Origin of the sequence: Binatus sp. (SeqCode) (assembly GCF_035272065.1) — a bacterium.
Classification (GTDB): Bacteria; Desulfobacterota; Binatia; order Binatales; family Binataceae; genus Binatus.
In genome coordinates, this window is record NZ_DATEQZ010000052.1 from 1 (window position 1) to 112,809 (window position 112,809).

107 protein-coding genes, 3 tRNA genes and 1 pseudogene (1 of these 111 only partly in view) are annotated in these 112,809 nt (G+C 62.1%); 54 read left to right on the top strand and 57 right to left on the bottom strand.

Annotated elements, in window-relative coordinates; all coding sequences use genetic code 11:
• The first annotated feature begins 240 nt into the window (after positions 1-240).
• Both VJX68_RS09595 and VJX68_RS09600 read left to right on the top strand, forming a co-directional pair.
• A complete protein-coding gene (locus VJX68_RS09595) occupies positions 241-702 on the top strand; it encodes a phosphatidylglycerophosphatase A family protein (protein WP_324095461.1) in 462 nt (153 codons plus the stop codon).
• A gap of 26 nt (positions 703-728) precedes the next feature.
• Positions 729-2,012, top strand: a complete 1,284-nt coding sequence (locus VJX68_RS09600) for a competence/damage-inducible protein A (RefSeq protein ID WP_324095462.1) — start codon at positions 729-731, stop codon at positions 2,010-2,012.
• A gap of 36 nt (positions 2,013-2,048) precedes the next feature.
• Here the strand turns inward: VJX68_RS09600 and VJX68_RS09605 are convergent, their stop codons facing one another.
• Genes VJX68_RS09605 through VJX68_RS09620 form a run of 4 tightly spaced genes read right to left on the bottom strand, consistent with a single transcriptional unit; the run spans position 2,049 to position 6,284 of the window.
• Positions 2,049-2,789 carry a PspA/IM30 family protein gene (locus VJX68_RS09605; protein WP_324095463.1) on the bottom strand — a complete coding sequence of 247 codons (741 nt, stop codon included), beginning with the start codon at positions 2,787-2,789 and terminating at the stop codon, positions 2,049-2,051.
• A 60-nt stretch (positions 2,790-2,849) separates the two neighbouring features.
• The gene (locus VJX68_RS09610; protein WP_324095464.1) at positions 2,850-3,332 is read right to left on the bottom strand and encodes a methyltransferase family protein; all 483 of its coding nucleotides are present in this window, start codon (positions 3,330-3,332) and stop codon (positions 2,850-2,852) included.
• 28 nt (positions 3,333-3,360) lie between these two features.
• A complete protein-coding gene (locus VJX68_RS09615; RefSeq protein ID WP_324095465.1) occupies positions 3,361-4,815 on the bottom strand; it encodes a sigma-54-dependent transcriptional regulator in 1,455 nt (484 codons plus the stop codon).
• Entirely contained in the window at positions 4,812-6,284 is a 1,473-nt protein-coding gene (locus VJX68_RS09620; protein WP_324095466.1) for a HAMP domain-containing sensor histidine kinase, read from the bottom strand. Before VJX68_RS09620 ends, VJX68_RS09615 begins: the two co-directional genes overlap by 4 nt.
• 386 nt (positions 6,285-6,670) lie before the next feature.
• On the opposite strand from VJX68_RS09620, the gene pyrF reads away from it, so the two are divergent.
• The 6 genes from pyrF (at position 6,671) to VJX68_RS09650 (ending at position 11,786) form a co-directional block, all read left to right on the top strand.
• Positions 6,671-7,450: an orotidine-5'-phosphate decarboxylase gene (gene pyrF / locus VJX68_RS09625; RefSeq protein ID WP_324095467.1), complete on the top strand. Its 780-nt coding sequence runs from the start codon at positions 6,671-6,673 to the stop codon at positions 7,448-7,450.
• 85 nt (positions 7,451-7,535) lie between these two features.
• Positions 7,536-8,363 (top strand): sulfite exporter TauE/SafE family protein, encoded by an 828-nt coding sequence (locus VJX68_RS09630; RefSeq protein ID WP_324095468.1) that lies wholly within the window; start codon positions 7,536-7,538, stop codon positions 8,361-8,363.
• Between the two features lie 3 nt (positions 8,364-8,366).
• On the top strand, positions 8,367-8,756 hold the full coding sequence (locus VJX68_RS09635) for a DUF1634 domain-containing protein (RefSeq protein WP_324095470.1): 390 nt from the start codon (positions 8,367-8,369) through the stop codon (positions 8,754-8,756).
• Between the two features lie 33 nt (positions 8,757-8,789).
• Complete coding sequence (locus tag VJX68_RS09640) at positions 8,790-9,563, top strand: SDR family NAD(P)-dependent oxidoreductase (protein WP_324095471.1); 774 nt, start codon at positions 8,790-8,792, stop codon at positions 9,561-9,563.
• Positions 9,564-9,636: 73 nt separating this feature from the next.
• Positions 9,637-10,866: an MFS transporter gene (locus VJX68_RS09645; RefSeq protein WP_324095472.1), complete on the top strand. Its 1,230-nt coding sequence runs from the start codon at positions 9,637-9,639 to the stop codon at positions 10,864-10,866.
• A gap of 8 nt (positions 10,867-10,874) precedes the next feature.
• Complete coding sequence (locus VJX68_RS09650) at positions 10,875-11,786, top strand: alpha-1,2-fucosyltransferase (protein WP_324095473.1); 912 nt, start codon at positions 10,875-10,877, stop codon at positions 11,784-11,786.
• Positions 11,787-11,802: 16 nt separating this feature from the next.
• On the opposite strand, the gene VJX68_RS09655 is transcribed toward VJX68_RS09650, so the two are convergent.
• A complete protein-coding gene (locus tag VJX68_RS09655) occupies positions 11,803-13,146 on the bottom strand; it encodes a beta/alpha barrel domain-containing protein (protein WP_324095474.1) in 1,344 nt (447 codons plus the stop codon).
• 287 nt (positions 13,147-13,433) lie between these two features.
• On the opposite strand from VJX68_RS09655, the gene VJX68_RS09660 reads away from it, so the two are divergent.
• The 9 genes from VJX68_RS09660 (at position 13,434) to VJX68_RS09700 (ending at position 20,595) form a co-directional block, all read left to right on the top strand.
• Positions 13,434-14,546, top strand: coding sequence for an LLM class flavin-dependent oxidoreductase (locus VJX68_RS09660; protein WP_324095475.1), 1,113 nt, complete (start codon positions 13,434-13,436; stop codon positions 14,544-14,546).
• Positions 14,546-15,301 (top strand): acetoacetate decarboxylase family protein, encoded by a 756-nt coding sequence (locus VJX68_RS09665; protein ID WP_324095476.1) that lies wholly within the window; start codon positions 14,546-14,548, stop codon positions 15,299-15,301. Before VJX68_RS09660 ends, VJX68_RS09665 begins: the two co-directional genes overlap by 1 nt.
• Before the next feature lie 88 nt (positions 15,302-15,389).
• On the top strand, positions 15,390-16,283 hold the full coding sequence (locus VJX68_RS09670) for an alpha/beta fold hydrolase (RefSeq protein WP_324095477.1): 894 nt from the start codon (positions 15,390-15,392) through the stop codon (positions 16,281-16,283).
• A gap of 163 nt (positions 16,284-16,446) precedes the next feature.
• Positions 16,447-16,800, top strand: coding sequence for an RNA recognition motif domain-containing protein (locus VJX68_RS09675; RefSeq protein ID WP_324095478.1), 354 nt, complete (start codon positions 16,447-16,449; stop codon positions 16,798-16,800).
• Between the two features lie 203 nt (positions 16,801-17,003).
• Positions 17,004-17,858: a hypothetical protein gene (locus tag VJX68_RS09680; RefSeq protein WP_324095479.1), complete on the top strand. Its 855-nt coding sequence runs from the start codon at positions 17,004-17,006 to the stop codon at positions 17,856-17,858.
• 134 nt (positions 17,859-17,992) lie between these two features.
• Positions 17,993-18,068: transfer RNA gene (locus tag VJX68_RS09685), tRNA-Asn, on the top strand.
• A gap of 124 nt (positions 18,069-18,192) precedes the next feature.
• Complete coding sequence (locus VJX68_RS09690) at positions 18,193-18,504, top strand: YMGG-like glycine zipper-containing protein (RefSeq protein WP_324095480.1); 312 nt, start codon at positions 18,193-18,195, stop codon at positions 18,502-18,504.
• 119 nt (positions 18,505-18,623) lie between these two features.
• Positions 18,624-18,896, top strand: a complete 273-nt coding sequence (locus VJX68_RS09695; RefSeq protein WP_324095481.1) for a hypothetical protein — start codon at positions 18,624-18,626, stop codon at positions 18,894-18,896.
• A 256-nt stretch (positions 18,897-19,152) separates the two neighbouring features.
• Positions 19,153-20,595, top strand: a complete 1,443-nt coding sequence (locus VJX68_RS09700; protein WP_324095482.1) for a sigma-54-dependent transcriptional regulator — start codon at positions 19,153-19,155, stop codon at positions 20,593-20,595.
• 186 nt (positions 20,596-20,781) lie between these two features.
• Here the strand turns inward: VJX68_RS09700 and VJX68_RS09705 are convergent, their stop codons facing one another.
• From VJX68_RS09705 to VJX68_RS09745, 9 genes are all read right to left on the bottom strand, one after another.
• Positions 20,782-21,225 (bottom strand): type II secretion system F family protein, encoded by a 444-nt coding sequence (locus VJX68_RS09705; RefSeq protein WP_324095483.1) that lies wholly within the window; start codon positions 21,223-21,225, stop codon positions 20,782-20,784.
• 500 nt (positions 21,226-21,725) lie between these two features.
• On the bottom strand, positions 21,726-22,661 hold the full coding sequence (locus VJX68_RS09710; protein WP_324095484.1) for a type II secretion system F family protein: 936 nt from the start codon (positions 22,659-22,661) through the stop codon (positions 21,726-21,728).
• An 18-nt stretch (positions 22,662-22,679) separates the two neighbouring features.
• Positions 22,680-24,056: a TadA family conjugal transfer-associated ATPase gene (locus tag VJX68_RS09715; RefSeq protein WP_324095485.1), complete on the bottom strand. Its 1,377-nt coding sequence runs from the start codon at positions 24,054-24,056 to the stop codon at positions 22,680-22,682.
• A gap of 9 nt (positions 24,057-24,065) precedes the next feature.
• Positions 24,066-25,235 (bottom strand): CpaE/TadZ family protein, encoded by a 1,170-nt coding sequence (locus VJX68_RS09720; RefSeq protein WP_324095486.1) that lies wholly within the window; start codon positions 25,233-25,235, stop codon positions 24,066-24,068.
• 131 nt (positions 25,236-25,366) lie between these two features.
• Positions 25,367-27,019, bottom strand: a complete 1,653-nt coding sequence (locus VJX68_RS09725) for a type II and III secretion system protein family protein (RefSeq protein WP_324095487.1) — start codon at positions 27,017-27,019, stop codon at positions 25,367-25,369.
• Between the two features lie 263 nt (positions 27,020-27,282).
• Positions 27,283-28,377 (bottom strand): Flp pilus assembly protein CpaB, encoded by a 1,095-nt coding sequence (cpaB, locus tag VJX68_RS09730; RefSeq protein WP_324095488.1) that lies wholly within the window; start codon positions 28,375-28,377, stop codon positions 27,283-27,285.
• 522 nt (positions 28,378-28,899) lie between these two features.
• Complete coding sequence (locus tag VJX68_RS09735) at positions 28,900-29,028, bottom strand: hypothetical protein (RefSeq protein ID WP_324095489.1); 129 nt, start codon at positions 29,026-29,028, stop codon at positions 28,900-28,902.
• Positions 29,029-29,175: 147 nt separating this feature from the next.
• The gene (locus VJX68_RS09740) at positions 29,176-29,346 is read right to left on the bottom strand and encodes a Flp family type IVb pilin (protein ID WP_324095490.1); all 171 of its coding nucleotides are present in this window, start codon (positions 29,344-29,346) and stop codon (positions 29,176-29,178) included.
• A 419-nt stretch (positions 29,347-29,765) separates the two neighbouring features.
• Positions 29,766-30,164, bottom strand: a complete 399-nt coding sequence (locus tag VJX68_RS09745; RefSeq protein ID WP_324095491.1) for a DUF192 domain-containing protein — start codon at positions 30,162-30,164, stop codon at positions 29,766-29,768.
• Between the two features lie 33 nt (positions 30,165-30,197).
• Here VJX68_RS09745 and VJX68_RS09750 point away from each other — a divergent pair, with 33 nt between their 5' ends.
• The 5 genes from VJX68_RS09750 to cobA all read left to right on the top strand — a co-directional run bounded on the left by VJX68_RS09750 (position 30,198) and on the right by cobA (position 35,626).
• Positions 30,198-30,875 (top strand): precorrin-2 dehydrogenase/sirohydrochlorin ferrochelatase family protein, encoded by a 678-nt coding sequence (locus VJX68_RS09750; protein ID WP_324095492.1) that lies wholly within the window; start codon positions 30,198-30,200, stop codon positions 30,873-30,875.
• 8 nt (positions 30,876-30,883) lie between these two features.
• Positions 30,884-31,711, top strand: a complete 828-nt coding sequence (ccsB, locus tag VJX68_RS09755) for a c-type cytochrome biogenesis protein CcsB (protein WP_324095493.1) — start codon at positions 30,884-30,886, stop codon at positions 31,709-31,711.
• 1 nt (position 31,712) lies between these two features.
• On the top strand, positions 31,713-33,056 hold the full coding sequence (hemA, locus tag VJX68_RS09760) for a glutamyl-tRNA reductase (RefSeq protein ID WP_324095494.1): 1,344 nt from the start codon (positions 31,713-31,715) through the stop codon (positions 33,054-33,056).
• 71 nt (positions 33,057-33,127) lie between these two features.
• Positions 33,128-34,066 carry a hydroxymethylbilane synthase gene (gene hemC / locus VJX68_RS09765; RefSeq protein ID WP_324095495.1) on the top strand — a complete coding sequence of 313 codons (939 nt, stop codon included), beginning with the start codon at positions 33,128-33,130 and terminating at the stop codon, positions 34,064-34,066.
• Positions 34,067-35,626 carry a uroporphyrinogen-III C-methyltransferase gene (gene cobA, locus VJX68_RS09770; RefSeq protein ID WP_324095496.1) on the top strand — a complete coding sequence of 520 codons (1,560 nt, stop codon included), beginning with the start codon at positions 34,067-34,069 and terminating at the stop codon, positions 35,624-35,626. It begins immediately after the preceding gene.
• An 88-nt stretch (positions 35,627-35,714) separates the two neighbouring features.
• On the opposite strand, the gene hemB is transcribed toward cobA, so the two are convergent.
• The 6 genes from hemB to VJX68_RS09800 all read right to left on the bottom strand — a co-directional run bounded on the left by hemB (position 35,715) and on the right by VJX68_RS09800 (position 42,708).
• A complete protein-coding gene (gene hemB, locus VJX68_RS09775; RefSeq protein ID WP_324095497.1) occupies positions 35,715-36,689 on the bottom strand; it encodes a porphobilinogen synthase in 975 nt (324 codons plus the stop codon).
• Between the two features lie 73 nt (positions 36,690-36,762).
• Complete coding sequence (locus VJX68_RS09780; protein ID WP_324095498.1) at positions 36,763-37,674, bottom strand: ABC transporter permease; 912 nt, start codon at positions 37,672-37,674, stop codon at positions 36,763-36,765.
• Entirely contained in the window at positions 37,667-38,746 is a 1,080-nt protein-coding gene (locus VJX68_RS09785; protein ID WP_324095499.1) for an ABC transporter permease, read from the bottom strand. The genes VJX68_RS09780 and VJX68_RS09785 overlap by 8 nt, the downstream gene beginning before the upstream one ends.
• On the bottom strand, positions 38,746-40,206 hold the full coding sequence (locus VJX68_RS09790; RefSeq protein ID WP_324095500.1) for an ABC transporter ATP-binding protein: 1,461 nt from the start codon (positions 40,204-40,206) through the stop codon (positions 38,746-38,748). The genes VJX68_RS09785 and VJX68_RS09790 overlap by 1 nt, the downstream gene beginning before the upstream one ends.
• Positions 40,207-41,532 (bottom strand): CCA tRNA nucleotidyltransferase, encoded by a 1,326-nt coding sequence (locus VJX68_RS09795; RefSeq protein WP_324095501.1) that lies wholly within the window; start codon positions 41,530-41,532, stop codon positions 40,207-40,209. It abuts the gene before it with no gap.
• A 102-nt stretch (positions 41,533-41,634) separates the two neighbouring features.
• Positions 41,635-42,708, bottom strand: coding sequence for an AI-2E family transporter (locus VJX68_RS09800; protein WP_324095502.1), 1,074 nt, complete (start codon positions 42,706-42,708; stop codon positions 41,635-41,637).
• A gap of 189 nt (positions 42,709-42,897) precedes the next feature.
• On the opposite strand from VJX68_RS09800, the gene VJX68_RS09805 reads away from it, so the two are divergent.
• From VJX68_RS09805 to VJX68_RS09845, 9 genes are all read left to right on the top strand, one after another.
• Positions 42,898-42,972 (top strand) — tRNA-Val (locus VJX68_RS09805).
• A 69-nt stretch (positions 42,973-43,041) separates the two neighbouring features.
• Positions 43,042-44,982, top strand: coding sequence for a threonine--tRNA ligase (thrS, locus tag VJX68_RS09810; RefSeq protein ID WP_324095503.1), 1,941 nt, complete (start codon positions 43,042-43,044; stop codon positions 44,980-44,982).
• A gap of 79 nt (positions 44,983-45,061) precedes the next feature.
• A complete protein-coding gene (gene infC / locus VJX68_RS09815; protein WP_324095603.1) occupies positions 45,062-45,553 on the top strand; it encodes a translation initiation factor IF-3 in 492 nt (163 codons plus the stop codon).
• A 42-nt stretch (positions 45,554-45,595) separates the two neighbouring features.
• Entirely contained in the window at positions 45,596-45,793 is a 198-nt protein-coding gene (gene rpmI / locus VJX68_RS09820) for a 50S ribosomal protein L35 (RefSeq protein ID WP_324095504.1), read from the top strand.
• Between the two features lie 58 nt (positions 45,794-45,851).
• Positions 45,852-46,217: a 50S ribosomal protein L20 gene (gene rplT, locus VJX68_RS09825; protein WP_324095505.1), complete on the top strand. Its 366-nt coding sequence runs from the start codon at positions 45,852-45,854 to the stop codon at positions 46,215-46,217.
• A 124-nt stretch (positions 46,218-46,341) separates the two neighbouring features.
• Entirely contained in the window at positions 46,342-47,388 is a 1,047-nt protein-coding gene (locus VJX68_RS09830) for a phenylalanine--tRNA ligase subunit alpha (RefSeq protein ID WP_324095506.1), read from the top strand.
• On the top strand, positions 47,385-49,805 hold the full coding sequence (pheT, locus tag VJX68_RS09835) for a phenylalanine--tRNA ligase subunit beta (RefSeq protein WP_324095507.1): 2,421 nt from the start codon (positions 47,385-47,387) through the stop codon (positions 49,803-49,805). Before VJX68_RS09830 ends, pheT begins: the two co-directional genes overlap by 4 nt.
• A gap of 44 nt (positions 49,806-49,849) precedes the next feature.
• The gene (locus tag VJX68_RS09840; protein WP_349255905.1) at positions 49,850-50,143 is read left to right on the top strand and encodes an integration host factor subunit alpha; all 294 of its coding nucleotides are present in this window, start codon (positions 49,850-49,852) and stop codon (positions 50,141-50,143) included.
• Positions 50,140-50,610 (top strand): MerR family transcriptional regulator, encoded by a 471-nt coding sequence (locus VJX68_RS09845; protein ID WP_324095509.1) that lies wholly within the window; start codon positions 50,140-50,142, stop codon positions 50,608-50,610. Before VJX68_RS09840 ends, VJX68_RS09845 begins: the two co-directional genes overlap by 4 nt.
• Before the next feature lie 285 nt (positions 50,611-50,895).
• Here VJX68_RS09845 and VJX68_RS09850 read toward each other — a convergent pair whose 3' ends face one another.
• Positions 50,896-53,400, bottom strand: a complete 2,505-nt coding sequence (locus tag VJX68_RS09850) for a glycosyltransferase family 2 protein (protein ID WP_324095510.1) — start codon at positions 53,398-53,400, stop codon at positions 50,896-50,898.
• Positions 53,401-53,726: 326 nt separating this feature from the next.
• Here VJX68_RS09850 and VJX68_RS09855 point away from each other — a divergent pair, with 326 nt between their 5' ends.
• From VJX68_RS09855 to tatA, 3 genes are all read left to right on the top strand, one after another.
• On the top strand, positions 53,727-55,406 hold the full coding sequence (locus VJX68_RS09855; RefSeq protein ID WP_324095511.1) for a two-component system sensor histidine kinase NtrB: 1,680 nt from the start codon (positions 53,727-53,729) through the stop codon (positions 55,404-55,406).
• Positions 55,407-55,416: 10 nt separating this feature from the next.
• Entirely contained in the window at positions 55,417-56,841 is a 1,425-nt protein-coding gene (locus VJX68_RS09860) for a sigma-54-dependent transcriptional regulator (protein ID WP_324095512.1), read from the top strand.
• An 86-nt stretch (positions 56,842-56,927) separates the two neighbouring features.
• On the top strand, positions 56,928-57,143 hold the full coding sequence (tatA, locus tag VJX68_RS09865; protein ID WP_324095513.1) for a twin-arginine translocase TatA/TatE family subunit: 216 nt from the start codon (positions 56,928-56,930) through the stop codon (positions 57,141-57,143).
• A 112-nt stretch (positions 57,144-57,255) separates the two neighbouring features.
• On the opposite strand, the gene VJX68_RS09870 is transcribed toward tatA, so the two are convergent.
• Positions 57,256-57,837 (bottom strand): hypothetical protein, encoded by a 582-nt coding sequence (locus VJX68_RS09870; RefSeq protein WP_324095514.1) that lies wholly within the window; start codon positions 57,835-57,837, stop codon positions 57,256-57,258.
• A gap of 113 nt (positions 57,838-57,950) precedes the next feature.
• Between VJX68_RS09870 and VJX68_RS09875 the strand changes: the two genes are divergently transcribed.
• Entirely contained in the window at positions 57,951-58,493 is a 543-nt protein-coding gene (locus tag VJX68_RS09875) for an AAA family ATPase (RefSeq protein WP_324095515.1), read from the top strand.
• Here VJX68_RS09875 and VJX68_RS09880 read toward each other — a convergent pair whose 3' ends face one another.
• On the bottom strand, positions 58,494-59,105 hold the full coding sequence (locus VJX68_RS09880) for a hypothetical protein (RefSeq protein ID WP_324095516.1): 612 nt from the start codon (positions 59,103-59,105) through the stop codon (positions 58,494-58,496).
• Positions 59,106-59,526: 421 nt separating this feature from the next.
• On the opposite strand from VJX68_RS09880, the gene VJX68_RS09885 reads away from it, so the two are divergent.
• Complete coding sequence (locus VJX68_RS09885; RefSeq protein WP_324095517.1) at positions 59,527-60,357, top strand: sensor histidine kinase; 831 nt, start codon at positions 59,527-59,529, stop codon at positions 60,355-60,357.
• A gap of 148 nt (positions 60,358-60,505) precedes the next feature.
• On the opposite strand, the gene lexA is transcribed toward VJX68_RS09885, so the two are convergent.
• The gene (gene lexA / locus VJX68_RS09890) at positions 60,506-61,114 is read right to left on the bottom strand and encodes a transcriptional repressor LexA (protein WP_324095518.1); all 609 of its coding nucleotides are present in this window, start codon (positions 61,112-61,114) and stop codon (positions 60,506-60,508) included.
• Between the two features lie 139 nt (positions 61,115-61,253).
• On the opposite strand from lexA, the gene VJX68_RS09895 reads away from it, so the two are divergent.
• Complete coding sequence (locus VJX68_RS09895) at positions 61,254-61,628, top strand: 2Fe-2S iron-sulfur cluster-binding protein (protein ID WP_324095519.1); 375 nt, start codon at positions 61,254-61,256, stop codon at positions 61,626-61,628.
• Complete coding sequence (locus VJX68_RS09900; RefSeq protein ID WP_324095520.1) at positions 61,625-62,356, top strand: ferredoxin--NADP reductase; 732 nt, start codon at positions 61,625-61,627, stop codon at positions 62,354-62,356. The genes VJX68_RS09895 and VJX68_RS09900 overlap by 4 nt, the downstream gene beginning before the upstream one ends.
• A gap of 8 nt (positions 62,357-62,364) precedes the next feature.
• Here the strand turns inward: VJX68_RS09900 and VJX68_RS09905 are convergent, their stop codons facing one another.
• The 11 genes from VJX68_RS09905 to VJX68_RS09955 form a co-directional block, all read right to left on the bottom strand.
• The gene (locus VJX68_RS09905; protein WP_324095521.1) at positions 62,365-63,297 is read right to left on the bottom strand and encodes an alpha/beta hydrolase; all 933 of its coding nucleotides are present in this window, start codon (positions 63,295-63,297) and stop codon (positions 62,365-62,367) included.
• 93 nt (positions 63,298-63,390) lie between these two features.
• Positions 63,391-64,236 carry an AlkZ-related protein gene (locus tag VJX68_RS09910; RefSeq protein ID WP_324095522.1) on the bottom strand — a complete coding sequence of 282 codons (846 nt, stop codon included), beginning with the start codon at positions 64,234-64,236 and terminating at the stop codon, positions 63,391-63,393.
• Positions 64,233-65,555, bottom strand: a complete 1,323-nt coding sequence (locus VJX68_RS09915) for an ABC1 kinase family protein (protein ID WP_324095523.1) — start codon at positions 65,553-65,555, stop codon at positions 64,233-64,235. The genes VJX68_RS09910 and VJX68_RS09915 overlap by 4 nt, the downstream gene beginning before the upstream one ends.
• On the bottom strand, positions 65,555-66,325 hold the full coding sequence (gene larB, locus VJX68_RS09920; protein ID WP_324095524.1) for a nickel pincer cofactor biosynthesis protein LarB: 771 nt from the start codon (positions 66,323-66,325) through the stop codon (positions 65,555-65,557). The genes VJX68_RS09915 and larB overlap by 1 nt, the downstream gene beginning before the upstream one ends.
• The gene (locus VJX68_RS09925; RefSeq protein WP_324095525.1) at positions 66,322-67,608 is read right to left on the bottom strand and encodes a hemolysin family protein; all 1,287 of its coding nucleotides are present in this window, start codon (positions 67,606-67,608) and stop codon (positions 66,322-66,324) included. The genes larB and VJX68_RS09925 overlap by 4 nt, the downstream gene beginning before the upstream one ends.
• Positions 67,605-68,822, bottom strand: coding sequence for a hemolysin family protein (locus tag VJX68_RS09930; protein ID WP_324095526.1), 1,218 nt, complete (start codon positions 68,820-68,822; stop codon positions 67,605-67,607). Before VJX68_RS09930 ends, VJX68_RS09925 begins: the two co-directional genes overlap by 4 nt.
• A gap of 6 nt (positions 68,823-68,828) precedes the next feature.
• Positions 68,829-69,833 carry a thiamine-phosphate kinase gene (gene thiL / locus VJX68_RS09935; RefSeq protein WP_324095527.1) on the bottom strand — a complete coding sequence of 335 codons (1,005 nt, stop codon included), beginning with the start codon at positions 69,831-69,833 and terminating at the stop codon, positions 68,829-68,831.
• Entirely contained in the window at positions 69,830-71,140 is a 1,311-nt protein-coding gene (locus VJX68_RS09940) for a sensor histidine kinase (RefSeq protein WP_324095528.1), read from the bottom strand. Before VJX68_RS09940 ends, thiL begins: the two co-directional genes overlap by 4 nt.
• Positions 71,141-71,194: 54 nt before the next feature.
• The gene (locus VJX68_RS09945) at positions 71,195-72,394 is read right to left on the bottom strand and encodes an aspartate aminotransferase family protein (RefSeq protein WP_324095529.1); all 1,200 of its coding nucleotides are present in this window, start codon (positions 72,392-72,394) and stop codon (positions 71,195-71,197) included.
• Positions 72,391-73,593, bottom strand: a complete 1,203-nt coding sequence (locus tag VJX68_RS09950) for an acyl-CoA reductase (RefSeq protein WP_324095530.1) — start codon at positions 73,591-73,593, stop codon at positions 72,391-72,393. Before VJX68_RS09950 ends, VJX68_RS09945 begins: the two co-directional genes overlap by 4 nt.
• Entirely contained in the window at positions 73,590-74,696 is a 1,107-nt protein-coding gene (locus VJX68_RS09955) for a LuxE/PaaK family acyltransferase (RefSeq protein WP_324095531.1), read from the bottom strand. The genes VJX68_RS09950 and VJX68_RS09955 overlap by 4 nt, the downstream gene beginning before the upstream one ends.
• Positions 74,697-75,019: 323 nt before the next feature.
• Between VJX68_RS09955 and VJX68_RS09960 the strand changes: the two genes are divergently transcribed.
• From VJX68_RS09960 to VJX68_RS09975, 4 genes are all read left to right on the top strand, one after another.
• Positions 75,020-75,433: a hypothetical protein gene (locus tag VJX68_RS09960; protein ID WP_324095532.1), complete on the top strand. Its 414-nt coding sequence runs from the start codon at positions 75,020-75,022 to the stop codon at positions 75,431-75,433.
• 117 nt (positions 75,434-75,550) lie between these two features.
• Positions 75,551-76,459 (top strand): S1C family serine protease, encoded by a 909-nt coding sequence (locus VJX68_RS09965; RefSeq protein ID WP_324095533.1) that lies wholly within the window; start codon positions 75,551-75,553, stop codon positions 76,457-76,459.
• 19 nt (positions 76,460-76,478) lie between these two features.
• Complete coding sequence (locus VJX68_RS09970) at positions 76,479-77,321, top strand: isocitrate lyase/PEP mutase family protein (protein WP_324095534.1); 843 nt, start codon at positions 76,479-76,481, stop codon at positions 77,319-77,321.
• Between the two features lie 18 nt (positions 77,322-77,339).
• Positions 77,340-77,804: a GNAT family N-acetyltransferase gene (locus VJX68_RS09975; protein ID WP_324095535.1), complete on the top strand. Its 465-nt coding sequence runs from the start codon at positions 77,340-77,342 to the stop codon at positions 77,802-77,804.
• Here the strand turns inward: VJX68_RS09975 and ppdK are convergent.
• The 3 genes from ppdK to VJX68_RS09990 form a co-directional block, all read right to left on the bottom strand.
• Positions 77,791-80,538 (bottom strand): pyruvate, phosphate dikinase, encoded by a 2,748-nt coding sequence (ppdK, locus tag VJX68_RS09980; RefSeq protein ID WP_324095536.1) that lies wholly within the window; start codon positions 80,536-80,538, stop codon positions 77,791-77,793. The genes VJX68_RS09975 and ppdK overlap by 14 nt on opposite strands.
• Positions 80,539-80,581: 43 nt before the next feature.
• Positions 80,582-81,880 (bottom strand): glycine--tRNA ligase, encoded by a 1,299-nt coding sequence (locus VJX68_RS09985; RefSeq protein ID WP_349255906.1) that lies wholly within the window; start codon positions 81,878-81,880, stop codon positions 80,582-80,584.
• A 77-nt stretch (positions 81,881-81,957) separates the two neighbouring features.
• The gene (locus VJX68_RS09990; RefSeq protein WP_324095538.1) at positions 81,958-82,494 is read right to left on the bottom strand and encodes a metallophosphoesterase family protein; all 537 of its coding nucleotides are present in this window, start codon (positions 82,492-82,494) and stop codon (positions 81,958-81,960) included.
• Positions 82,495-82,700: 206 nt separating this feature from the next.
• Between VJX68_RS09990 and VJX68_RS09995 the strand changes: the two genes are divergently transcribed.
• Positions 82,701-83,033, top strand: coding sequence for a hypothetical protein (locus VJX68_RS09995; RefSeq protein ID WP_324095539.1), 333 nt, complete (start codon positions 82,701-82,703; stop codon positions 83,031-83,033).
• Positions 83,034-83,080: 47 nt separating this feature from the next.
• Positions 83,081-83,938, top strand: coding sequence for a GNAT family N-acetyltransferase (locus VJX68_RS10000; RefSeq protein WP_324095540.1), 858 nt, complete (start codon positions 83,081-83,083; stop codon positions 83,936-83,938).
• Positions 83,939-84,256: 318 nt separating this feature from the next.
• Here VJX68_RS10000 and VJX68_RS10005 read toward each other — a convergent pair whose 3' ends face one another.
• The 4 genes and pseudogenes from VJX68_RS10005 to VJX68_RS10025 form a co-directional block, all read right to left on the bottom strand.
• Entirely contained in the window at positions 84,257-85,510 is a 1,254-nt protein-coding gene (locus VJX68_RS10005) for a CaiB/BaiF CoA transferase family protein (protein WP_324095541.1), read from the bottom strand.
• A pseudogene (locus tag VJX68_RS19335) lies at positions 85,507-86,708 on the bottom strand (CaiB/BaiF CoA transferase family protein). The gene VJX68_RS10005 and the pseudogene VJX68_RS19335 overlap by 4 nt, the downstream one beginning before the upstream one ends.
• Before the next feature lie 2 nt (positions 86,709-86,710).
• A complete protein-coding gene (locus VJX68_RS10020; protein WP_324095544.1) occupies positions 86,711-87,220 on the bottom strand; it encodes a VOC family protein in 510 nt (169 codons plus the stop codon).
• A gap of 171 nt (positions 87,221-87,391) precedes the next feature.
• Positions 87,392-87,592 (bottom strand): aldo/keto reductase, encoded by a 201-nt coding sequence (locus tag VJX68_RS10025; protein ID WP_324095545.1) that lies wholly within the window; start codon positions 87,590-87,592, stop codon positions 87,392-87,394.
• Between the two features lie 257 nt (positions 87,593-87,849).
• Between VJX68_RS10025 and VJX68_RS10030 the strand changes: the two genes are divergently transcribed.
• The gene (locus tag VJX68_RS10030) at positions 87,850-89,073 is read left to right on the top strand and encodes an acyl-CoA dehydrogenase family protein (RefSeq protein WP_324095546.1); all 1,224 of its coding nucleotides are present in this window, start codon (positions 87,850-87,852) and stop codon (positions 89,071-89,073) included.
• Positions 89,074-89,176: 103 nt separating this feature from the next.
• Here VJX68_RS10030 and VJX68_RS10035 read toward each other — a convergent pair whose 3' ends face one another.
• The 11 genes from VJX68_RS10035 to priA form a co-directional block, all read right to left on the bottom strand.
• Positions 89,177-89,515 (bottom strand): P-II family nitrogen regulator, encoded by a 339-nt coding sequence (locus VJX68_RS10035; protein ID WP_324095547.1) that lies wholly within the window; start codon positions 89,513-89,515, stop codon positions 89,177-89,179.
• A 142-nt stretch (positions 89,516-89,657) separates the two neighbouring features.
• Entirely contained in the window at positions 89,658-90,056 is a 399-nt protein-coding gene (locus tag VJX68_RS10040; RefSeq protein ID WP_324095548.1) for a nuclear transport factor 2 family protein, read from the bottom strand.
• Between the two features lie 201 nt (positions 90,057-90,257).
• Positions 90,258-90,869, bottom strand: coding sequence for a glycerol-3-phosphate 1-O-acyltransferase PlsY (gene plsY / locus VJX68_RS10045; RefSeq protein WP_324095549.1), 612 nt, complete (start codon positions 90,867-90,869; stop codon positions 90,258-90,260).
• 72 nt (positions 90,870-90,941) lie between these two features.
• Positions 90,942-91,016 (bottom strand) — tRNA-Pro (locus VJX68_RS10050).
• A 487-nt stretch (positions 91,017-91,503) separates the two neighbouring features.
• A complete protein-coding gene (gene rpe / locus VJX68_RS10055) occupies positions 91,504-92,202 on the bottom strand; it encodes a ribulose-phosphate 3-epimerase (protein WP_324095550.1) in 699 nt (232 codons plus the stop codon).
• 76 nt (positions 92,203-92,278) lie between these two features.
• Positions 92,279-92,893, bottom strand: coding sequence for a septal ring lytic transglycosylase RlpA family protein (locus VJX68_RS10060; protein ID WP_324095551.1), 615 nt, complete (start codon positions 92,891-92,893; stop codon positions 92,279-92,281).
• Positions 92,894-92,915: 22 nt separating this feature from the next.
• Positions 92,916-94,292 carry a 16S rRNA (cytosine(967)-C(5))-methyltransferase RsmB gene (gene rsmB, locus VJX68_RS10065; protein ID WP_324095552.1) on the bottom strand — a complete coding sequence of 459 codons (1,377 nt, stop codon included), beginning with the start codon at positions 94,290-94,292 and terminating at the stop codon, positions 92,916-92,918.
• Positions 94,289-95,239: a methionyl-tRNA formyltransferase gene (gene fmt, locus VJX68_RS10070; RefSeq protein WP_324095604.1), complete on the bottom strand. Its 951-nt coding sequence runs from the start codon at positions 95,237-95,239 to the stop codon at positions 94,289-94,291. The genes rsmB and fmt overlap by 4 nt, the downstream gene beginning before the upstream one ends.
• A 1-nt stretch (position 95,240) precedes the next feature.
• The gene (gene def, locus VJX68_RS10075; RefSeq protein WP_324095553.1) at positions 95,241-95,783 is read right to left on the bottom strand and encodes a peptide deformylase; all 543 of its coding nucleotides are present in this window, start codon (positions 95,781-95,783) and stop codon (positions 95,241-95,243) included.
• Between the two features lie 24 nt (positions 95,784-95,807).
• Positions 95,808-96,752 (bottom strand): alpha/beta fold hydrolase, encoded by a 945-nt coding sequence (locus VJX68_RS10080; protein ID WP_324095554.1) that lies wholly within the window; start codon positions 96,750-96,752, stop codon positions 95,808-95,810.
• A gap of 4 nt (positions 96,753-96,756) precedes the next feature.
• A complete protein-coding gene (gene priA / locus VJX68_RS10085; protein ID WP_324095555.1) occupies positions 96,757-99,234 on the bottom strand; it encodes a replication restart helicase PriA in 2,478 nt (825 codons plus the stop codon).
• Positions 99,235-99,351: 117 nt separating this feature from the next.
• On the opposite strand from priA, the gene aroC reads away from it, so the two are divergent.
• From aroC to VJX68_RS10105, 4 genes are all read left to right on the top strand, one after another.
• Entirely contained in the window at positions 99,352-100,521 is a 1,170-nt protein-coding gene (gene aroC / locus VJX68_RS10090) for a chorismate synthase (RefSeq protein ID WP_324095556.1), read from the top strand.
• 44 nt (positions 100,522-100,565) lie between these two features.
• Positions 100,566-101,138: a shikimate kinase gene (locus tag VJX68_RS10095; RefSeq protein WP_324095557.1), complete on the top strand. Its 573-nt coding sequence runs from the start codon at positions 100,566-100,568 to the stop codon at positions 101,136-101,138.
• A 2-nt stretch (positions 101,139-101,140) separates the two neighbouring features.
• Positions 101,141-102,220, top strand: coding sequence for a 3-dehydroquinate synthase (gene aroB / locus VJX68_RS10100; RefSeq protein ID WP_324095558.1), 1,080 nt, complete (start codon positions 101,141-101,143; stop codon positions 102,218-102,220).
• A gap of 199 nt (positions 102,221-102,419) precedes the next feature.
• Positions 102,420-102,638, top strand: a complete 219-nt coding sequence (locus tag VJX68_RS10105; protein WP_324095559.1) for a helix-turn-helix domain-containing protein — start codon at positions 102,420-102,422, stop codon at positions 102,636-102,638.
• A gap of 51 nt (positions 102,639-102,689) precedes the next feature.
• Here VJX68_RS10105 and VJX68_RS10110 read toward each other — a convergent pair whose 3' ends face one another.
• The 3 genes from VJX68_RS10110 to ileS are packed head-to-tail and all read right to left on the bottom strand — an operon-like array spanning position 102,690 to position 107,233.
• Positions 102,690-103,697 carry a phosphotriesterase family protein gene (locus VJX68_RS10110; RefSeq protein ID WP_324095560.1) on the bottom strand — a complete coding sequence of 336 codons (1,008 nt, stop codon included), beginning with the start codon at positions 103,695-103,697 and terminating at the stop codon, positions 102,690-102,692.
• A 56-nt stretch (positions 103,698-103,753) separates the two neighbouring features.
• The gene (lspA, locus tag VJX68_RS10115) at positions 103,754-104,335 is read right to left on the bottom strand and encodes a signal peptidase II (RefSeq protein ID WP_324095561.1); all 582 of its coding nucleotides are present in this window, start codon (positions 104,333-104,335) and stop codon (positions 103,754-103,756) included.
• Positions 104,336-104,338: 3 nt separating this feature from the next.
• Positions 104,339-107,233 (bottom strand): isoleucine--tRNA ligase, encoded by a 2,895-nt coding sequence (gene ileS, locus VJX68_RS10120; RefSeq protein WP_324095562.1) that lies wholly within the window; start codon positions 107,231-107,233, stop codon positions 104,339-104,341.
• A 183-nt stretch (positions 107,234-107,416) separates the two neighbouring features.
• Between ileS and VJX68_RS10125 the strand changes: the two genes are divergently transcribed.
• From VJX68_RS10125 to VJX68_RS10140, 4 genes are all read left to right on the top strand, one after another.
• Entirely contained in the window at positions 107,417-107,971 is a 555-nt protein-coding gene (locus VJX68_RS10125; protein ID WP_414643475.1) for a cupin domain-containing protein, read from the top strand.
• A gap of 92 nt (positions 107,972-108,063) precedes the next feature.
• Positions 108,064-108,366, top strand: a complete 303-nt coding sequence (locus VJX68_RS10130) for a hypothetical protein (RefSeq protein WP_324095564.1) — start codon at positions 108,064-108,066, stop codon at positions 108,364-108,366.
• A complete protein-coding gene (locus tag VJX68_RS10135) occupies positions 108,363-109,574 on the top strand; it encodes a CaiB/BaiF CoA transferase family protein (RefSeq protein ID WP_324095565.1) in 1,212 nt (403 codons plus the stop codon). The genes VJX68_RS10130 and VJX68_RS10135 overlap by 4 nt, the downstream gene beginning before the upstream one ends.
• 2 nt (positions 109,575-109,576) lie before the next feature.
• Positions 109,577-110,779 carry a CaiB/BaiF CoA transferase family protein gene (locus tag VJX68_RS10140; protein ID WP_324095566.1) on the top strand — a complete coding sequence of 401 codons (1,203 nt, stop codon included), beginning with the start codon at positions 109,577-109,579 and terminating at the stop codon, positions 110,777-110,779.
• A 218-nt stretch (positions 110,780-110,997) separates the two neighbouring features.
• Here the strand turns inward: VJX68_RS10140 and VJX68_RS10145 are convergent, their stop codons facing one another.
• Positions 110,998-111,948: a fatty acid desaturase family protein gene (locus VJX68_RS10145; protein WP_324095567.1), complete on the bottom strand. Its 951-nt coding sequence runs from the start codon at positions 111,946-111,948 to the stop codon at positions 110,998-111,000.
• 81 nt (positions 111,949-112,029) lie between these two features.
• Here VJX68_RS10145 and VJX68_RS10150 point away from each other — a divergent pair, with 81 nt between their 5' ends.
• Positions 112,030-112,809, top strand: the 5' portion of a protein-coding gene (locus VJX68_RS10150; RefSeq protein ID WP_324095568.1) for a hypothetical protein. It continues 48 nt past the right edge of the window; 780 of the gene's 828 nt are visible here — the first part of the coding sequence; the start codon lies at positions 112,030-112,032; the stop codon falls past the right edge of the window.

Sequence of the window (112,809 nt, forward strand, 5' to 3'; positions counted from 1 at the left end):
CGGGATGCGTGCGCGTGAGCGGCCCCGGACTGGTGCCGCCGTGGGACGATCTCGTGATCGGAGTCGCGCAAACGATCGAAGGCGTCGCATCGGTCGAGGTCGGCGCCGAAGAAGACCCGGTAACCTTGGCCACCAGATAGCCGCTGGCCGCGGGTGCCCCTGCATTTGCGGCCCGCGCACTCGAACGCACTTACCCCGCTGCGGCCTGCCATGCTATCTTCGCGCAATCCGTTTTAGCCGATGCGCTCGCTCATCATCTTCTTCGCCACTGGAATCTATTCGGGTTACTCCCCGATTGCGCCGGGAACCGCGGGCTCGGTGGTCGGACTGGCGGCGGTATGGCTGGGGTTCGGCCCGCTCTGGAGGCATTCGCCCGCGCTGTGTTTAATCGTCTTCGCGATCGCGTTTGCGATCTCGTGCTGGATTTCCGATCGCGCCGAGAAAATATTCGATCAGCACGACGATTCACGCATCGTGATCGATGAAGTGCTCGGCATGGCCGCCACGATGTTCGGCAATCCGCTCACGGCCGGCTCGCTGATGCTGGGATTCATTCTGTTTCGAGCGGCCGACGTGATTAAACCGTGGCCGGCGAACCTGATCGATCGCCGCATGCGCAACGGCGCAGGCGTCATGCTGGATGATTTGGCCGCGGCGATTTATGCGAATATTGCGCTGCAGCTGATCGTGCGCGTGCTCTGAACGCACGCGGCCGCGAGGAGCTCCCGATGATTCAAAGCGCTGTGATTCTTTCAACCGGCGACGAAATCACCAGCGGCAAGGTCGTCGATACCAACGCCAACTACCTTTGCGACAAGCTCTCGGAAATTGGAATCGATCTGGTCGCGGTGATTACGGTCGGCGACGTTCCCGACCGTCTGGAATGGGCATGGCGCACCGCCATCGGGATGGGCGACGTCGTCATCTCGACCGGCGGCATCGGACCGACCGCCGACGACCTGACCACCGAAACCGTCGCGCGCGTCGCGGGCGCGAAATTGTTGCGCGACGAGGCCGCCGTCGAACACATGCGGCGCTTGTTTGCGGCGATTGGCCGCCCGATGCCCGACAACAACCTCAAGCAGGCGCTCTTTCCCGGCGGTGCGACGGTCATCCAGAATCCGCTCGGCACGGCGCCCGGCTTCAGGATGCCGGTGACGCTCGGCGGCCATACCGCGCATCTGATCGTCCTGCCCGGCGTGCCCCGTGAAATGAAACCGATGATGGAAAATACGGTGATACCGTGGATCTCCGCCAATCGCGGCACCGACAAAGTTTACGCGGTTCGCGTCTTCCAGACCTTCGGGATGAGCGAGTCGGCGCTCGACGAAGCGGTGGCGGGATTGATCAAACCGGATGAGGCCAAGGTCTCGTTCCGCGCGAGCTTTCCGCAGATTTCGCTGAAGATCAGAGTCGAGGGACAACCGGGCGAAGTCGATCGCAGGGTCGAAGAGCTGTCGCGGCGGGTGCGCGAGAAAATCTCGCAGTTCGTTTACGCCGAAGGCGACACCACGATGGAGGAAGTCGTCGGCCGCCTGTTCATCGAAAAGAAATTTACCCTGGCGGTCGCCGAATCATGCACCGGCGGGCTGATCGGGCATCGCATCACCAACGTTCCCGGCTGCTCGCAATACTTTAGAGGCGACCTCGTCACCTATTCCAACGGCGTGAAGTCCGGCGTGCTCGGCGTTTCGGAGGAGACGCTGAAAACGCACGGCGCCGTGAGCGAGGAATGCGTACGCGAGATGGCGGCCGGCGTTCGCAAACGCACGGGCGCGAGCGTGTCGGTCGCGACCTCGGGCATCGCAGGCCCCGACGGCGGCACACCGGACAAGCCGGTCGGCACGGTCTGCATCGCGCTGTCCGCCGACGATCAGAGCTTCACGCGCCGATACCAGTTCCGCGGCACTCGCGACTGGGTGAAACTGATCACCTCGCAGGTCGCGCTCGACTGGTTGCGGCGCTACGCGCTGGGTCTGCCGATCGCGGACTCGACGCTGTTCCGCCGCTAACCCGCCCCGTCTCGATGGCGCGCTAGCGTCTCCATTTCAGCTCGCGTGCTTGACGTCGCCGTTGGCGGCCGCGTCGGCTGCGGCCGTGAAAATATCCATCGGCGCCAGCGGCGGCCGGCGCTTGCGCTTCAAATCCGCAAGCTCGATCTCGGCCTTGGTCTCGGCGTTGCGCTGACGGATCGCCTCGAGCTTGTCGCCGAGTTCGGAGCCGGCGATTTCGTGATTGACGCCCGCCTGCGCGAGCATCCGCTGAATCGACTCGCGCACTTCTTCGAGCGCGCGGACGTCGTCGTCGTAGGAAATCTCCTCGAGCGCACGCTGGATTCGCACTCGCGCCTGCGCGTTCTTCAGCCGCGCGATCATTCGCACCTTTTCGACCTTGAGCTTCTCGATCTCGCCCTTGAACGCGATCAAGTTCTTCTTCGCGTCCTCGGCTTCCGAAGTCAGTTCGCCGAGCTCTTCGCGCAGCCGCGTGCAATCGCCATCGAGGACGTGCTTGCGCTGAATCAGAATCAGCGCGCATTGATCCTCGTTCATATCGGCGGCCTGCCCCGCTTCTTCATCGACTTCCTTCATCTCGGCGAGCTTTTCACGCAGCTCGCGCTCGAGCTTGTTGCGCATGTAGATGACGCCGGCCGCCGCGGTCTTGAGCTGGTGATAGCGCCGCACCCGATCCGAGATGGCAGACTCGTACACCGCCTCGGGGTCGCGCGCCTCGCGCGCTTTAATCCAGCGGCTGAACTTGCCTCCGATCAATTTGAATAATCTTGATAACACTTCCGTTCTCCTTTCGGCCCCGAGCGCGATTCGCTCGCGTAGCCGCGTGTCGCTAAAGTTTCAGATCCAGCGTCTGACGCGATTCTTGTAATCGGCGTAATCGTTGCCGAAGAGCCGCTCCAGCGTTTCCTCCTCGCGGGGAATTACCATCCGATCGATCACCGCAAAGAACACCGCCGGCGCCAGCAGCATCGCGATCGAACTGAAGAAAATCGCCAGGCCGAACAACGCGGTCGCGAGGCCCAGGTACATGGGGTTGCGCGTCCGGGTGTAGGGCGCCTGCACGACGAACGTGGTCGGCTCGCCCCACGGTTTCCTGGTCGTCTCGCGGGCCTGAAAAATCGCGGCCGCGAAACACGACAGCCCCGCGCCGAACGCAACGACCAGCAGGCCGATCACCTGATACCATCCCACCGTTCGCTCTTCGGGCAGGATGAAGTGCAGCGCCAGCGTGGCCAGCAGCAGCGCGGCCGCCAGCAGGGGAGGATGTATCTTCGTCGTCGAGAGGCCAGTGCTCGTGGACTGAGGTTCGGTGGAGTTCATCGCCTATCGTCTCCGTGTCTGCGCGAAATCAATTCCCGTCACCCTTGGGCGCGAGCCCAATATCCGCGAGTGCGATCCCGAGTTCGCGCATTTTTTGTTGAAAGCTTTGCCGGTACATCCCGGTTCGTTCCGCGGCGCGCGAGATATTGCCGCCGGTCGCGCGCAGCGCGCGGACGAAAAACTCGCGTTCCCAATCGCCGACGAATTTTTCTTTCGCCTCGCGAAACGTCAGCGCCGAGCCGCTGCCCTCGCCGGCCGCAGCCGTGTGATTCGACGCGCCTTGCGCGGGCGAACTCGGGTGGTCGCCATCCGGTTCCGAGCCGGCGAAAAGATCTTCCGCGGTGATCTCGGCGCCCGGCGACAGGATCACCGCCTGCTCGATCGCCGCCTTGAGCGAACGCGCGTTGCCTTTCCACGGCGCCTCGACACACGCGCGCATCGCCTCTGGCGTGAGCTGTTTTTCCGGCGCGGAAAACCGATTGCACGCCTCCGCGATGAAGTGCTGCACCATCAGCGGAACGTCTTCGCGCCGCTCGCGAACCGGGGGCACGCGAATCTCGACCACCTTCAGGCGGTAGTAGAGATCCTCGCGAAACTTGCCCTGTTCGATCATCGCTTCGAGGTCCTGATTGGTCGCGGCGATTATCCGCACGTCCACGCTCAGCGGCTGATTGCCGCCGATACGCTCGAACACCTGCTCCTGCAGCACGCGCAGCAATTTGGCCTGCGTCTCGAGCGCCATGTCGCCGATCTCGTCGAGGAACAGCGTGCCGCCGTTGGCGGCTTCGAATTTGCCTTCGCGGCGCGCGACGGCGCCGGTAAACGCGCCCTTCTCGTGGCCGAACAGCTCGCTCTCGACCAGCTCGCGCGAGAACGCCGCACAATTGACCGCGATGAACGGCTTGCGCGCGCGTGGACTTCGAAAATGGATCGCGCGCGCGACCAGCTCTTTGCCGGTGCCCGATTCGCCGCGGATCAAAACCGTGACGTCGGTCGGCGCGACCTTGTCGATCGTCTCGAACACGCGCATCATCGCGCGCGACCGCCCGACCATGTTCTCGAAGACTCCGGTCTCCAGGCGCACCTGCTCGAGCAGCTGGCTGTGCTCGCGCTTGAGCAGTTGCGTCTCCATCACCTTGCGCACTTTCAGTCGCAACTCGTCGTTGTCGAAGGGCTTGGGCAGGTAGTCCTCGGCGCCGGCCTTCATCGCTTCGACTGCGATTCGCTGCGTGCCGAACGCGGTGATCATCAGCACGGCGCACGCGGGATCGAGCTCGCGCACGTGCTTGAGCAATTCGAGTCCGCTCATTCCCTTCATGCTGAGATCGGTGATGATCACGTGGAACAGGCCGGCCTTGACCTTCTCGAGCGCTTCTTCGCCCGACTCGGCGGTTTCGACTTCGTAGCCCTCCTTGGTGAAGAGCCCCTTGAGCGCGATGACGATTCCGCGCTCGTCGTCAACTACCAGCAATCGGCCTTTCAATTGCGTAGCCTCGAGGTCTGACCGGATGGCGCGTCGGCCGCCAGCGGGATGATCGGCGAAGTAGTCGCACCGCCACCATTGTTTTGCGCGTTGTTTTGCGGACCGGGTTCCTCGGCCCCTTCGACCAGGACGTCCGGCAATTCGGCCGACGATTGGACTACGTCAGCGTTGTCGCGCACCGCGTCGCTGAGCGGAATCGCGAGCACGAACTCGGTGCCCTGGCCCACCTTGCTTTGGACTTCGATTGTTCCGCGATGCGCGTCGATCACTTTTTTCGCGACGCCCAGGCCAAGCCCGGTGCCGTTGGTCTTCGACGTGTAGAAGGGATTGAAAATCTTCGCGATCTTGTCGTCGGCGATTCCGCAGCCGTTGTCGCGAATTCTGACCGCCGCCATGCCGGCGCCGTTGTTCTGTATCGCGAACTCGAGCCGGCGCTCGCCGGTCGTCGATTCCATCGCGTCGATCGCGTTGTCGATGATGTTCGAGAACACCTGGCGCAGCTTGTCGGCGTCGGCGCGCACGGTCGGACCGCTCAAGTATGCGCGCGAGACCATCACCGAGTTCGCCTCCAGCTTGCTGCGCATCTGCGTCAGCGCGCCATCGACCACCCACGCGAGGTTCACGTTCTCGAACTCGTAGTCTTCCTCCTTCGCGTATTTCAGCAGATGCGACACGCTGCGCTCAACGCGTGCAAGCTCGTCGAGCGCAACCTTGGCGTACTCGACGTTCTCGTGCGAGGTGGGATCCTCGCCCATCTGCTGGACCAGGCTTTTCGCGGCCGCAATCGGATTGCGGATTTCATGGGCGAAGGTCGCCGTCAGCTCGTCGAGCGACGCCTGCTTCTCGGTCCGCAGCTGCTCCTTCTCCTGCAGAACTTCGCGCTGAACTTCGCGTGCGATCGTGGGCTGGAAAACCCGCTGGTGAACCCATCGCCAACCGTACACCGCCGCGAAATGGCTTGCGATGCCAAATCCCCATCCGATCGCAGGCCAGATGAACCAAGGATATCCGCCGAACCCGCCCGTCATCAGATTGATGATGAACAGGAAGCCGATGATGATGCCGTACCACATCAGATGGATGAAGAATCCCGCCTCGGCCTGGGCGCGTTTGCGCGCGCGCTCGTAGGTCTGGCGCTCGGCGTCGTTCTTGAACTGCGGGGGAGGCGGCAAATCCTGCGCGGGATCCGCGCTGACGCCACTGTATTTCTGCGTCTGCTTGTCGAAGCGCTGCTTGAGCTTGCGCTCGAAGCGCTCGGCCTTGGCCTCGAACTTGCGCGCCATCTTGGAATCGAAGTCGCGCTTTATCTTGGCGTGAAGATCGTTGGCAAAGCGCTCAGCGGATGCCGTCGTGGAAGCCTTCGCATCCGCCGTCCACTTCGACCAGTCGCGCGACCACTTCGAGCAGTTGCCGTACTGCGACCAGTCATGCTTCGACCAGTCGTACTTGGACCCGTCGCCGTATTTCATCCAGCGCAGGCGCTTCCGCTTTCGATGTTGCACGACCGCGTAAATGATTAGTGCTATTAAAAAGATGCCGAACATCCTGCCTCACCTGGGGCCGGAAATGCCGGTCCATGTAATTGACCTATCGATTCGCCAGAGCTAAAACAATCGCCGTTCATTTCGGGGTCCTAACCTCTATTTGCAAAGCGGATGCCGACGCCCAACTGGGGAAAAAGTCCAGCGTTCGCGTAGATTTCAGGGATAATGCGCGCGCACGCGACGGTCGAGTGCAGTCGCGGCATTGCAGCCCCCGCACTGCATCGAGTTTGAGCCAGGCGCTTCCTTGACTTCGACCGCGATCGGCATATTTTCATGAATCGATGACGCAGTACTGGCCATTTTCGGGGCTGATGCGACAGAACGCACTGCGCGAGCGGCTGATAGTCTCGCTCGACCTGCGCGACCGGGGTGACGCGCTCAGGCTGGTGGACCACCTGGCACGAGTGGTCGGGATGTTCAAAGTCGGGCGCGCGCTGTTCGTCGGCGGCGGCCCCGATTTCATTCGCGAGATTCGCCGGCGCGGCGCCGAAGTTTTTCTCGATCTCAAATTTCACGATAGCCCGCAAAAGGTGCTGCGCGCCGCCGTCGAGGCGACGCGGCTCGGCGTCAAGATGTTCGACCTCCACCCGTACGGTTCGAACTGCGGCTCGACCGAGATGATGACGCGGACGCGCGCCGAGGTCGCGCGCATTTGCAGGAGCGAGGGGCTTCGGCGGCCGAGTATCCTGGCGATCGCGACGCTCGCCGAGATGAAGTCGGCTAACTCCAGCCCGCGCGCTCCCGGCTCGCCCGACCGCGTCACCGAGATCGCGCGCTTCGCGGCCGACGCCTCGCTCGACGGTGTCGTGACCTGGCCGCATGAAGTTCCGCGCGTGCGCAACACCTGCGGACGCCGATTCATTATCGTGACGTCGGGTGTGCGGCTGCGCGAAAGCGCCAGCCCGGCCTCGGACGCGATCACCGCCGCCGATGCGATCCGCGCGGGTGCTGACTACGTCGTCGTCGGCAGTCCCATCTGGCGCGCGGCCGAGCCTCTTCGCGCGGTGCGCGAGATCACCGACGACATCGAGCGCGGACTGCGCAACAATCCACGGCGCACGTTTGAAATTCTCAACCCCCGTCCCGTGTAGTCCGTCTTCGACCTCCGCGCGCATCTGTCTTTCTCATTCGAACCAAACTACGATCGCGCGCAATGCCTGCATCCGGAGCCTGTGCTTGCTCGAAATCCTGATCAACCTGTTCGCGCTTTCAATCGGCGCCGGATTCATCGGCGCGATCTCGGGCCTCGGCGGCGGGGTCTTCATCGTACCCGCGCTGATCATATTCGCGCACATGCCGATGAAGGTCGCGGTCGGCGCAAGCTTGATCTCCGTCGTCGCAACCAGTGCCGGAGCCAGCGTCGCATTCGTGCGCGACGGATGGACCAACCTGAAAGTCGCGATGGTGCTCGAGTGCGCGACCGTCACCGGCGCCGTGATCGGCGCCTATCTCGCCGGCGTCGTGCCGACGGTCGTGCTCGAATTGCTCTTCGCGGCGATGATGCTCCAGTCGGCATATTTCACGGTCACCAAACGCGGCGACGACATCCTGACCAGGGGCGATCCGCTCGCCGAGCGGCTCGAACTTTCTGGCGACGTGCCCGATCTAAGCGGCACCCCGGTCCACTATGAAGTCGTGAAAGTCCCGCAGGGCGGCGCACTCATGGTCGTCGCGGGATTGATGTCGGGTCTGCTCGGGATCGGGTCAGGCGCACTCAAAGTGATGGCGATGGACTACATCATGCACCTGCCGCTGAAGGTTTCGAGCGCAACCAGTAACTTCATGATTGGTGTCACTGCCGGCGCCGGCGCACTGGTGTTCCTCGCGCGCGGCGACGTCGCGACCACCATCGCGGCCCCGGTGGCGATCGGCGTCACGGCGGGAGCGCTCACCGGCAGCCGCGTCCTGCCCCATATCAGGGTCGAGTATCTCAGGACCGTTTTCGTGATAATTCTTCTGCTAATCGCGGCCGAGATGGGATGGCGCGCATTGTCAGGAATCTAACCGATGCCGAAACAGGAAGAAGATCGAATACTCAGGGAGTGGACGCCGATTCTGCTGCGGTCGATTCTGATCGCCGCGATGATTTTGCTCGTCGCCGGACTCGTTATGACTTACACTTTTGCGCCTGACTATTTCGTCCAGCGCTACCACGAGGCGCGGCAGGGTCACCTGATCGGCAGGGAAAGGTTTGCCACGTTGCCAGACAGAATTCGGGCCGGCAATCCACACGCGGTTCTGACGATCGGGCTGTTCGTGCTGACGCTCGTCCCGCTCGCGCGCGTCGCGTTCTGCTTCATCCTATTCATCAGGGAACGCGACTACACTTATGTCGCCCTTACGGCCTACGTGCTCGCGGGGCTGATCGTTGGCGTGCTTGTCGGGAGTGTCGGTTAGTGCTCGATTGGTATTCGAACGGAGGATCGCGCAATGGAAATCAAAGGAAAAGTCGGCGTCATCACCGGCGGCTCATCGGGCATCGGGCGTGCGACGTCGGAGCGGCTGGCGAAAGAAGGCGCCGCGATCGTCGTCGCTGACCTCGACGAAGCCGGCGGCGCCGAAACCGTCAAGCGCATCGAGAGCGCGGGCGGCCGCGCGGTTTTTGTGAAGACGGACGTTGCAAAGCTCGACGACGCGCGCCGGATGCTAGACACCGCGGTCTCGAAATTCGGCCGTCTCGACATCCTGCACAACAACGCCGGTATCGGCGTCGGCGCGCCCGGCTTTCCGGACGCACCGCCCGAGCGATGGCATCTGGTGATCGAGATCGATCTGCAGGCGGTAATCCTCGGCACCGGCCTCGCGGCTCCGTTGATGCAAAAGAACGGCGGCGGCGTCATCATCAACACCGCCTCGATGGCCGGCCTGTATCCGCATCGCCAGGATGCGGTTTACGGCGCGGCCAAGGGCGGAGTCGTTAACTTCACGCATTCGCTGGCGTTCTGGGAAGCGGACCGGAAGATCCGCGTCAACTGCATTTGCCCGGGAGTCGTCGATACTCCGTTGGTGCGCAGGGGACTCGAGCAGGCGGCGAAATTCGGCATCAAGAGCTGGATGCCGTCGAAGATAATCCAGCCCGAAGAAATCGCCGACGCGGTAGTGAGCCTGGTGAGCGACGATTCGCTCTTCGGCTGCGCCCTGGAAATCCGCCCAACCGGCCGCCAGATAGTGGATCCCCGCCCAGTCCCCGGCTCGCGGAGATAGATCGGCTCGGCGAAAAGCGCGGAAATTCGGACTCCTTTCGCCGCCGCGCCAGTTCGATTAGTCATCACACGCGATGGATTCTCGCGCCGCCGCCCTCGAGCCCGTACGCGCGATCACTTCCGCCGAGGCCGCGCACACGTTGCTCGCGAGCTTCCTCGGCTGGGCGCTCGACGCTTTCGACTTCTTCATTCTCATCTTCGTGATGCCGGCCGTCGCGCGCGAGTTCCATCGCCCCATCTCGCACATCGCGTTCACGATTACCGCGACGCTCGCGCTTCGTCCCGTCGGCGCACTCATCTTTGGCTGGGTTGCCGACCGCTACGGCCGCCGCATCCCGTTGATGGTCGATGTGATCTTCTATTCCATCGTCGAAGTGCTGAGCGGCCTCGCGCCGAGTTACGGATGGTTCCTATTTACGCGCGCGCTATACGGAATCGGAATGGGCGGCGAATGGGGCGTGGGCGCGTCGCTCGCGATGGAAGCGGTCGCGCCGCGATGGCGCGGATTTTTCTCCGGCCTGCTCCAGGAGGGTTACGCCGTCGGCTACCTGCTCGCGGCGGCCGCGTTCTTCTTCGTCTTCCCGCATTACGGATGGCGCGCGATGTTCTTCCTGGGCGGCGCGCCCGCGCTGCTGACAATCTACATCCGGACCAAGGTTCCGGAGTCAGAGGCATGGCAACGTGCGCGTCCCGACCGAGCGCACATCAGCGCCGCGATTCGCGCCAACTGGAAATTGTTCCTCTACCTATGCGTGCTGATGACGGCGATGAACTTCGTTTCGCACGGCACCCAGGACATGTACCCGACCTTTCTCGAAAAGACGCGCGGCTTCGACACCCGCACCGTCGCGAGGATCGCGCTCATATATAATGTAGGCGCGCTCCTCGGCGGTCTGACCTTCGGCTACCTTTCAGATCGATGGGGGCGCCGCCGCACGATGGCGACCGCGGTGATTTGCGCCGGTCTCGTCATCCCGCTGTGGATTTATCCCTCGACGCTAGCAGTGCTGACCCTCGGCGCATTCCTTATGCAGTTCATGGTGCAGGGCGCATGGGGCGTCATCCCGGCACATCTGACCGAGCTCTCGCCGCCGGAAGTTCGGGGCCTGTTCTCGGGCCTCGCATATCAAACCGGAGTCCTGCTGGCTTCGGGAGCCGCCGTCAGCCAGGCCCTGCTCGCGGAACGATTCGGTTACGCGGCGACGCTCGCGAGCGTCGCCGCAATCGTCATGCTCTCCGCCGCCGTCGTCATCCTACTAGGTCGCGAGCGCATGGGCCGCGACCTCCACTCCTCTGATGCGTGATTCGCCGAATGAACGCCGCGCAATCTGAAATCACTACCACCCCCGCCTTGAGGCGATTCATCGCGGAGATCGCGAAGCTCCGTGTCGTCGCGCCCCTGGCGCGAAGGCTGCGCTCGCGCTTCAGCGACACCAAATTCGTCACGTTCCCGGTGGGCGAGCTTGGACGATTCGGCAACCAGCTCTTCCAGGTCGCCGCGAGCATCGGCATCGCGCGCCGCAACGGCTGTTCCTTCGTCTTCCCAACGTGGCAGTACTCGCGACATTTCGAATTCCCTGTTCCGCAGGCTCATTCGATTCGGCACATGCAGCGCCGCATGCCGCGCAGTTTCGGGTACGAAGAAATCGTAATCGATCGCGCCACCGAACTCTGGGGCTTCTTCCAGTCGGAGCGATACTTTGCGCACTGCGAAGACGAGGTGCGCCACTACTTCACGCCCCATCACGCACTCTCTCAACTTCTTGAACGAGGTTTCGCCGACTTGCTAGCCAGAGAGACCTGCTCGGTTCACGTGCGTAGAACCGACTACCTCGGCGATCCATCCCACCCCGAGCTGGCGGCCGGTGATTACTATGAGAGCGCGATGTCGCACCTCGATTCCAACACCACCTTCGTAATTTTCTCCGATGACATCGCCTGGTGCATGGAGCGGTTCCGCGACCGCTCGACCTTCTTTGTCGAAGCGCTAAGCGAGGTCGAAGATATTTTTCTGATGTCCCGATGCCGCGGTCACATCATCGCGAATTCCACATTCTCATGGTGGGGCGCATGGCTCGACCCCAACCCAGACAAAAAAGTGATCGCGCCGTTGCAATGGTTTGCTGGAAGGCACGCCAACCCGGCCATCCCGTACCGTCCCGGCAGTTTCGATGGATACTACGACCCGAGCGATCTAGTCCCGCCCGCCTGGATCAGAATTTGATCGAATGCCGGTTCTGCTATCCGGCTAGCCGAGCGCTCTCGAAGAGGCCCGGCATGTGCCGGCGCACTTGTAGCTCCATTTCCTGATCGGAAATCGAGGTGGTGCGGCCGTCGTCATACTGCGCATCGACCCACTTCGCGATCTCGAGCACCTCCGGCGAGCGCTTTTCCACCTGCGCGCCGCGCGCGAGAGCGAAGTACGAATTGATCCACCACGCGATTCCGGCGACGCCCGAAGTTTTATCAACCGCGACGCGCGGCGGCCTACCAAGAATCTTCGCCGTGTCGAAGACGTTGTAGATTTCCTCGTCCTTCAGCAGACCGTCGGCATGAATCCCTGCGCGCGTCACGTTGAAGTCGCGCCCGACGAATGGATAGTTGGCGGGAATCTTGTACCCCGCCTCGCGCTCGAAGTACTCCGCGATTTCCGTGATAACCGACAGGTCCATCCCGTTCGTATTGCCCTTGAGCGACACGTAGTCCATGACGAGGCCCTCCAGCGGAGGGTTTCCGGTGCGCTCGCCGTAGCCGAGGATCGTGCCGTTCGCATACATGCATCCGTAGAGCCACGCCGAGGTCGCGTTGGCGAGCACCTTGTGAAAGTCATTGTGCCCGTGCCATTCGAGCTGCTCCGGCTTCACGCCGCATTCCCGGCGCAGTCCCAGAATTAGCTTCGGCACGCTGCGTGGCAGCGCGATTCCCGCGTAGGGCACGCCGAATCCGAGCGTGTCGCAGACGCGAATCTTGACGGGAAGGCCGGCCGCTTCGCCAAGTTCCATCAGCTTCGACACGAACGGCACGACGAAGCCGTAGAAGTCGGCGCGCGTCGCGTCCTCGAGATGGCAGCGGATTCTGAGCCCCGCATCGAGCGCCGCGTTCACGATTTCCAGGTAGTCGTCCATCGCCACGCGCCGCGTTTTCTTGAGCTTGTTGAAAATATGGTAGTCGGACGCCGACGTCAGAATCCCGGTCTCGCGCAGCCCCATCTCCTTGACGATCTTGAAGTCCGCTTTGACCGCGCGAATCCATCCGGTGACTTCGGGAAACTCGTAACCGCGCGCCAGGCATCGATTCACCGCTTCGCGATCGACCTTCGAGTACAGGAAAAACTCGGTCTGCCGGATTACGCCGTTGGGACCGCCGAGCTGATGCAGCATGTCGAACATCGCGACGATTTGGCCGGCGGTGTAAGGCGGACGCGCCTGCTGCCCATCGCGGAAGGTGGTGTCCGTGATGAAAAAATCGGGTGCCGGGTCGGGTTGCTCGAACTCGCCGTCGAATATGATTCGCGGCACCGCGTCGTAGGGAAATTGCTCGCGGATAAGATTCGGCTCGGCCACGTCAGTGAGTTCGTGTTTCATGTGGAAGTCCTCGGCTTCGATCTAAACCGCACCAATCAACATATGTCAAGTGATATACAGGAGCATTTATGCTGCATCGAAACCTAACCCCTAACCCCTTCCCGCACGGGAAGGGGGACCGGATTGTTGGGACCGTTCTTAGTACTGGGTGCAGGGGTCACCCCTACCGAAGGAAGCGGGAAATCCAACGCGGGTTTCACATTCGATAAAGTGATTTACCCTTCCCCTCCCGCGGGACTTTCGATCTCGGCGCGATTGCGCTAAACGAACGGTACGGAGGTAATGCCATGAAATTCGGCCTCTTCTATGAAATCTCGGTACCGCGACCATGGGGGCGCGAAACCGAAAAAAACGTCTACGACAACTGCCTCGAACAGGTCGCGCTGGCCGATTCTCTCGGCTTCGATTCCGTGTGGGCCGTCGAGCATCACTTCCTCGAAGAATATTCGCATTGCCCCGCGCCTGAACTTTTTCTGACCGCGTGCGCGATGAAGACCAGGAAAATGCGCGTCGGCCACGGCATCATCGTGTGCGTGCCCGAGTTCAATCATCCGATCAAAATCGCCGAACGCACCGCCGTCCTCGACATTCTTTCCGGCGGCCGTCTCGACGTTGGCACTGGCCGCTCCGCAACCTGGACCGAACTGGCCGGCTTTCGCGCCAGCCCCGACGAGACCAAGAAAACCTGGGACGAGTTCGTCCATTGCCTGCCGAAAATGTGGACGCAAGAGCGCTTCTCCTATCAGGGTCGGTCGTGGTCGATGCCCCAGCGCACGATCGTGCCGAAGCCGTACCAGAAGCCGCATCCGCCGTTGTGGGTCGCCGTCACCAGTCCCGGCACCGAGATCGACGCGGCCGAACGCGGCATGGGCAGTCTCGGTCTGACCTTCGGCGGATTCGCCGAGCAGGACGAGAAGGTCAAGCGCTATCGCAAGATCATCCGCAACTGCACTCCGGTCGGCGAGGTCGTCAACGAATCCGTCTCGACCGTGAACTTTTTGTATTGTCATGAGGACGACGCCGAGGGCGTCAAGGTCGGCCGCCGCCTCACCGGCACCTTCAACTATCTCGCCGCGCAGTTGCTCGCCGCGCGCGAGGCGTATCCGAGCAAATCGTATCCGTCGCTCGGCCTGCTGCCGTCGCTGCGTCAGGATGCGGCCGGGCCGGGCGATGCGTCTGGCGCGCCCGAAGGTATTGCGATCGGAAATCCTGCACGCATTACGCGCGAGTTGAAGAAATGGGAAGCGGTCGGCGTCGATCGCGTCAACTTCCTGCTCAACGCGCTCGAGACCGTGCCTCAGCAGAAAGTGCTCGACAGCATCCGCCTGTTCGCCAAGGAAGTGATGCCTCATTTTCAGGGCGCGAGCGATTCCGCTTCCGCCGCCGCAGGAGGTCGTTGATGCCGCCGCGTTTTGGAAAGCTCGATCTTGCTGCATGGGCCAAGTCGGTGCCCACGATCAACGGCTACAAGACTGAGCCGTGGATTTTGAAGGGCGCAAAGATTCTCACCATCAACATGGAAATCGACGACGACCCCGCAGACAACCTGATCCCGGCCACGATGCATCCGTCGATTCCGGAGTACGCAATCTTCTGCGTGACAACGTATCCCGACAGCCCCGTCGGCCCGTTCTCGATTGCCGAGGTCCGCGTCTCCGGCCGCACCGGTGTTCGTCCACGCGGCTTCGTGCTGCGCAGTTACTGCGACAATGACGACGCGCGCCGCGAGCTGGCCGCGCGATGGGGCTATCCGACGGTTGCGGGCGACGTGAAGCTCGACATCCGCCACGACCGCGTCGTTGCCCGCGCCAGCGCGGGCGGCAAGCCGGTGCTCGAATGCGAGCTGCTCGATCGCGACATGATTTCCGGCGGCGACATCCAGTACATCGCGAGCATGCACCTCGCCCGCAACAAGGACGACGGCAAGCTGGTGCTCGTGCAGGTCGATCCGGAGTTCACGTTCTCGAAGGCGGAGCGCGGCAAGCCGCGGATCGTGCTGCTCGACAACGACGCATTCGGCGCCGGCGCGAACCTACGCCTCGACAACCCGATCTCGGCGACCTTCACGACCGCAGACGTAACGCTCCCGAGGATTCGTTACATCTGCAACCCCGAGTTGCCCGCGATGCAAGGTACAACCAAAGTCGCCGCGTAAATTCTTTCTCCTGCGATTGTCCCCCTTCCCGCGCGCGAAGGGGTTAGGGTTAGGTTGTCGCGACTCCGCACTCGCATTCATCAACCTCATGCCCGATCCCTGGCACTTCGAAAAAATCAAACTCAAAAGCGGGCTCACTCTCCGCGTCGCGCGGGCGGGCTCGGGACCGCCGATCATCATGCTGCACGGCTTCCCCGAATGCTGGTACTCATGGCGCCATCAAGTGCGCGCGCTGTCTGACCGCTTCGATTGCGTCGCACCCGAGATGCGCGGGTACGGCGAATCCGACGCACCTGTCGGCGTCGGCAACTACACGCTCGACAAGCTGGTCGGCGACGTCGCCGACCTGATCGAGGCGCTCGGCCACAAGCGCGCGACCGTAGTCGGCCACGATTGGGGCGGCGCCGTGGCGTGGGCGACCGCCATGATGCGTCCCGACGTCGTCGAGCGGCTCATCGTCATGAACTGTCCTCATCTCGAGCGGATGAGCCGCGCGCTGCGCCACAATCCGCGACAGATGCTGCGCAGTTGGTACATGCTGTTCTTCCAGATCCCGCGTATCCCGGAGTGGGCGTTTCGACGGCGCAACTACGAGGCGCTCGTCAACGCGCTGCGCAACGGCACGATTCACAAGAACGTCTTCACCGACGATGACCTCGACTACTTCCGCGCGGCGTTCCGCAATCCATATTCGCTGACAGCCTCGATTAACTACTATCGCGCGAACTTCCGCACCGGCTTCATGGCGCGGCCCGGCAGCAACTCGTGGATCGATCGCAAAATCTCGGCGCCGACGCTTCTGATCTGGGGCGAGCAGGATTTCGCCCTCGGCAAGGAACTGACTTACGGCATGGACGGCCTCTTCACCGGTCCATTCGAGATAAAGTACATTCCGGACTCCGGCCATTGGGTGCAGCAGGAAAAGCCCGACCTGGTGAATCAATACCTCCGCGACTTCCTCGATCGTCATCCGCCCGCATAGTCGCGCCGCGCATTCCCGGCTCAGACTTTACTCCGCGTTGCCTCGCGCTTATCTTTATTTCAGGAACTAAACGCCTCGAACGCCGCCTTTCTCACTGATCCCGGTCAATCCCCGCAGGGTCGTCTGTATAGGAGCTTCCTGGCAAAAAGTAAGGAGGGCTTTTATGCCCACTAAGTTGTATGTAGGCAACCTCGCCTACGCCGTTACGCAAGAAGATCTCGCAGAGCTCTTTGCGCAGGCAGGGAAAGTCGAGAGCGCGGTGGTGGTCTCCGACAAATTCTCGGGGCAGTCGCGCGGCTTTGGTTTCGTCGAGATGGCGGATGCGGCCGAGGCGGCCAACGCAATCCAGACGCTCAATGACACCGACTTGAAGGGACGGCGAATCAAGATTGACGAGGCTCGCGCCAGCACCGGCGGCCCGCGCGGCGGTGGCGGCGGCGGAGATCGCCGGCGTGGCGGCGGCGGTGGTGGCGGCAGAGAGGGCGGTGGCGGCGGCGGAAATCGCAACCGCTGGTAGCAATCTCGCGTCAAGAATCGCGTTTGACTAATGCCAGTTGATTGGCGGCGTGGTAGGAGCGGATAGCTCCTGCCGCGCCGTTCCGTTTTCACTCACGCATCGAAACGGCCGCGAGCCCCTTCCACTCGGGCGCTCTTCTGCTATCGTTATGCGCCGAAACGGAACCCGGCCGACCCGCAAACCCTTTGGATGAATCCTAGAGAATGAGAAAAGCCACACTCTCGATTGCGGCGGCCGCCGTCGTGCTCGCGTCCGTCCTCGCCATCGCACCGACCGCGGTGCGCGCCGACGACTCTGGCACCGTCCCTACAGGAACCCTGCGCAACGTCGCCGGCATCGTGACCCATAGCAGCGGGCGCGTCGTGCAAGTCGGCACTGCATTTTTCGTCGCCGTACCAAGCTCAGTGTTCCCCGGCCGCTCTTTCGTTTACCTGGTGACCGCGCATCACAATCTGCTCGGCGACGACGGCAATCCGCGCGCCGGACTGCTGCTCACCCTCGAGGACTCCAAGACCGGCGCGATGCGCGAGGAGCCGCTGCCGCCTGAAAATAAATGGGTGCTCGATCCGAATGAAGAAAAGGCCGACATCGCCGCGATTCCGCTGACCCCGCAGGGCGCGAGCATCGCGCCAATAGCGCTCGCCTCGCTGCTCGGCAATGACGATCCGCTGACCCGTCCCGAAACCGGCGCGCAGGTGTACTACCTGACCGCAGCAACTGTGGGTGTCAATCAGCATCGCTTCGAGGCGCTGGCCCGTTTCGGGCACGTCTCGGTTCCGGCGCCCGCCGACACCGAAGTCATCGGCGCGGGCTTGCAGACGCTCAGCTATCTCGACGGCGGCAGCGCGCCGGGATTTTCCAGCGGCGCGCCGGTCTTCGTCAGCGCGGGGCTTCGCTTCGCGCTATGGGGAATTCTCGAGGCCAACACTTCCCTCAACACCGATCCGGTTTTTTCCGGGCTGGCGGGCGTTCTCCCGGCCAAGTACGTTGCCGAGACGGTAAAGGCGATGGGCGCGGTGCAGGACAAAACGCTGCAAGGCGCCAAAATCCCCGAGTAACAGGGCTGGCGCAGGATTCGGATTGATTCATGCGGCCCGAGTCCAGCTATAATGTTGCTCCACTTGATTTCACATCGATGCGCGTATATCGAAAGTAGTTCCGACTCGGTGCAAGACCGAATCCACTAAAACACTCCCCGGTAGCTCAGTCGGTAGAGCGGACGGCTGTTAACCGTCATGTCGCTGGTTCGAATCCGGCCCGGGGAGCCATTCCTTATTCCCTTGCGAAAGCTGCGTTTCCTCGCGTCGCGCAAGATGACGAAACGGTAAGGTTATGCAACCAGCCGATCGCGTGATTCGTATTCCATGGTGAATACATCGTGGAGATTTGAAGATGAATTCAAAGCATACGGCTCACGAGAGCGCCGGAAAAACTCTGCGAACCACGATCATCACTCTTGTCGGCGCATTGGCGCTAACGACTATGACCGGTTGCTTTGCAAGTCCTCGCGCGAACGACACGCTTGCCGGCGCTGCACTCGGTGCCGGCGGCGGAGCCCTGATAGGCGGCTCCGAAGGTTCGCCGGGCGCTGGCGCGCTTATCGGCGGTCTTGGCGGCGGCGCAGTCGGCTATATAGTCGGCACCGAGATGGAGCATCGCGGATATTACGGACCCTATGAGGGCCCATACTACGGCGGATTCTGATCGGCACCGATTGCCAGCATTGCGGATGCAGCCGGCATGACTATCCGCGGCTTTTTTCGGCAAATGCGTCCGCGTCGTATCGACCCGATGAAATAATCTGCTAGGTTATCTCGGGAACCATGATCGACAACACGATCAAACGACTCTTGGCCATCACGGTACTGGCAGCAGCCACCGGGCTGTTCGGTTGTGCCTCATCCGACCCCAATCAAACGGCCACCGCAGCGACCACATGCCAGGGACAGGACCAAACGGATTGCGAAGCCCGCGACAACGCCCGCCAGATTCGCGACGAGGCCGATTACCAGACCGAGCCTGCGCTGGGATACCTGAATTCGCCACCGGGGCTATTGCCGATACCGCTGACCTCACGGAATACTTCCGCGAATTAGCGTCGCATTCCTGCCCATCCTCCGTTTTTGCGGTTGTGGCGACATCGCACGGATTATTTCCGGTTGAATCGAGGCAGCTTACCTTGTCGACTATAGTCTGCAGCGCGCCTGGCGGTGACGTTTCAGTTTTACTACGCTGAATCAATAAAAATCTCGGGAAACTTCAGTAGTTTTAGGCCATATTGACAGCCTCGGGAGTGAGGGCAAGAATGCTACATTAAGCCGTGTTTGCCCCTATTCAGAAACACGGTCTTTAATGAGCGTGCAAAAGCGCAACGCACAAAACAAGGCGCGCGTTTTGATCCTCGATGATGAGTTTCACGTTGCACGCAGTGCCGCAATGGTCCTTTCACAGGCGGGTTACGAATGCGAAACGTGTCCCACGGTCGAGGCCGCGTTGAAGGTTCTCGAACATAAGGGTGCAGACGTAATCGTCGCAGACATGAGGATGCCGGGGATGGATGGGATGGATTTACTGAAGAAGGTGCAGAGCAAAGATCCAGACATGGCGGTCGTGCTGAGTGTGCCGCTGCCAGCCGCCGAGTCGGCGAAGGAAGCACTGCGTGGCGGCGCGTTCGACTGCGTGACGAAGCCGTTCGACAACGATGAGCTGAACGCCGTTGTCACCCGCGCGGTCGAGATGAGTGCGCTGCAACGAGAGAATCGGAAGCTGCGCGAGCAGCTCGACGTCGCGAGCATCGCCGCCGCGTTCATCGCCGAAGCGCCACAGAGCCGCCAGCTCGTCGCGATGATTCGACGGGTCGCTCCGTCGCGCACGACCACGCTGGTCGAAGGCGAGACCGGCACCGGCAAGGAGCTGGTCGCGCGGATGCTTCACTACTGGAGCAATCGCGCAGACGGGCCGTTCCTCGCCATCAACTGCAAGGCGCTGGCCGATGGGGTGGTCGAGAGCGAGCTGTTCGGCCATGAGAAAGGATCGTTCACCGGGGCCATCCGCGACCGCGCGGGATGCTTCGAGCGAGCGTCAGGGGGCACGCTGTTTCTCGATGAGATTGGAGAGGCGGGGCCCGACTTCCAGGCCAAGCTGCTGCGCGTGCTGGAGGACGGCGAGGTGCTGCGCGTCGGCGGGTCGAAGCCGCGCAAGGTGGATGTCCGGATAATCGCGGCGACCAACCGCAAGCTGCGGAGCGAAGTCGCGGCCGGCCGCTTCCGCGCCGACTTGTATTTTCGGCTCAGCGTGATTCCGCTCAGGATCGCGCCGCTGCGCGAGCGCCGCGAAGACATCCTGCCGTTGGCGCATCATTTTCTCGCCTTTCATTCCACCGAAGCCGGTCGGCCGCTGATGCTCTCGCCGGAGGCTGCGGAAGCGCTGCTCGGTTACTCGTGGCCGGGCAACGTGCGCGAGCTTGAAAACGTTATCGAGCGCGCGGTCGTGATGAGCGGGCAGGAGACGCTGATGCCCGATGCGTTTGCGTTCGACGACGAAGCCGGCGATGAAGACCTCGTCCAGGTTGCCGCCGCGCGTACGGCCGGTGCTGATTCGGCATCGGGTTCAAACCACGCGCAGCCCGCGGAGAGCCAGGACGAAGGCACGCTGCAAGCGGCGCTCGATCGCGCGGCGACGGTGCGAATCAAGGCGGCGCTCGCCGCAGCGAGCGGAAACAGGGTGGATGCCGCGGCGGCGCTCGGAGTCGATCGGACGACTCTATACAGGTTGATGAAGCGTCTCAGTCTTTAGCATCAGACCGATTCGGGACTTTTATCGAGCGGTCGCGGATTAATCCGCGACCGCTTTCTTTTTGTCGCGCGCAAGGCGGGAGCACGAAAAAAAAGGCCCCGGACCGACGCGCCGGCGCGTCAGGTCCGAGGCCCCCTGGGAGAGGCTATTTCCTGAATTGCCCTCGCGGCGAGCGCTGAAATGAAATCAGCCGCCGGTGCCGGAGAGCGTATGCAGGACCGAGATCATTGCCGGTCCGATGATTACCGCGATCATCGAGGGCAGCACGAAGATGACCAGCGGGAACAGAATCTTAATCGACGCCTTCTGCGCCTCTTCCTCCGCATGCAGCCGGCGATGCATGCGCAAAGCGTCGGAACTGGCGCGCAACGCCGGTCCGATCTGCGCGCCGAGCTGCTCACTCTGAATCAAGGTCGCGGCCAGCGGCTTGATATCTTCAACCGCAGTCCGGTCGGCCAGCCCGCGCAACGCCTGCCCGAGGCTCGCGCCCGCGGAAATATCGGTCGCGACCAGGTTCAACTCGGTGCCGATTTCCTGCCCGTGGCGTTCGCATTCCGTGCCGACGATTCGAATCGCTTCGAACAGTCCCATACCCGCTTCGACGCATACCACCCAGCAGATCGAGCACATCCGAGAGCTGCTTTGCGATATTGCTCTGGCGCAGCCGTGCGCGCCGTCCCAAGTAGTAACTGGGGACGAAAATTCCGATTCCGATCCCACCGATACCGAGCAGCAACGGCGTAGCCGACGACGGCTGGAAAATTGCGCCGATGAGCAGGCCCAATAGTCCGCCACCGATTGCCAGCAGCACGCGGGCGACTTGATAAGTCTGCGGCGCACTGGACTTCAGAAATCCCGCCTGTGCCAGGGTCTGCTGGAGCTTCTCGCCTGTGGGAGTATCCAGGTTCGGCGGCGGGACGCGCTTGGCGGCCCATCTGAAAAGCATGCGGAGCACGCTGTCGTCCTGGTTGTCGCCCTCGAGCGCTCCCTGCGAGGCACGCATCTTGACCGCCAAGTCCGCGAATCGATCCTCGACCGCCCGGCTCTGCGGCGACATGGCTAGATACAAGGCCACGCACGCTGCACCAGCCAGCAAAAAGACCCCTACGCCAACCATGAATGGGCTCATATTAGTAGTTCACTCGTAGTAGTCGCCTTATTGTGATGAGGGCGAGAATATCGGAGCCGATCGCAAATTTCAAAATCTTCTGCCCGGTCGGATCGTGGAACAATTGATCGCTGTAGCCCGGTTGAATCAAGCTGAAAATGCAAAGCACCACGACCGGCAGGATACCAACGACGAGGCCGCCAAAGCGCGATTGCGCGGTCAGCGCCCGGATTTGCATCCGCAAGCGCTGCCGGATTCGCACAATTTCGGAGAGCCGCCCGACAATCTGTGCCAGGCTCGAGCCGACTTCTGTTTGTACGCGCACCGCGACGACCAGCAGCCGGAGGTCGTCCTCCGGAACTCGCTTGAGCATGTCTTCAAGCGCCCGCGGCAGCGGTAGACCGATCCGGTTTTGCTCGAGCACAGTGCGGAATTCACTGCCCAGCGGATCGGCGAACTCGCTCACGAGGACTTGCAGCGCACGCTGCAGTGAATGTCCCGCCTCGAGCGATGACTTGATCAGGTCGAGTGCAAACGGCAACTGGGCGCCAAAGGCCTTCAAACGTCGCGTTTTGCTCAATTGAATGTAGAGCAGCGGCAGGGCGCCAATCGCCAGGCCGCTACCCAACCCGACCCACATGTCGTGGAATATAAGGTTGCCCAGGAACAATCCCGCGCCGAACATCAGCACGATGATCAGCAGCATGTCGCCGACCCTCATGTACATACCCGCCTGCCACATCGCCTCTTCGAGTTTGCGCAGCAGGTTCAGTCTGTACAGCCCGGCAAAGAGCGCTCCTTCTTCGGGCCGACGCTTGCGCATGACGTCGATCTCGATCTCGTCGGGGGGACGCGTCAGGCACCGGGCCACCTCGCGCTGCTGCTCGACTTCAGTGCCGCGGCTGCTGGTGAAGATCAGCACGCCCACGAAGACGAGCGCGAATATGCCGCTTGCCATCAAAAAGTCCATAGGTATTTATCCGATCGTGTTGCGGAAAATTTTGCCGTCGAGTTTGTATCCTGCGGCCTCAAGCCGTTGCGAGTAGGTTGACCGAATCCCGGTGGCCACAAACACGCCGAGCACTTCGCCGCCCGGTCCGATTCCGGTGCGCTTGAATTCGAACAAGTCCTGCATCATCACCATCTCGCCCTCCATTCCGCTGATCTCGGAGATGCGCATTACTTTGCGCGAGCCGTCGGAAAGGCGCGATACGTGAACAATGATATTGAGCGCCGACGCGATTTGCTGGCGCATCGCGCGTTGCGGAATCTGCACGCCCGACAGCAGCATCATCATCTCGAGGCGTCCCAAGCTGTCGCGGGGAGTGTTCGCGTGGATGGTGGCGATTGAGCCGTCGTGACCGGTCGACATCGCCTGCAACATGTCGAACACTTCGCCCCCGCGGACCTCGCCGACGATTATGCGGTCGGGCCGCATACGCAACGTGTTCCTTACTAGGTCGCGCTGGCTGACTTCACCCTTGCCTTCGACGTTGGCCGGCCGCGTCTCGAGCCTGACCACGTGCGGCTGCTGAAGCATCAATTCGGCCGAGTCTTCGATCGTCACGATTCGCTCGTCGGCTGGGACGAACAACGACATGCAGTTGAGCATGGTCGTTTTGCCTGAGCCGGTGCCGCCGCAGATCAAAATGTTGAGGCGCGCGCGCACGATGGTGCGCAGGAACTCGACGATCTCGGGCACTATCGTTTTCTTCTCGACCAGATCGTCGATGTTGTAGCGCTTGCGGCCGAATCGGCGAATCGAGAGTGAGGGGCCGTCGAGCGCCAGCGGTGGAATGATCGCGTTGATACGCGAACCGTCGGGCAACCGCGCATCAACCATGGGCGACGCTTCGTCAACCCGGCGCCCAACCTGCGACACGATTCGATCGATTATCAACATCAAGTGCTGATCGTCCTGGAACTTTACCTCGGTGGCGTGCAGCTTGCCGCGCTTTTCGACGTAAACCTGGTTGTGGCCGTTGACCAGGATATCGGTGATTTCATCGTCCCACAAAAGCGGCTCCAGCGGCCCCAGTCCCAGCAACTCGTTCTTGATCTCTTCGATCAGGTTGGTCTTGTCGGTATCGGTGAGCAGCCGTCCCTCGTCGTCGAGAATGGCGGAGATCGCCTCGGTGACTTTCTGCGCCGCCAGCACCGGCTCGAGGCTTTCAAGCCGCGTAACGTCCAGCATCTCGAACAGACGGTTGTGAACTGCGAGTTTGAGCTGCTGAAATCCCTCGGCCTGCGAGTCTTTGACCGTACGCTTCGCATTGCCGTTGCTCATCAGCGAGCGCTGAAACGGAACCGGCGTTGGGCTGTTCTGTTGCGAAATTCTCTCAACCAACTTCATGGCCGTACCTCAACTGCGAGCGCCGATAACATTCAACAGGCGCGAGACTAAAGAATTTTGGGCTTCGCCCTCGGCGGCTTCGTCGCCCACCTCAAGCCTTCGCGCGAGATCCTCGATGCTCTTGGCCAGCGGCGAGTTCGGCGCCACCTGCCACAGGTCCTGTGCGCTCAGCTGCACGCGATCGAGAACTTTTTCATCGCGCGGAATCCGCGTGTGAATCGCCTTGGCCAGCGTATGGCTCAGCTGGTCTTCGGTTATCGGATGACCCGGCACGAACCGGCTCAGAATGAAGTTGGGCTCGACCCCGGTCAGCCCCAGCCGTCCCACCAGGTCGACGAAGCGCCACGCGCATCGCGCCGCGCCGATCGACTGGTCGAGCACATAAAACAGATGATTCGAGCGCTCCCAGGCTGCGACCGTGTTCGAGTCGATGTGCGTGCCACAATCCACGATCACGAAGTCGAACAGCTGGCGCATCAGTTCGAGCGTCGCGCCGACCGTCGCGTCGCTGACTAGCTCGCTGTCCTCGATCCGCTTGGGCGCCGCGAGCAAGTAGATTCCCGATGCATGCTTGCTGAGCGCCGATTCTAGTTGAATCGAATCGAGCTTTCGCGTGCCCTCGGTCAGCGTCATGATCGTGCGCTCGGGCTCGAGATTCAGAAAGACGGACAGTCCACCCGTCTGCAGGTCGAGATCCACCACCGCAACGCGTTTGTCGAACGCGTAGCGCAGCGCCAGCGCGAGGTTCGCCGCCAAGCTCGTCACCCCGGTGCCGCCTATCAGGCTCACCAGCGAAACGATCGTGCCGCCGCCGACGTGAATTTCTTCGCGCCGCCGGCTCTCGCTTATCTTGAGCAGTGCGCGGGTGGCGTCGCCGGGATCCAATGGCAGGAATAGAAGCTCATCGGCGCCGGCCCGAAGCACCCGCTTCATCAGATCCGGGGAACGATCATGCAGCAGCGCAAAAAGAGCCGGGCGAGGCTCTTGCCCCGCCCGCGTGTTGAGATAACTCAGCGAGAGTTCGTCGTTGCCGTTGAACACCACCATCGCGACGTCGAATGAGGCGTCGGCGGTGGCGTCCGGATCCGGTTCCAGTTCCTCGATGTTCAGCACGGGGTCGCCCAAGGCGGCCAGAGCGTCTCGGACTTCTGTCCGATGCTCGTCGCCTGAGCCAACCAATTGGACTCTCAGTCCACCACGCCGTCCATCATTTTTTTTACCGAGCGATGACACTTCACACTCTCCCTGATTCAGCTATGCGGTGTCATATCATGCACTAATTACTCGGCTATGTCTCGTCCTCCGTCGAACTAAAATCTCGGCCGCGTTGCGTCAGGCTGCGCCAGACGACGGGTCTCGATCTGCTGCGTCGTCAGATCGGGCACCGAAGTCGGGTTGTAGACCGAGGCGCCATCGGGCAGCGGCTGCACGATTTGCGGCGTTACGCTCATCACGAGATCCGTTTCAGTGTTCGAATAATTGGTGTTGCGGAACAATCCGCCCAGGTACGGTACATCACCGAGGTACGGGACCTTTTCAATCTGCGTCTTCTTTTCATGCAGGATCAAGCCCGCGATGATCAGCGTCTGATTGTCCTTCATCTGCACCAGCGTTTCCGCGCGCCGAGTCACGAATGCCGGTACGCTGAAGCCGAACAACTGCACGCCATGGGCGTAGTCGGGTTCAGATACCTCCGGCTTCACCAGCAACTCGATATCGTTGCGGCCGACTACGGTCGGAACGAACTCAACTGAAGTGCCGAACTGCTTAAAGACGACTGAGGTATTCAGTGCCTGGGCGATGACGATCGGAATTTCGCCACCCGAGAGGAACTTTGCTTCTTCGCCGGAATTGGCCAGCAGATGCGGCTGCGCGAGAATCTTCGCGAGCTGGTGATTCTCGAGGTACTGAAAGAATCCTTGCAACTGGTAATCACTGTTTCCCAGCGCCAAACCGTAGGTCAGCCCCTGCGACAGAACCAGTCCTGTTAGAGTTCCCGGGGGCGCCAGCGATTGACTAACTGAGCTGACCACTCCTGAAGGGGACGTGGTGCTCACCGCCGGGGAAAACGGCGTCGCTACTGCACCCGGCAAACCGACCAGCGACACGCCCGCATGGCTGAGCGCGAACGACAAGTTGGTGCCCTGGTTTTCGATTGCGGAGCGGTCCAATTCCGCCACCATCGTGTTGAGCAACACCTGCTGTTTGCCGTTTGGATCGATCCGCACCGGACGCTCTTCGTATTGGCCTCCCTGGTCCCAAATCGCAAGTGTGGTGAAACCCGGTTTGTGGCCAATCAGATTGACCTGGAATGGGTTGATCACCTGGATATCCGCGACGGTCGTATCTGCAATCGACACGCGGCGTAGCTTGGTCGCAAAATCGATAATTCTCGACGAACCCGTCTGCAACTGCACTCCGTCTTCGGGTAGGTAATGCCGGCCGCCGGTAACCGCGCCCGAGTGCAATTCGCCGCCGTTCAGACTGACAGACGGATCGACCCGATACCGCTCGCCAGAAATTGCCCCCGAAGCCATCTGACTGGAAGGTGCCGGAGCGTAGGAAGCAGCCGGAACCGAAGGGGCGAAATCAAAGGCTGAGTGACTGATAGGAGCGGGAGCGGTCACAACGGCGGGCGCAGCCGGCTCAGATGCAGGCGCAGGTGCGCTTGGCGCCGCAGCCGCAACTGTCTCCGTTGTGGTCGTGAAGGTTCCGGGTGTCGAGGAAGATGATGATGCAGATGTCGAGGACGAAGCGACCGGACCGGTGCCCGCATCCATCTTCGCTACGACCGGAGCCGCGGTGCCCGTCGATGCGCCGGTGCCTGTGATTGGTCCCGGACTAGTCCCCGGATGATTAATGTCATTGATATTGGCGACTGACTTGACCGTAATGTCGTATTTGACGTTGCTGCCATCTGCCAGTTTAACCGAAACGGTCCATTCTCCCGCTTCCGCGCCCATCAGGACGACTTTGCCCGGTGCATTGTTCACCACCAGCGCGTGGGGATTTGTGATCACGTTCACGGCCGGCGTTTCACCGGGGGCGACGTTGTTGATTACGTAACTCTCGCCGGCATTCAGGCCGAGAGACATTACCGTGCCATCGTCGGCAAACAGTAGGCCGGGCCGAAGCATGAGCACGCTGATAGCTGCGACTAGCCATGGAAGCAGTCCACATCCTCGTTTAGCTTTCATCTTCTTCACCTCGTCCTCTTCCGGCTTGATTACGGTATGTCGATTGTCTTTGGCGTCGGCACGTGATCCGCCGTCGCGCTGAGAGGGATGGCGGGTGCGACGTCGCCCTTCAACAGCGGTGACGCGAGGTCGTGATGGTCGGGTTCAGGAGCGCTCGCCACTGTCGTTGACGATTCAGTAGCAGTGCTCGCGTCGGCGTCCTCGCTATCTTCATCGGCCTGCGCTGCGGTCTTGCGGCTTTGGACCGTCGGCTTGGCGGTATCCTCGAAATTCGAAGCCGCCTCATTCACGAACGAGACTGATTCCGACGACTTGCCGTTTCGAAGAATCTCGATCTCGACCGGCTTGGGCCGGTGCGGCGCAGCGGCGATATGACGAGGCGCCGGCTGAACAGCCATCACCGGAACGTCAGGCGCCAGGCTGTAAGCCCGCAGCATCTGCGTAACGTCGCTGCCGCTGGTCAGAACGATCTTGTTGTCATTGTAATTGCGCATCGCCAGGCGCAGCGTTCCCGAGTGACTCGCCAAGGCCAGGCGCTCAGACTCCTGCGGCGTCACCAACAGCGTGACGACCTTCACTATTTGCGGCTCGTCTTTCTTCTGCTCGACTTCCTGAGCCACTGCGAGCACTTCGACGTTCTGCAGAATTACTTTAGAGAACGCCTTTCCCGCGGCGCCTTCGCCGCCCTCGGTCGCGACCAGCACATCCACGCGCGTGTGCGGCAGCACGAAGCCGGCGACATCGCTGACCTCGTCCACCGGCACCGACACCGCTCGCATCCCGAACGGAATCAACAGAGGCATCACACCCGCGGTCTTGTCGCCGGTAAACAGCTTGGCTTGCACTATAGGCTCGTTGGCGACCAACGAGTTCTTGACGTAGCTGCCGATGACCTGTTTGGGATCGGTGTAGGATCCATCGGGTAGACTGTCCGCGGACCATCGCGCGGTCTTTACTTCGCCCAGCTCGATCTTGGTGCCGAGCGGAAGATCGTACGCCGCTACCACCACCTCCACGTTATGTGCCATCGCGTTCTGTACTTCGGCTTCTCTACGCTTCAGGGCGGAGTACACCATCACCGAAGCCAGCATGGCCGCCAACCCCGCCAGTAAGACGAATACCATTGGTCGTCTCATATCTCCCCTCCCCACCGGCCGCCTTAGGGCAAACCGGCTATCTTCAAATAATAGTTGCGCATATTAGTAGTTTGTCACTCGTAAAAGGAGATTCACTACTAGTCGGCTCGGCGATATAACCAAATCGCCGAATCCGAACCAAATATAGTCGAATGGTTGAAACAGGTAGTCAGTAGATTGCTGAAGCGGCGAAGAAGTGAATCTATCGTCATGACAGGTTCCCCAACAAACCGCGGGCTCCTGCCTAAAGAAGCGCGGACACTGTGCCGACCAACTCCGAGACGATAGTACCCGCATTGTGAACCAGAGCAACACTGATCGCGGCGATCGTTGCGAGTATAAGCGCGTACTCGGCCATGGTCTGACCGCGCGAAATTACAAGTGACCGAGAGACTCGATTCTGCCGGTTCATTGACTTCCCCTCCCAAGGTGGTCGTATTTCTGGAGTGACCTCTCATAGCGGGGGCTGGCTTAACAGCCCCCGCTATGAGGAGTGGCCCCTGACGACCGTCAGGCCATTGAACGGCTACGGTTTCCGTCAACCGTAGTCAGCAACGACGTGATCGTCGTACCCATTGTCTGGTAACCGACGAAAACGACCACCGCTACTGCCGCCATGATCAGTGCATACTCGGCCATCGTCTGTCCGCGATTAAACTCGCGGGCCCGGATTACTAACTTCGCGATCGCGTTCATGCCTTCCTCGACTTTTCTGGGCGATTGCCTTTTTGAACGTGGGGTGGCGGATGGGTTAGTCCGCCACCCCGAGATTTCGCCCTTCTCGCTTTAGAGATTCCCGTCCACTGTAGTCAGCAACGATGTGATGGTCGTACCCAAAGTCTTGTAACCGACGAACACCACTACCGCTACTGCCGCCATGATCAGCGCGTATTCTGCCATCGTCTGGCCGCGCTGATACTCGCGCACTTTCACAAACATCCTCGTGATCTTATCCATTGTCCCGTATCCTCCTTCAGTCTGTTTTTCTGGCCGAAATTGGCCATTGTCCCCGTTAGTTAATCCGATTCCTTCAAAGCTACGGTCATTTTCCGCTGGCGGCAATTTTTTGCTTCGCCACAGCGAGACTTATTGAGAGCATCTCTCATGCCATCTTGATCTATTCAGCAATCTCTTCAACTTTTTCGTATTACGAGCGACTATGACAGCCGCAGGGTTGCAACTGACGGTTGCGAACCCGCAACAGAATATGGCTCAGTGGCCTTTTAATTGGAATTCAAAGAGAGTCAAAGAGGTTTTAGCTTAATATAGATTAGTTAGGCGACACGACCTCAATGGATGGTAGTACACTCGAATCCGACCACCAAATGGAGTGTGCGTGGAGGTTAGACGGGCTTTATTCGAGATCCTACGACGCTCTAAGTGACGGGCTCGAAAGTAATCTGATCGCCTACCTGCGTCGAACTCTCGTCCGCCGCGCCCGCGGGAAGTTCCAGAGCGCGTCGCGCTCCGAATACCATAGAAGAAACGCGCCACGGTTTTAGCCGCCGATTGATCTTGATGACTTTGTCGCCCCGCCCGAGAAAAACGATGTCGATCGCGAAGCGCATGAAGAACATGTGCATCCACATGAATGGCGTGAACCGCCCGTTCTCGAACAGCATCCCCGTTCCCGGCTCGAGGCCGTCACGACCCAGCAGACCGCGCCCCTGGCCGGCAAGACCGCCGGCGTCCTCTAGCCGCGTGCATAACACGGTACCGCGGGATTGATTAACGGCTCGGCTCGGTGGCGCCTCGGGCGCTTGGGACTGTCTCATTACCTCATCATGTAATAAAATCGCGAAAGTTTCATGGGATACATTCCGATATTTTTCGACGTGACCGGCCGCGAATGCGTGGTGGTCGGTGGCGGCGAGGTCGCCGCGCGCAAAGTCGAGTCGCTGCTCGAGGCTGGCGCTCACGTAATTGTCGTGAGCCCGCGCCTGTCGCCGCCGATGCGGGAGATAGTTGCCGATGGACGCGTAACTCACCTCGCTCGCGGCTATCAGCGCGGCGACATCGCCGGATGCCTGCTGGTGTACGCCGCTACTGACAATCCGAAATCGCATCGCGAGCTGGCTGCCGAGGCACGTGCGCTCGGAATCCCGATCAACGTCGTCGACATGCCCGAGTTGTGCGCGTTCATCGCGCCCGCGGTTGTGAAGCGCGGCGCGCTCCAGATTGCTATCTCGACGGGTGGTGCATCGCCCGCGTTTGCAGCGCGGCTGCGGCGCGAGCTGGAGGATCAGTTCGGGACGGAGTACACACTCACGCTCGAAGTGCTGCGCGCCGCGCGGCGGCGGTTGCATGCCGATGAAATCGATCCCGCCGAGCGCATGCGCCGGCTGACAGATCTCGCCAACTCCGCGCTGCCCGACGCGATTGCGGTTGGCGACGCGGCCGCGATCGAGCGCATACTCGCAACTCATCTTGGCGATGGTGTAAGTCTGGCTACGCTCGGCCTCGCGCCTGCGGAATTCTCTCACTGAAAAAGCCGATGAACACGTTATGGCTACTGCCAGCGCTTGCGTGTTACGCGCTCTCGGCTGCGTTGTTTGTGTTCGATCGTTTGTCCGGCCGTGCACGCGCGACCGGCTACGCTGTTGCGATACTCGGCGCGGGCGCGATTTTTCATGCGCTTGATTTGACGGCGCGCGGACTGCAGGCCGGCAATATCCCGGTCGCCAATTTTGCGCAGGCGCTGTCGTTTCTGGCGTGGCTGACAGCGCTCGCGGGACTGCTGATGATCGTGCGGCTGCGGCTGGCGGTGATCGGCGCGTTCGTGGCGCCTGCGGTGACACTGGCTCTGGGAGCGGCTTCGCTCTCGACCAGCAGCGGGCGGCTGGTTTTACCGGCGACATTGCGCAGCGTATGGCTGCCGATTCACGTGACGCTCGCAATTCTTGGCTACACGATGTTCGTGCTCGCGGCGAGCGTGAGTATCGTTTATCTCGCCTACGAGTCGCGGCTCAAATCCAAGCGCGCACTCGGGCCCGCCAACGAGGGCGCGCCGAGTCTCGAAAAGCTCGACCGGATCAACTATCACCTGCTGGGATGGGGTTTCATGATGCTCAGCCTGGCGATCGTGAGCGGCGCGATTTGGGCCGACGCGACGTGGGGACATTTCTGGTCGTGGGAGCCCAAGGAGTCCTGGTCGCTGGTGATTTGGATACTCTACGCGGGCCTGCTCGAATCGCGCCTGACAGTGGGATGGCGCGGGCGGCGCGCGGCGGCGCTCACGATCGTGCTGGCGAGCGTGTTGGTTGGTTCGTTCGTGGGCGTTAATCTGATTTTTCCGGGCAAGCACGGCGGCAGTTTCGGCTGAGATGGATCAGACTTTATTTATCGTTGGGATAAATCATCGCAGCGCCGCCGTCGCGTTGCGTGAGCGGCTCGCGTTTGCCGACGACGAGATCGTTCCAGCGCTGGACCGGCTGCGGGAGTCATGCCATGCGGTTGCCGAGGCGGCTCTTATTTCGACCTGCAATCGCGTCGAGGTGGTGGGCGTCGCCGCCGATGCGGAGCGCGCGACCGACGAGACGCTCAAGTTTCTCGCCGCTGATCGAAAAGTCGAGCGCGCCGCGTTCGCCGACGCGATTTACAGTTTCGCCGGGCGCGACGCCGCGCGTCATCTGTTCCGCGTCGGCGCGAGTCTCGACTCGATGGTGGTGGGCGAGCCGCAGATACTGGGTCAACTCAAGCTCGCATACGCGCAAGCGTCCGAGGCGCGCAGCGTCGGTTTGATTTTACATCGAGCGTTTCACAAGGCGTTCACAGTAGCCAAGCGCGTGCGCAAGGGCACCCTTATCGGCCACGGGTCGGTCTCGGTCAGCACCGCGGCGGTCGCGCTCGCGGGCCAGATTTTCGACACGCTAAAAGACAAGACCGTGATGCTGATGGGGGCGGGCAAGATGGCCGAGCTGACCGCGCGCCAACTGAGCACGCTCGGAATCGAGTCGCTGCTCATTACGTCGCGCACTTTCGATCGCGCGGTCGCACTTGCGCGCGAACTTGGCGGCACCGCCGTGCCTTACGACAACTACAAGCCATACCTCAAGATGGTTGACGTGCTGATCGGTTCGGTCGCCTCGACCAAGCCTGTTCTGGGACCCGACGAATTCGAGTCGGTGGTGCGCGAGCGCCGCTACCGGCCGATGTTTCTGATCGACATGGGCGTGCCGCGCAATTTCGACGAGCGGCTGAACGCGCTGCAAAACGTGTACTTGTACGATATCGACGATCTCGGCGCGCTCGTTCAAAGATCGCTCGGCGAGCGCGAGCGCGAAGCGGAAAAGGCGGAGCAGATCGTCGAGTTGGAACTCGAGTCGTTCCTCAAGTGGCTGGCGGGTCTCGACCTGACGCCGACGATCAAGGACATTCGCTACAGCGTCGAGCGGCTGCGCGACGACGAGATGGGGCGGGCGCGCGGATGGCTGGCGCAACTCGAGCCGGCGGAGCGCGAGCGTGTCGAATTGCTCACACGCGGGCTGACCAACAAGTTGCTTCATCGTATTTTGTCGGGTCTCAAGCAACGCGACGACAAAACTCTCGATGCGGCGTTTACCGCCGAGGTCGCGCGGCGGCTGCTGGGCGCCGAGTTCGACGCGCAGGACGACGACCCTGATGACGCGGACAACGAAAACGATGACGGCGACTCAGGAATCGAGTGACCGCGCGCCGCGCTGACCCCCTTGTCCGCGATTGTCTCCCTTCCCACATGGGAAGGGGTTAGGTCGCCCCGATGGCGCTGAAGATCAGAATCGGTTCGCGGTCGAGCAAGCTCGCGCTGGCGCAGGCGGCGATCGTTCGGGACCGTCTCGCCGCACAAATTCCCGCTGAGATTGAAATCGTCGAGATACGCACCAGCGGCGACAAGATGACGTCTGCGTCGCTCGCGGACGTTGGTGGGAAGGGGCTCTTTATAAAGGAGCTCGAGCAAGCGCTCGCCGATCGCATGATCGACGCCGCAGTCCATTCGATGAAAGATCTTCCCGCCCTGCTGCCCGAGCGGTTTCGTGTGGCGGCGGTGCCCGCGCGAGAGAACACCGCGGATATCCTGGTGACGCGCGACGGCTCAACGCTGTCTACCCTGCCGGCGGGCGCGCGGCTCGGTACGTCGTCGTCGCGCCGCCGCTTCCAAGCGCTCAGGATGAATCGCGGACTTGAGATACTGCCGCTGCGCGGCAATGTCGATACGCGCCTCGCGCGCGTTGCCGACGGCAGCTTCGACGCGATCATAGTCGCGATGGCCGGGCTGAGGCGGCTGGGGCGAGTGAAGGATGTAAGGTTCGTCGAGCTTGACGCGCGCGATTTCATTCCGGCGGGAGGCCAGGGCGCGCTCGCGATAGAAACTCTGGCCAATCGCGGCGCGAACGAACTTGATCACGCGCTTTCCGCGATCAATGACGCGCGCGCATTTTATGAAACCGCGGCCGAGCGGGCGTTCCTAGCTGCGATGAACGCATCATGCACGACACCGGTGGGAGTGCAGGCGAGAATCGACGGCGATACGCTCGCGCTCGCGGCGATGCTGTTCAGTCCCGACGGCGCGCGGGATCTGTCGGAGTCGATGCGCGAGCCGATCGCATCCGACTTTGCGCCGACCGCCGCCGAAGATTCGGGCAAGCGGCTCGCCGAAAAAATGCTCGCGCGCGGCGCCGCCGCTCTGCTTGGAAAATGAATGACCGCGCGCGCCCCGAAACAGAAACGCGGTCGAGTTTTCCTGGTGGGCGCGGGTCCCGGTGCGTCCGACTTGATCACGATTCGCGGCGCAGATGTTCTGAGCCGCGCCGACGTTGTTATCTACGACAATCTGGTCAGCCCCGAACTGATCCGGCTGGCGCCGCCGAAAGCCGAGCTGATTTACGCAGGCAAAAGGGGCGGCTCGCAAAAAACGATCGAGCAGTCCGAACTCAACGCGATGTTGATCGCGCACGCACGGAAGGGGCGCGTCGTCGTGCGGCTCAAGGGCGGCGATCCATTTATCTTCGGACGCGGCGGCGAGGAAGCCGAAGCGTTGGCGCGCGCACGGGTCGAGTTCGAGGTCGTGCCGGGAGTCACGTCCGCGATTGCGGGGCCGGCGTTTGCGGGAATTCCGCTGACGCATCGCGAGCACGGCTCGTTCGTCGCGTTCGTCACCGGCCATGAAGATGAAAGCAAGGGGGCGAGCTCGACGGTGCCGTGGGACGAGCTGGTCGCGGCGGCGCGTCGCGCCGGTACAATCGTCATCCTGATGGCGACAGCGCGGATGCGCGCGACGCTCGAGCGAATCCGCGCGGCCGGACTTCCCGCGAAAACTCCGGCGGTGGCGGTCCAATGGGCGACGACTGCGGTACAGAGGACAGTGAGTGCGACGCTGGCGACGCTCGCGGAAGAATCGGCGCGCGAAGGAATCGGCGCTCCGGCCGTAATCGTGGTCGGAGAACTCGCGGGCCTGCGCGAAAATTTGAAATGGGTCGAGCGCACGCCGCTGTTCGGGCGCACAATTGTCGTAACGCGAGCGCGCACGGCGGCGTCTGAGTTCGCGACGGCGCTTAGAAGACTGGGCGCCGAGGTGGTGGAATTTCCGACGATCGAAACCGCGCCGCCGCGAAGTTACGCGGCGCTGGATCGCGCGATTGCCCGTGTCAACACCTTCGACTGGATAATTTTCACGAGTGCGATGGGAGTCGAAAGCTTTATCGAACGGCTGAAATCACATGGCCACGATATTCGCGAGCTCGGGCATGCATCGCTCGCCGCGATCGGACCGGCCACCGCGTCGCGGCTGGCCGACCATGCGCTAAAAGTCACGGCGGTTCCCGACGAGTATCGTGCGGAGCAGATCATTCCCGCGATTGGAATCAAGCGGATTAGCGGCAAGCGCTTCCTGATTCCGCGGGCCGAAGTTGCGCGCGAGGCGCTGCCGCAAATTTTGCGCGACAAGGGCGCCAAGGAAGTCGTCGTCGCGCCCGCCTATCGAACCGTCAAGCCGAAAGGCGTGCAGATCGAGCGGATGCGCGAGCTGCTCGCCTCGGGGGCGATCGATCTCGTGACGTTTACCAGTTCGAGCACCGTCACAAATTTCTGCGAACTGATCGACGTGCCTGCGAAGGGACTCAAGGCCGCGGCAATTGGGCCGATCACGGCGGCGACCGCGCAACAGAACGGATTCGAGGTGGTGGTCAGGCCGCGGAGGTACACGATTGAGGCTCTGACAGAGGCGATTCACGAGTTCTATGCGGCGGAAGAGCAAAATTGATTGAATGTGAAACCCGCGGTGGGTTTCACGCTTCCTTCGGCAGGGGTAACCCCTGCACCTTAGCATTAAGAAGTGATGTGGGCTTCTCTCAACTGCGGAGTTTGCGGGCTGCGTCCTTGGCGAAGTAGGTCAGGATCAAGTCAGCGCCGGCGCGCTTGATCGACGTGAGGACTTCCAGCGTGGCGCGTTCTTCGTCGATCCATCCGTTGATGCCTGCTGCGCGGATCATCGAGTACTCGCCCGAGACGTTGTAGGCCGCGACTGGCGCGTTGAATTCCTGTTTCACTCGGTATATTAGATCGAGATAAGCCAGCGCCGGCTTGACCATCACGATGTCCGCGCCCTCTTCCAAGTCCAGCGCAACTTCGCGCATCGCTTCGTCGCCGTTGGGTGGGTCCATCTGGTAGGAGCGACGGTCGCCGAATTTTGGCGCCGACTCCGCAGCTTCCCGGAACGGGCCATAGAATGCGGACGCGAACTTGGCCGAATACGACATGATCGCGACATGGTTGAAGCCGTTGGCGTCGAGCGCAGTGCGGATCGCGCCTACGCGCCCGTCCATCATGTCCGACGGCGCGACGATATCGGCGCCCGCACGCGCATGCGAGAGCGCCGAGCGGGTCAGCAGTTCGAGCGTCGCGTCGTTATCGACATCGTTGCCCGCGAGCGCGCCGCAATGGCCGTGGTCGGTGTACTCGCACATGCAGACGTCGGTGATCACCGCCATCCCGGGCACCCGCTCCTTGATTTCGCGGATCGCGCGCTGCACTTCGCCGTTGTCGTTCCATGCCTCGCTGCCCAGCGCGTCCTTGCGTTCGGGAATCCCAAACAGGATGACGGCGGGGACGCCAGCGGCCCACGTCTCGCGCGCTTCCACGACGATATTGTCGACCGACATTTGCGCGACACCGGGCATCGACGCGACCGCCTTCCTCACGCCGCGACCAGGGCATACGAACATCGGCAAAATGAGGTCGTCGGGCGATAGCCTCGTCTCGCGGAGCATGCGGCGGATTGTTTCGGTGCGTCTGAGGCGCCGCGGGCGATTGATTGGAAATGCCATCGTTGTGCTCGGGACCGATTATATAATGATAAGCGTCGGCGAGATAACCCGTCGCCGGGCAGCTTCGCCGGCGCTACTGCCGCCGATACGGCTCACCCAACGCGCTCGGCGCCGCCGCCTGTCCGCCGAAGGCTGCGAGCACCACGAGAGTGAGCGCATATGGCAGCGCGAGAAACAGCTGGTACGGCACGACGGTGCCGAGCGCCTGCAATCCGAACTGCAACGCCATCGCGGCGCCGAACAGTAATGATGCGGCGGCGAGACCCCAGGAATTCCAGCGCCCTACTATAACCACCGACAGCGCCACGAAGCCGCGGCCGGCTGAGATGTTCTCGACGAAAGTGTTGGCGTAGGCGAGCGTCAGGAAAGCGCCGGCCAGGCCGGTCAGCGCGCCCGAGACGAGCAGCGCCTGCCATCGGGTCGCGATTACGCCGAGGCCGAGTGCGTCCGCTGCTTCGGGACGCTCGCCGCATGCGCGCAGCCGGAGTCCGTAGCGCGTGCGCGCGATCACGTACCAGAGCGCAGGCACGAGCAAGAACGTGAAGTACACCAGCGCGTTGTGATCGAAGAGCACCGGACCCAGCAGCGGGATTCGCGCCAGCGCGCCGAGCGGGATCTTCGCGATCGGCGCCACCATGAACGCGCTGCCGGTCACTCCGAACAGCTTGCGATAGAAAACTCCGGTAAATCCGAGCGCCAGGATACTGACTGCGGTGCCGGTGACGACCTGATTGACGGCGAGATTCACGACGAGGACCGCGAAGATCGCATTGATCGCAACGCCCGCCGCGATTGCGCCCGCCAGCCCGAGCGCGGTGCTGCCGCTGAAGTACGCGATCGTGAGCGCCCCAAACGCGCCCGCCAGCATCGCGCCCTCGATACCGATATTGACGACGCCGCTCTCTTCGACCAGCAGCTCGCCCAAGGCCGCGAGCAGGATGGGCGTCGCCATCGTGATGACCGAGACGAGAAACGCTTCAAGCATCGGGCATCTCCGCAACCGGGGGCACTGCGGCGGCGTCATCACCGGACGCGCCGAAAATATTCTCGCGCAGTCCACCCCACGCCGGCGTGTCGAAGGCGAGGATGATCAAAATCACGAGGCCCTGGATCACCTGCACCAGCTCCGGCGAGATCCCCTGCGTCCGCTGCATCGCCTGCGAACCGTTGTCGAGCGCGCCGAACAAGAGAGCGGCCGGGATGATGCCTAGCGGATTCAGGCGCGCCACCAATGCGACCGCGATCGCCTCGAAGCCCCATCCGGGCGAGAGCTTCTCGTACAATCGATGCGAAATTGCGGAGACCTGCACCGCACCGCCAAGCCCCGCCAGCGCGCCTGACAACGCCATCGCCCAAACGGTGAGCGCGGGGATTCGGATGCCGAAAAATGTCGCGGCGCGCCGGTTACGGCCCATCGCGCGCAGCTCGAATCCAGTGCTGGTGTTGAACAACAGCATGTAGCACGCGGCGGCGAGCACGACTGCGAGCAGCATGCCGAGGTTGAGGCGGCTCGGCGCAAAGTAGAATTCGAGCTGCGCCGCCGGTGCGATCGGCGAGCTGGTCGGATACGCGCGCGACGGTTCCATCAACGGGCCGTGCACCACCCAGCTCAGCGCCTGCACGGCGACGAAGTTAAGCATGATCGTGCTGATCACTTCATTGACGTCGCGTCGCGCGCGCAGCCATCCCGCGATGCCGCCCCATACCGCGCCTCCAAGCGCGCCCGCGGCGAGAATGGTCGCGATTGCGATCGAATGCGGAAAATCGCCGAGATGCGTCCCGACCGCGCCGGCCGCTATCGCGCCAATCGTAAGCTGTCCGTCGGCGCCGATATTCCACAGCGCGCCCGAGAAGGCGAGCGAGACTGCGAGCCCCGTGAAGATCAGCGGCGTGGATTTCACGATCGTATCCACGCATGCGTACCAACTGCCGAACGCACCTTCGCCCAGCGCCGCGAACACCCCGAGCGGAGACGCACCGAGCGCGGCCAGGACGATCGAGATCAACGCGGCGGCGAGCGCCAGCGCCGCAAACGGCTTCGCAATCGAAGACAGCATCAGTCGCGCGCTCCGGCCATCAGCAGGCCCAGCCGCTGGGGATCGCGATCGCCGGGATTAGTCTCGCGAATTTTTCCACCGCTGATAATCAGCAGACGCCCGCATATCGCGAGCAACTCGTCGAGGTCGCTCGAAATCAGCAGTACCGCGCCGCCGCCCGCCGCGAAGTCGAGAATCCTGCGATGGACTTCCGCAGTCGCAACGAGGTCCAGGCCGCGGCAGATATTGTGCGCTACGATTACCCGCGGCTGCGACGAGATCGCCCGCGCCACTTCGAGGCGCTGGCGGTTACCGCCCGAAAGCGCGCTGGCAAGCGTGTCGGGACCGGGCGCGCGAATCCGAAAGCGCTCGATAAGTTCGCGGCAGAGACCGATCGCGCGCGAAGCGTTCAGCCATCCGTGCAACGTCACCTGCTCGCGGAGCGGACGGGCGAGGATCAGGTTTTCCCACAGCCGCATGTCGAGGATCAGCCCGTCGAGGTCGCGATTCTGCGGTATCACCGACATCGCACCGCGTGATGTTACTTTCCCATCGCTCGGCTTGCGTACACCGGCGAGCAACTCGACCAGTTCTGTCTGCCCGTTGCCGTCGACGCCGGCAATTCCCGCGATCTCGCCGGCGCTGACGCGAAATGAAAGCCCGTCAAGAATTCGTCGCCCGGTATGATCGGCGAGCGCCAGATTTTCGATTTGCAGTACGGGCGCGCCCGTATGTGACCGCGCCGCGGCGGCGTCGGGTTGAATCACGATTTCGCCAATCATCAGGCCGGCCAATTTTTCCTCGCTAGTCTCGGCCGGAGTCGTCCGAGCGACCACGCGGCCGCGCCGCAGCACCGTGACTCGATCAGCTACCGCGATCGCTTCGGCCAGCTTGTGCGTGATCAGCACGACGATTCGCCCCTCGCCGCGCAGGTTGCGCAGCAAGTCGAGGAACGCCGCCAGTTCCGAGGGCGCGAGAACGCTGGTCGGCTCGTCGAGAATCAGCACGCGCGGGTTGAAGCTCAGCGCGCGCAGCACTTCGAGCCGAACGCGCTCGGCTACAGAACGATTCTCGATGGTGATACCGCCAGGCGGCAGCTCGAATCCAAGCTTTGCGGCGAGCGCGCGCGCTCGGGTCGCGACCGCCGCGAGGTCCAACAATTCGGCACCTGGATCGAATCCGCCGAGCGCGAGATTTTCCTCCCACGTCATCCGCTCGAACAGCATCGGGCTCTGATGTACCGCTGCAATTCCGGCCTCGAGCGCCGCGCGCGGTGAGCCTGCCTGCAGGGGCCGCTCGTCGAGCACGGCTTGGCCGTTGTCGGGCGCGAGCGAACCCGACAGCACCTTCATCAAGGTGGTTTTGCCGGCGCCGTTCTCTCCGACCAGCGCGTGAATTTCGCCGGGAAGGGCCTCGAAGTCGACGCCGTCGAGCGCGAGCGTGCGGCCGAAGCGCTTGGTTATGGCGTTGGCGCGGAGCAACTAGGCGGCGCTTGCGCCGTAGTGGGCGCGCACGTATTCGAGCGCGGCTTCGCGGGTTTCGAGCGCGCCGTCGAGTTGATGGTCCTCGACGTCCTTCAAAATTTCCTTGAAGCGCGGCCCCGGCGTGAATCCCAACTGCTTCAGGTCTTCGCCGCCGATCAAACGCGGCGGACGAATCTCGGCCGGCGTCATCGTTGTCATCGCGCGGCGGCAAAAATGCCAGTAGCCGAGGTACGAGCTCGACGCCATCGCGTCCATGAACGCAACGTCCATCAATTCGCCGAATCCTTCTTCCGCGAGCATCCGCTTGAGCGTCGACGGGCGCATCCGCGGCGCCATACAGAGCTTCAGATGATTCTTCACCAGGTACGCGACCCGCTCCTGCACGGCGCGCGAGCGTTTCAGCCGCGTCAGCATATTCGCCGCCATCACGGCGCCATCGTCCGTGTGCCCATAGAACGTAACCTTGTCGCCGGCGACTGCGCGGCATTTCGGCTTGGCGATATCGTGCAGCAGGATCCCGAAGGCGACGGTCTCGCTGCACCCGGCGGGCAGCATCGCGACGCCGATCCGCGTGTGCGTGTACACGTCGCCTTCGGGATGGAAATTTTCGGGCTGCGCGCATCCTTGCATGCGAACGACCTCAGGCAGCAGCAATTGCATCAGGCCGCTGTCCATCATCAGATCCATCGCGCGCGCGGCGGCGCCCTCGGTCATCATCCGCACGATTTCTTCGCCGATTCGTTCGGCCGCGATATCGACAATCGTCGGCGCGGCGCGCTTCATCGCGGCCCAGGTCGCGGGATCGATCGTAAAGTTGAGCCGCGCGGCGAAGCGGGCAGCGCGCAGGATCCGCAGATGATCCTCTTCGAAGCGGTCGTAGGGATTTCCAATCGCGCGGATGATTCCGGCGCGCAGGTCGCGCATCCCGCCGACCAGATCGATCAGCCGGTCGGCGATCGGATCGTAAAACATCCCGCCGATGGTGAAGTCGCGGCGGATCGCGTCTTCCTCGATCGCGCCGAAGCGCACCGACGAAGGCCGGCGTCCGTCGGTGTATTCCGCGTCGGCGCGGAACGTCGCGACTTCGATCGGTTTCTCGTGATCCAATACGACGCCGATCACGCCGAACTTGGCGCCGACCGCCACGGTGCGGTCGAACATTTTCTGCACGACTTCGGGCCGCGCATCGGTGGCAATGTCGTAGTCCTTGGGTTCGACGCCGAGAATTCGATCGCGCACACATCCGCCGGCGAAAACGGCGCGAAAGCCGGAATCGACCAGACGGTGAACGATATGCAGCGCCTCTTTCTCTCTCTCTCTCATGCGCGATGCGACTCTCCAACCGCGCATTTTATAGCGGCGCGATTAGGGCGTGCTATATGGGCTGACGCGAATCGTACGTGAAACCGGACCGATCGAATCCGCTCACGCTGCTTCTTTGCGGGTGCCTGAGTATTCTTTTCTGTAGACGCGCAGCAGTGCCGCGAACACCGACATGATCGCGGGGCCGAGGAACAAGCCGAGCGGGCCGTAGGCTTCGAGGCCGCCGAGGATTCCGAGAAACAGCGCGATCGTCGGCAGGCCGGTACCGTGCTTCATCGCAAGCGGCTTGATGAAATTGTCGATGATGGCGAGCGCGACCGCGCACCAGATGAGCAGGCCGATCGCCGCCGACCAGCTCGCCGCGAAGCCGAGGTAGATCATCGCGGGAATCCATACGAGGGCGGTGCCGCCGATCGGCATCAGTCCCGCGGCCGCCGACGCGATCGCGAGGAACAGCCAGTACGGCACGCCGAAGATCAGCATGCCGATGCCGATCGACACGCCCTGCAGCACCGCGGTAAGCATCAGCCCGCGCATCACCGACGAGAGCGTCGTGCGCAGCGTGTCGAAAATCGCCTTCTTGTCGTCTTCGTGCAGCGGGGTCAGGTCCTGCAGGCCGCGGTAGTAGTAGTCGCCGTCGCGCAGCAGGTAGAAGAACGCGAGCAGCGCGATACCGAAATCGATGATGAAGCCGAAGACGTTTTTCGCGGCCTGGGTCGCATTCTTGGCGACGTAATTGCTCGTTATCTGCGCCGCTTGCAGAGTCAGCTTGGGCAACTCCTCGTCGAGCTTGTAACCGCGCGCCTCCATTTTTTTCGCGACCCATGCGCCGGGCTCGGTGTTGACCGCCCAGTCGTGCAGCTTCGTCACGCCCCCCGTATTCACCATCACTGTGGCCTGCGTGTAGAGCGCCTGCGCCTCGACTACGAGCCGGCCCGAGGCCCAGATGGCAGGCAGGATGACGAGGATTCCGACGAAGACGCTGATGATCGCCGTCGAGAGCGAGCGCCGCTTGACGTATTTCTCGACTTCGATCAGCGCCGGATGCGCAATGAACGCGAGCAGGATTCCCCACGCCAGCGGCGTCAGGAACGGCAGCATCAGTTCGTACAACTCATAGGCCATCACGGCCAGGAAGCCGAAGAAGAAGAGCTGCACTATGCGCTCGCGATCCATTTTCTGAGGCGTAACGTCTCTCCTTGCGCCCTGCGATACTTGGCGCGAAATCCTAGCAGATGCCCACGCTGCGGTCGCCTGCCGCGCGGCGGTGAATCGTGAGGCGCGACGCTTCGGTTGCCCGCCAGCGCATAATCCGTTACCGTTGGCGTTTGCTTGATGTGTCTAATCAATACCCCTCGCCCGTGAAGGCACGTAGCTCAGTGGGAGAGCGCTTCCTTGACACGGAAGAGGTCGGCGGTTCAATCCCGCCCGTGCCTACCAGGTCCGTGCCCACAGCCGCGTGCGCGTTTCGCCTCGCCAGTTTCCCGCAATGATTAGAAATTCGGCTTGATGAGTTCCGAAGTAACCGTAACCGTTGGCGGCGAGTCCCGCGTCGTGCCGGTTGGCACTATCGTTCGCGACGTGCTGAACGGCATTCCAAGCCGCGACCTGGTGGCTGCGCGCGTCGAGGGCAAGGTCGTCGATCTGACGCGCAAGCTCGAGCACGACGCCGCTGTCGAGCCGGTGCTGGCCGACTCGCCCGAGGGTCTCGAGGTAATCCGTCATTCCACCGCTCATCTGATGGCGATGGCAGTGCAATCGCTTTACCCCGGCACGCAAGTGACGATCGGGCCGGTTATCGAAGACGGATTTTTCTACGACTTCGCGCCCGCGACGCCGTTCACGGTCGAGGACCTGCCGAAGATCGAAGCGAAGATGCGCGAGCTGGCGAAGGCCGACCACAAAATCCAGCGGACCGAAATCGCGCGCGAGGACGCCATCCGCAAATTCTCGGCGATGGGCGAAAAGTACAAGGTCGAGATAATCCAGGGCATCCCTGACGATCACGTTTCCATCTACAGCGAGGGCGACTGGATGGATCTTTGCCGCGGGCCGCACGTGCCCTCGACGCGCTATCTGAAGGCATTCAAGCTCACTAGCGTCGCGGGCGCGTACTGGCGCGGCGACGAGCACAACGCGATGCTGTCGCGAATCTACGGCACCGCGTTCGCCACCAAGGAAGCGCTCGACGAGCATCTGAAGCTGGTGGAGCTCGCCCGCCAGCGCGACCATCGCAAGCTCGGGCGCGAGATGGGGCTCTACATCTTCGATCCGATCTCGCCGGGATCGCCGTTCTACCTGCCCAAGGGTGTCATCATCTTTAATGCGCTCGTCGACTACATGCGGCGGCTGTACCGGCGCTACGGCTACGACGAAGTCGTCACGCCGCTGATTTTCAAGAACGAGCTGTTCAATACGTCGGGGCATTGGGAAAATTTCCGCGAGAATATGTTTCTCTCGCCGGATCCCGACAGCGATACGCATGCGATCGACACCGGCCCCGACGGATGGCATCACGGCTACGGGCTAAAGCCCATGAACTGCCCCGGCCATAACTTCGTGTACCGCGCCGAGAAGCGCTCGTACCGGGATCTGCCGCTGCGTTTCGCGGAGTTCAGCCGCCTGCATCGCGCGGAACGCTCGGGCACACTGCACGGATTGATGCGGGTGCGCGAGATGTCGCAAGACGACGCGCACATCTTCTGCCGCGAAGATCAAATCGAAGACGAAATCGCGCTGAATCTTCAGATGGTTCGCGACGTGTACGGTGCGCTGGGTTTCGAACGCGTCGAGTTCAAGCTCGCGACGATGCCAGATCAACATCTCGGTACCGAAGAGCAATGGCAGATGAGCGAGGCCAAGCTCGGCAACGCGATGAAGCGCAACGAGATCGTGTTCGAGATCAATCCCAAGGAAGGCGCCTTCTACGGCCCCAAGATCGAGATTTACGTGTCCGACGCGCTCAAGCGTAAGTGGCAGGTCGCGACGATTCAGCTCGATTACAACGCACCCGAGCGCTTCGACCTGACCTACACGAACAACGCCGGCGCCGAGGAACGTCCCGTGATAATTCATCGCGCGATCCTCGGCTCGCTCGAGCGCTTCATCGGCGTGCTGATCGAGCATACCGGCGGCGTGCTGCCATTGTGGCTCGCGCCGGAGCAGGTGCGCGTGCTGTCTCTCAGCGAAAAGGTCGAGGATTACGCCAAGGAAGTCGCCGAGCTGCTCAAGCGCGAGGGATTTCGCGCTCATGCCGACATGCGCAACGAGAAGCTCGGTTTCAAAGTTCGTGAAGCTGAACTTGCGAAAGTGCCGTATATGGTAGTTGTCGGCGAACGCGAGGCGGCCGATCGCTCGGTCTCGCTGCGGCTGCTGCGCGGAGAAAAGAGCAACGCGATGCCGCTTGCGGCGCTCATCGAAAAATTAAAACAGGAGCCGGTGCCGGCTTAGAAAATCAGTCCGGCCATCAAGCCGGAGGAGGTGCTTTATCCGAAGAGATTTCAGAACCCCACCCTCAAGAGAGCCCGCGATTCGCGTCAATAACCTGATTCGCGCGCAAGAAGTTCGTGTGATCGACGCCGACGGCACCCAGGTCGGAATCCTGCCGCTGCGCGAGGCGATCAAAGTCGCGGAGGCGCGTGGCCTGGACCTGGTCGAGGTCTCGTCGACGGCGACGCCGCCCGTATGCCGCGTCACCGACTTCGACAAATATCGCTACGCGCAGAAGAAAAAGTCGCACGACTCCAAGAAGCACACCATCAGTATGATCAAGGAAGTGAAGATGGGTTCGGCGACCGGGCAGCACGACGTGGACTTCAAAACTGCTCACATCAGGCGCTTTGTTGGAGAAGGTCATCGTGTTAAGCTCACCGTTTCGTTCCGGGGCCGCGCGATTACTCATCCGGAACTTGGACGGGCATTGATCGAGAGAATCATTGCGCAGCTGACGGATATTGCGCAGGCGGAAGGCACGCCCCGGATGGAAGGACGCAACATGTCCGTGCTGCTGACGCCGCGATAGCCGAAAAGAAAAAATTTCAGGGAAGCAAAGCGACTAATCGTCATGCCGAAAATCAGGACCAGCCGAACCGCCGCCAAGCGGTTCACCGTGAGCAAGAGCGGCAAGGTCAAGTTCAAGCACGCGTACGCCCGCCACATGTTCTCGGCCAAGAATCCGAAACAGAAGGCGCGCCTGCGCAGGACCGGTATTCTGGGAAAGGCCGACGCCGAAAAAATTAAAATAATGATGCCGTACGCCTGAACGCGGCCAGCTAAAAAATCAACTCACCCGATATCTATCAAGGAAGGACTGCACTCCGATGCCTCGCGCCAAAGGCGGACCCAAGACGCGCCGCCGTCATAAGCGTCAACTCAAGCTCGCCTCCGGTTTTGTCGGTGGGCGCAAACTTTACCGGCAGGCCCGCTCGACGCTCGAGAAGGGTCTCACCTATGCCTACCGCGATCGCAAGGCCAAGAAGCGGGACTATCGCACGCTGTGGATTGCGCGCATCAACGCGCTCGCGCGCGAAAGCGGAATCTCATACAGCGCGCTGATGAACGGGCTGAAGAAGGCGGGCGTCGAGGTCGACCGCAAGATGCTGGCGAAGCTCGCGCAGGAGCGGGACGCATTGTTTACCGAGCTGGTGCGCACCGCTATCAGCGCGCTCGGTTCAAAAGCAGCATAGAGCCCCGCCGTTAGAAAGCGCCGCGCACCAGGAGACCATGTGGGTGATCGCCCACGTGGTTTTTTGTTTTTGGCGCGCGTGCAACATTGCACGAGACTGAGCAGGATGTTCGGGGAATAGCACGATGAGAGAACAACTCGAGGAAATCAGGCGCCGCGCGATGGCGGAACTCGGCGACGACGCCGGCGAAGCGCAAATCGACGCGGTGCGCGTGCGCGTGCTAGGGCGCTCCGGCGAGCTGACTGAAATCATGCGCGGGATGCGCGAGGTGCCCAACGCCGAGCGCCCCGCCATCGGCCAGCTCATCAACCAGATCAAGCGCGAAGTCGAAGAGCGCACCGAGACTCTCAGCGAGAAGCTCAAGGTCGCTGCGTTGACGAAGTCGCTCAATGAAAAACGCCTCGACGTGACGCTGCCCGGGATGCGCATCGCGCGCGGCCACATCCATCCAATCACCGACATTCTCGAAAAGATGCTCCAGATCTTCGAATCGATGGGCTTCGAAGTCGCGATGACCCAGGATATCGAGGACGACTTCCACAATTTCGCCGCGCTCAACTTCACGCCGCATCATCCCGCGCGCGACATGCAGGACACCTTCTACATCGACGGCGGGATGCTGCTGCGGACGCATACGTCGAACGGCCAGATCCGCGTGATGGAAAAGCGTCGGCCGCCGCTCGCGGTCGTTTGTCCCGGGCGATGCTATCGGCGCGACGACCTGTCGGTGCGCGCCTCGCCGATGTTCACGCAGATCGAGGGCTTCATGGTCGATAAGCGCGGGCGTATCACGATGGCGCATCTCAAGGGCGTGCTGACCGAATTCGCGCGCGCGTTTTTCGGCACGACCGCGGTGCGCTTTCGCTCGAGCTATTTTCCGTTCACCGAGCCGAGCGCCGAGCTCGACATGCATTGCCTGCTATGCGACGGCGCGGGCTGCCCGGTCTGCAAGTATTCCGGATGGACCGAAGTGCTCGGCTGCGGAATGATCCACCCGAACGTGATGCGCGCAGTCGAGTACAACCCTGACGAGTACCAGGGCTTCGCCTTCGGCATGGGCGTCGAGCGCACCGGGCTGCTGAAGCTCGGGGTTGACGACATGCGGCTGTTCTTCGAGAACGACCTTCGCTTCCTGGGCCAGTTCCCGGCGCTGAGCGGAGGTGTGCGATGAAGCTGCCGCTCAGTTGGATGCGCGACTTCATGAGCGTCGATGCGCCCGTCGAGGAAATTTCGCGTCGTCTTAGTTACGCGGGGCTGGTCGTCGAGAATGTCGAGCAGCTCAAGCCGGGATTCGCTGGCGTGTTCGCCGCGCGAGTAGTCAATGTCGAGAAGCATCCCAACGCGGACCGGCTGAATCTTTGCGACGTTGACGCGGGCGCGAAAGGCCAATTCAAAGTCGTGTGCGGCGCGCCCAACGTGAAGGTCGGCATGATCGCGCCGCTCGCCCTGGTTGGCGCGCAGCTCGGCAAAGAACCGCCGCTTGAGGCGGCAGTCATTCGCGGTGAGCGTTCTGAGGGCATGCTCTGCTCGGAGCGCGAGCTCGGCCTTTCGCAGGATCACGCGGGAATTCTTGCGCTCGGCGCCGACGCGCCACTAGGTGGCGACGTGGCCGCGTATTTGCACCTCGACGAAACGGTGCTCGATGTCGAAATCACGCCGAATCGCGGCGATTGCCTGTCGATTCTCGGCCTCGCGCGCGAGGTCGCCGCGTTGTTCGCCGGCAGACTGCGCGCGCCCCGGCTGCGCGCGGCGCATTCGGCCGGCTCGCCCGACGGCGCGCAGTTTTCGATTTCGGTTTCAATCGACGCGCCCGATCTTTGCCCGCGTTACGCCGCGCTCGCGATGACCGGAATCAAGGTCGGTCCTTCGCCGGCGTGGCTGAAGCGGCGGCTCGAGCTGTGCGGGATGCGCGCGCTGAACAACGTCGTCGATGCGACCAACTACGTGATGCTCGAGCTGGGGCAGCCGTTGCACGCGTTCGACTTCGGCAAGATCGCGGAGGGCAAGATAGTCGTTCGTCGCGCCGGCGAGACGCGAGAGTTTGTAACGCTCGACAACGTTACACGCGCGCTCGACGCGAACGATCTGCTGATCGCTGACAGCGACAAGCCGCTCGCAATCGCGGGCGTTATGGGCGGTCTCAACTCCGAGGTCAGCGATCCGACGGAAACTATTTTGCTCGAGAGCGCATACTTCGAGCCGATGACCGTCGCGCGCACGGCCCGGCGTCTCGGTCTGCGCAGCGAGGCGAGTTACCGCTTCGAGCGAGGCATCGATCGAGCGGGACAAGTCGGCGCTCTGATTCGCGCCGCCGAACTGATCCGCAAAATCGCGCGCGGACGCGAGGCATCGCCAATAGCCGACTTCGAGCCGCGCAAAGCCGAGCCGCGCGAGATTGCACTCGATCTCGGCGCGATGGAATCGCTGCTCGGCGCCTCGATACCGCCGATTGTCGCGCGGAGCCGTCTCAAATCGCTCGGCGCGCAGGTGAGCACGCGCGCCAAGGGCGTGCTCGCGGTAGTGCCTCCCTCGTTCCGCAGCGATCTCGTCGAGCAGGCCGACCTGATCGAGGAAGTCGTGAGGCTCGGCGGCCTCGAAGACATTCCTGCCCTGCTCCCTGCGCGCGTAAGTGCGCTGGCTCCCGTAAATCGTGAGCGCGAGTTCATCAAGGGCACGCGCGAGGTGATGCTGGGATGCGGCCTGACTGAGGCCGCGACCATTGCGTTCATCGCGCCCGCCGACAACGCGCGCTTCTCCGGGATCCAAGCCGCGATACGTCCCGTCAAAGTGACCAATCCGCTGTCCGCCGAACTGAGCGAGCTGCGCGTCAGCCTGATGCCGGGACTTGTGACCTCGCTAAGGTTCAATTTGAACCGCGAGGCGCGCGCCTTTCACGCGTTTGAAATCGGCAACACGTTTCGCATGGACGGCAACATCGCGACCGAACACCTTCACATCGCGGCCGTCAGCTACGGACACTACGCGCTCTCCGCGATCGGCGAGCAGAGCGTCACGGCGGGATTTTTTTCGATCAAGGGAATTCTCGAGACCTACTTCGACGCGATCGGAATCTCACCGCACGTGGCGTTCAAGGCTATCGCGCCCGCCGATGCGCCATTCCTGCATCCCGGGCGCAGCGCTATCGTTACGCTCGACGGTGCGCCGCTCGGTCTCGTCGGCGAGTTGCATCCGGCGGAAGCGATGCGTCTTGATCTGAACGATCCCTGCGCGGTCTATGAACTTGACTTGAGTAGTCTCATTGCCTATGGTTTCTCGCCGCGCAAAACTTTCCAGCCGCCGCCAAAATTTCCCGCTATCAGGCGTGATTTGGCCTTGGTGCTGGATCGGAATTTCCCGGCGGATATGGTAGTCAAGACCATCCGGGAATGCGGCGCGTCGCTGCTCGAGAGCGTCGAGGTGTTCGACGTGTACGAGGGGACCGCAGTGGCCGCCGGTAAGAAGAGTGTGGCGTTGGCTTGTCGTTACCGTGCAAAGGATCGCACGCTGACCGATGAGGAGGTTAACCGCATTCACGCCGTGCTGGTCGAGCAGGCACGGATGCGTTTAGGGGCCGAGTTGCGGCAGTGAAGCGTGCCTAACGCGAGCGGGTGGGGATCGTTACGCCGCAGGGCATGACCAAAGCAGATCTTGTAGATCTAATCTACGAGCGGATAGGCTCCTCAAAGAAGGAAGCCTGTGAAGTGGTCGAAGCGGTGTTCGCGATCATCAGGGATGCGTTGCGCCATGGTCAGAAAGTGAAAATTTCCGGCTTCGGCACCTTTCTCGTCAATCAAAAACATGCGCGCCGCGGGCGCAACCCGCAGACCGGCGAGCCCATCACCATCGATTCGCGCCGCGTGCTGTCCTTCAAGCCGAGCCAGGTGTTGAAGGAGCGGGTCAACAACGGCGCCAAGCCGGGGGTATGACGCCGATGCCGCGCTCGCGCCAGCCATCAGTTCGGCGGCGAATCCCTGCCCCGCAAAAGCCCGCAACGATTTCAGCGATTCCAGAGCGCGGTCTGAAGATCGGCGAAGCAGCGCGCGCGCTCGGCGTCGAGACCTATGTGCTGCGCTTCTGGGAAACCCAGTTCCCGTTCCTGAAACCGAAGCACACCCGCACCAAGCATCGCTTCTACCAGGAAAAGGATCTCGAAGTGCTGCGCCACATCAAGCGCCTGCTGCACGACGAAGGCTTCACGATCGTCGGCGCCAACAAGCACATCAAGGAATTCGGCATCGACGCCCTGATGAGCGGCAAGCCCTTGCCGAAGAGTGCGCCCGCTTCATCGGAGCGCGCATCGTCGCAGCCGCCCGCAATCGACGGCCAAGCCCGCCGCGTACTGAATGAGGTGCGCCGCGACCTCGAATCGATCCACAAAATTTTAGAAGACTAGTTCATTTCCTATCAGGCAATACTTGTACTTGTCATCCTGAGCGTAGCGAGCAACGCGAGCGCAGCGAAGGATCTCGGACAGCTTCGCGCCAGCGAAGCCGGCACCGGTTCTGAAATCGCGAAGCGGTCTTCGTTGATGTCGTTGCGCAAAGCTCAGGATTCTGATCGGATGCAGCAGCACAAAACCGGAACCGGCGTCGCTTAACGCCCCGCTGTCCGAGATCCTTCCTCACGCTCGCGTTGCTCGCTTCCTGACACAAAAGAGCAGCCGGACGTTCAGTGGGATCTATTCGGCGATACGTTCTTGCGACGCCACCCGCACGCGCGCTGGTTCGCGCGCCGCTGCTGTGGCTTCCGCGGTCGACGGCTGGCGTATCAGGACGCCTAGCGGCGCGAGATTCAGTTCGGTGGCGCATTCCTCGGTCGCGCGATGCGCGAGGCGTCCTGCCTCGACCATCTCCGCAGCTATGCACACCCCGCCCGCTATCGTGAGTGCTGCCAGGCCGAGCGCGATTTCAGGTAGTCCGGCGATAGCCACCCCTGCTGCGCTCAGCGCACCCGCCGCCAGAGCCAGCGTCGAGATTCGCGTGAACTTTATTCGCGCCAGTACGTGATTGGTGACCTTGCCCGCTTCGTGCTCTTCGTCGGCGGTCTTGAGCTCGATTCGCGTCCACGGATTCGGCCGCACTTCCAGGTCGTAGTCGTTCCAGCCCGCATCGACGATTGCGCCGTGCCCGCTGCGCGCGAACAGCTTCAGCATCTTGTCCATCAGGCGGTCGCGCGCGATGCTCTCGTTGTTCCAGTAGTCCAGCCGCACCGTGCGGCGGAGCCAGTTGATCGTCGGGCGCTGGCGTACGCCGTCCGCGCCCCCGAGTCCCGTCAGGGCTTTCGCTCGCGTCTTGTAGCGCGTCATCGTTCGCACCATCGGCCCCGTGTAAGCGAGATACGCGATCAGCAGTCGCGCCGTAAAACCTTCGTGAGATTTATCGAGCGGCGCATACCAAGCATAGTAGAGCGCCCAAATCGGCCCCAGCGCCAGCATCGCGGCCGCCGGAATCAGAGACACGCCCAGCACGATCGACGCGACCATCGCGACTGCCGAGAGCACGGTCCACTCGAGCGTCTGCGGCAGAACTTTGGCCAGCGTCAGGCCGGGATCGAACAGCGACTGCGCACCCGCAGTCGCATTCCACAGCACGCGTTTGCGGTTGCCACCGGGAATAGTGCGCGCAAGACCGGGAATCGTGCCGCGCCATGCGATTTGGCCCATTACGTTGAAGCGCTCGGGATATTTCGGAAACAGCATCGCCTCGGCACGGCCGTAACCGCGCTGCTGTCCGTAGTAAGCCTTGACCGTGTTGCGCCGGAAGTGCCAGACGAATGCAGCCGGCGAGAACCCCAGCTTGTAGCCCTCCGCTAGCATCCGCCAGCAAATATCAACGTCGTCGCCCGCGGTCCTGAACTGCGGATCGAAGCCGCCAATCTTTGCGAGCGCCGCTTTCGAGAAGACCATGTTGCAGCCCGCGAGATGCTCCGCGCGATCCTCGGCTACCAGCACGTGGCACGGCGCCCCCGCCGACGCCGCGCAGCTCGCTTCGATCCATCCGTCTTCGTGCGGCGCGTAATTCGGCCCGCCGCATCCGTCGAAGTTGTTTTCGACCATCGAGCGGACCATCAGCGTCAGCCAGTGCGGATCGACGACGCAGTCCGAATCGGTATACGCGATGAACTCGCCGCGCGCCGCATGCATCCCGACGTTGCGCGCGACGCTCAACCCCTTGTTGGGCTGGCGGATGAGCCGGAACTCCGGAAAGTCCATCGAGATATCGGCGGTCTTGTCGCGCGAGCCGTCGTCGACGATGACGACCTCGAAATTCGGGTAGTCCAGGCGCCGCAGCGACTCCAGACAGGGCCGCATCGTGCGCTCCGCGTTGTACGCGCAAATCACTACCGACACCATCGGCAGCTTCGCGGGCCGCGGCGGGCAGGTGCCGTTGAGCGTCACGAACGGCATCACATCCGGCGCGCGCATCATGCGCACGCCAAGCCAGTCGTGAGAAGCCGGAGCGGGAACCGGCGGAGCAACCACGCCAGCCGCACCCGTGCCAAACGCCACTGCTACCGCTTCGTCCTGCCCCGGCGATGCATCCTTGAATTCGATCAGCACGGGACGCGCTTCCGCGACGTTGTGCAGGGCGACGACGAAATCGCGAATCTCGACCGGCGCGAGCGCCGGGATTTCCGCGTAGAGAAAATCTTCTTCCAAAATCGAAAGTGCGCGGGTCTCCGGCCGCACCTTTATTCCGACCATCGCCACGGGCGCGCGCCCCTTGATCGTCTTCACGACGCTGCGCACTCGCCGCCGCGCGTTCTCGAGTCCGCCCGCGCGCAGCGCGTCCTGGGCAATCTCGCAATCGAGGATGTAACCGATCAGGGCCGGATGCCGGCTGAAAATATTTGCAGTGTGCGCGATTCGCGAGACGACGGATTTGAATCCGCGGCGGCTCGTCAGTTCGTCCGCCGTGATTCTCAATTCGATCATCGCGACCAGTCCCGACTGCGCAGCGATGTCGAGGCATGGCTGCGACTGCGCCTCCGTCAGCACCAGACCGGTCGTGTGCGACGTCCTGAGGTCGTCGAGCCGTTTTCGTAGTTTGAGCTTCTGTCCGAAGTCGAGCGATCCGCCCACCTCAGTGAGCCGCATCGCCTTGAAAAAGAACTTCTGTCCTGCGCGGGAAAGGAACTTACCGTGTGATGTTACGCTATGCGTACGGCCGGAATTGGTAAGCATGGATGTGGGCGTCCTCTCGATAAGGACCCAGTTGCCAAAGCCGTGCCACCGGAAAAACACAGCTATTATCGAGCTTATTCGGCCAACAATGCGCCCGAGACAAACCAATTGGGATGACCATGTACGATTTGCGCCTCCGGCCACCGAGCACCGCAATTCGCACGGTGTAAAATCAAGCAGGATGCCGCCTCAATGCACACGCTAGATTGGTTATTTTGCGAATGTTATAGCTCAGACGAGATATCAACACTGAAATCTTCCCACCGGGTTGTACCGTAATGAAACTACCGTTCTCCTGTGGATGCGACAGACCTTCAAAGTCGAAAATGCATCGTGAAACAAACGACGCGCCGATTGAGGCGACCCCTGAAGAGCTGCAGGCGATAAGAAGCCAGCTCGCCGAGATCGAACAATCGCTCTCGCGACTTTGGGGCGAGACTATCTGGAGCCGCACCCCCGAGTGCCTCCAGATTCGCGCCGAGGCGGCCGATCTGATCGACCGGCACTTCGACGGGATCGTCGATCAGTGGGGCGAATCGATCGCCTACATCATTCACGGTCATTCCAAGTACGACGAGAATGGCCGCAAAGACAACATGGTCAATGCTCTCATCCGCTTCGTTGACCATCTGCGCGATCCCGACAACGTTTGCACCTACGTTTACCTGCGCCGGCATTGCCAGGAGGGGATGCTCGCGCGGGCCAAGCCGTCCCAGTTCAACGTTATCCACATCGCTCTCAAACAAATAATTCTCAATCACGTTAAATCCACGATGACCGGTCCCTCGATGGAGCGGGTGCGCGATTTGATGGTCGCGGCAATCGACGAACGGCGCCTGATGGTCTCGCAGTTCTACATCGAATCGCGCGAACGACTGCTGCGCGAATCCGAAGAGAAGTATCGCAACACCATCGACCACGCGCCGGATCCGATGTACGAGATCGAGCCGCATACCTGGATCGTGATGGGTCTGAACGCGGCCGCCCTGCGGCTTCATCAATTGGAAGCCGAACACGGGTTTGAGCATGCCAAGACGGAGATCATTGGAAGTCCGGTGCCAGAATTGGTGCCGCCGGAGCTGAGACAAAGCGTCATCGACAGCCTCGAGACCGTTTTGCGCGAGGGATCGGCGCAGACCTCGGAATTCCCGGTTGGGCCGTTTTTCTTCGACGTAAACTCCGCGCTCATCACCTACGGCAAGAAACAATTTATCCAGATGATCCTGCGCGACGTTACGCAGCGGCGCGAAATGCTCGACTCGCTGATCAAGGCCGAGCGGCTGGCGGCGGCCGGCACCTTCGCGGCGGGCGTCGCGCATGAGGTGAACAATCCGCTCGCGTCGATCTCGTCGTTGGTTCAATCGATACTCACCGGCGAGAAAGACCCGGAGCGGCGCACCACGATGCACACCATCCTGTCGCAGATCACGCGCATCTCGAGCACGCTCAAGGACCTGGTGAATTTCGCGCGGCCCACCACTGCGCAGCGCAAGCCGGTGGACGTCAACGGACTCATCGCCGAGACTCTGCGCCTGATCACTTACAACAAGCGCTTCAGCGGCATCCGCGTTGAACCGATTCTGGCGCCCGACCTCCGCCGCGCCTTCGCCGATGACAACGAAATTCAGCAGGTGCTGCTCAACCTGCTCTTCAACGCCGCCGACGCGTCGCCCGCCGAGGGCGCCGTAATCAAGGTAATCACCGAGAACCAGCGTGCCGGACAAGGCGCGGACAAATCGCGCCGGGTGCTGATCAAGGTCGTGGATAACGGAATCGGAATCCCGCGCGAACATCTCGAGCGCGTCTTCGATCCATTCTTCACCACCAAGCCCGCGGGCGCCGGCGTCGGACTCGGACTGTCGCTGTGCCAGCGCATGATCCTGTCCAACCAGGGCACGATTAGGGTCGACAGCGAGGTCGGCCGCGGCACTGCGGTCACGATCACGCTCGGGGCCGCCGAGGAAGCGGTGCGCGCGCAACAGGCCGCGGAAATGGCAGCATCGTGACCGGGATTCAATGAACAACGACGCTTCATGGACCGCACAGGAACGGGGACCATACCGGCTGCTGATCGTCGAAGACGAACCGTTGATGCGCTCGATCATCGTGCAGCTCGCGCGTAGCGAGGGCTACGAGGTCATGGAGGCGCCGGCCGCCGAAGTGGCGCTGCATATCTTCGAAAAAGAAAAAATCGATCTCGCGATTCTAGACCTTAACCTGACCAGCGGCGGCAGCGGACTCGACCTGCTGCGCAAGATGCGCGAGCTCGACCCCGAGGTGATGGGCATAATCGTCACCGCGTACGCCAGCGTCGAGTCGGCGGTCGAGGCGCTGCACCAGGGCGCTTACGATTACATCACCAAGCCGTTTGCGAACGATCATTTGAAAAAGGTGATGCGCAACGCGCTCGAGGGCAAGGCGTTGTTCCGGGAAAATCGTTTTCTGCGCCAGGAACTGCGCGAGAAATATCGCTTCGAGAGCATCATCGGTAAAAGCGATGCGATCGAAGCGACGTTCCGCGTGATGGAAAAAGTCGCGCGCACCGATTCGAGCGTGTTGATCACCGGCGAGTCGGGCACCGGCAAGGAACTGGTCGCGCGCGCGATTCATTTCAGCTCCGATCGCGCCAACAACCGCTTCCTGCCGATCAACTGCGGCGCGCTGCCGGAGAACCTGCTCGAGAGCGAGCTGTTCGGCTACAAGCGCGGCGCGTTCACCGGCGCCGGCCAGGACAAAGTCGGTCTGCTCAAAGCCGCCGACAAGGGCACGATCCTGCTCGACGAGATCGGCGAGCTGCCGCTCGCGCTGCAAGTGAAATTGTTGCGCGCGCTGCAGGAGCGCGAGGCCTACCCGCTCGGTGCCAACGATCCGGTGGCGTTCGATGTGCGCGTGCTGTGCGCCACCAACAAAAACCTCGAAGCCGAGGTCAAGGCCGGCCGCTTCCGCGAGGAACTACTCTACCGAATCAACGTCATCAACATCAATCTGCCCGCCTTGCGTGAGCGCCAAGACGATATTCCGCTGCTCGCCAATCATTTCCTGCGCAAATACGAGAAGTCGCTGTCGCGGACCGCGATGCGTTTTTCCAAGGGCGCGATGCGCCTGATGCTCAACTACGCGTGGCCGGGCAACGTCCGCGAGCTCGAGAACACCGTCGAGCGCGCCGCGATCCTGGCCGAGACCGACGTCATCCACTCGCACGACCTTCCAGACAAGCTGCGCAGCACGTCGCCCGTGATGGCGAGTATCGAGAATACGGGGCTGACGCTCGAGGAGCTCGAGCGCGAACATATCAAGCGCGTGCTCGACAAAGTCGAAAACGACAAGGTCAAGGCGGCGCAGGTGCTAGGCATTCACCTCTCGACGCTGTATCGCAAGGTTCAGCGCTATCATCTGGATGGCGACAGCCCGGTCCATCAGGAGCCCGCACGGTCGGCGTGAGCGCCGGGAATAGACGTGGCAATCCGATAGTCAAGGATATAGACTTTTCAGTGGGACGGCGGGCTGCGGCAGCCCCGGAGAAAAATATGGACCTCTTTGCGCCAACTCATCTGCTGATCATTTTGCTGATCATCCTGGTCATCTTCGGGCCCAGCAAGCTCGGCGATGTCGGCGGCGCGATGGGCAAGGCGATTCGCGACTTCAAGCGCGCGATGAACGAGCCCGACGACGCGGCCAAAACGGTCGCCAAGCCCGACGAAGCCAAAGCCACCGAAGCCCCAAAGCCCGACAAAGTTTCCTGACCCCACCGCGATTAGCTAACTTTTCCGATTATTCCTGAACCGCGTCTCCGATGACGCGCGTTCAGGAATGCGCTAGAACCTTCGCCGAGCTCAGGATGACGTCAGTGTCTCTTTAGCAATTGGGGACGCACGAAGCGGGCACCGTGCTCACTACCAGGCCCGAGTATGTGTTGATTTGCTGGTCAACGCATTGCCCGTTCGCGAACTTAACACGTCGCAAAAGAAGCCCGGGGCCAAGGAATCGCTGGCAGAGGACGACGGTTGGCACCTGCGCGATTTCAATTGGTGCTTCGGCCGCAAATGCGGTTGTTGATAAAATACCGGACGCCACCGCAGTCGTCTCGATATTCTGTAGCCCTATCCAGCGAGTTATCTGCTGATGACCGCCGGCTCGCTGTACGTCAAGAAGAATGTCGCCGGTGGCAGGACAGACGGTCACGCTGAGCGCGTCATTCGTACTGGTTTTTACCTGGATGGGAGTGGCCTGCTTGTAACAGTCTTTGTTCTCCTGCCACAGCTCATCCTGGTTTTCTGCTTCAGATACGTTTCGAAAAGGCACGTTGAACTGGAACGACTTAAACCATTGCTGGTACGTAGGTACGGCACTGAGGAAAACGGCGACGAAGGCCGAAGCTTTTGCAAAACGGGCCCAAAACGGGGACAAGGATTTCCTGTCTGACGATGGTTTAGGCATTAGTCACCCCCTTCAGAATCGTCGAATTGCTGTTACTTTGAGCCGTTGCTACTATGGGGTCATCTTTCTGTCAAGGAGGCGAGATCACGCGACCGCTTTCCCAAGCGACTAAAATGAAACGATGCATCCTTACTGGCACTCCTGGATGCGGTAAAACTTCGATTCTTCGATCGTTGGAACTCGCGGGTTACCTGGTTGTCGAAGAAGCTGCGACCGACATCATCGCTCTGCGACAGGCGCAGGGCATTGCCGAACCATGGACGCTTGCTTCTTTTATCGACGACATTACTGATCTGCAGAAGCTTCGACAGATGCGCCTGACTGATGTGGTAGGAGTGCAGTTCTATGATCGGTCGCCGCTATGCACCTATGCGCTAAGCGTCTGGCTCGGCTTTCCTGTTTCGATAGTTCTGACCGATGAAATAGAACGAATAAGGAAAGAGCAGATCTATGAGAAGCAGGTGTTCTTCATCGAGAACCTGGGATTCTGCGAACCTTCCGATGCCAGAAGGATCAGCTTCGAGAAGTCTTTAGAATTTGAAAGAGTTCACGACGAGACCTATCGCTCCTTCGGCTACGAATGCGTAAGAGTTGCGCCTCGAGAGTTATCCGAACGAGTGGAACAAATTAAGCGGTACGTCTCTGCTTCCGACTAACTATGCGGCTGGTGCGCTTCCCGCGGGGATCTGAAATCCGGATCGCGCGAGGTAGCGCGCGGGGAAGCGGCTGTTGAATGCGAACCCTGAAATCAACATTGCCATCGGCAGCGCATAACTAAGTAGCGGCTTGGCCAGGTTGCCCCCGACTATCACACCTATTACGGCGAGACCGATGTTAACGGTCATCAATCCGCACCAGACTAGCGTCATCAGCAGGTTGAGCCGGATAAAGATCGGATGTTCCCAGAATTCCGGCGGTGCGGTTTCGCGGGCATAGGCCGCCGTGAACGGATGGCCGATCGCGACCGAACCCCAGGCGGCCAACGCGAAGCATGACCAGACGACGACCGCGCTGTAAACCGTAAACGCGGTCGAGCGTAGTCCTATGATCATGACCGACGCGATCACGAAAAAGGCCAGCGTGGCCCAGTCCGGTAGCTTGATCGAAGCGCCGCGACGGATCGTCATGGCCAGGGATGCGAGGCACAAGATTAACCCGCCGCCGGTCGCCACGCGCCAGTGATTAAAGCCCCAAGCGAAGCCGTAGAGTATCCAGGGCGCGAAGGGCATCAGGCCAGCTGCAACGCCCGAGAGTTTTTTCTGTTCCACCGAGTGTCGTCCGAGTCACACTATATGAGAGGGGCAGCCCCTGAGCGATAGCTGCGCGAAGTATGACAGGGTTGCAGTTTTCAATGATTGTTTCCCAATAAGGTCTCCGTTGTTTCTGCTGATGACCGGGTCGATTTTAGAGTAAGGATGGATTCGCGTTCGCAGCAAGCACGGACGCGGTGCTGACTACATTTTGAGTGCTGAGGAGAACCCGCGGCGGCCAAATTTGGGCACCGCGCTCGGGGCGGATTTTCGCTAGGTACTCTTTCCGCCTCCTCTAGGTACTTTTTCCCAGCGTTTTAGGTGATTTTCCGATTCACGTCGCCAAGCCTTTGTCGCAATGTGGATGGCAATTGGCACGCATAGCTCGCACAGAAAATTTACCGCGTAGCGAAGCCAACCAGGGATCGGAAAAGAGGCGTTGTCGAATCTGACAAATAATGGTCACGGGACGGTTGCAACCGTCGCGTCGGCGGTGGCCGGGGGAATCCGCTCGAGAATACAGGCGGATCACTGGGAGCAAGGGCTGCATATGGAGGCCCTTGCCAACCTTGCGCACGAACTTCGCTCTCCGGTTCAGGCGCTCCTCGGTTATCTCGACATCCTGCGCGACGAGGTTAGCGAAGCGCTGGGCGATCGCCACAAGCAGATTATCGAACGCATGAACGCCAACGCGCACGACCTGGCGCAGACGGTCGAAAACGTCATGGACTTTTCGGTCGCGGACGCGATGGCCGAGGCGGCAGATGAAGAGGAGATCCACCTGCACGATCTCATCGGCGACGTCGCGCCGGTGCTCGAGGCTGCCAACGATTCCAAAGGACTTGAAATCAAGTTCGATCTCGAGACCGCGCCCCCGGTTTTTCGCTCGCGGCGGCGGCCGATCAGGTCGATACTGCTCAACCTCGCGGTCAACGCAATCAAGTTTACCGAACGGGGCAGCGTCACGATCGCGATCCGCCCGGCCGTGTCGTCACAACTCGGCTCCGCGATTGAACTGGAAGTCCGTGACACGGGACCCGGAATTGGGGCCGAGAAGCTCGAGCAGGCATTCAAGCCGTGCGCTCAGCTTTCGCATTCGAGTATCCGCAGACACCGCGGAATGGGCTTGGGTCTCGCCGTAGTTCAGCGCAACGTCGAGGCGCTAGGTGGGAAAATTTTCGTCCAAAGCCAGCAGCCGCGGGGCTCGGCCTTCGTCGTTATCATCCCGGTCGTCGATCCAATCGCCGAATCTCATTTCATCCGCACCTAAGCGCCTTCCCACCAACCAGTTCTAACCGGGACGAAGTCCCGCATCTTTCTGATCTTAACACTGGGTGCAGGGGTCACCCCTGCCCAAGGGAGCGTGAAACCGACGGGGGTTTCACATTCAACTCAGTTCCCGCGCGCTCGACCCGTGCTTAGCGGTAGTGACGCATCAGGCCGACCACCACGCCGCGAATCGCCAGGTCGCCTTCGTCCACCATGATCGGTTGCATTGCCGAGTTCGCAGGCTGCAGCCGGATCTGCCCGCCCGATTCGCGGTAGAACTTCTTGACCGTCGCCTCGTTGCCGATCAGCGCGACCACCGTCTCGCCGTTGTCGGCGCTGTCGCGGCCTTCGACGATTATGTAATCGCCGTCGCGAATGCCGTCTTCGATCATCGAGTCGCCTTTCACGCGAAGGCAAAAAGTATTGTCGCGACGAATGAAGTCGTCGGGCACGCTGATCGTTTCGCTGTTCTCGACCGCCTCAATCGGCGCGCCCGCCGCGACTGTGCCAAGCAAACGGATCGCCCTTGGCGCTTCATGCTTCTCCGATGCCACAATTTCCAGCGCCCGGCTGTGATTGTGTTGGCGCGTGATGAAGCCCTTCTGCTCGAGGTTGTGCAGATGCTTGTGCACGGTGGCGAGCGACGACAACCCGAAGTATTGCCCGATTTCGGCAAGCGTGGGCTTGTAGCCGTGTTCGTTGTCATAGTCGGTCAGATAGTCGAGTATCTGCTTTTGCCGCTTGGTCAGCGTCGCCATTGCGCTTCTCCCCTCGGTCTTCTGAGGTGTCAGATGATGGCGAAAATCGGGCGAAGATGCAAGCGCTGATGCTTCGGGGTCGCAGGGGCCGGTTTCACCGCCTCGACGCAGCGCATAATCTCAATATGGCCTGAGTCCGATGGCGAAACTGCGAATCCAATTCGAAAACGGCGACCCGGAAAAAGTAATCGAGTTCGACCCGGCCAAGGCTCCGTTCCATCACGACGGCAAGCCCGGCTCGATTCTCGACGTGATGCTGGGTCACGGCGTCCATCTCGAGCACGCATGCGGCGGCAATTGTGCGTGCACGACCTGCCACGTGATCGTTAAGCAGGGATTCAACAAGCTCGGCGAGTCGAGCGAGCAGGAGGAGGACCTGCTCGACAAGGCGCCGGGACTGACGCCGACGTCGCGCTTGGGATGCCAGGCCGTAATCGAGGATCCCGACGCCGAAATCGTCATCGTGGTCCCACGCTACACGATTAACCAGGTCAGCGAGGCGGCCGAAGAATGACGGGCGAACCATCTCCCGCTTCAGCCGGTAAGCGCACGACGCTGAATGCGCGCGTCGAGAGACTTTTCGATCACGCGACGGACACGCGCTCGCTTTTTCTCTCGCTCGCCAGCGGCAAGCATCTGCGATTTATCCCCGGCCAGTTCATCTCGATCACGATTCCGCTCGGCGACGAAACGCGTTCGCGTCCCTACTCGATTGCGTCGGACCCGGAAAATCGCGGCCCATTTGAGATTTGCTTCAATCGGGTCGAGGGCGGGCGCGGCGTCGCATGGCTGTTCGAGCGGCGCGTCGGCGACACGTTCGATTTCAGCGGTCCGTTCGGCGCCTTCACGATCGATCGCGCGCCCGAAGCGGAACTGTGCTTTATCGCGGAAGGAACGGCGATCGCGCCGATCCGCCCGATGCTGAAGCGGGCGCTCGCCTCATCCCCTGCGCCGAAGATCCATTTGATTTACGCGGCACCGGATCACGAGCACATCCTGTATGCCGCCGAACTCAACGCGCTCGCGCGTACCGCCGATTTTTCGTACGAGACTGCGATCAAGCCTCCCGAACAGATTTACGATGCCCTGTTCGCGTTGGCGCAAGCGCGATGGGTCACTCGCGACGCCAATCGCACGCGCCACTTCTATATCTGCGGCGTCGGTAAGGGGGTGATCCGATTGCGCGACCTGCTGCGCGGCGCCGGTTACGAGCGCCGCTCAGTGCACTACGAGCAGTGGTGACCCCACCCCTATTTCGCGAAAGCTCGCCTGAGCGCTTCGGCGGATTCCTCGATTGCAAGCTTGCCCTTGTCGAGCACTTCGTACATCGAAAAGAATCCGTGGATCATTCCCTCGTAGCGCGTGACGGTCACCGGCACGTCGGCGGCGCGCAGCTTCTCGCCGTAGGCCTCGCCCTCATCGCGCAGCGGATCGAATTCCGCCGTGATGATGAGCGCGGGCGGCAATCCCTTGAAGTTCTTCGCCAACGCGGGCGCGACGCGCGGATCTTTGCGGTCCGCCGCGCTGCGCAGGTAATGCTTCCAGAAATAAATCACGTCGTCCTTGGTCAGAAAGTAGTCGGTGAAAGTTTTGTGCGAGTAGGTGTCGAGCTCGGCCTCGGTCGCGGGGTATATGAGTAGCTGCAGCGCGATCTTAGGGCCGCCCGCGTCGCGTGCGAGCTGCGCGATCACCGCCGACAGGTTTCCGCCCGCGCTGTCGCCCCCGACCGCAAGCCGGTTCGCATCGGCGTTCAGCTCCTTCGCATGCGCCGCGACCCACTTGGTTGCGGCAAAGCAGTCTTCGACGCCGGCGGGAAATTTACTTTCAGGCGCGAGCCGGTAGCCGACTGACACCGTCAGGCATCCGGCCTTTTTGGTAAGCGCGCGGCACGGTCCGTCATGAGTATCGAGGTCCATAATCACCCATCCGCCGCCGTGGAAAAACACGAGCACCGGAAACGGACCTGAGCCCTCGGGAGTGTAGATGCGAATCGGAATCTCTCCCGCCGGCCCGGGAATCTTGCGATCCTCAACTTTGGCGACTTTCTCGCCTCTCTCCGGCGGCACTCTGAACATGTTGGCGGTCAAGCGGCGCGCTTCAGCCGGCTCGAGCGTATGCAGCTTGGGTCCAGGCGCGGCGGCGAGTTGATCCATCAGGACTTTCACTTGCGGGTCGAGCGGCATGGTTCTTCCTCCGAACGAAAATCGTCGCCAGTATTCGCAGACGCTGTCGAACCTTCTTAGACCGGAACGGTCGCCCGCGACAAGCGCCGCGAGCTAAGGCGCGAACGTCGAGAGCAGACTGATCGCGTTGGGATTCCCGTCGATTCGCACACCGCGCGCAATCGCCCCCTCGCGCTCGAGTCGGCGCGCCGCGCCTTCGACCAGCGCCGCGTCGATTCCCAGCAGACGCGCGATCGCACGCTCACTCCCAAACGCCGCGGTCTCAAAATATTTCGCGACGATCGCGTACGCCGCCTGCGTCCGCGTGAGCTTGCGCGCATCCGCAATCGCGTCGGGCCATCGATGCTCCATAGTGTCCCAGACGTAGCTGAACGGGTCGGCGCGCTCGTCCACTTTGAGCGCGAGAAATTTTTCCTGCAACTCCGCCATCGCACGATCGAACACCGCTCGCCGCGACGGTAGCGCGTAACCGCTCGACAACTTCAGCACGCGAGTCTCGGCCATACCGCGCTTGGTCAGGGCGTCCATCACGAGTTTGCCGCAATGCGACAATCCGCCGCGCAGGTACAGCTTGCGATAGCCGCCCGGCTCGATGCGCAGCCTGAGAAACACGCCCAGCATCTCGCGCGCGATGAAACTCGGCCGGCGCGCGATAACCTTGCCGTAGTAGACGGCGCGGCGCTGCGGCAACGAGTCTTTTATCCGCCACGTCATCCCGATCGCATAGTCGTGCTGGATGTGCTCGGGCATCGAGGGTTCGCGCGTTCCTGCAATCGCCTCGCGCAGACAAGGCACGCCCATCCCAGAGGTGAACCCGGTGCAGAATCCGACTTCCTCGATGAACTTGAGCGCGCTCTTCTCGCCGGTCACACGCCGCGACGCGACCCGCCTGAAGTGATGGTCGCGATGACGCTCCAGCGCACCGAGAATGTCGCTCATCCCGGGATTCGCTCGACGCAGTCCGCGAAGATTCGGCGGTAGTTGGTCTTCACCGCGAGTCCGCGCGTGATTCCCTCGAGCCCGACCAGTGCGCGAATCAGAAACACGCTGTGCGCCGGTGATTTGTAGAGCCGGTTCTCCAGCGCCAGCTCTCCGACCTTGGCCGCCTTTCCAACCGTATCGTAGTCGAGCGGATCCACGGCGCGATCCACTCTCATCGGCTCGAACAGGATGTGAATGATTCGCACCATCGGCGCCGCGTCCTGATTGCGATCGAGATACCCTAGCTTGACCATCGCCGCCGCGAGCGATTTGTCGTCGCCGCTGAGAATCGCGCGCGCGACTTGCAGGTTCGCCTTGCGCACGGGCTCCGGGAACCGCCGAATCGATCCGAAGTCTAGCACGCCCAATCGCGGATGATGGCTCACCAGGTAGTTGCCAGGATGAAAATCGGTGTGCAGCATTCCGAATTCCAGGATCTGCCGCCATGCGAACTCGTGAATTTTGATCGCGACCCATTCGCGCAGCTCGGCATCGACTTCCGGCCCCATCACGTCCGCAAGCGGATAGCCGTCGACGTAGGTCATCGTCAGCACGCGCCGCGAGCTGAGGTCCTTGACGAAGTGCGGAATCATAATTTCGGAGTCCGCGCCGAGACGCCGGCCGAACTCCGTCATGTTGCGCGCCTCGTTCACGTAGTCGAGCTCTTCGCGCAGGCGCTGCTCGAGTTCCTTGTACACCGCGTTGGTATCAATTTGCTGGCGCATCACGTCGTGGCCGAGCGCCTGCAGCGTCCGCAGCAGCAGCTTGAGATTCTGTAGATCCTGCTCGACGGTATCCTCGACGCCCGGATACTGAATCTTCACCGCGACGTCGAGACCGTCGCGTGTGACCGCGCGATGCACTTGGCCCAGCGACGCGGCGGCAAATGCGGTCTGGTCGAAACTCCTGAAGAGCGCCTCGGGTTGCTTGCCAATCTCGCGGTGGATTTGTTCCGAGATTGTCGCATAGCTCATCGGCGGCACGCTCGATTGCGTCGCGCGCAGCACGTCGAGCGCCTCGCCCGGCAGCAGGTCCTTGCGAATCGAGAGCATCTGGATGAGCTTCATGAACGCACCGCGAAGCTGCTTCGAGCTCTCGACAATCCGCTGCGCGTTGCGGATGTGAGTCTCGAGCAGGTCGCGCTCGCGCGCGGGCGCGCTCAGAAACGGACGCCGCAGTTGATTCCACAGGTAGCTGGAGCCGACTTGCGACGCGAGCTCGCCCATCTTGATCGCGCGGCGCGCGCGCCCGCTGGTGATTGACGTGCGTTTCACCATCAGCGGCCGTCGCGCTCGATCCCCACGCGGTTGATCAGCGTCGCGGCCAGCGCCGCGCCGAAACCATTGTCGATGTTGACGACGGTCACGCCGCTCGCACACGAATTCAGCATTCCCAGCAGCGCCGCTAGACCACCCATCGACGCGCCGTAGCCAACACTGGTTGGCACGGCGATTACAGGCTTGTCCACAAGGCCCGCGACCACCGACGGCAGCGCGCCTTCCATTCCCGCAACGACGATCAGCACACTCGCCTCGCGAATCACTTCGAGATTGGCAGTCAGGCGATGGATTCCCGCGACGCCGACGTCGTAAACACGCGCGACACGATTGCCAAACAGCTCGGCGCACAGCGCGGCCTCCTCGGCAACCGGAATGTCGGAAGTGCCCGCGCTCAGCACCATCACGACGCCCTGCCCAAACGGCTTCGCGCGCTCCTTCACGACCATGGCGATGCGTGCGTCGGGACGATACACCAGCGCGCGAAGTTTGCGTTTGACAAGGCGCGCCTTGTCCGCTGCCAGCCGCGTGATTATCAGATTCGTTCCCGACGCGAGCACGCGCCGTCCGATCGCCGCAAGCTGATCCGCATTCTTGCCCTCGCCGAAAACCACTTCGGGAATTCCGCGCCGCACGCTCCTGTGGTTGTCGAGCTTGGCAAACCCAAGATCCTCGAACGGCAACTCGCGGATGCGTTTGAACGCCGCGCCGGGGGTCATCCTGCCTGCGGCCACACCGTCGAGAATTTGTCGGATTCGCTTTTCGGTCATCGCCGCTTGAGAAGTTCGGGGCGGATCGGACGCACCAGCGTCAGCATAAGTTCGCGCACCGCCCGTGCATCGCTGCGCGTGACGGTGATCGTCAACTCGCCCTCGATTAGTTTTTCGCCAGGCCTGGGAATGTGCCCGAGTCGCTCGACCACCAGCCCGCCGATGGTAGCATACTCGTCCGCCTCCGGAAGCTTGAGGCCGAAGCGCTCGTTCAGTTCCGTAATCGGCGCGCGCCCAACGATGGTCAGCACCCGCGGGCTGACTACCTTGGCCAACTCCTCGCCAAGATCGTGCTCGTCCTCGATCTCGCCTACAATCTCCTCGACCAGATCTTCGAGCGTCAGAATCCCGGCCGAGCCGCCATACTCATCGACGATCACCGCCAGGTTTTCCCCGGTGCGTTGCATAGCGACCAGCGCCTCGTCGAGCGGCATCGATTCGGGAAAATAACTGACGGGCCGCATTATGTCGCTGACCGGCCGGCTGAGATCGGGCGCCTGCAAAAGATCGAAGACATGAACGACGCCGACGATGTCCGTGATTCGACGCCGGAACACCGGGATGCGGCTGAAGCCTTCGCGTCGGACCGTTTCGATTGCGGCGGCAAGCGACGTTTCCTCCGGGACCGCATCGACGCCCACCAGCGGCACCATCGCCTTGCGCGCCTCGGCCTGCGAGAAGCGAAAGATGCGGCTGATCATGAGTTGCTCGGCGGGCAGGATGGCGTCGTGCGGCTGCTCGGGGGCGTCGGTGGGTCGTCGCCGCATCAAACGCGCTAAATCTTCGCGGCTCAGGAACACGCTCTCGGCGTCAACCGGCACACCGGCGAATCGGCGCAGCAATCTGCTCAGAACGGTTTCCGCGCCGAGCAGCGGCGCGAGCACCGTCGCGAGGAAGCGCAACGGCCGCGCGGCGAACAGCGCGAACGAATGCGGGTTCGTAAGCGTCAGCAGCTTGGGGATCGACTCGCCCAGCACCAGGGTGATCGGAGTCAAAATAAACGGCGCGAGATAAACCAGGTGCGGCCTGTTGTGATGCAGAAAGCTGGTGAGCACGACCGCCGCGACAACCGTGGCGAGGTTGGTGCCGGTGAGAGTGAGCGCCAGCAGACGATCGCGATTGCCGAGCAATTCGCCGAGCACTCGCGAGCGCTCGTGCCCACCCTCGCTGCCTGCGCGAACTTTCAAGTCGTCAGCGGAAACCAGTGCGATCTCGGACGCGGCGAAAAACGCCTGCATCACAAGGCATCCGGCCAGCGCCACGACGAGCCAGATCGCCGTCATCGATGCAGCCTCACGAGTTCGACGGCCGCGCCGCGCACGCGCTCAATGGTAGCTTCGAATTCCCCGAGTCTCAGCTTTTCTCCCGCGCGCGGAACGCGTCCGAGCCTGCGCAATATCAGGCTGCTCAGTGTCTTGCCGCCGCCATAGACTTCGATGACTCGCGCTGGTGCGAGCGCGTCGGCGAGCTTGCCCAGCGCGACCGCGCCCGACGCCAACCATTCGTCGTCGGATATTTTCGTGAGCTCGGGAATTTCAGTGTCGAACTCGTCGCGAATCTCGCCAAACAATTCTTCGAGCAGATCTTCGAGCGTGACCAAGCCGAGCAGGCGGCCGTACTCGTTGACCACCAGCGCAATCTGGAAGCGCCCGCGGCGCATCTCGTCAAATAAATCCGCGAGCAGCTTGCCCGGCGGAACAAAATACGCCGGCCGCACCAAGCGCTCGACGCGCGGCGGCGATGGCTCCAGGCGCCGCGCGGCGAGATCCTTGGCGTGCAGAATTCCGACGATATTGTCCTGGCTGTGGCGATAGACCGGCACGCGCGAGAAGCTTTCGTGCGCGATTTCCGCCACCAACTGCGCCACCGGCATCTCGATGTCGAGCGAGAAGATTCGTTCGCGTGGCGTCATCACCTCGGACGCGCGCCGCGCGCCGAAATCGAAGACGCGATGAATCATCGCGCGCTCGGCGGGCTCAACCTGTCCCTGGTTCTCGCCAAGCCGGAGCAGCGTCTTGAACTCGGCTTCGGAAACCGGACCCGGGCGCGGCGCTTCTTCAAGCGGCGTGAAATGCCGCGCGAACGGATGAACAAAATCTGCGAGCACCGCCAGCGGCCGCGCGGTGAGCCACGCGAGCGCAGCCGGAAATCCAAGAGCAAAGGTTTTCGGCGTAATGTCGCAGAACAAAAGTACGACCATCAGCATCCCCGGCGCCGCGACAATCGGTCCCCATTTGTCGCCGAGCCACGCCAGCAGAATGATCGTCGCGAGACAATCGGCGAAGATGTTGCACGCTTCGTTGAGCCCGATGATAACGATCAACGACTCGAGCGGCCGCCGCATCAGGCGGTCGAGCGCATGCTGCACCGACAGGCTCATCTGCTCACGCGTATGTTCGAGCCGCGCCATCGAGAACAGCGCCGTCTCGGACGCGGCCAGCGTCGCGCTCAACACGATAAGGATCAGGACCGCCAGCGGCAGGATGGACATCATCATTTCTACCTAGCCGCGCGAGCGCAGCTGATCCCATCCTCCGATAGTCGGCGTGCTGGCACCAATCATCTTCAGGCGCTTGCCGCGAACGATCGTGCCAATTCGCCGCACCGCGACTCGCAGGCGTCGCGACAGTTCGGCTTCGCTGTGGCCGCGCCGCGCGCAGAAGATCAGTTCGTAATCCTCGCCGCCCGTTAGCGCGTGCACGAGACTGTTGCCCATCACCGCGCGGTATGCCGGCGAGACCGGGATTCGCGACGCCTCGATTTCCGCGCCGACGCCGCTTCGTTCGAGGATGTGACCCAGGTCCTGCATGAGCCCGTCGCTAACGTCGATCGCAGCCGGCGCGGGCCGGAGCGCCGCCAGTCGTTCCCCTGCAAAGAGCCGCGCTTGCGGACTCAGAAATCGCTCGACGAGATATTTTCTTGCGCCGCGATCTCTTCTCGCATCGCCCCGCGGCTTCAGCTTGCCCGCCAGGATGCGCCAGCCGAGCGCCGCATCGCCGAGCGTGCCGGTAACGAAGATTTGGTCGCCGGGACGCGCCGCGTCTCGTCGCATCACGCCACGCCGGATCTCGCCAAGCAGCGCAATCGTGATCGACAGCTCGCGCGCGCGCGTAATATTGCCGCCCACGATATCCGTGGAGGCTTCGCGCGCCGCATTGCGCAGCCCGGCGTAAATTCCGTCTAGAGTCCGCGCCGAAATTCCGTCGCGCACGGCCAGGTTCACCACGCAGGCCGTCGGCCGCCCGCCCATCGCCGCGATGTCACTCAAGTTGACCTCGAGCGCGCGCGCGCCAAGCTGCTCTGGAGTTCCCCATCGCGGATCGAAGTGAACGTTCTCGACCATGCTGTCGATCGTAAACAGCGTATCCCCGCGCGGCCGCGAGACGATCGCGCAATCGTCGCCGATTCCAAGAATCGTGCGGCGGCTGAGGCGGATCCCCTTGCTCAGTCGCGCAATCAGTTCGAATTCGCTGGGGAGTTTGCCGGACGCGTCGGGAAGTTTGCTCACGGCGTGCGCGCTTTCGTTGCCTGCGCTTCCAGCGGGAATTCCGCGACCAGAGTCAGTCCGCGCCGGCCGTCCGCGAACCGCGCCTCGGTCCGCCCTCCCGCCGCTTCCGCCATCGCGCGTGCGATATACAGTCCGAGTCCGCGCGCAGCGCCGCGATCGCCGTTTCTGTTTGGACGCTGGAACAGCGCTTCCAGTTGCTCCTGCGAGAGCATCGGGCCGCTATCGGTCACCTCGACCGCGAGCATTTCGTTTCGCACGCCCGCGCGCAACGTGATTTCGCCGGCCGCCGTCCTTCCGATCGCGTATGCAAGCATGTTTCTCACGATTTTCTCGAAATGCCGTCCGTCGAGCTTGCACGCCGGCAGCCGCGCGATCTCGACGCGCAGATTCAGGCGCCGACGCTGCGCCTGCAGAGCGCAATCCTCCGCCACGTCGCCGAGCACCTGGTTCGGGTCCAGTTCGACCGGCGCTGTGACGATGGCCTCATCCTGCGCCTCGTAGTAATCCAGCACGTTGCTCACCACCAGATCCATGTTCCACGCAGTCGAACCGATTCGTCCCAGCAGGTCCGTCCGCTCCTTTGCGCTGATGTCCGCTTCCTCGAGCAGGTTAACGTAACCGCTCAGCGCCGCCACCGGGCTGCGGATGTCATGCGCCATCGTCGCGATCTGCGTCTGCCGAAATCGCGCGGCTTCCTCGAGATCCTCGACTTGTTTCTTGAGTCGCCGGCGGTATCGCTCGATGAAGATCGACGTGTATTGAGCGAAGATCACCGCCGCGACGAGCCCCATCCATCGGTACGCTCCGAATGGCGTTTCGATCGGCACGAAATGTTCGCCCGCCGCGTAGCCGATTACCGCCGTGAGAGCCATCGCAAACTGCCAGCGCGTGCCCCAGCTCACGAACGCAGCGGTCGCCAGTGGACACAACATGATCGCGATAAAGCGCGACTCGGGATCTCTCGTCGCGCGGCTGATCAGTATGAACGTCGCGATCAGAAACGCGTTGTACAGCAGGATCCAGAATTTCCAACGGCGCTTGAATGAGCGGGTCCACGAGAGACCGAACAGCAGACAGGTCGCGGCCAGGATCAGCCAGTGCAAGCCGGCGCCCGGCGCATCCGGTCCCAGCACCTGCTGATCGTACGCAAGGTACGCCAGCAGCATGAAGATTCCGAACGCGCCGCCAAGCTTCAGGACTCGCAGCGACTCCTCGTCATCCTCGGTCCAGCTGAACTTCGAAGTGGCGCGGCCGAGCCCCGAATGTGTCAGCCCGGATGAGCCGTTGTATTTGCCGCCCTCCGTCAATCAGGCTCCCCCAGTTTTACTCCTGCGCCGATTCCCGAACCTCTAATCGTGACTTCAGCGGCGGATTTCATCAAGCGCCTTGTTCATCGCGCTCAGCGCAAAATCGACCTCGTCCGGCGTGATCGTCAGCACCGGCGCGAGCCGCACGACATTGTCCGCGTTGAGCGTCCAGTTCACGATCACCCCGCGAGCCAAGGTCGCCGCCACAAAGCGGCGCGTGAGCGCCGCATCGCGAAACTCGATACCCACCAACATGCCGAGCCCACGGACCGCCATGATTTCCGGCGCGCGCATCGCCAGCAGGCGTCGCACGATCTCCTTGCCAATCGTCGCGGCACGCTCGTACAAGCGCTCGCGCACGATGACGTTCACCGCGGCCAGACCGGCCGCGCACGAAAGCGGATGCCCGCCGAAGGTCGTGATGTGTCCGAGTGGCGGATCGTGCGAGAGCGTGCCAAGTAACTCGTCGCGGCTGCACAACGCTCCCAGCGGCAGACCGCCACCAAGGGCCTTGGCCATTACGAGGATGTCAGGCACAACGCCAAAGTGCTCCAGCGCGAACATCGTGCCGGTGCGTCCGAAGCCGGTCAGTACCTCGTCGAATATGAGCATAGCGCCCGCGCGATCGCATCGTTCACGCAGCGCGCGAATGAATCCCGTCTCGGGGATGCGCACACCGCCCTCAGCCTGCACCGGCTCGACAACCACCGCCGCGATCGTCGAATCGATTTTCTCGAGCGCGCCAACGTCATCGAACGGCAGATGCCGCACCGGCCCGGGCAGCGCGCCAAACGGCTCGCGCATCGCACGATTTCCGCACAGTGCGAGCGCGCCCATCGTGTCACCGTGATACGCGCCCTCGAACGCGACGAATCCCGCGCGGTCGGTAAACTTGCGCGCGACCTTCAGCGCGCATTCGATCGCTTCCGCCCCGCTGTTGGTGAAGTACACTCGCTCGAGAGGACGCGGGAGGAGCTCGACCAGCCGCCGCGCCAGCATCGCCTGGCTCTCGATCACATACTCGCCGTACACCATCACGTGCAGATGGCGTCGCGCCTGCGCCGCAATCGCGTCGAGCACCTCGGGATTTCCATGGCCCAGCGCTGACACTCCAATCCCCGCGATAAAATCGAGATAGCGCCGGCCGTCCGACGCGACCAGCCACGAACCCTCAGCGCGCGATATCTCTAGCCCGATCGGTGCCTCGGAAGTCTGCGCCAGGCTCCGGTGGAAGAATTCGCCAAGTTCGCTCATCGCGCTCCAGCCACCATGTCGAGGAACTCACCGCCGCCGTGGCGCCAATCAAGCGGCGGCGATTGCATCTCACCGGGCGCGCACACGTACGGTATCCCAATCGCCCGTGCTTCGATTTCACAATCGTCGCCTACGACCGCCATCGCTTCAATCTGTCTCGATACGCCCGCAACGCAAGAGTGAAACTCCGCGAGATCGCGCACTCCGGTCACGTGCACAGTTCTGAATCCGGGCGAGACTTTAAATGAATCGGCCTTCGACTCGAAAATCACAGTCCATTCAAGTCCGCGACCCTCGAACAACTCGACCGATTCGCCCGCAATCGCGCGCCAGCGGGCGCGCTCCCGCACTGCGCGTATTTCCGCGGCGTCGCGCAACGGGATCCGTGCCGGCGGCATCGATACCGCGAGACGTTCGAGCGCCGCTGACATTCGGATCGCCAGCTCACGCGCCGCCCGGCCATCAGGACTCACCACGAACACCTGATGCAGCGACAGGCAGCCGAGTTGCTCGAACAATGCGACATCGCGTGCAAGCAACTCTGCAATCTTGTCGATTCGCGACGGACCAATAGCGCCCGGCGCGACCAGCGCGGCACTCACCCGGCTGCCGAATCCAATCACGTTGCGCCGATTGAGCGACTCGATCGTCGCGTCGTCGCCGTACGCCACCACTCGATCGCAATTCGCAATCAACGCCGCGGTCAAATCGGTGCGCGCGCGGCTCCAGTGAAGGACCTCGATACGCGCGCCGGCATCCGGATCGATCTCGGCGAGCGTGCGAGCAAATTCCGCGAATAATATCGGCTCGGCCGACGCGGTTTTGATCAGCACGCGTGCGCCCGCCATCAGCGCGATCGCAACCTCGTGGATTCCGGCGCCCGCAACGTTGCCCGCAGCGATGAATCCAACCGTCTTCGGCCTGTCGATCGCGTGACTCGTTGAAATCCGCTCGGCCATCGCCTTCAACGCATCGCTGGTGAAGGGTTTCAGCAGTGCGTCGATCGAATTTTCGATCAACTCGACGGAGTACTCCGCCGAGTGCGCGATTGCGGCGATCGCATCGCGTCGGCGCGCGTAATTGCGGTCGCGCCAGAGTGAGAATGCGCGCGCCAGTGCCTTAGCCATCCGCTCCGCGCTCGGCGCGGGATTTTCTGCTCGTCGCATACGCATCGCGCTGGACGCTGGCGTCGCGCTCATCGCGAAGCCTCCGATGCCTCAGTCGCCAAGAATTGCCCTATCGCCAGCGCGCAGCCGCGAGCTTCTCCCCCTGCCGCTCTGCCAATCACGCGAACCCTGCCCCGCTCGACCGAGCCCAGGTCTTCCGTCATGACGGCGGACACCGAGCCGACGTTGGCGAGATCGAAAAAAGTCAGCAGCCCGATTTCCCCGTCAGGCATCGGCCGCAACGTGACCGGATCCCGCGCTGTCACGCGCAGCCACGGCGGCGGAATTTTGAAGCGCTCTTTCGAATCAGATACGCCGGGGCAGTTGAACGATGTCGCGTCGTAAAGCTGCGAGCACAATTCCGTCATCCCGTATTCGTTGATGACCATCGCGCGCGCGATCCCGAGCAACTCGCCCGCCCGCGCGATCACCTCCGATGCTTGCATCGGCACCGCCTGCCCCTTCGCGCCGCCGGTGTCCATCATGCGCGAACCCGGCGCGAGCCGAAGTTTCGCGCCGCGACTGCGAAGCCCCGAAAACAGCGCCGCAAACGCGGCCGTTGTTCCCAGGATGCAAACCGGTTCGCGACGCGCCTCGCATCCGGCAAGAAACGCGCCCGCCGCCTCGACATCGACCCGGTCGCGCGATGCCGCCGCCAGATGCGTGCGCGTGCCGAACTCCTCGATACACCAGGTCACCATCGCCGCCAGCGACGACTCGGGCATCACGTCCGCCGTCGGATGCATCGCGAGAATCGCCATTCGCCGAGCGTCGGGGAACAGCATCGTGCGCAGATGTGCGATCGCCGACGCGCGATAAATCTCTGACCGCACCACGATATGACGTCCGCGGCGCACCCACCCCTGCGTAGTCCCGCTGGTGAGAAACACTGCCGCATCGGGCGCTAGCGCGGCGCCGTCGCTCGCAAGCTCGGCGTACTTGAAAGCGACATTGCTCACTGCCGGGACCTCGTCAACGCTGCCGACCGCGCCAGGCTCGATGCCACACTCCTCGCAGTAGCTCCGGTACGCAGCAACTGTTTCAAATTGATGACGAAAAACGGCCAGCGCGAGCCGCTGGAACGATTCAGGCTTGGGCCTGTGGATAAACGTGAGGACCTGCTCGTAGATGGACATCGGCTTCGCGCCACAGCCCCGCCAGGGATGATCATGGCACCGCCGCGCGCGCTCATTCAATCCTGCGTCAGCCCCCTTTGGATTGAAAAATGTCCATATTTACCTTGCTCTTGAATTGTTCTAGACTTCCTGCCTGTTGTGGGTGGCGGGGATGCCTCGGTGGCGGCCGGCGGGTCGGGCGAACTGGGCTTTCGGCAGGTTACAGCGATATTACTTAATCATTGCCATCCTATTCACCCCAATTCGGGAATGTAACGATTTTGCGCTAGATACGTAATTTTGCTAAACAGGTTGCCATCGGCTCGGGGGAGAACCATCGCGAAATGAAGAAATTCGCAGCCGGCGTAATGCTGGGTTTTGTTGCGAGTTGGGCTGTTGCGTTTGCGTCGCCCAACGTGAGCCACAACGGCAGTTTCTGGAACCGTCTCAACGGCGCCGCCAAAGACGGCTACGTCAACGGCTATTCCGACGCGATGCGGGTCAGCGTCGGCAAACTCGACGTCCTCAATTCCGCCGCCGACCTGTTTCATTGGAAGGGCGCTCGCCGCATCATTCACCAGCTCTCGGGACAGCTCTCGATGAGCGACGTGAGTGCGAACCAGGCGGTCAAGCGGCTCGACGAGTTGTACTCGAATCAGAAGTACAGCGAGCTCGATCTCGGCGAGGCGCTGCAAACGCTTTCGATTCGCGCGAATGAAACCGCGATGCCCGTCGCGCCGGTGAAGAGCGCGAAGTAACACCACTCGATCTTCTTTTCGAGGCGGTCTCGCGAGGGACCGCCTCTTTTTTTCCGCTGACGATCGCGCTTGAAACCCCGAGTGCGCGGTCCTAGCCTAATTCGCGGGACATCCGTCGTGAACGCACCTCCATTCCTGCTCGAAAAAGTTCTGCGCGCCACCGTCGGCGTTCATTCGCACATCCCCTCGACTCACGTCTCGACCGCGATTGGCCTCGGCACCGATCGCCGCGGCACCGGCACTGTCGTCAGCCCCGACGGCCTCATCCTCACGGTTCACTACCTGCTACTCGGCGCGCAAAACGTGATCGTCACGATGCCCGGCGGCGAGCAGCTCGAGGCGAAGATCGTCGGCAAGGATTACAGCACCGGCATCGGCCTGCTGAAGATCGATCGCGGCAAAATCCCCTGCGTCGAAGTCGTGTCGTCGGAAAAATGCGTCGTCGGCCAGGAGGCGTTCACCGTCTCGAGCCTCGGCGGCGAGAAGCGATGCGCCGATTGCGGCATCATCACGTATCTTGGTCCCTACGACGCGGTCTGGGAATTCGTGCTCGACAAATGCGTCTGCGTCACCGCCTCGTCGCTGAACATCGGGCTGAGCGGCGGACCGATCTGCAACCTCCAGGCGCAGGTGATTGGCATCTCGTACTTGAACTTCGCCGACTTGAGCCGCGCGATTCTCGGCGTGCCGGGCGAGAGCTTCCTCGCCCTCCGCGACGAGCTAATCAAGCATGGCCGCCGCACCACCGCCGCGCCGCGCGCATGGCTCGGGGTACTCTCGTACACGCTGCGCGAGCACGTGGTGATCGCGGGCGTCATGCCCGGCGGTCCCGGAGAAAAGGCCGGCCTGCAGCAGGGAGACCTGGTGATTTCGATCGACGACACCGACGTGAACGACCGCCGCGTGCTCTACGAGGCGCTCCGCAATCATCGCCCCGGCGAGAACGTCAATCTCAAGGTCCTGCGCAACAATCGCGTTTACCAGCTCGACATCCCCGCCATCCGCGCCGAAGACTACTTCGCCTGAATTCACGGAGCGTCTCCCGATGAATGAACAAAGATCGCGGCTGCGCGATTTGCTCGCCGGCCCCGAAATGATCGTCGCGCCATTCGTCTTCGACTGCATCCAGGCAAAGCTCGCCGCCGCCGCCGGCTTCGACGCCGTTTACATGACCGGATTCGGCACCGCCGCCGCGCGCGGATATCCCGACCTCGGCCTGCTCACGATGTCCGAGATGGTCGCCAACGCACGCGCAATCTCGCGCTCCGTGAATGTTCCAGTCATCTGCGACGCCGACACCGGCTATGGCAATCCGCTCAACGTATGGCGCACGGTGCGCGAGTACGAAGACGCCGGCGCGTCAGCCCTGCACATTGAAGACCAGGTGTTTCCCAAGCGATGCGGTTTCCTCGCGGGCAAGCAGGTCATCGCGATGGAAGCGATGGTGCCGAAGGTGCGCGCCGCCTGCGACGCGCGCCGCGATCGCAATCTCGTCATCATCGCCCGCACCGACGCGCTCCAGCCCAACGGATGGGACGATGTCGTGCGTCGCGCGCGCGCCTATCGCGATGCAGGCGCGGACCTGCTCTTCGTCGATGGAATCAAAACCCTTGACGACCTCAAGCGCTACGCCGAAAAGCTCGGCGAACTGCCGCTGATCTACAACGGCGACCTGTTGCCAATCGACGAACTGAAAAAGTACCCCTTCAAAATCACCATCCACATCGGCACGATGCTGGCGGCGTTCGACACGATGCGCGCCGCGATGACCGAACTGAAGCGCACCGGCAAACTAAGCATCGGCACCGGCTCGAACGTGTTCGAAGATTTCGTGCGAACGATGGGCGTCGCGGAGTATCAGGCCCTCGAAAAGAAGTACACCGACTAGAAGTACGACGACGAAATCATGGAAATCGCATATCTCGCGGACTATCCCGAGTTCGCACCGACGCTCGCCGAATGGCACTACCAGGAATGGAATCGCCTGCACGCGAACGACTCCGTGGCGCGACGGCTCGAGTCTCTGAGAGCCGCGTCCAACCGGCGACGAATTCCTTCGGTGCTCGTTGCCGTCGAGAACGGTGAGCTTCGCGGCTCCGCGACCCTCGCTGAGTACGACATGGAGACGCGGCGCGATTTGACGCCCTGGATGACGGATGTCTTCGTCGCGCCGGAATTTCGCCGCCGCGGAATCGCCGCCGCGTTGGTACGCCGCGTCATGGAGGAAGCCAGGTCGATAGGGGTTCTCCAACTCTACCTGTTCACGACTGGACCCTGGCGCGAAAGGCTTTACGCGGGCCTCGGATGGTCGGTTATCGACCGTCCCATCTACCTGGCAATCGAGCGGGTTCTTATGATTACACGTCCTTGAAGGCGGCCTTCTTCTGCGAGGCCTCGATCGCCGCCTGCGATGCAGCCAGCCGCGCGACCGGAATCCGGTACGGCGAGCACGACACATAGTCCAGCCCAAGGCGATGACACAGCTTGACGCTCGCCGGGTCGCCGCCATGCTCGCCGCAAATCCCGATCTTCAATTTCCTGTTCGACTTGCGCCCGCGCTCGATCGCGATTCGCATCAACTCGCCGACTCCAACCGGGTCGAGCTCCGCGAACGGGTCCTTCTTGTAAACTCCGGTGCTAATGTAGTCGGCCAGGAATTTCCCCGAGTCATCGCGCGAGATTCCGTACGTCATCTGCGTCAGATCGTTGGTCCCGAATGAAAAGAATTCCGCGACCGCGCCAATCTGATCCGCCGTCACGCAAGCGCGTGGCACTTCGATCATCGTGCCGATCGTGTACGCCACCTTGATGCCGCGTTCCTTGAACACCGCGTCCGCCACCTCGCGAATCTGCGCCGCCAGGATATCGAATTCGCGCCGCTCGCCGATCAGCGGCAGCATGATTTCCGGCATCGCCTTGACGCCTTGCTTGCGCAGCTCGCACGCCGCCTCGATGATCGCGCGCGCCTGCGCCTGGTAAATCTCGGGGAAGCTGATTCCCAGCCGCGAGCCGCGATGCCCCAGCATCGGGTTCACCTCGAACAAACTCTCGCGCACCTGCTTCAAATGCTCGAGCGTGGTGCCGATTTTCGCCGCCAGCTCACGCAGCTCGGTGTCCGCATGCGGAATAAATTCATGCAACGGCGGATCGAGCAGACGGATCGTTACTGGCAGCCCTGCCATCGCTTTCAGGATTCCGACGAAGTCCTCGCGCTGCATCGGCAGGATTTTCGCCAGCGCGCGCCCGCGCTGCGTGGCGTTCTCCGCCATGATCATTTCGCGCACGGCCGAGATTCGCTCGGGATCGAAAAACATGTGCTCCGTGCGGCACAGCCCGATTCCTTCGGCGCCAAAATCGCGCGCGATCTTCGCGTCGTCGGGAGTGTCGGCGTTGGCCCGCACTCCCAATTTGCGCACCGCGTCCGCCCACGACAGAAATTTTTTGAAGTACGACGGCATCTCGGGCTCGACCGTCGGCACCCGCCCCGCGATCACCTCGCCCGCCGATCCGTCGAGCGTGATGTACTCGCCGCGACGCACGACCGCGCCGTTGGCTGATAAGGTGCCCGCGCCGTAATCGATTTCCAGCGCCGACACTCCCGCCACGCACGACTTGCCCATCCCGCGCGCGACCACCGCCGCGTGACTGGTCATGCCGCCGCGGGCAGTGAGGATTCCTTCTGCGACCTGCATCCCGTGGATGTCTTCCGGCGAGGTCTCGAGCCGCACCAGGATCACTTTGCGGCCCGCTTCCGCGACCACGACCGCTTCATCCGCCGAGAACACCACTTCGCCGTTGACCGCACCCGGCGACGCCGGCAGTCCGCGCGCAATGACGTGCCTTTTGCTCGACGGATCGAGGCGTGGATGCAGAAACTGCTCGAGCTGTTCGGGCTCGACGCGCTTCAGCGCCGTCTTGCGATCGATCAGCTTCTCGTCGGCCATGTCCACCGCGATTCGCACCGCGGCCTGCGCCGTGCGCTTGCCGGTGCGCGTCTGCAGCATGTACAGCCGGTTGCGCTCGATCGTAAATTCCATGTCCTGCGTATCGCGAAAATGCTTTTCGAGCTGCGCCGAAATTTCCAGAAACTGCTTGTAGACGTCCGGAAAGCTTTCCTCGAGCGTCGAGTACTGCGCGACGCGCTCCGCCTCGCCTATTCCCGCGCGCTTGGCCCATTCGCGCCCCGCTTTGAGGCTGATCTGCCGCCCGGTGCGGATTCCCGCGACGACGTCCTCGCCCTGCGCATTCGGCAGAAACTCACCGTAGATTCCCTTTTCGCCCGTGCCGGGATCGCGCGTGAACGCAACGCCCGTTGCGCAATCGTCGCCGAGATTGCCGAACACCATCGATTGCACCGTGACCGCAGTGCCCCAATCGCCCGGGATATTGTTGATGCGCCGGTACGTGATCGCGCGATCGTTATGCCACGAGTCGAACACCGCGCCGATTGCCATCCACAGTTGCTCGCGCGGATCCTGCGGGATGTCTCGCCCGACGCGCGCGCGAATCAGCGCGCGGAACTCGCCCACCAACTCCCGCAAATCATCGACCTTCAGCTCGGTGTCGTTCTTGACCCCGCGCGCCACTTTCTTGCGATCGATAATTTCCTCGAACGGATCGGGATCGTTCTTGTTCTCCGGCTTCAGCTTGAGCACGACGTCGCCGAACATCTGGCAGAACCGCCGGTACGAGTCCCACGCAAACCGCGCGTTGCCGCTGATTTCCTCCAGCCCCCTCACCGTTTCATCGGTGAGACCGAGGTTCAGCACGGTGTCCATCATTCCCGGCATCGAGACCCGCGCGCCCGAACGCACCGACACCAGCAGCGGATTCTTCGCGTCGCCGAACTTGCGCCCGAGCGCCCTTTCGACGTGCGCTACGCTCTTCGCCACACCCTCGGTCAGCCCCTTCGGATATTTGTGGCCGTGATCGTAAAAGTAGTCGCAGACCTGCGTCGAGATCGTGAACCCGGGCGGCACCGGCAGCTTGAGCCGCGCCATCTCGGACAGGTTCGCGCCCTTGCCGCCCAGCAGGTTGCGCATCTCGGAGCGTCCTTCCGCCACGCCCGCACCGAAAAAGTAGATCTCAGGATGAATGCGACCCATCGTTTCTCCCATCTCCGCGTAGCGCGGAGACAATTTTAAATTTCTAGCGCGTCCAGCCTATTCGATTGCCGATTTCCTCGACCAGCCTCGCAATCGGCAAGCGCTCCTGCGTCATCGTGTCGCGATCGCGCAGCGTGACTGTGTCGTCTTCCATCGTCTGATGATCGATCGTCACGCCGTAAGGCGTGCCGACTTCATCTTGACGCCGATAGCGGCGCCCAATCGAGCCTGCTTGATCGTAGGCGACCGTGAAATGACGCTTCAACGCGTCGCGTATCGCGATCGCCTTCTCAGGCTGACCCGCCTTGCGCAGCAGCGGATAGACCGCGACCTTGATCGGCGCCAGCCGCGGATCGAGCCGCAGCACGATTCGCTCCTCGTTATCGACCACGTCCTCGTCGTAAGCGTCGAGCATGAACGCGAGCATCGCGCGGTCGACGCCGAGCGCCGGCTCGATCACCCACGGCCGAAAGCGCGTCTTGGTGTCTTCGTCGAAGTACGTCAGGTCCTTGCCGCTGAACTTCGCGTGCTGATCCAGGTCGAAGCTGCCGCGCTTGGCCACGCCCTCCAACTCGCCCCATCCGAACGGATATAGGAATTCGATGTCGGTGGTGCCGCTCGAATAATGCGACAGTTCCTCGCTCGCGTGCTCGCGGGCGCGCAGATGCTCGCGCTTGATTCCGAACTTGACGTGCCAGTTGAATCGAAAATCGACCCAGTGGCGATACCACTTCTCTTCCTCTGCGGTATCCGGGCGAACAAAAAACTCCATCTCCATCTGCTCGAACTCGCGCGTGCGAAAGATGAAATTCTCCGTGGTTATTTCGTTGCGGAACGATTTGCCCTGCTGCGCGACGCCGAACGGCAGCTTGACCCGCTGGGTATCTACGATGTTCTCGAAGTTCGTAAAAATTCCCTGCGCCGTTTCCGGCCGCAGATAAACGAGCGCCGCCGTGTCCTCGACCGGTCCCATGAACGTCTTGAACATCAAATTGAACTGGCGCGCGGGCGTCAGTTCGCCGCCGCATTCGGGACATTTGTCGCCCTGAATTTTATCGGCGCGAAACCGCTGCTTGCATTCTTTGCAATCGACCAGCGGGTCGGTGAAGTTCTTCAGATGCCCGGACGCTTCCCACGTTCGCGGATGCTGAAAAATCGCCGAGTCCAGCCCCAGCACGTCGCTGCGATGCTGGACCATCTCACGCCACCACGCTTCCTTGACGTTGCGCTTGAGCTCGACGCCAAGCGGCCCGTAGTCGAACGTGGAGCCGAGTCCCCCGTAAATGTCGCTCGTCGGGAAAACAATTCCGCGGCGCTTGCACAGGTTGACCAGTTTTTCCATCGTGACCGCGCGTTCGGTGACGGGCACTGCGTTTTCCGCGGACAACAATTCCTCCTGAATCGTTCGTGGCAGCCGGCCTAGGCCAGGCTGATTATTTCGGCGGAGACTTCGCCGCCGTTTCCGATTTCCAGTATCGCGACCGTTCCTGGCACTCCAATCAGATTGCGCGGCAGTGTGGCGCTGCCCGGATTGACCACCAGCGTCGCGCCGAACCGCGTCACTCCTTCGACGTGGCTGTGGCCCTGCACGACAACGTCCACCGGCCCGCCGAATTGCGTATTCATCGCACGTGCGAACACTTCCTCCGACGTCTCGTCCGGCGTCGGTATCGCATGCACCAGCCCGATTCGCACGCCCGCGATCTCGACCAGATGCGCCTCGCGCACCCGCTCATCGGCGTCTAGGCGATGCCGATGCCCATCCAATCCTTCATCGCCATTGCCAAGCGCCGCGATTACCGGTGCGATCGCCGACAGCTCGTCGAGCACGCGATTCACGTAAACGTCGCCCGCATGCATCACGAGGTCGATCCCCGCGAACACCTCGAAGACCCTCTCCGGGAGATGCTCGCAGGCTTCGGGAATATGAGTGTCAGAGATCAGGCCGATTCGCATTACGATTTGCTCCGGGCGCTCACACCCGCCGAGCACGAATCGTAAACCCTATCATGGCCCCGAATCCCTCGCAATTTTCAAGATTTGCCGGCATTTTCGCAATCTCGCCCATGCGACGTATGGCCGTTTTCCCGAAGCTCGTGCTACAAGACGCGATCAGATGAAGCGGCCGGCTCCGTGGCGCCCGCGGTAGAGGAGAACTCTCGATGCGAATTTCGACCCTCGTCATCTGCGCAATTGTGATCGGAGCTTCGCTGGGGCTCCTGGGATGCGGCCATAAGCTGGTCGCGCACAACGGCGACAGCACCGTCTCGGTCTATCCCGACGAGAACACCTTCATGAAACTCGCCGATTTGAAAAAACAGGGTGGCGTCGGCGGCATGATCGGAGGCCTCGGCACAGGACTCGCCGCCAAGCAGGTCGACAACAACACTCCGGTTCGAATCATCAACAGCGACGACAACGGCTCGCAGGTCGAAGTCCTCGACGGCGCCTTCAAAGGCCTGCAAGGCTTCGTCCCAAGAGACAACGTGCACTAACAACTGACCCGCGAGTTTCCTCGACGGCTCATAGAAGCTATCTCTCAATGAACCCAAAAATTCGACCCGGTACGCGAGAAGATGCGGCCGCGTGCGGCCTGATCGACTTCGAGGCCTTCAAGTCGATTTCCAGTGAGCATAATTTTCCGTGGGACTTTCCGTCGGTCGAGATCGCGACCACCGTGGTCACGATGATGCTTTCCAACCCGGGCTTCTATTCCGTGGTCGCGGAGATTGATGGCAGAGTCGTCGGCAGCAACTTTCTCGATGAGCGAAACCCGATCTCAGGCGTTGGTCCGATCTCGGTCGATCCGGCGCTGCAGAATCAGACCATCGGGCGCCAGCTGATGCAGGCCGTGATGGAGCGATCGGCACAGCGCGGCTTCGCCGGGATTCGGCTGGTTCAGTCGGCCTACCACAATCGATCGCTCTGCCTGTACACCAAGCTCGGTTTCGACACGCGCGAGACGTTATCCAAGATGTTCGGGCCACCGCCGAGGTTGAAATTGCCGGGGTACGAAGTGCGGCGCGCCGCCGAGCGGGACCTCGAGACCTGCAATCAACTATGTCGCCGCGTGCACGGCCATGACCGTGGCGGCGAGCTTCGCGACGCGATCAATCAAGGCACCGCCAACGTCGTCGAGCATCTGGGACGAATCACCGGCTACGCGACCGAGTTCGCCTTCTTTGGGCACGCTGTGGGCGAGACCAATCAAGACATCGAAGCGCTTATCTCGGCCGCGCCTGAGATCGGCGGCGGCGGCTTTCTGCTGCCGACCCGCAACAGTGAGCTGTTCCGCTGGTGTCTCCAAAACGGCTTGCGCCTGGTGCATCAAATGACCCTGATGACGATCGGTCTCTACAACGAGCCAACGGGCTCATACCTGCCGTCGGTCCTGTACTGAGTCGGCGGTTATTTGAGCGCGACCGCACTCGCCCAGCGATTCGCGTTTCGTTCTCCTGAACAAAAGTACCGTTTCACGTGAAACATTTTCGCTTTATATCGCAATAGCTACGCGGTGTTTACCGGAAAACAGGCGAAACTGTGACGTCGCGCGCCTGCCACTATCGCCAGAAATCAACGCTTCCGAACGAAAAAGTTCTAACAAGGACGACGTCCCGCATCTTCGTCTTAACACTGGGTGCAGGGGTCACCCCTGCCCAAGGAAGCGTGAATCCCACGGTGGGTTTCACATTAGATCAAGTGATCCACCCTTCCCTAGTCACGACGCCGCGCGATACTGCCGCGGACTCGATCCGATCACGCCGCTGCGCTCGAGTTCCGCGATGTCGTCGTCGTTCATTCCGAGCAGCTCTGCGAATACCTGCCGGTTGTGCTCGCCAAGCAGCGGCGCCGGAGTGTCGGCGCGCAGCGGAGTATCCGGGATTCGCGCGACGGCGCCGGGATAGAGATGCGTCCCGACGACGGCGCGATCGATCGCAACGAAATATTCGCGGCTCTGGATTTGTGGATCGGCCATCACCGCCGACGCCGAATTCACCGGCGCGGCCAGCACGCCCGCGTCGCGGAGACGTTCGGCGCAGTCGTCGGCGTTCAGTGGCGCAATCGCGCGCGACAGTTCCGCGTCCAGGGCGTCCTCGTTGGCCTTTCGATCCGACGCACTCGCGAAGCGTTTGTCACTTGCAAGCTGCTCGACTCCCAGCGCGCTCGCGAGACTTCGCCACTGATCGCCGGTCTCGCACGCCAGGGCGATCCAATTGTCGTCTCCCGCGCATCGGTAGATTCCATGCGGCGCGTACTCGCGATGCCGGTTGCCGCGCGCAGCCGGCACTTTTTCAGTGAATTGAAAATCGACAATCGCCTCGGCCACGAATGGAATCAGCGACTCGACTTGCGCCAGCTCGATCAACTGCCCGCGCCCGCTGCGTTCGCGCTCGTACAGCGCCACCATCAGCGCGAACACGCCGTGCAATCCGCCGACCGGATCACCCAGCGCGTTGCTGAGCGTGTAACGCTGCCCGTCGCCATCGTGATAGCCCGTGAGTCCCGTCACTCCCGCCATCGCCTCGACCGTGTTGCCGTAGCCGCGCGCGTTGCATTCGGGACCGTCGCTCCCGAACGACGGCATCGAGATCATGATTAGCCGCGGATTGATCGCGCTCACCGCTTCGTAGCCGAGCCCACGCCTATCCATCACGCCCGGACTGAAATTCTCGACCAGGACGTCTGAGACTTCGATCAGGCGTTTCAGAATTTCAATTCCACGCGCGCTCGCAAGATCGAGCGTGACTCCCCGCTTGCCGCGATTGGCGGTGTTGAAGACCGCCGCGCGTTCAATCGGCTGCATCTCCGGCGGCGCCATCGAGAGCGACCCGCGCCACCAGTCGAAGTGATGCGTGTCCTCGACCTTGAGGACCTCGGCGCCCATCTCGGCGAACATCTGACCAACGAGAGCGCCCGCCCATCCCATCGAGATGTCGAGCACGCGAAGCTTGCCGTCGAAGATCGTGTTCATATCGTACCCGCTCTTTTTAGTGTCTCGATCTCGCTATCGCTTAATCCCAATCGCCCGCCGAACATTTCGCGATTGTGCTCGCCAAGCCGCGGCGCCGGCCGCGACGCTTCCGCGCGATGCGACGTCAGGCGAAGAGGAGTCCCCGGCACGCGAATCTTGCCGAGGAGCGGATCGTCGATCGTCTCGAAATAATTGCGCGCGCGTGTCTGTTCCCACTCGAGCACCTCGGCCACGCTCGGTATCGGCACGAGCGGAATCGCTCGGCGCTGCCCCTCGCGGTAGAGCCACTTGCGCTCACGCTCGATGAAGAACGCCTCGACGATTTCGAGCAGCGCGTCGTTGTTCATCATCCGGTTGAGCGCGGTATTGAATCGCGGATCGTAAGCGAGCTCGCGACACCCCATCAGATCGCACAGCCCTTCGAACTGCTTGTCGGTCACGCAATGCAGGCCGGCATAGCCGTCCTTGCACTTCAGCGTAACGATCAAAAACGGCCAACCGCGAAGCGTTTGCCCGCGCGTCCGCGCACGATCCCGGTGTACTGAAACGTGACGGTTTCGTAGATCATCGTGGCGACGGTCGCCTCCAGGATCGACACGTCGATATGCTGGCCGTGGCCGAGGCCCATGTCGCGCGCCGCCAGCGCCTGCATCGCGGCAACCGCCCCGTACAGCGCCGCGACGTATTGCGCGAGCGAGCCCGGCGGCGTCAGCGGCTCGCGATCTCGCTCGCCAACCGGAAACGTCCATCCGCCGCGCGCGAACAGCACCAGGTCATTCAACTTGCCGTCGCGCTCCGGGCCGTCCTGCCCGAAATTCGAAATCGAAACGACCGACAGCTTCGGGAACTTCGCCATCAGCTCATCAGGCGCAAGACCAAGCGCGGCAAGAGTGCCGGGCGCGAAGTTCTCGATCAGGAGATCGGCGCCTTCGAGCAGACCAGCGAGGAGTTCGCGGCCGCGCTCATGCTTCAGGTTCAGCGTGACGCCGCGCTTATTGAGATTGAGAAACGCGAACAGTCCGCCGCGCTCCTCGATGCGCGCGCGATGAGGCCCCAGCTTGCGTCCGCCGTCGCCCCAAGGCGGCTCGACCTTGACGACATCGGCACCCATGTCCGCCAGCAACTTCGTGGCGTAAGGACCCGCGATGAAGTGAGTGAGATCGACGACCCGAACGTCGCTCAGCGCGCTGTATCGCATTTCTAGCGCGACCCGCGTTCGAGGGCGTCGATCATTTGCCGATAGTTATGCTCGGCCAGCGGCATGTGCACGATTTCGAATTTCAGACGATCGGGTCCGAGAAAATAAAATGCGTAGTAGCCGCCCGGTCCGAACGGGAACTCGCCCGGACCGTCGAGAATCTCCGCGCCAAGCTTGCGCACCAACTCGAACGCGGTATCGACCTGCTCGTGTCGCTGGACGTTGAAAGCCACGTGATGCAAGCCCGGCTCGTAGACCTCAAAGCGATGCTCCGCCAAGCCGGGCTTCGCCTCCCAGACGTTGAACGCGATTCCGTTGGACTCGTTGATGTTGACCGTGAGCCGGCCACCAGTCCGCGTGTCGTCAAAAATTCCGCCGACGGTGTAGCCGAGAAATTTGAGCAGCGGTCCGAAAAACTTCATCGCCTCGGGAAGATCGCTGACGGTGATCGAGACGTGATTGATCGATCCCTGAAGATCGGGTTTTGGAACTGATGGCGCGCGTTCCGGCATGGGTCGAATTCAGCGCATCGAGGCGCGCGCTGTCAAATGAATTTGCCTCCGATGTACTAGCCGCGCACACTGAAAAAATGAAACCGAGACAGCTTGGAAAAAGCGGATTGACCAGCGATCGGCCTCGGATGCGTGGGCATGTCGGATTTCTACGGGCCGCGCGACGACGCGCTATTCGGGCCGCCCGTTGATTTCGCGGCGCGTCGGATCGGAAGGCGTGCGCACGATTCCGGACTTGGTCGCGATGACAAATTTGTCGCGCCGCCCGCGAATAAATTTTCCAATTAGCTCTTCGTTGCGGTGTGGCCCGTAAGCGTCCCAGGTGTCCCAGAAGGTGACGCCTAGCTCGAGCGCGCGCGCCAGCGTGTCCATCGACTGGGCCGCTATCCCGCCGCGCTGATGGGCTCGATCAATCGCTAGCGTCGCCGCCGGCTAGACGTTCGGCACTTCCATGCCCTTCTTCACGGCCGGACGCGCCGACTGCGGCAATCCATCGTGCGACGTTCGTTGCCATCACACTGCTTGAACTCAGCCCACCGCGTTTCTGTGCCGGTCGGCGCTTGTCAGATGGATGCGATGCGCGATAACGATCGGTACGCGCACGCTGTCTGTTCAGGAGGAGAACTATCATGCAAAGTGTTGCCGAAATCGAAGCTAGTTCCGAAGTACAGGACTTGCGCAATCGCGTTTCCGGTTTTCTTAACGAGCTGATCTATCCCAACGAGAAAATTCTCGAGCGCGGCAGCGACGAGTCGTCGCGCACGATGAAATCAATCCAGGCCGAGGCGAAAAAGCGCGGGCTGTGGGCGCTTGGGCTGCCCAAAGAGATCGGCGGCGGCGGACTCGAGTTCATGCCTTACGTGTTCGTCAATGAAATCGTCGGGCGCAGCGAGTATGCGATCGCAGGACTCGGCACACATTCCGCGCAGGACGCGACCATGCTGCACCTGTACGGAAATCCCGAACAGAAAAAACGCTGGCTCGCGCCGCTGGTCAACGGCGACATCTACCCAAGCTTCTCGATGACGGAGCCTGAAGTCTCCGGCGCCGACCCGACCGGGTTGCGCACGCGCGCGGTGCGGGACGGCGACGAATGGGTCATCAACGGCCACAAGTGGTTCACCAGCGGCGCCAATGTGGCGGCGTTCTCGACTGTGATGTGCGTGACCGAGCCCGACGCGCCCGCGCACGAGCGTTTCAGCATGATCATCGTGCCGACAGACACCAAGGGCTATCAGATCGTCCGCATCGTGCCCGTGATGGGCGAGACGTCGGGCGGGCATTGCGAAATCAAATACACCGACGTGCGCGTGCCGCTGACCAACCTGCTCGGCCCGCGCGGCCAGGCGTTCAAGATTGCGCAAAAGCGGCTCGGCCCCGGGCGCATCTACCATTGCATGCGATGGCTGGGGCAAGCGCAGCGCGCGTTCGAGCTGATGGTCGATCGGGCGATTAATCGCCAGGCCTTCGGCGGACCGCTGTCCGACAAGCAGACGATTCAGAACTGGATTGCCGACTCAGCCGCCGAAATCCAGGCCGCGAGGTTGCTCACGCTCAACGCGGCCGCGAAGATCGACGCCGGCGACGAGGCGCGCGTCGAGATATCACTGATCAAGTTCTTCGGCGCGAAGGTGCTGCACGACGTGATCGATCGCGCGATCCAGGTGCATGGCGCGATGGGCGTGTCGGAGGATACTCCGCTGGCACGCATGTACCGTCACGCGCGCTTCGCACGAATTTACGACGGGCCGGATGAAGTACATCGGATGGTGGTGTCGCGGCGAATCGTGAGCGAGTTCAAGAAGGGCCGCAAGTGGGACTTCGGCCGCGGGGTCACGAGGAACGGAAAATAATCACCTGCGCGGTGGGCGGCAGGGGTGACCCCTGCACCCAGTGAAGGACGAAGACGCGAAATCCGCGCAGCGCGTCTTTCGCGACGGGTATAGCACAGAATTATTACAACGCGTTGACGCCGCGCTCGCCGGTGCGGATACGCACCACCTCTTCCATTGGCATGACGAAGATTTTGCCGTCGCCGATTCTGCCGGTCCGCGCCGCGCGCTCGATCGTCTCGACCACCTGCGCCGCCAGCTCGTCCGAGACGATTATCTCGAGCTTGACCTTGGGCAGAAAGTCCACGACGTACTCGGCGCCGCGGTACAGCTCGGTGTGCCCCTTCTGACGGCCGAATCCCTTCACTTCGCTGACCGTGAGACCCTGCACACCGATACTCGACAGGGCCTCTTTGACCTCGTCGAGCTTGAACGGTTTGATGATCGCCTCAACCTTCTTCATAAGTCTCCTCTCGGTCCTTTCTCAGACTGGCCGCGCGTGACACATGCCGGCCCCCGCCTCATCCCCCATAACCATTCTCCCAAGATGGAGATGGTTCAAGCCCCCTGTTTCGCGCGCGCGCCGCGACGGTTCCGCTGGGCGCCTACTTGCTGAAGAAAACCTCCCGCGCGTGATTGGTGTCGCAATACTCGCGCACCTCGGCAATCTTGTCGCCGTCAAAGCGGATGTCGAAGTGGTAGCGATTGTTGTATTTCTTGCCGTTCGCCGCGACGGTGTTCGATTCGGCCTGAATCGCGCAGTGGTCGCCTTCGCAAATGACCGTGTCGATTCGCAGACCAAGTCCGCTGGGCATCATCGCCTTGAGCCCTCTCACGAAATTCCGGAGCCCTTCATGCCCCTTCACCGGCGGCATCCCTTCCATCCTGGTCATGACCTTCCACTCGAAGTCGTTCGCGACCATGGTGGCGAGCCGTGCCGGGTCGGGGTCTCTGAACTCACTGAGAAATTCGGTGGCTAATTCCTTTTTTCCCGCTGTATTCATTGGCCTCTCTCCTCGCTGGCTACAGACTGATACCTAGTCCATCCTGCGGGATTGCGCCAACATCCAGCGCCATGGGTCAACGCAAGCGCGATGCCAACGGGCACTGGCCGTTGCGATACGCATCGCCGCATCACAATTTTTTTCAGGGTCGGCCTCCGGGATGCTTAACTGACGGGCGTCCGATTAATCGGCAGGCACCTGCTAGGACGCCGCGTTCGGGGGGCTGGCGCGCTTGAGCTGGAACGTCGGCTCCTCGCCGCGCGACAGGCGCTGGATATTCTCGCGAAAGCGAAACAGCACGAGCGCCGTCATCAGGATCGCGAGCAGCAAATAATGATGGGGCAAACCCAGAATCGCGACCGCGGGCGGCAATACGATCGCGGCGCCGATCGACGCCAGCGACACGATTCGGCTGATCGCGAAGACCACGATAAACGCCGCGAGCGCGCACACGATAACCATCGGCGAGATCGTGAGCCAGATTCCCAGCCCGGCAGCGATCCCCTTGCCGCCACGAAAGCCGAGGAACACCGAGCAGATCGCGCCGATAAACGCCGCCAGACCGACCCACACGATAGCCGCGGCAGGAAGCCCGGCCGCGCGCGCGATCAGTACAGGAATTGCGCCCTTAAGCGCGTCGCCAACAAGAGTCATCACGGCCGCACTCGCGCCGCCCGCACGAGCGACGTTGTTCGCCCCGATATTGCCGGAGCCGACGGCGCGCGGATCGAACCCGCGCATGCGTCCGACGATCACACCAGTCGGAATCGAGCCGATAAGATACGCGCCGAGAATCAGAAGTGCTTCGATCATAGCGTCAAGACGGAAAGGCGGAAGTAATATTCACGGTCGCAGCCGACTGGTTGAGTAGATTCACTGAAAAGATCGGGGTGACTGGATTTGAACCAGCGACTCCTGCGTCCCGAACGCAGTGCTCTGGCCAGGCTGAGCTACACCCCGTCTCCGGTATCGGGAGAATACAGACGAGTGTTTATAGCATTGGAGGCGATAGCGCGCGAGTGCGGCGGAATCGCGGTACCGGCGTCATTTTAGCCCCGCTGATGGTGAGTGGCGGCCGTTGAAAGTGCGAGTGGCTTAATTTCCTTTCTTTGTCACTTGCACACGGGGAAGGTCGTCCCAGTCCTTTTTGCAGATGCGAAGGTGCTTCAAACTTTCGATCCGTATTTTCGCAGGGCCAATGATTTTATCACCCACTGAGGATTGCTTCTGATCAACCTCGCCCCCGATGATTTGCGGAAAATCGGAGTCGGGTTTGTCACTGTGGCAAACTATACACTTCATCATCTGAGTTGGCCTTGCTGTTTTTCCGCTCCGCCAAGGACCGTTCGATGCATCCGCCCACAAGCGCGAGCGTGGCAGCGTGGAGGAGTTTCATTCGCTTGATTTCCCTGCGCTCGGTGTCTTAATTCAGCCAGTGACAAATGGCTTAGATCTTGACGGGCGTGTGCGCGACCAGTTCGCGCATCTCGGCCATGATTTTCGTATAGTCGGGCTTGCTGAAGATTCCTGAGCCCGAGACGAAGATGTTGGCGCCTGCCGCTTTTACGTCTGCGATATTGTCGAGCTTCACGCCACCGTCTATCTCGACGTCGATACTCAGTTCGCGGCGCTTCAACTCGCGCCGGATGTAACGCAGCTTGTCGAGTGCGGCCGGGATGAACTCCTGGCCGCCGAATCCCGGGTGCACGCTCATGACGAGGATCATGTCGAGGTGCTCGGCGAACGGCAGCACGCGGTCGGCGTCGGTCTCAGGGTTGATACCGATCGACGCGCGCGCGCCGAGGTCGTGGATTCGCTTCGCCATCGCGGGAATATCGGGACAGACCTCGCAATGCACCGAAATTGAATTGGCGCCGGCCTTCACGAATGCTTCGACGTAGCGCGCCGGCTCGGAAATCATCAGGTGCGCATCGAGCGGCAGCCTCGTAATCTTCCGCACCGATTCGAGCACGGGGATTCCAATCGAGAGATTGGGCACGAAGTGCCCATCCATCACGTCGAAATGAATCATGTCGGCGCCGGCCTTTTCGACCGCGCGAATTTCGTCGCCGAGCCGGGAGAAGTCGGCGGACAGAATCGAGGGCGCTATTTGGTCGGCGGCATCCGGGTGTGAAGATTTGCTCATCGCTTGAGACTAGTATCGCATCTCGACCAGGCGGCAAAGAACGAATGATGCGCGCGGGGAATCACTCGCGAGGCGTTCATAGCCGCGGGAATGCGCTCGCGAGCCATGCGCCGATGGGATTTGAGACAACTCGCCGCGACGAATAGTAGCGATAGTGACGGTGCCGGACTCTGACGGAGGTCGGTCGAGGCTGGTACGAAACGTAACTCAAATTTCGGGGCGCGGCGGCGACACGGCTTTCGGCGTAAGCCGGTGTGCTGCTCGCGGCCGGCGTCACCTGCACCCTGCCAACGCCCTTGCCGGTCAGCCCGATTTGAGCCGCCGCGCGATGCGACAGGTCGAGCGAGCGACCGCGCACGAATGGTCCGCGATCGTTGATTCGCACCACTACCGACCTGCCGGTCTCCGGATTCGTTACCCTCGCGTGCGAGCCCAGCGGCAGCGTGGTGGATGCGGCGGTAAGAGCCTCGGGATTGAAAGTCTCGCCGCTGCTGGTGCGGCGTCCCGCGAAGCCGGGCCCATACCATGAAGCGACTTCGGTGCGCGTGCCTCTGAAACTTTCAGACGGCGACGCATAGTAGCTTGCGGCCGGCGCGGGCGAGAAATTCTGGGAAGAGCATCCACCGATAATGAACGCCAGCGCGACGAGTGTGAAGCCGAGGATCCAGCGGGTAGATAGTTGAGGTTGCATCGCGCCAGCCCTGATTTACAGCCTAGCGCCGAATGAGCCGCGCGGCAAAGAATCCGTCGAGCCCGCCGATGTCGGGCCGGGTCTTCATGAATCCCCTCGCGTCGATCACGTCCTTTGACTCGCGTGCCGCCATGTCGTGATCGATTTCGAAATCGCCATGGCGCGCGAGGAAGCCATCGACGACGGCTTCGCCCTCTTCGGGCGCGATGCTGCAAACTGAATACACGATCGCGCCTCCTGGACGTACCAGCGACGCCGCGTTGTCGAGCATCCTCGATTGAATGGCGGCCATTCGCGCGAGGTCGGCCGGCTTGAGCCGCCACTTTATCTCAGGATGCTCGCGCAACGTGCCAAGTCCCGTGCATGGCGCGTCGAGGAGCACGTACTCGAAGGTTGACGGCGCAAGCGGCGCGGCGGCCGTCAGGTCGGCGCAAACAAACTCGACATTACGATGCCGCAATCGGCGCGCCAGGTCGCGTGCGTTCTTCAGTCCGTTGAAATTGAGATCGACGGCGATCACTCTTCCGCGCTCGCCCACCATTTCCGCCAGATGCGTCGCCTTGCCGCCCGGCGCCGCCGCGCAATCCGCGACCGTCACGCCCGCACGCGGCGCGAGCATTCGCACGGCCATCTGCGACGCCTCGGATTGCGCGTGGAACAGGCCCTCGCGATACGCGCGGGACTCGAAGTTCGGCGCGCCGTTCAGCACGAGCGTCTCGGGCGCACGGCCGGGCGCGCCGATCTCAAAACCGTCAGCGCGCAGTTTCTCGACTATCTCCGCGCGGGAGCCGCGCGCGAGATTCAGCCGGATCACGTTGGGCGCGGCGTCGTTGTTCGCCGTCATCAGGCGCTCGGCATTGGCTACGCCGAACCAATCGACGAATCGCTCGACCATCCAGCGCGGATGCGAATACGCGACAGCAAGGAAACTCTTTTCGTTGCGCTCGCGCGCCGGCATCGGCGCGGTCTCGCGCGTCGCGCGGCGCATCACGGCGTTGACGAAGCCCGACGCTTTGCGCGCCTCCGGAATTCGCTTCGCCAGGCTCACGGCAGTATCAACCACCGCATGCTGCGGAATCCGGTCGAGAAATCGAAGCTGAAAAAGCCCCATCCGCATGATCGCGAGCGCCGCGGGCTGAATCCCGGCGAGCTTGCGACCTGTCAGATGCGCCAGCTCGAAGTCGAGGCGTCCCTGCCATGCGAGCGTCCCGAGCACGAGCCGAGTGATCAGCCGGCGATCGGCCGGCGCAAAATCCGGCAGCCGTCCGCCGAGCAAAACGTCGGCATAGCCGGACTTCTGATCGACACGATAGAGAATCTCGACGGCGGCCAGCCGCGACGCGAGCCCTTCGTCGGTGCGCGCGCTCGACCTCGCCACTTTGGCCTGTACTTCTCTCATGCGCCGAATCGCGCTCCGACTTCGATGCGTTTGCCGCGAAGGAAATCAGCCGCGGAGATTCTTTTTCGCCCTGCTGCCTGCACTTCGATCAGCCTGAGTCGTCCGGTCCCGCATTGAACGACAGGATTCGGCTTCACACTCACGAGCGTGCCGGGAGAACCGCTAGAAGCCGCGTCTTCGACCGCGGCACCCCATATTAGAACTTCGTCGGCGCCCAGGCGCGTGCGCGCCACCGGCCACGGATCGTACGCGCGGATCATTCGCTCGATCTGCACTGCGCTCGCCGTCCAGTCGATTACCGCGTCCTTCTTTTCGATCTGTGCGGTATAGGTCGCCATCGTCTCGTCCTGCGGCGTTTCGACCAGGGCGCCGCGCGTCGCGAGATCGATCGCTTCGAGCATCGCGGACGCGCCAAGCTCTGCGAGTTTCTCTTTCAACGTACCTTGCGTGTCGTTCGGTTCGATCGGAATCTTGCGCTGGAAATACATTGGGCCGGCGTCCATCCGCTCGACGATCCGCATGATCGTGACCCCGGTCTCGGCGTCGCCCGCCAGGATCGCACCTTCGACCGGCGCGGCGCCGCGATGGCGCGGCAACAGCGATGCGTGCACGTTCATCGGCGCGATCTTTGGAACGTCGAGGATCGAGTTCGGCAGGATTCGTCCGTAAGCCGCCACCACCAGGAGATCGGGCTCGAATGCTTTCAGCTCGCTCAAAAATTCGGGCGTCCGAATTTTGATCGGCTTCAACGTCGGAATCTTATGACCCGCCGCGACTGCGCCGACCGCGCTGGGCTCGGTGCCAAGTCCCCGCCCGCGCGGCTGGTCGGGACGAGTGACTACTCCGACGACGCGGAGCTTGGCTCCTGAAGCCGTCACAAGCCGCTCGAGGACATGAGCCGCCAACCCTGGCGTGCCCATGAAGACTATCTTTAGTGGCTCGGCGATTTTAGATCCGCACCGAGGAGGGACTCACGCTGTCGGCCTTGCCCTCCTTGATTAACTTTTTCAGTTTGCGCTTGTAGAGTTCGCGCTTGATTCGGGAGATGCGGTCGATGAAGAGCTTGCCGTCGAGATGATCGATCTCGTGCTGTAACGCGACTGCGAGCAATTCGTCAGCTTCGATTTCGATCTCCTTCTCATTGGGCGTCCACGCGCGCACCAGCACATGCGCAGCGCGTTCCACGTCGGCGGTGTAGTCGATCACCGACAGGCATCCTTCTTCCCAAACGATCTTGCCCTCGGCCTCGACAACCTTGGGATTGATGAGCTTCAGCAGATGCTTGCCGGGATTTTCGTGATCGGTGTCGAGCACGATTATCCGCTTCGATTCGCCGACCTGTGGCGCCGCGAGGCCGACCCCGGGCGCGGCGTACATCGTCTGCACCATGCTGTCGATCAGCCCCTCGACATTGCCGTTGATGTTCTTGACCGGAGCCGCAGGCTGCTTGAGCGAGTCATCGGGGAATTTGCGGATTTTCAGCAGCGCCATCTCGAATACCGGTTTTCAAATCTATCAAAGGGTCATTGGCGCGGCGAGTCCGAGCGGCGCGAGAAACGATTCCACGGCGCGGATGCATTCGGCGGGACGCTCGATTTGAAGAAAATGCGTCGTGCCCGGAATCGCCTCGTACGGCAGCCCCAGCTCCTCGGCCATCGCGCGCCCGATCAGCGCCGGCGGCATCACCTCGTCGAGCGTAGGATCGCCGCACACGAGTTTCACCGGCACCGGGCAATGCGCCATCTGTGGCCACAGGTCCGTATTCGCACCGCTGGAAAACACGTGCGCCTCGTATTCGCGCGGACACGCGAGAATCCAGTCGCCGCTCGCGCGATCGTGCCGCAGCGTCGCCCGCGCCATCAGCTCGTACGCGTCGGGCACCCATCGTTTGAAGCGCCGGCTGAACTGCTTCGCCAGTTCCATCGGATCCTTGTAGCGCTCGGGACGCCGCGCCGCGCGCGAGGCGAGCGATTCCTTGTCGGACTGCTGCAGGTTGCGGACGGGATGCCCTTCGCGCGGATAGACCGGCGGATCGAACAGCACCAGTGCGTCGAATCGCCGGCCGTACTTGAGCGCATGCATCGCGGCCGTGACGCCCGACAGCGAATGAAACAGGCCGGCGACCGGCTTCGCGCCGAGCTCGCGATTAATCGCGTGCCAGACCACGTCCAGGTCGGCAACGAAGTTACCCCACGTGTGCCCTTCGGCGGTGTGCAGCGGATTGTGACCGTGATTGCGGAAGTCGAAGACGACGACTTCGTAGCGCTCGCGCAGCGGTCCCCAGAATGGAAAGTAGCCGTCGATCGCGAGACCGTTGCCGTGACTGAGGACCAATCGCGGCGCGCCAGGGATACCGTGCTGGCGAACGTGAATCGTCGCGCCGTCGTGCATCTTCACGTCAAAGGCGTGACGCGCGCGCGGCACGTGATGCGTCGCGGGATGTTCGTTGGTCTCGTTCATTCGCTCACAGCATTCTCACCGGATCGATATCGATCGCAAGATATATGTCGTCGCGCTCCGCCGACGGCCCGACTTCGGCGCGCATCGCGGCGATCGCCGCGCGCAGCGGTTTCAGTTCGCGCGACTTTAGCATCACCTGCCACCGGTAGCGCTGCTTGATCCGCTCGATCGGCGCCGGCGCGGGCCCAAGCACGCGCATTCCCTCGGGCGTCGATCCTTTCGCCAGCGATTTCGCGACGGCCTCGGCCGCACCCTGGACGAGTTGCGGCTCCGCGCCTTCGATTCGCACCATGGCGAGCCGCGCAAACGGCGGATACATGAGATCGCGGCGCAATTCCAGCTCGCGCCGCATGAACCGCGCGTAGTCCTGATCCTTGGCGGCGCGGACGCTGTAGTGATTCGGCGCGAACGTCTGGATGATGACGCGGCCGGGGCGCTCGCCGCGTCCCGCGCGTCCCGCGATCTGCGTCAGCAACTGGAACGTGCGTTCGGCGGAACGGAAGTCGGGCATGTTCAGCGCGAGGTCGGCGTTCACCACAGCGGCCAGCGTGACGCCGGGAAAATCGAAGCCCTTGGTGATCATCTGCGTGCCGACAAGGATATCGATTTCGCCAGCGCGAAGATCGGCCAGCATCCGCGCGCGCGCGCCGCGCAGACTGCTGGTGTCGGAATCCATTCTTTCGATGCGCGCGGCCGGCATCATCTCAGCGAGCGTCTGCGTCAGCCGCTCGGTGCCGAAGCCCTGCCCCTGGAGCCCGTAGCCCTTGCACTCGGGGCAAGTGTCGGGCGCCGCGGTGTGATTGCCGCAGTAGTGGCATCGCAGCGAGAGGTCGCGCATGTGAAACGTCATGCTGACGCTGCAGTCTGGGCACGCGATCACGTTGCCGCAAATGTGGCATTGCAAAAAATTGTGAAATCCGCGGCGGTTGAGAAACACCATGCTCTGGCCGCCCGACGCGAGATTTTCGCGGAGCGCGGCGACGAGAGTCGTCGAGAGCGGCACCGTTTCTGGAACTTCCGCCGCTTGCGATTTCGATTCAGCGGGTCCCGCACCGTTGGTCGATTTGGCCGCCCCGAGTTTGCGCGCATCGGCGACTTCGCGCCGCATGTCGACGATTTCGACCGACGCCATCGCGCGATCGTTCACGCGGCGTGAAAGGCTCAGCAGCCGGTACCGTCCGCGCCGCGCATTCGCATACGACTCGCTCGACGGCGTCGCCGAGCCGAGCACGACCGGGCATTTCGAAAATCCCGCGAGCGCGACCGCGAGATCGCGTGCGTGGTAGTAAATCCCTTCTTCATTTTTGTACGACGCGTCGTGCTCTTCGTCGACGACGATCAACCCGATGTCGTGGATCGGCGCGAAAATCACCGAGCGCGGACCGATCATCACGCGGGCCTGACCGCCAAGCGCCGCCATCCAGCTCGCCCATCGCTCGGACACGCTCTGCGCACTGTGCGCGATGCCGACGAGCGAGCCGAAACGCGCGCGAAATGAGCGCACGATTTCGTCGGCGAGCGCGATTTCGGGCACCATGATGAGGACGTTGCGCCCGGCCGCGAGCGCTCGCGCGGCGAGGTTCAGGTAAATCTCGGTCTTGCCGCTGGCGGTGACGCCCCACAGCAAAAACGCTTGGTAGCGGCGCTGCTCGATCGCGGGCGAGACCGCTTCGAGCGCGATCTGCTGTTCCTCAGTAAGATCGAACTGCGCCGCCGCGCCGCCATGCGCTGTCACTGGCGCTGCATCGATTGCGATCAACCCGCGATGCGTGAGGCTCTTCAGCGCCGCGCTAGCGCCGTCGATTGCGGTCTTCAGATCCTCGACGCGCACGCCTGCTGCACCGGCATTAGCGATTGCCGATAGCACCTCGCGCTGCTTCGAACCGCGAACGCCATCGATGCTCGCGCCTGCGACGAGTCGCGCGACCACATCGGCGGTGTCGCGATGCCGCCCCGTGGTCGCGTCGCGACGCTCGAGGATGCCGTTCGCGACGAAGCGCGCGATCGTCGCGCGCACTTCGCTCGGCGGACCGACCTTTTCGAGCTGGCGCGTCGTGGCCGCGCGCTTCGCGATCGTCTCGATAATCGCGCGCTCGATTCGCGTGAATGCAGCTCGCGCGAGCGCGTTGGGCGGTGTCGCGAGCGTGTAGGCCGCCCGCGACTCGACCCGCGCGACCGCGGGAATCACGCTGCGGTAAGCGTCCGCAATCGAAACCATGTAGTACGACGCAAGGAACTCCATCAGTTGCAGATGCGCGCGATCGAACAGCGGCCGCGGCTCGAGCACTTCGAGGATCGGCTTCAGTTGCGCGGGCGAAAGCCGTTCGCCGACCTCGGTGACCAGGCCCGTAACCTTGCGCGAGCGCAGCGGCGCGAGCACGCGATGGCCTGGCTGGATGAGTCCGTCGAGCGCGGGCGGGATCGCATACGTCAGCGTCTCGAATCCGCGCGTCGCCCCGACGATCACAATATTGGCCTGCATCTCGACTGTCTCTGCGAATCCAACTTACACCGCGCGCGAGCGATCCCGCGAGGCACCCCGCTGGATGTTCGATTGGCCCCGCTTTCGCGGACGCTTCCAGTCTGGTTGAATCTGGTTATGACGCTCCGATTTTTGACCGCCGGCGAATCGCACGGCCCTGAGTTGGTCGCGACGGTTGAAGGCGTGCCCGCCGGATTCAACATCGACGTTGCTGCGATCAACGCCGATCTCGCGCGCCGCCAAAAGGGCTACGGCCGCGGCGGCCGGATGCTGATTGAGAAGGACGAGGTGCGGCCGGTTTCCGGCATCCGCTTCGGCAAATCGCTCGGCAGTCCGATCACATTCATCATCGAGAATCGCGACTTCAAGAACTGGGTCAAGAAGATGTCCGCCGATCCCGCCGATCGCGGCGCGGCGGAGGTCGTCACGCGCGCGCGACCCGGCCATGCCGACCTGGCGGGCGTGCTCAAATACAATCTCGAAGATATCCGCGACGTGCTCGAACGGGCGTCGGCGCGCGAGACCACCGCGCGCGTGGCGATCGGCGGGCTCGCGAAGCAGATTCTTTCGCCGTTCGGAATCGACGTGCTCGGCTACGTCGCGAGCATCGGCGCGACCGAGGCGAAAACTCACCCTGAGTTGAGCATCGCGGAGTTGCGCCGCATTACCGAAGCGTCGCAGGTGCGAGTGGCCGATCCCGACGCCGAAAGTAAAATAATCGCCGAAATCGACGCGTGCAAAAAAACCGGCGACACCCTCGGCGGCATCGTCGAGGTCGTCGCGACCGGATTGCCGGTCGGGCTCGGCAGTCACGTGCAATGGGATCGCAAACTCGACGGACGGCTCGCGTTCGCGCTGCTCAGCCTGCAAGCCGCCAAGGGTGTCGAGCTGGGCCTGGGATTCACGGCGGGCCGGATTCGCGGCTCCGAACTTCACGACGAAATCGGCTACGACGCCGCGCATCATCGCTTCACGCGCCATTCGAATAATTCGGGCGGCACCGAGGGCGGCATGAGCACGGGCGAACCGTTGCGCGTGCGCGTCGCGTTCAAACCGCTGTCGACGCTGATGCGGCCGCTGCGCTCGGTCGATATCAAAACCAAGGCGGAAGCGGTCGGTGCGATCGAGCGCTCCGACGTATGCGCGATTCCCGCCGCAGCAGTAATCGCGGAGTCAGTCGTAGCGTTCGAACTCGCCGCGGCTTTTCTCGAAAAATTCGGCGGCGATTCGCTGGCAGAGATTACCCGCAACTTCAAAGGCTTCCTCGAACAGGTCCACAACTATTAGATCGGCAAGCGCGCCATGCCGCGAAGAGGCGCGCCGCGACGCCAATGACGCCCAAACTGATCCTCACCGGATTCATGGCGACCGGGAAAAGCTCGGTCGGCCCGCTCGTTGCGCGCCGGCTCGGATGGGAATTTGTGGACGTGGATTCAGTGATTGTCGCGCGCGCCGGAAAACCGATCGCGCAAATCTTCGCCGACCATGGCGAGGCGCACTTCCGGCAGCTCGAACGCGAAGTGGTCGCGCACTTGACGAGCGATCGCCGGCTGTGCCCCCATTGCCACGGGCCTCATCCCGAAGTGATCTCGACGGGGGGCGGCGCGCTGGTTGACGAAGCAAATTGTGCGGCGCTCAAGCGCGTCGGCGTGATAGTTTGCCTCACGGCGCGTCCCGAAGTCGTCGCTGCGCGCGTCGAGCGATCAAAAAGCAAGCGGCCGAAACTGACCGAGGGCGGGAAATCCACTTTGGCGCGAGTCAAAGAGCTGATGGAGGAACGGGCTGACGCATACGCACGCGCCGACGTCCAAATCGACAGCTCCGATCTCACGGTCGAGCAACTGGCCGATCATGTAATCGGCGCCTTCGGCGCACACGCCGCGCGACGAATCCTGCCATCGTAGAGATGCGTACTATCCGCATAGAACTCGGGTCCGCTTCGCATGACGCTCACGTCGGCGCGGGAATCCTCGACCGGCTTGGCGAACTCGCGAAGGCCGCTGGACTAAAGCCCGGCGCTTGCGCCGTCGTCACCGACGCGAGCGTCGAGAAGCTCTACGCTGCGCGCCTCAATGACGCACTTCGCAAGAGCGGCTTCGCGCCCGTCGTAATTTCGGTGGCGCCAGGAGAGGCCTCCAAATCGCTGCCGACGCTCGAGCTTGTATACGACCGCATGACCGAGATCGGGCTTGACCGCAGCAGCGCGGTGTTCGCGCTCGGCGGCGGCGTCGTGGGCGATCTCGCGGGTTTTGCGGCCGCGACCTTTTTGCGCGGCGTGGCGATCGTGCAGGTGCCGACCACTGTGGTCGCGCAAGTTGATTCGGCGCTCGGCGGCAAGACCGCGATCAACCATCGACATGCCAAAAATCTGATCGGTGCGTTTCACCAGCCGCGGCTGATTGTCGCCGACGTGGCTACGCTCGCGACCCTGCCCGACCGCGAGTTCCGCGAAGGACTCGCCGAGGTCATCAAGTATGGCGCAATCATGGACGCGCCAATGATCGTTGACCTGGAGCGCGACCTCGACGCGATCCTTGCGCGCCGCCCTGACCTGCTCGAGCAGGTCGTCGCGCGATCGCTATCGCACAAAGCCGCAGTAGTCGGCGCCGACGAGCGCGAAGGCGGTCTGCGCAAAACGCTGAATTTCGGCCACACTATCGGCCACGCGATCGAAGCGAGCGCCGGTTACGGCAGCTATTTTCATGGCGAGGCGGTCGCGATCGGCATGGTAGCGGCGGCACGACTGTCATCGAGATACGCCGGCTTCTCGGCCGACGAAGCATCGCGTCTTCAGCGCCTGATCGAGCGCGCCGGCCTGCCGACGGCGCTGCCTGCCGGATGGCACAGCGACGACTTTCTCCGCGCGCTGGGCCTCGACAAGAAGCGCGCCGCCGCGGGCGTGGTCGAATTCGTGCTGCTCGACCGCCTCGGTCATTCGTTGACAAAAAGTCTTTCGATTGACGACATCGTGTCACCTCTGCTATGAGTGTCCGCTTGAAAATCTGAAAAGTGGCGACTAGAAGTGTTCTGCGGGTGACAAATTGTCGTGAAAATTCCACTCGTTTGCCTGGCGTATCTATGATGTGTTTAGTATGTACTGAGTAGCGTACGTCGGACTGTTTCAACCCGTACATCGTCAAGGGCCGGGAAGGACGGGGTAAACGCGCGTAACGCGAAGGAGCCACATGGATCGATTCGATGAAATGAAGAGCAGGGTCCTGACGGTGCAGGAGGTGTCTAGCTACCTGCGCGTACATCCCTCAACCATTTACAGGATGCTCAAAAAGAATCAGCTGCCCGCGTTCCGCGTCGGCAGCGACTGGCGCTTCACGGTCGAGGCAATCGACAAATGGCGCGCTACGGTGGAGTCCGGCGCACCGGCGCCCGCAAGCCACAACGGGTAAGATCGCAGCGCTTGGATAAACCGGTTGGATGAAAGTCGACGCGCCCGCCCGCTAATTCTGGAAATACCGGCGCGGATTTTCTACCAGCATCGTACGGATCTTCGCCTCTCCTACGCCTGCCCGCTTCAGCGCCGGCACGATATTTTTGAAAACGTGCGTCGGCGTCCAGTTCGCCACCAGCTTGGCCGTCTCGGGCGTTACGTCGAGGCCGCGACCCAGCCAGCATGCGACGGTGTCGTGCGAGAGCACGAGTTGATTTTCGTATCCAACGCCCAGCAGTCCTATCAACGCGGCCAAGCGCAGCTTGTCGGGATGCAGGAAGTCCAGGCCGAAGCGATCGAACCCCAGGATGCATCCGCGATCGAGCATCGCCGCGTGATAGCTCAAGTCCGACGACCCGCAGCTATGCCCGATGATCACGCGGGTTAAGTCCGCACCCTCCGACGCGAAAATCTCCAGCTGCTCGCGCCCCATCGTGCCATCCTCGGTATGCGTCGTGATCGGCGCGCCGGTCGTTTTATGCGCGCGCGCCGCCGCCCGCAGGCACATCTCTTCGTACTTCGTGATCTGCCGCTTGCCGGTCGCACACTTGATGATGCCGGCTTTGATGCCCGTGTCGCCGACGCCCTTGTTGATCTCGCTGATGTACACGGACGCGACATCGTCGATCGTCCGCTGCTTGAAGTACGCGGTGTTGCCCAAGTCTTCCTTGTAGAGGCCGGTCGCACAGATTATTCGCACGCCCGACGCCGACGCCGCTTCGGCCATGAAGTTCACGTCGCGGCCGATGTCCATCGGGCACGGATCGACGAAAGTCTCGAGTCCAAGATCGCGCACCTCTTTGAGCCGCTCGACGCAGTTCTTGAGCGCCGACTTGCGCTCGAATTTCGGTGCGGCGCAGTCGAGCTCCCAGCCGGCCCATCCGATCGGCAGATGCTCGTGCATGAGCGTCGTGCCGAGCTGCTCCGGAATCACGGTTCCAGTGACGGTGTTGATTGGCTTCATCGCGATGCGCTCCCCGCCCGGCGCTAGTTGCGCGCCGAGCGTCGATCCAGACATCGATTTGCAAAACTAGACCCGCCGCTGTGTTGGCGTCAAATCGCTGCGCGATCCGGCTAATTGGCTGGCTTGGGCTCGTCGTCGTGGCCGAAGAACGACGCGAGGATGATCAACGTGACGCCAATCGAGATCGCGCTGTCGGCGACATTGAAAATCGGGTAGTTGAGGTCGTAGTAGTGCGCGCGCATGAAATCGATCACGCGGCCGCCGCGCAGCGCGCGGTCGATCAAGTTCCCCACCGCGCCGCCCAGGATCAACGCGAAGGCGAACGAGTAGATCGATAAGCGCTCCGACCGCGCTAGCAGCACAATCAACACGATGCTCATTACTGTGGACATCGACAGCAGAAACGCCAGGCGGACCCACGCCGGCGCGTCGGCCAGCATGCTGAAGGCCGCACCGGGATTCAGTGTGTAGGTGATGTCCAGGTAGTTGGGAATCAGCGCGATGCTCTCGTACAGCGCCATGTGCGCCTGCACGAACAGCTTGGTCGCCTGGTCGAGTACGATGATCGGAATCGTGATCGCGCTGAGCAGCAACAGAAATGGCCTGCGCGGCGGCGATCCGGCCGATTCTTTCCCCTCCGCACGGCCTGCCAGAACGTTGGGAAGAGTCTTCGCGCTCGACTGTTCCGGCATCGGCTACGCTCCGACCACCGCGCGGCATCTCGCGTCGAGCGTCTCGCCACTGCCGTCGTCGAAGTATTTCCAGCATCGCGCGCATTTCGCGCCCGACGCATGGCGCCCGACCAGCGTGATCGCGGGATTCGCGGCGGCGCGCGCGAAGGTGCCATTGCCATCGAGGGCGAAATCCTCGCGGCCGTTGGCTTGCCGCCTGATCTCGGCGGCTTCCGCATCGCCTAAAATCGCGACGTCAGAGACGATAAACAAATCTTTCAACTCTTCGCGATACCGCTTGAGCGTTTCAGCAAGACCGCTCTCAGAGCCGCCGTCAGCACCGAGACTGATCGCCGCATCGAGCGGCGCACCGATCGTTCCCGACTTGCGCATCGCCTCGAGCAGCTTGAGCGCCTCGTCGCGAACCTTGAGCAGCCGCTCCCATCGCGCTTCCAATTCTTCATCGCGCCACGACGGATTCGCGGGATGCATCGTGGTCAGGTGCACACTCGCGAGCCGCTTTCCCGGCATGTAACCGTAAACTTCCTCGGTCGTGAACGGGATCAGCGGCGCGAGCATCCTGACGAGCGCGTCGAGGATATGGAACAGCGCGGTCTGCGCCGAGCGCCGCTCGCGCGAGTTTTCCGCTGAGCAATAGAGGCGATCGCGCGCGACGTCGATATACAGCGAGCTCAGATCGACCACGATGAAATTCTGCATCGCCTGGAACGCGGTCTGGAATTCGAACGCTTCGTAAGCGCGGCGCACTTCGCTCTTGAGTTTCTCGGTGCGCGCCAGGATGAAGCGATCGAACTCTAGCATGTCCTTCAATTCGACCGCGTCGCGCGCGGGATCGAAGTCGGCGAGGTTGCCGAGCACGAAACGGCAGGTGTTGCGAATCTTGCGATACGACTCCGACACCGCGTTGAAGATCGTCTGGCCGAGCGTGATGTCGGCGGTGTAGTCGAGCGATGCGTACACCAGTCGCAGCACGTCGGCGCCCATCCGCCCGACGGCATCGACCGCGTCCTCTGAGTTGCCGAGCGACTTGGACATTTTGCGGCCCTTCTCGTCGATCGTCAGCCCGTGGTTGATCACGTTCTTGAAGGGCGCCACTCCGCGATCTGACACCGCGCAAAACAGCGACGAGCTGAACCATCCGCGCGCCTGCTCGACCGCCTCGAGATAGGCGTCGGCCGGCCACTTCAGTTCCGGCCGCACGGCAAGCACAGCGGCTTGCGACGAGCCCGAATCGAACCACACGTCGAGGATGTCTTCTTCCTTGACGAAGACCACGCCGCCACACTTCGCGCATTTGACGCCTGGCGCGACGAAGTCGGCAGCCGGCCGGCTGTACCAAGCGTCGGAACCTTCGCGGGCGAAAATTTCCTCGACCCGATCCATCGTCGCGAGCAGCGGCGCGACCTCGTCACATTGCGCGCATCTGACCGCGGGAATCGGCACGCCCCACGCGCGCTGGCGCGAGATGCACCAATCCGGTCGCGTCTCGGTCATGTTGCGGATGCGATCGCGCGACCATGCGGGGGACCACTTCACGTTGTCGATCGCGTCGATAACCTTACCGCGCAGTCCGTGATGATCGACGCTGACGAACCATTGCTCGGTGGCAAGAAAAAGCAGCGGATTGTGGCATCGCCAGCAATGCGGGTAGCTGTGCGAGAAATCCCGCGCGTGCAGCAGCGCGCCGACTGTACGTAGTTTCTCGACGATCGGCTTGTTCGCCTTGAAGATGTGCTGCCCGGCCCACTCGCCGCCATCGGCCGTGAATATTCCGCTGCCGTTGACGGGAGTGAACGGCTCCAGCCCGTACGCCTTGCCGACGACGAAATCCTCGTAGCCGTGCCCGGGGGCAGTATGCACAAGGCCGGTGCCGGTGTCGGCGGTGACGTGCTCGGCGTACATCAGCTTCACGTCGCGCGGGAGAAACGGATGCCGAAAAATATCCTGGCCGTCGAGCGCCTTGAGCGCAGCGCGGTCGAGCGCGATTCGTTTCTCGACGGCCAGCCCGCATTCCTTCTCGACATGGTCGGCCAATCGTGACGCAACCACGTAGTAGCGATCGCCGACCTTCAGCGCGACATAGTCGAACGTCTCGTTAAGTGAGATTCCGAGATTCCCCGGAAGCGTCCACGGCGTCGTCGTCCAGATTACCGCCGAGAGCTTGCCGGACTTGTGCGCGGCAGCAAGCTCTAAGCGGTCGTTGGCTTCCGCAGCCAGCGCGCCCGCGTCACGGAGATTCGAGTTGAACGCGAACGCCACGTAGATCGATGGCGAAGCATGATCGCGGTACTCGACTTCGGCCTCCGCCAGCGCCGATCGGCAGTCGAAGCACCAATGCACCGGACGCAGGCCGCGATACACATAGCCGTGCTCGACCATCTTGCGCAGCACGCGGATTTCCGCCGCGTCGTACTCGGGCGCCATCGTGAGATACGGCTTGAACCAATCGCCGATACATCCGAGGCGTCGAAAATCCGAGCGCTGCAAATCGACCCACTTCTCGGCTTCCGCTCTGCACAGCTTGCGCAGCTCGAGCTTGGGTGTCACGCGCGCCTTGTCGCCGAGCTCGCGCGATACCCTGTACTCGATCGGCATCCCGTGACAGTCCCATCCCGGCACGAACGGCGTGCGATATCCCAGCATCGAACGCGAGCGCACGACAAAATCCTTCAGAATTTTGTTGAGCGCGGTGCCGAGGTGCACGCGCCCGTTGGCGTACGGCGGCCCGTCGTGCAGCACCCACGATTCCGCGTCCTTGCGGGCCTCCATCAGGCGTATGTAGAGGTCGAGATCATCCCAATGCTTGAGCGTTTCCGGCTCGCGCTTGGGCAGATTCGCCTTCATAGGGAAGTCGGTCTTGGGAAGTTTCAGCGTCGATTTGTAATCGGTCTCAGCCACTCGTCATTCTCGGGTATTTTGGTGAATCTGCGTCCGATCAGATTAACTCACGCGGCGTTCCTTCGCGAGTATCGAGTCTCAATTCGCCGCCTCCAAGTACCTGGCGATGAAGATTTGACCGCGCCCTACGAAGTGTACCGACGGCTGCCTGCATTCCGGCACTGGTTGTGTTACATGGGACGGATGAAGAATCGCGCGAGACGACGGCCGTTCATCATTGCAGCCGCGTCATGTCCGGAGACGAGCCACCAATATCCTGACAGCGACGAATACACCGGCCATCAGCGGAGCATCGGCAGAGCTGCGGGACTGCAGAAGATTGGCGTGAACCTGATGCGGCTGTCGCCCGGGGAGCGAAGTTCATGGCCTCATGCCGAGGAGAAGGAGGAGGAGTTCGTATACGTTCTTGAGGGTGAGGTTGACGCCTGGATAGACGGCTTCCTACACGCGATGCGGCCCGGGGACTTTGCGGCCTTTCCTGCAGGGACCGGCATCTGCCATTGCTTCATAAACAACAGCGAGCATGACGTCCTGCTACTTGTGGGAGGAGAGGCTTCAAGACGCGACAATCGCATCTACTATCCGCTCCATCCTCAACGCCGCAATGACATGCCACGGAGCGAATGGTGGGAAGACGTTCCGAAACACCGCTTGGGACCACATGACGGGATGCCCGACGCGCTTCGACGCCTCTCCGCCAATCGAGCGTCTCGCGCACGCGCTCAATGCCGGAGCTGACGGAACTACTCCTCTCGTTCGTTTGAATCCGGCGACCAGCCTCCATATCATTTTTCGCACATCACTCAATCGCACTATCATTGAAAGAAATTATGGGACTCAGGAAAGTCACACTGTTCGACAAGGAAGGCACCACGCTCGTGCCTGTGGATGAGGACGGCCAAGCGAAGCCCGCGGTGCTGGGCGTGCGGTGGGTCAATCCCGACACGTTTGAAACTATTCGCGTGCGCGGCGGTAAACGCACCGGCCCGAAGAATGAAGTCCTGATGGAAGTTCCCGCGACCCTCGACACCGGTGCGTTCGCAATCGAGGACCTGCCCCCGCCCAAGGTTAAGGAAGAGCTGAAAGAAATCGAAAAGCCTGCGGGCGCGAACACCTCGGCGAAAAAATCATGACCCAGCCGGCCGCCGGCGCGCTGGCGGGCCTGCGCGTCCTCGATCTGACGGGGCATCGCGCACAACTTTGCGCGCGGCTACTCGGCGACATGGGCGCCGACGTCATCAAGATCGAGCCGCCCGCCGGTGACGACGCGCGCCGCATGGGCCCGTTCCTCGACGACCTGCCGCATCGCGACCGCAGCCTGTTCTTCTGGTTCTACAATCTCAACAAGCGCTCGCTCACGCTCGACCTCAACCATTCGCGCGGCGCGGACATTTTTCTCCAGCTCGCGCGCAGCGCCGACATCGTCATTGAGAGTTTCGCGCCTGGCACGCTCGACCAACTCGGCCTTGGCTGGGATGTTCTCCATCGCGAGAATCCCGCGCTCGTGCTCTGCTCGATTGCACCCTTCGGCCAGACCGGCCCGTACCGCGATTACGTCGCCGACGACACCGTGCTGACCGCGCTCGGCGGGATGCTCTACGTCAATGGTTTTCCTGGTCACGCTCCCGTTCGTCCGTTGGGACTCCAGGCGTATCACTCGTCGGCGTACTTCGGCGCGATCGCGGTGATGCTCGCGTTGCTCGCCCGCGATAACACTGCTCAAGGTCAGTGGATCGATCTGAGCATGCAGGAGGCGACCGCCGCGGCCGTCGAGCACGTCGCCGGCGGATTCTTCGAGCGCAACGAGGCCGAGCCGCGCCGCGGCACTCTGCATTGGAGCCGTTTCTTTCGCGTCGGCAAATGCCGCGATGGGTACATCATGCATTGCACGCTCGGCGACTGGACGTCGCTCATCGAATGGGTCAAGTCCGACGGCAAGGCGGCCGACCTCGACGACCCCAATTACCAGCAGCCGATGTATCGCTACCTGATGGCCGAGCATGTGTTCGAAGTTCTCGACGATTGGGTCAAGGATTATCCGCGCGACGAGCTGCTCGAACGTGCGCAGCTTCTGCGCCAGCCGTACGCGACCGTCCGTCCGCCCGAGGCGCTGTTCGACGACGAGCAGCTAATCGAGCGCGGCTACTTCGTCGAGATCGAGCATCCTGAGCTCGGGCGCAAGTTCCGCTACCCGGGAGCGCCGTATCTTTTCAACGGCACGCCGTGGCGCGTCACGCGGCGGCCGCCGCTGACGGGTGAGCATACCGGCGAGATTCTGCGCGATGACCTCGCGATGGCTCCTGAAGCGCTCGCCGTGCTCGCGGCCGAAGGAGTGATCTGAGCATGGCCGCGATGCCGCTGGACGGCGTCCGCATCCTCGACTTCACCTGGGTAGTAGCCGGCCCGGTCGCGACGCGCATTCTCGGCGACCACGGCGCGCAGGTCGTCAAGGTCGAGCGGAAGGATCCGCCGCCGATGGGCAATCGCAAGCTCGGCCTGCAATGCGACCTGCATCGCAACAAACTTTCTGTCGCGCTCAACATGCAGCATGCGCGCGGCGTCGAGCTCGCGCGCCGTCTCGCCGCGATGAGCGACATCGTGATGGACAATTTTTCCGCGCGCGTGATGCGCAGTTGGGGGATGGATTACGCAAGCCTCAAGGCTGTGAAACCCGACATCATCTGCATCAGTATGTCCGGCCTCGGCCACACCGGCCCGCGCGCGAGCTACGTCAGCTACGGACCGACGCTGCAAGCGCTCACGGGATACACGCAGTTGATGGCCGAGCCCGACGGCACGCCGGCCGGCTACGGCTATTCGTACGCCGACATGTGCGGGGGGTACACGGGCGCGCTCGCGGCGCTGGTCGCACTGTGGCATCGACGCCGCACGGGCCGCGGGCAGTTCGTCGATCTCTCGCAGTTCGAGGCCGTCGCGAGCGTGATCGGTCCCGCGCTGCTCGACATTTCCGTCAACGGCCGCACCCAGTCTCCGCCCGGCTACATTTCTCAGGAAGGTCCCGCCGCGCCGCACGGCGTTTACAAATGCCGCCCGCTCGACGGCGACGACGATCGATGGGTCGCGATCAGCGTCGGCACGGGCCCCGAATGGCGCCGATTCGTCGTCGCGATCGGTTCTCCAGATTGGGCAAGCGATCAGAAGTTCCGCACGCTGTATATGCGGATGCAAAACAGCGCCGAGCTCGACGCCAACGTTTCGCGGTGGACCGCGGAACACAGCGCCGAAGACGCGATGGCAATCCTGCAGCGCGCGGGAATCGCGGCTGGCGTCGTCGAGAACGGCGTCGATCTATGCGCGCGCGATCCTCACCTGAAAGAACGCGGCTTCTGGCCCGAGGTTTCGACCAAAAAGGGCGTGACCACACACTTCACAGGAATACCATTCAAGCTCTCCGGCGGCTCGGGGAAAGTTCGCACGATAGCGCCCGAAGTCGGCGAGGATTTCGACTACGTGCTGGGCGAGTTGCTCGGCCTCGGCAAAGCAGAGCGCGACGAATTGGTCGCCGCAGGCGCCGTCTGGCTCTAATATTTTCCCTGAGCGGTCGCGTTACATTGCCTCCACCGTTCGTCGGGGGAGGCCGACGCTCGTCTTCGAGCGGCGGGTGGGGGACCCTTTGATTCTGAAATTTTGCGACTGGGCAGAATTGCGGCGCAACAGACAATCGCGCCGCAGCGGTCCCCCACCCTCACCCTCCCCCGACGAACGTGGGAGGGAACCAGCACCAGCGTAGGAGGAAACCAGACCTATGCGACGGCTTGTAGCTGTTGTAACTCCGGCTTCGACGTTGCCAGCGCGAGGACTGCGACGTAGCCCGGCTGAGTCTCCATCCGGGGGCCGTAGCCCTTTGCGAGCAATATCTGATGGGCGCGCGGCAGATTGTAGCACGGCACCGCCATCAGCAGGTGATGCTCGAGGTGGTAGTTCACGAAGTACGGCGCGACGAATGCGCGCATCAACCAGTTCGCGTGCGTCGTGCGGGTGTTGCGCAAGGGATCGTCATTGTCCGGCGTCATCGAATGCTCGGCGATACTGCGAAGGCGCACGACCAACTCGTGGAACGTCATGTACGGAAAGACCCACAGCGCGGGAAAGAGCCACCAGTGTCCGGTCGCCGCGAGTATCGCGAAAATGATTGCGTTGCTGACGATCGCGCCGTGCAGGCGCTTCCATCCCATCGCGAGCCGCCGCGACGCTGGCATTTCCGCGCTCCCGAACGCGCGCCGAATCAGCGCGGCCTTCTGCTTGTATGCCGTCTGCCCGGTAAGATCGCGAATGACCTTGCGCCGCATGCTGCTGCGCGTGATCGGAAACGGCGCCGTCAGCCCGAGGTCGGGATCGTTTTTCTGTTGCGTAAAGCGATGGTGCCCGGCGACGTGGTAGGGGCGGTACGCGTACATATCGCCGAACAGCGCGTAGTCCGTCAGCCAGGTCCCCGCAAAGTCGTTGACCTTCATGTTGCTGAACAGCAGGCCGTGCGACGCGTCGTGCGACAGGACAGCGAGCCCCAGTTGGCGCGCGCCGATTATCAACGTCGCCGCGATGAAGGTCAGAGGATTCGGCCACCATACGAACAGCGCCATCGCCCCGAAGATCACCGCCCACGCATGAAAGATCATCCACGCGGCGCGCCACTGCGACTTGCGCTTGAGCATCAGCAGCTCGTCGTCAGTGAAAACGCTACGCGCCTGGAACATGATATCCTCCAATCTTCCGTGGGCGCGCGCCGGCTGGAAGTATCAGGGTTCGGTCCATCACGGATTTGTATGTAACAGAAAATGGCAACACTTGCAAATCCTCGTTATGTGCCGCGACACCTCACTGCGCGCGAGCTGGTGATCGACTTCCTGTCGAATCGCTACCCGCGCGAGATGTCGGCGCAGGAAATATTGGGCGTCGGCAGTGCGCTAGGTTTCACGGAGCAGAGTTTGCGGATGGCGCTGACGCGGCTGGTCGAGCAATCGGTCGCCGCCAACACCGGGCGCGGGCGCTATCGACTGAGTCCGTCGGGCGAGGCGATGCGCGATGAAGTCCGCAAGTGGCGTCATCTCGACAAGCTCGCCAAGCCGTGGTCCGGCGCATGGATCGGAGTGTTCGACGCGAGCGTCCCGCGCAGCGATCGCGCCGCGCTTCGCCGTCACGAACGCGCGATGCGCCTGCGCGGTTTTCGCGAACTTCAAAGTGGTCTGTGGATTCGTCCTGCGAACCTGCATCACACCGTGGCCGAACTGCGCGATCATTTGCGTGCGCTCGGTCTTCATCCGGCCGCGCTGGTGGTGGGATTGCATGATCTCGACGACGATGCGCGCGCTAAAGCGACCCGACTCTGGGACACCACCACGATGCTCGCGACGTACCGCACGCTTGCCGACGAATTGCTCGCAAGCAAAACCAAGCTCGAGCGCTTGCCGCTGGACACCGCGGCGGCGGAATCGATGGTCCTCGGCCGCGACGTGATTCGGCATATCAACCTCGATCCAGTACTCCCCGAGGAGCTGATGCCGAATCGCGCACTGACTGATCTGATCCACGTAATGACCGACTACGATCAAAATGCC

What these genes read in the sequence shown, in the direction of transcription:
- VJX68_RS09595 (WP_324095461.1), top strand. Translation starts at nt 241, where the DNA reads ATGCGCTCGCTCATCATCTTCTTCGCCACTGGAATCTATTCGGGTTAC.
- VJX68_RS09600 (WP_324095462.1), top strand. Translation starts at nt 729, where the DNA reads ATGATTCAAAGCGCTGTGATTCTTTCAACCGGCGACGAAATCACCAGC.
- VJX68_RS09610 (WP_324095464.1), bottom strand. Translation starts at nt 3,332, where the DNA reads ATGAACTCCACCGAACCTCAGTCCACGAGCACTGGCCTCTCGACGACG.
- VJX68_RS09620 (WP_324095466.1), bottom strand. Translation starts at nt 6,284, where the DNA reads ATGAAATACGGCGACGGGTCCAAGTACGACTGGTCGAAGCATGACTGG.
- pyrF (WP_324095467.1), top strand. Translation starts at nt 6,671, where the DNA reads ATGCGACAGAACGCACTGCGCGAGCGGCTGATAGTCTCGCTCGACCTG.
- VJX68_RS09635 (WP_324095470.1), top strand. Translation starts at nt 8,367, where the DNA reads ATGCCGAAACAGGAAGAAGATCGAATACTCAGGGAGTGGACGCCGATT.
- VJX68_RS09640 (WP_324095471.1), top strand. Translation starts at nt 8,790, where the DNA reads ATGGAAATCAAAGGAAAAGTCGGCGTCATCACCGGCGGCTCATCGGGC.
- VJX68_RS09645 (WP_324095472.1), top strand. Translation starts at nt 9,637, where the DNA reads ATGGATTCTCGCGCCGCCGCCCTCGAGCCCGTACGCGCGATCACTTCC.
- VJX68_RS09650 (WP_324095473.1), top strand. Translation starts at nt 10,875, where the DNA reads ATGAACGCCGCGCAATCTGAAATCACTACCACCCCCGCCTTGAGGCGA.
- VJX68_RS09655 (WP_324095474.1), bottom strand. Translation starts at nt 13,146, where the DNA reads ATGAAACACGAACTCACTGACGTGGCCGAGCCGAATCTTATCCGCGAG.
- VJX68_RS09660 (WP_324095475.1), top strand. Translation starts at nt 13,434, where the DNA reads ATGAAATTCGGCCTCTTCTATGAAATCTCGGTACCGCGACCATGGGGG.
- VJX68_RS09665 (WP_324095476.1), top strand. Translation starts at nt 14,546, where the DNA reads ATGCCGCCGCGTTTTGGAAAGCTCGATCTTGCTGCATGGGCCAAGTCG.
- VJX68_RS09670 (WP_324095477.1), top strand. Translation starts at nt 15,390, where the DNA reads ATGCCCGATCCCTGGCACTTCGAAAAAATCAAACTCAAAAGCGGGCTC.
- VJX68_RS09675 (WP_324095478.1), top strand. Translation starts at nt 16,447, where the DNA reads ATGCCCACTAAGTTGTATGTAGGCAACCTCGCCTACGCCGTTACGCAA.
- VJX68_RS09680 (WP_324095479.1), top strand. Translation starts at nt 17,004, where the DNA reads ATGAGAAAAGCCACACTCTCGATTGCGGCGGCCGCCGTCGTGCTCGCG.
- VJX68_RS09690 (WP_324095480.1), top strand. Translation starts at nt 18,193, where the DNA reads ATGAATTCAAAGCATACGGCTCACGAGAGCGCCGGAAAAACTCTGCGA.
- VJX68_RS09695 (WP_324095481.1), top strand. Translation starts at nt 18,624, where the DNA reads ATGATCGACAACACGATCAAACGACTCTTGGCCATCACGGTACTGGCA.
- VJX68_RS09700 (WP_324095482.1), top strand. Translation starts at nt 19,153, where the DNA reads ATGAGCGTGCAAAAGCGCAACGCACAAAACAAGGCGCGCGTTTTGATC.
- VJX68_RS09705 (WP_324095483.1), bottom strand. Translation starts at nt 21,225, where the DNA reads ATGTGCTCGATCTGCTGGGTGGTATGCGTCGAAGCGGGTATGGGACTG.
- VJX68_RS09710 (WP_324095484.1), bottom strand. Translation starts at nt 22,661, where the DNA reads ATGGCAAGCGGCATATTCGCGCTCGTCTTCGTGGGCGTGCTGATCTTC.
- VJX68_RS09715 (WP_324095485.1), bottom strand. Translation starts at nt 24,056, where the DNA reads ATGAAGTTGGTTGAGAGAATTTCGCAACAGAACAGCCCAACGCCGGTT.
- VJX68_RS09725 (WP_324095487.1), bottom strand. Translation starts at nt 27,019, where the DNA reads ATGGGCGCGGAAGCGGGAGAATGGACCGTTTCGGTTAAACTGGCAGAT.
- cpaB (WP_324095488.1), bottom strand. Translation starts at nt 28,377, where the DNA reads ATGGTATTCGTCTTACTGGCGGGGTTGGCGGCCATGCTGGCTTCGGTG.
- VJX68_RS09735 (WP_324095489.1), bottom strand. Translation starts at nt 29,028, where the DNA reads ATGGCCGAGTATGCACTGATCATGGCGGCAGTAGCGGTGGTCGTTTTC.
- VJX68_RS09740 (WP_324095490.1), bottom strand. Translation starts at nt 29,346, where the DNA reads ATGGATAAGATCACGAGGATGTTTGTGAAAGTGCGCGAGTATCAGCGC.
- VJX68_RS09745 (WP_324095491.1), bottom strand. Translation starts at nt 30,164, where the DNA reads ATGAGACAGTCCCAAGCGCCCGAGGCGCCACCGAGCCGAGCCGTTAAT.
- VJX68_RS09750 (WP_324095492.1), top strand. Translation starts at nt 30,198, where the DNA reads ATGGGATACATTCCGATATTTTTCGACGTGACCGGCCGCGAATGCGTG.
- ccsB (WP_324095493.1), top strand. Translation starts at nt 30,884, where the DNA reads ATGAACACGTTATGGCTACTGCCAGCGCTTGCGTGTTACGCGCTCTCG.
- hemA (WP_324095494.1), top strand. Translation starts at nt 31,713, where the DNA reads ATGGATCAGACTTTATTTATCGTTGGGATAAATCATCGCAGCGCCGCC.
- hemC (WP_324095495.1), top strand. Translation starts at nt 33,128, where the DNA reads ATGGCGCTGAAGATCAGAATCGGTTCGCGGTCGAGCAAGCTCGCGCTG.
- cobA (WP_324095496.1), top strand. Translation starts at nt 34,067, where the DNA reads ATGACCGCGCGCGCCCCGAAACAGAAACGCGGTCGAGTTTTCCTGGTG.
- hemB (WP_324095497.1), bottom strand. Translation starts at nt 36,689, where the DNA reads ATGGCATTTCCAATCAATCGCCCGCGGCGCCTCAGACGCACCGAAACA.
- VJX68_RS09780 (WP_324095498.1), bottom strand. Translation starts at nt 37,674, where the DNA reads ATGCTTGAAGCGTTTCTCGTCTCGGTCATCACGATGGCGACGCCCATC.
- VJX68_RS09785 (WP_324095499.1), bottom strand. Translation starts at nt 38,746, where the DNA reads ATGCTGTCTTCGATTGCGAAGCCGTTTGCGGCGCTGGCGCTCGCCGCC.
- VJX68_RS09795 (WP_324095501.1), bottom strand. Translation starts at nt 41,532, where the DNA reads ATGAGAGAGAGAGAGAAAGAGGCGCTGCATATCGTTCACCGTCTGGTC.
- VJX68_RS09800 (WP_324095502.1), bottom strand. Translation starts at nt 42,708, where the DNA reads ATGGATCGCGAGCGCATAGTGCAGCTCTTCTTCTTCGGCTTCCTGGCC.
- thrS (WP_324095503.1), top strand. Translation starts at nt 43,042, where the DNA reads ATGAGTTCCGAAGTAACCGTAACCGTTGGCGGCGAGTCCCGCGTCGTG.
- rpmI (WP_324095504.1), top strand. Translation starts at nt 45,596, where the DNA reads ATGCCGAAAATCAGGACCAGCCGAACCGCCGCCAAGCGGTTCACCGTG.
- rplT (WP_324095505.1), top strand. Translation starts at nt 45,852, where the DNA reads ATGCCTCGCGCCAAAGGCGGACCCAAGACGCGCCGCCGTCATAAGCGT.
- VJX68_RS09830 (WP_324095506.1), top strand. Translation starts at nt 46,342, where the DNA reads ATGAGAGAACAACTCGAGGAAATCAGGCGCCGCGCGATGGCGGAACTC.
- pheT (WP_324095507.1), top strand. Translation starts at nt 47,385, where the DNA reads ATGAAGCTGCCGCTCAGTTGGATGCGCGACTTCATGAGCGTCGATGCG.
- VJX68_RS09840 (WP_349255905.1), top strand. Translation starts at nt 49,850, where the DNA reads ATGACCAAAGCAGATCTTGTAGATCTAATCTACGAGCGGATAGGCTCC.
- VJX68_RS09845 (WP_324095509.1), top strand. Translation starts at nt 50,140, where the DNA reads ATGACGCCGATGCCGCGCTCGCGCCAGCCATCAGTTCGGCGGCGAATC.
- VJX68_RS09850 (WP_324095510.1), bottom strand. Translation starts at nt 53,400, where the DNA reads ATGCTTACCAATTCCGGCCGTACGCATAGCGTAACATCACACGGTAAG.
- VJX68_RS09855 (WP_324095511.1), top strand. Translation starts at nt 53,727, where the DNA reads ATGCATCGTGAAACAAACGACGCGCCGATTGAGGCGACCCCTGAAGAG.
- VJX68_RS09860 (WP_324095512.1), top strand. Translation starts at nt 55,417, where the DNA reads ATGAACAACGACGCTTCATGGACCGCACAGGAACGGGGACCATACCGG.
- tatA (WP_324095513.1), top strand. Translation starts at nt 56,928, where the DNA reads ATGGACCTCTTTGCGCCAACTCATCTGCTGATCATTTTGCTGATCATC.
- VJX68_RS09870 (WP_324095514.1), bottom strand. Translation starts at nt 57,837, where the DNA reads ATGCCTAAACCATCGTCAGACAGGAAATCCTTGTCCCCGTTTTGGGCC.
- VJX68_RS09875 (WP_324095515.1), top strand. Translation starts at nt 57,951, where the DNA reads ATGAAACGATGCATCCTTACTGGCACTCCTGGATGCGGTAAAACTTCG.
- lexA (WP_324095518.1), bottom strand. Translation starts at nt 61,114, where the DNA reads ATGGCGACGCTGACCAAGCGGCAAAAGCAGATACTCGACTATCTGACC.
- VJX68_RS09895 (WP_324095519.1), top strand. Translation starts at nt 61,254, where the DNA reads ATGGCGAAACTGCGAATCCAATTCGAAAACGGCGACCCGGAAAAAGTA.
- VJX68_RS09900 (WP_324095520.1), top strand. Translation starts at nt 61,625, where the DNA reads ATGACGGGCGAACCATCTCCCGCTTCAGCCGGTAAGCGCACGACGCTG.
- VJX68_RS09905 (WP_324095521.1), bottom strand. Translation starts at nt 63,297, where the DNA reads ATGCCGCTCGACCCGCAAGTGAAAGTCCTGATGGATCAACTCGCCGCC.
- VJX68_RS09910 (WP_324095522.1), bottom strand. Translation starts at nt 64,236, where the DNA reads ATGAGCGACATTCTCGGTGCGCTGGAGCGTCATCGCGACCATCACTTC.
- VJX68_RS09915 (WP_324095523.1), bottom strand. Translation starts at nt 65,555, where the DNA reads ATGGTGAAACGCACGTCAATCACCAGCGGGCGCGCGCGCCGCGCGATC.
- larB (WP_324095524.1), bottom strand. Translation starts at nt 66,325, where the DNA reads ATGACCGAAAAGCGAATCCGACAAATTCTCGACGGTGTGGCCGCAGGC.
- VJX68_RS09925 (WP_324095525.1), bottom strand. Translation starts at nt 67,608, where the DNA reads ATGACGGCGATCTGGCTCGTCGTGGCGCTGGCCGGATGCCTTGTGATG.
- VJX68_RS09930 (WP_324095526.1), bottom strand. Translation starts at nt 68,822, where the DNA reads ATGATGATGTCCATCCTGCCGCTGGCGGTCCTGATCCTTATCGTGTTG.
- VJX68_RS09945 (WP_324095529.1), bottom strand. Translation starts at nt 72,394, where the DNA reads ATGAGCGAACTTGGCGAATTCTTCCACCGGAGCCTGGCGCAGACTTCC.
- VJX68_RS09950 (WP_324095530.1), bottom strand. Translation starts at nt 73,593, where the DNA reads ATGAGCGCGACGCCAGCGTCCAGCGCGATGCGTATGCGACGAGCAGAA.
- VJX68_RS09955 (WP_324095531.1), bottom strand. Translation starts at nt 74,696, where the DNA reads ATGTCCATCTACGAGCAGGTCCTCACGTTTATCCACAGGCCCAAGCCT.
- VJX68_RS09960 (WP_324095532.1), top strand. Translation starts at nt 75,020, where the DNA reads ATGAAGAAATTCGCAGCCGGCGTAATGCTGGGTTTTGTTGCGAGTTGG.
- VJX68_RS09970 (WP_324095534.1), top strand. Translation starts at nt 76,479, where the DNA reads ATGAATGAACAAAGATCGCGGCTGCGCGATTTGCTCGCCGGCCCCGAA.
- VJX68_RS09975 (WP_324095535.1), top strand. Translation starts at nt 77,340, where the DNA reads ATGGAAATCGCATATCTCGCGGACTATCCCGAGTTCGCACCGACGCTC.
- ppdK (WP_324095536.1), bottom strand. Translation starts at nt 80,538, where the DNA reads ATGGGTCGCATTCATCCTGAGATCTACTTTTTCGGTGCGGGCGTGGCG.
- VJX68_RS09985 (WP_349255906.1), bottom strand. Translation starts at nt 81,880, where the DNA reads ATGGAAAAACTGGTCAACCTGTGCAAGCGCCGCGGAATTGTTTTCCCG.
- VJX68_RS09990 (WP_324095538.1), bottom strand. Translation starts at nt 82,494, where the DNA reads ATGCGAATCGGCCTGATCTCTGACACTCATATTCCCGAAGCCTGCGAG.
- VJX68_RS09995 (WP_324095539.1), top strand. Translation starts at nt 82,701, where the DNA reads ATGCGAATTTCGACCCTCGTCATCTGCGCAATTGTGATCGGAGCTTCG.
- VJX68_RS10000 (WP_324095540.1), top strand. Translation starts at nt 83,081, where the DNA reads ATGAACCCAAAAATTCGACCCGGTACGCGAGAAGATGCGGCCGCGTGC.
- VJX68_RS10005 (WP_324095541.1), bottom strand. Translation starts at nt 85,510, where the DNA reads ATGAACACGATCTTCGACGGCAAGCTTCGCGTGCTCGACATCTCGATG.
- VJX68_RS10020 (WP_324095544.1), bottom strand. Translation starts at nt 87,220, where the DNA reads ATGCCGGAACGCGCGCCATCAGTTCCAAAACCCGATCTTCAGGGATCG.
- VJX68_RS10025 (WP_324095545.1), bottom strand. Translation starts at nt 87,592, where the DNA reads ATGGACACGCTGGCGCGCGCGCTCGAGCTAGGCGTCACCTTCTGGGAC.
- VJX68_RS10030 (WP_324095546.1), top strand. Translation starts at nt 87,850, where the DNA reads ATGCAAAGTGTTGCCGAAATCGAAGCTAGTTCCGAAGTACAGGACTTG.
- VJX68_RS10035 (WP_324095547.1), bottom strand. Translation starts at nt 89,515, where the DNA reads ATGAAGAAGGTTGAGGCGATCATCAAACCGTTCAAGCTCGACGAGGTC.
- VJX68_RS10040 (WP_324095548.1), bottom strand. Translation starts at nt 90,056, where the DNA reads ATGAATACAGCGGGAAAAAAGGAATTAGCCACCGAATTTCTCAGTGAG.
- plsY (WP_324095549.1), bottom strand. Translation starts at nt 90,869, where the DNA reads ATGATCGAAGCACTTCTGATTCTCGGCGCGTATCTTATCGGCTCGATT.
- rpe (WP_324095550.1), bottom strand. Translation starts at nt 92,202, where the DNA reads ATGAGCAAATCTTCACACCCGGATGCCGCCGACCAAATAGCGCCCTCG.
- VJX68_RS10060 (WP_324095551.1), bottom strand. Translation starts at nt 92,893, where the DNA reads ATGCAACCTCAACTATCTACCCGCTGGATCCTCGGCTTCACACTCGTC.
- rsmB (WP_324095552.1), bottom strand. Translation starts at nt 94,292, where the DNA reads ATGAGAGAAGTACAGGCCAAAGTGGCGAGGTCGAGCGCGCGCACCGAC.
- def (WP_324095553.1), bottom strand. Translation starts at nt 95,783, where the DNA reads ATGGCGCTGCTGAAAATCCGCAAATTCCCCGATGACTCGCTCAAGCAG.
- VJX68_RS10080 (WP_324095554.1), bottom strand. Translation starts at nt 96,752, where the DNA reads ATGAACGAGACCAACGAACATCCCGCGACGCATCACGTGCCGCGCGCG.
- priA (WP_324095555.1), bottom strand. Translation starts at nt 99,234, where the DNA reads ATGCAGGCCAATATTGTGATCGTCGGGGCGACGCGCGGATTCGAGACG.
- aroC (WP_324095556.1), top strand. Translation starts at nt 99,352, where the DNA reads ATGACGCTCCGATTTTTGACCGCCGGCGAATCGCACGGCCCTGAGTTG.
- VJX68_RS10095 (WP_324095557.1), top strand. Translation starts at nt 100,566, where the DNA reads ATGACGCCCAAACTGATCCTCACCGGATTCATGGCGACCGGGAAAAGC.
- aroB (WP_324095558.1), top strand. Translation starts at nt 101,141, where the DNA reads ATGCGTACTATCCGCATAGAACTCGGGTCCGCTTCGCATGACGCTCAC.
- VJX68_RS10105 (WP_324095559.1), top strand. Translation starts at nt 102,420, where the DNA reads ATGGATCGATTCGATGAAATGAAGAGCAGGGTCCTGACGGTGCAGGAG.
- VJX68_RS10110 (WP_324095560.1), bottom strand. Translation starts at nt 103,697, where the DNA reads ATGTCTGGATCGACGCTCGGCGCGCAACTAGCGCCGGGCGGGGAGCGC.
- lspA (WP_324095561.1), bottom strand. Translation starts at nt 104,335, where the DNA reads ATGCCGGAACAGTCGAGCGCGAAGACTCTTCCCAACGTTCTGGCAGGC.
- VJX68_RS10125 (WP_414643475.1), top strand. Translation starts at nt 107,417, where the DNA reads ATGAAGAATCGCGCGAGACGACGGCCGTTCATCATTGCAGCCGCGTCA.
- VJX68_RS10130 (WP_324095564.1), top strand. Translation starts at nt 108,064, where the DNA reads ATGGGACTCAGGAAAGTCACACTGTTCGACAAGGAAGGCACCACGCTC.
- VJX68_RS10135 (WP_324095565.1), top strand. Translation starts at nt 108,363, where the DNA reads ATGACCCAGCCGGCCGCCGGCGCGCTGGCGGGCCTGCGCGTCCTCGAT.
- VJX68_RS10140 (WP_324095566.1), top strand. Translation starts at nt 109,577, where the DNA reads ATGGCCGCGATGCCGCTGGACGGCGTCCGCATCCTCGACTTCACCTGG.
- VJX68_RS10145 (WP_324095567.1), bottom strand. Translation starts at nt 111,948, where the DNA reads ATGTTCCAGGCGCGTAGCGTTTTCACTGACGACGAGCTGCTGATGCTC.